We start from the raw sequence: 114,063 nt of genomic DNA, 5'->3' as shown, positions 1-114,063 counted from the left end.
ACTGGACCTACTACGCCAAGGGCAAGTCCGTCATCCTCCAGGACAACAACACCATCATCGTCCTGAACGCGAACGGCACCCTCTCCAACTTCGTCTACGGCTTCGCCCGCCAGACCGCACCGGTCTGGAACAACGCCTGACCGACCACCGACCGTCCGCCGACCGGCCACCACCCCGGTCGGCTACGGCATTTCCGGCCGGCCCTCTCCGGTCACGTACGCGCCGTCCCGCAGCAGTCGGCGGGGCCGCGGTCGGCATCGGCGGGCCGTGCCGGGAATCGCCTTGCCCGGGGCGCGCCGCCCTCGGATGATCTCCGCATGGACGATACTCCGCACCAACTCCCCTCCGACCTGCCCGTGTTGCGTGCCAAGGCTGCCGCCGCGGGCTTCACGCTGTCCTGCGAGGACCGTACGGGCAGCCTCCTGGCGGCGCTCGCCGCCGGGCGGCCCGGGGGACGGATCCTCGAGCTCGGCACCGGTGCGGGCGAGGGCGCCGCCTGGCTCCTCGGCGGTATGGACCGGGCCTCCCGACTGACCACCGTCGAGCTCGACGCCGGCGTCCAGGCCATCGCCCGGGAACAGCTGGGCTCCGACCCGCGGGTGACCTTCGTGGCCGGGGACGGCGGCGCGTGGCTGGAGGAGTTCGACGGGGCGCCCTTCGACCTCGTCTTCGCGGACACCTGGCCGGGGAAGTTCACGCACCTGGACCGGGCCCTGGAACTGGTGGCTCCCGGCGGGACCTACCTGATCGACGACCTCCTCCCCCAGCCCGGCTGGCCGCAGGACCACGAGGCCTCCGTCGAACGCCTCCTGGCCGAGCTGGCCGCGCGCGAGGACTTCCGGTGCGTGCGCCTGGCCTGGGCGAGCGGACTGCTGATGGCGGTACGGGCGGCCTGACAAGGCCTCGGGAACGTCAGGCGGTGCCGAGGACCGTCGCCGGGTCGGCGTCCGCCGGCTCGGCGTCCGCCCGGACACAGCTGCCCCCGCTGTCAGAGGCGGTCCGGCCGCAGCTCCACGTACGGCCGCTCACCGTGCACGTCCGTGATGTCGATGGCGGTGCCCACCCACTCTCTTGACCCTCACGTGGCGTCAGGCCGCATAGTCGTGGCCGTGGAGGATCACTGGACCGTGGGACGTGTGGCCGGGCTTGCCGGCGTGAGCGTCCGCACGCTGCATCACTATGACGAGATCGGCCTCGTCCGGCCGTCGGCACGGACCTCGGCCGGGTACCGGGCCTATTCGGTGGGCGACGTGGAGCGCCTGCGGGAGGTGCTGGCCTACCGGCGGTTGGGCTTCGGGCTGCGGGAGGTCGCGGAACTGGTCGGCGACCCATCCAGCGACGCGGTCGCGCACCTGCGCCGCCTGCGTGGCCTGCTGCTGGAGCGGCGTGATCGGGCCGACGCCATGGTGGCGGCCATCGACAGGGAGCTGGAGACACGGGCGAAGGGACTCAACGTGACACCCGAGGAGCAACTGGAGATGCTCGGTGCACGGCTGTACGACGCGATCGGCGGCGCCTACACCACGACACGGCGTACCGAGCCGCGGATCGCCGCCCAGATCTGGGACGCGCTCGGGGACGCGCAGAGCGTGCTGAACGTCGGGGCCGGCACCGGCTCCTACGAGCCGACTGATCGCAACGTGACCGCGGTGGAGCCATCAGCGGTCATGCGGGGGCAGCGCCCTGCCGACTCGGCACCGTGCGTGGCCGCCGCCGCGGAGAACCTGCCGTTCGAGGATCGTTCCTTCGACGTCGCGATGGCCGTCTCCACCGTTCACCACTGGGGTGACCCGATCGCGGGCCTCCGCGAGATGCGGCGCGTGGCCCGCCGCGTGGTTGTGCTCACGTTCGACACCGACGAGCCTGGATGGCAGGACCGGTTCTGGCTCACCCGCGACTACCTGCCTGAGTTCGCCGCCGTCCTCGCAGAATTCCCCTCGCTTGACGGGATGGCCGACGCGATCGGCGCCCGCGCTGACCCGGTGCCCGTCCCGTGGGACTGCGCCGACGGCCTGTTCGAGGCGTACTGGCGCCGGCCGGAGGCATATCTGGAGGATCACGTGCGCCGTGCGATGTCGGTGTGGACGAGGGTCGGGCCGGAGGCCGAGCAGCGGGCGGTACGAAGCCTCGGCGCCGACCTCGGCTCCGGCCGGTGGGCCGAGCGCAACAGCGACCTCGCCGACCTCGACGCCGCAGATCTCGGCCTCCGCCTGCTCATAGCCTGAACCGCGTCGCAGCGTCAGTGCATGGCAGCTCCTGGACGGCCCGCCGGATCGTCGCGCTCCGAAAACCTCCCCGACCGGCTCGGCGGGTGCCCGACCAGACGTCCGTCGGACCCATCGCCGAGACCGACCTCTGCCTCGGCGGCCGGCTGCGCCGGGGCCGGGTCGCCCAGGACAGACTGGCAAGCCGCGACCGTAACCGCATCATCGGTATGTACGTTGAACAGCGCGCAGGTGATTCGTCCGGAACCCGGGGTGGGACATGGCCAAGCCGAAGCGCGTGGGGATTTACGTCCGGATCAGCAAGGACCGCAAAGGCCGGGAGTTGGGCATCAAGCGGCAGGAGACAGCATGCCGCGAGCTGTGCGAGCAGCGCGGATGGTCCGTACACAAGATCTACTCGGAGAATGACACGTCGGCATCGACAACGAGCCGGAAACAACGGCCTCAGTACGCCGAGATGTTGCGGGATGCCAAAGCCGGAGTGATCGATGCCGTCGTTGTGTACTCGATCGACCGCCTTACACGTCGCATCTCCGAGCTCTCGAACTTCCTGGATGAGCAGAAGGCATGCGCCTTCCAGTTCACCACCACCGAAGGTGAGGACACGTCGTCGGCCTCCGGACGCCTGATCCTGACCATCAAGGGTGCGGTAGCCCAACAGGAGACGGAACGCATGGCCGAGCGCATCAACGGGGCGCTCCTCCAGCGTCGGGAACAAGGCAAGCCACACGCAGGCGGCAAGCGGCAGTTCGGCTTCAAGGCCGGGTCCCACTTCCAAGAACTGGACGACTGCGAGACCGAACTCATCCGCCTGGGCTACGAGATGCTCATCAGCCAGAAGACCCCGGGCGATGTGAGCCGGCTGTGGTCGGAGCACAGGACGACGACGCCGCAGGGAGCACCCTGGACAATCCAGGCAGTCAAGCGGGTGTACCGGTCCCAGCGCACGGGCGGCGTCATCACCTACAAGGGCCAAGACATCGGGGACAGCATCTATCCGAGCCCGCTCAAGCGCCAGGAGTGGGAGAACATCCAGGCCGTTCTCGATCGCCGCGCAACGCCGGCGACTCAAGGCTCTGGCAAGCGGAAGCACGTCTACTCGGGGTTCCTCAAGTGCGGGTACTGCCAAGGGACCATGCGTGTCCAGTGGGCGACGATCCAGGGCCGCACCTTCCGCCGAACGCTCTGTCACTCCGGCCAGAGAGGCGGGATCGGCCGACTCGGGTGCGGGAAGGTCAGCCGGAGCTACGGATGGATAGAAGAGCGGCTGAACGAGGTGGTCGAAGCAGCACTACGGACGCGGCGGCCGACGCCGCCCACCGCCCCGGATGAGGATCTGACAGACGAGATCAAGAGCCTGGAGGAGCGCGTCCGTCTCCTCCGGCTTCGTTGGAAAGAAGGCCACATGGCCGATGAGGACTACTTCGACTCTCTGACGCATCTCCGCGTAGGGCTCCAACAGCTTCGAGCACGTGAGACCGCCGCCGTCGTTTCAGGAGCCCGAACCGAGACGGATGCACTGGCGGTGTGGCGGGACGAGAGCGAGGAGACCTTGGAGCGACGTCGGGCGATCGTGGCAAGCGTGATCGAAGAGGTCGAGGTCTTCAGCGTCGGACGCGGCCGCAGGAAGCCACCCGAGGCCGACTCCATCAAGATCACGCGTGCCGGTGCGGATTCGGGTGCTCCGCGGACGGAGGCCACCTCCCCGGATCGGGAGTGAGATGCCGGAGCGCCCCGGATCAGTGGGATCCGAGGCGCTCCTGTCGTCGAAGCAGGCCGACCTGCCTCAGGCGGGAACCGGCACGGCGACCTTGCGTTCGTCCAGTGCCTCCAGGTCCTCCAACTTGTCCTCACGGACGTCGTCGTACCCCTCGATCGCCGACGACGTCACCGAGTTGTAGGCGTCGCGGTCGAGAATGCCTTCGCGTGCGGCGACGATCAACGGTGATACGACTTGCCCGGCCACGTTCGTGGCGGTGCGCATCATGTCCAGGATCGGGTCGATCGCCATCAGCAGGCCCACGCCCTCCAGCGGGAGGCCCAGCGTGGAGAGGGTCAGGGTCAGCATGACCGTGGCGCCCGTCAGGCCGGCCGTCGCGGCGGAGCCGATGACCGAGACGAAGGCGATGAGGAGGTAGTCGGTGATGCCGAGCTGCACGCCGAAGATCTCCGCGATGAAGATCGCGGCGAGCGCCGGGTAGATCGCGGCGCAGCCGTCCATCTTCGTGGTGGCGCCGAACGGGACGGCGAAGGAGGCGTACTCCTTCGGGACGCCGAGGCGCTCGGTGACCTTCTGGGTGACCGGCATGGTGCCGACCGAGGAGCGGGAGACGAAGGCCAGCTGGATGGCCGGCCAGGCGCCCTTGAAGAACTGGAGCGGGTTGACCTTGGCGACGGTCCACAGGAGCAGCGGGTAGACGCCGAACATCACGAGCGCGGAGCCGACGTACACGTCCACGGTGAAGGTGGCGTACTTGCCGAGCAGGTCCCAGCCGTACGTGGCGATCGCGGTGCCGATGAGACCGACGGTGCCGATCGGGGCGAGGCGGATGACCCACCACAGGGCCTTCTGGAGCAGCTCCAGCACGGACTCGGCGAGGCTGAGCACCGGCTGGGCCTTGGCGCCGAGCTGGAGGGCGGCGATGCCGGCGACGGCGGCGAGGAAGACGATCTGCAGGACGTTCAGCTCGGTGAACGGCGTGATGACGTCGGTCGGCACGATGCCGGTCAGGAAGTCCAGCCAGGACCCTTCGCGCTTCGGCAGCTTGCCGTCCTGCGGGGTGAGGCCGGTGCCGGAGCCCGGGTTGGTGAGCAGGCCGATGGCGAGGCCGATGGCCACCGCGATCAGCGAGGTGATCATGAACCAGAGCAGCGTGCGCGAGGCGAGCCGCGCGGCGTTGTTCACCTTCCGGAGGTTGGTGATCGACACCAGGATGGCGAAGAAGACGAGCGGGGCGACGGCCAGCTTCAGGAGCTGGACGAATATGTCGCCTATCTGCTCCAGGGTCGTACCGAGCCAGCTGATCTCCTGGCTGCGGGAGACCCAGCCGAGCAGGACGCCGAGCACGAGGCCGGTGACGATCTGGGCCCAGAAGGGGAACGAGAAGGAGGACTTCTTCGCCGGGGCGGAGGCCTCGGCGGCAGGGGTCTGCGGTGACGCGGACACGGACACTCTCCGGGTGGTTCTGCGGTTTCTGCGGTGGGGTGGTGGTGCGGTGCGGCAGCACCCGGAAAAGCCAAGAGCCGGGCGGGCGGGACCGCTGCTGTGCCAGAGCTGGTCGCGGAACTGGTCGCGGAACTGGTCGCGGGACTCAGCGACAACAGCAACAGGCCGCGGACGCGCGGCGGCAGAGGTCGACGTGCAGGCGCGCCACGAGCGGAACGCTCGTGATCGTCTGGTGCGCTGCTGTCGTCAACATGTTGAACACGCTAACACTTCACCTTTGGGAATCTCAAAGTCTCCCTTTGAGGCAAGGGGTGCCGGAAGCGGGCCGCGGACCCCGGCGGAATCCGGCCAACTCCCTGGAAAACGCCGAAAGCCCCGGCGTCACGGGTGGTGAACCCGGAGCCGAGGCATTTCGGTGTGTGATGAAGCTAACTGGCCCTACCGGCCGGCGCGCGCGGCCTCGTCGACCTCGTCGACCGCGTCGTCCTCCTGGCTGCGGTTCGCGGCGAGCTTGTCCTTCGCGCCCGCGACGCGCCCGGCGATGACCTCGGACATCTCGTCGCGCTGCTTGCGCAGCAGCACGAAGGAGAGCGGGGCGGAGAGCACGAGGGCGAGCAGCACGACCCAGGCCGGGTTGGCGTCACCCAGACCGGAGGGCACCCAGCCCAGCCGGACCAGACCGGCGACGAGGACGAGGCATCCGACGAAGATCCCCAGGCGCATCGCGGTGTACCGGATCGTCGCGCTCGGCTTGAGGGACACGGTGACCCCTTCTCTCTCGTCGTCCTACGGCGGTTTGTGCCCGTCCAGTGAAGCACGCCCGGGCCACGGGCAAGGGCGCCGGGGGGCTTCGGCGGACGCGGAGTCGGCCCCCCGGGCCCTCGCCGTCAGGAGATGCGGATGCCCAGCCAGTTCGTGGCCTTGCCGACCTGCGACCTGTTTTCGAAGCCGCCCTGGCCGTTGCCCCGGTTCAGCCAGGCGCGGCCGTCCTTGTCGAGCGAGATCAGGTCGGCCCGGCCGTCCCCGGACAGGTCGAGCCCGCCGACCACGTCCTTGTAGGAGGTGCCCCAGTCCTTGAAGACCAGGGACCGGGGCGCGAAGGTGCCGGCGCCGGTCCCGTCGAACCGCCACAGCTCGTTCGACGCGTCGAGGGCCAGCAGGTCGTTCCTGCCGTCGCCGTTGAGGTCCCCGGCGGCGATCAGCTTCTTGTACCCGCCGAAGCCGGACCCGGCGAGCGTGCGGGTCTTGAAGCCGCCCGCGCCGTTGTTCGCGTACACGTACAGCTTCCCGGTCGAGGCGGACCGGGTCAGCAGGTCGGCCCGGCCGTCGCCCGTCACGTCGCCGGGCGAGAGGACCTGGTCGTACCCGCTCCAGTCCGAGGAGACCTTGACGTGGGGCGACTGCCGGTCGGGCAGCCCGCCGCAGATCGTCGGGTGGACGCGGGCCTCGCCCTTCGGGAAGCGGACGAACACGTCGTTGCAGCCGTCGCCGTCGAGGTCGCCGAACGGCAGCACCAGGGTGTCCGTCGTCGACCACGTGATCGCGCGCCGCCCCGCGGTCAGCTTCGTCGCGTCGCCCGCGTACACCTTGACCCCGGTGCCGTCCCGGCCGAACAGTCGGCCTTGCCGTCGTCCGTGTGGTCACGCCACTTGGGCAGCGCGCGGCTGGTGGTGGTGGCCTGGTAGACGCCGTTCGGAACGACGCTGTTCGTCTCGCTCAGCTTGTACTCGTCCCACAGCGCGACGGGCCGGCCGAGCGCGTCGGCGGCCATTCGGGGCGGCCCGGTGAACCGGGCGCCCGTCGTGCTCAGCCGCCGCGGGGCGGACCAGGCGCCGTTCTTGAAGACGGCGGCCATCGTGTACTCCTGGTACGAATACCCCTCCCGCCAGGTCACCGTGACCGTGCCGCCCGAGGTCGCGGCCGCGGAGACCGCGCGCACCTTCTCGTGATGGGCGAAGCCCTGCACGGACGACTGCCACAGTCCGGTGGCCGCCGAGCGCACCCGGCTCCAGCCCGGCTCGCCGGCGACGAAGAGGTCACCCCCCGGCAGGTAGACGGGCGCCGTCATGCCGTACGTCCTGCCGTTGCCGGTGACGGGCTGCGGGGTGCTCCACTGCGTGGAGCCGGCGGGACGGCGCGTGTTCATGAGCGGGACGTGGCCGTAGAACATTTCGAAGCCGCCGTGCGGATCGGCGAACACCCTCGGGCGCGCCAGGAACACGCCCGGGACCGGAAGTCCTGGACCGCGGTCCAGGCGGCCGCGCCGGGGGCCTTCTCCAGGGCGACGACGGCCTTGCTCACCTGCCACTGCCACACAAGCAGGGCGGTGCCGTCCTTGGCGACTGCCAGATCCATGCTGGAGATCTCCCGGCTGCCGGACGGCGGCTGCGCGTTGAGGTTGGCCGGAGCGCTCCACGCGGCCTGCGGGCCGGGCTTCTCGGCGGCCTTCACGACGCCGAAGACCGACCACACCGCGACCAGCCGGCCGTCGGGGGCCGCCGCCAGGTGGTGTTTGCCCTTCTCGGGGACCGCGGCCACGTACTCGGGCTCGGAGAAGGCGGTCGCGCCGGGCGCGAGGGTGGCCACCTTCAGCCAGTAGTTGTTCTGGTCGTCGGCTCGCTCGGCCCGCCAGACCAGGCGCACCGAACCGTCGCCGAGGGAGACCAGCTCGGTGTTGTACCCGCCGGCGTCCGGCCAGGCCCGTGCGGCGAGCCAACCGGTGCTGCCGGCGGGCCGGATCCGGGTGGAACGGGAGAGCCCGTCGCCGGTGAGGGAGACGAGGGCGCCGTTCCCCGCCGACACCAGGGCGTTCACGCCGCCCGAGGAGGAGGCGGGGTCGGGGTCGGGAGTGTGCAGGGTGCTGGCGCCCCACGGGCCCGGCACAAGCGTCGCGCCGGCGGCCGGGGCGGTACCGGCCGCCGTCGCGGTGGCGGTGTGGTCCGCGGCCGGGGCCGCGGCGGCGGTCTGGGCGGCGCTCTGGGCGGCGACCGGGGCCGCGGCCACCAGGGCGAGGACGGGAGTGAGCGCGATGCCGAGCACGGCGCGGGAATACGAAGTCATGGGAAAGCCCCCCCCGGGCAAGGCGCATCCGGTCTGTTGCACGGATGCGCCGGACTGTTCGAACAAGTCGCGCGGAGCGTATACGGCTCTAGCGCAGCGGCAGAAGCATCGTGATGTCGTCACGGTCGTCGCCCGGGGCCACGCGGCTGGCGCCGGGGACCCGGCCGACCTCCTTGTAGCCGCAGGCGGCGTAGAAGTGCTCCAGGCCCAGCCCGCCCCGGCAGCCGAGGCGGACCGCCTCGATGCCCTCCATCGTGCGGGCGGCGTCCGCGACGGCGTCCATCAGTGCGCGGCCGGCGCCCTGCCCCTGGAGGGCGGGGTCGACCATGACGGTGTAGAGCCAGACCCAGTGCTTCTGCAGCCGGTGCTGGTTGGGGGCGATGACGGCGGTGGCGCGCACCCGGCCGGCGGCGTCGCGCCCGACGAGCAGGCGGCTGCGGCCCTCGGCGGCCGCGGCGAGGTGCTTGTCCACCTCGGGGCGGACGTCCGCGACGGCGACGGGCGGTACGAAGCCCACTGCCCCGCCGGCGTTGGACACGTCGGTCCAGAGCACGGTGAAGTCTTCGGCCAGGGCGGGATCGACGACCGGATCGAAGGTAAACGTAATGGCCATTAGGCTAGATTAACTATTACTAGCAGCGGTGCGCAAAGGGCCCCGGCCACCCCACGAGGAGGACCGGGGCCCAAGGCATCAGGACATCAAGGCGTCAAGGCGTCAGACCCGCATCGCCTGCGGCGTCTCGCGGAGCTCCGAGTCCGGGCCGGGGTACTCGCGGATGATCTCGTAGCGCGTGTTGCGCTCGACCGGGCGGAAGCCCGCCTCGCGGATCAGTTCCAGCAGGTCCTCGCGGCCCAGCTTGTTCGGGGTGCCGTAGTTGTCCGCGTCGTGCGTGATCTTGTACTCGACGACCGAGCCGTCCATGTCGTCCGCGCCGTGCTGGAGGGCGAGCTGCGCCGTCTGCACGCCGTGCATCACCCAGAAGACCTTCACGTGCGGGACGTTGTCGAAGAGCAGGCGGGAGACCGCGAAGGTCTTCAGCGCCTCGGCGCCCGTCGCCATCGTCGTGCGCGCCTGGAGCTTGTTGCGTACCTTGCCGTCCTTCATGTCCACGAAGTCGTGCTGGTAGCGCAGCGGGATGAAGACCTGGAAACCGCCGGTCTCGTCCTGCAGTTCGCGCAGCCGGAGCACGTGGTCCACGCGGTGGCGCGGCTCCTCGATGTGCCCGTAGAGCATCGTCGCCGGGGTCTTGAGGCCCTTGGAGTGCGCGAGGCGGTGGATGCGCGACCAGTCTTCCCAGTGGGTGCGGTGGTCGACGATGTGCTGGCGGACCTCCCAGTCGAAGATCTCCGCACCGCCGCCGGTGAGGGACTCCAGACCGGCCTCGATCAGCTCGTCCAGGATGTCGGAGGCCGACATGCCGGAGATCGTCTCGAAGTGGTGGATCTCGGTCGCCGTGAACGCCTTCAGCGAGACGTTCGGCAGCGCCTCCTTCAGCGCGGAGAGCGAGCGCGGGTAGTACCGCCACGGCAGGCTGGGGTGCAGCCCGTTGACGATGTGCAGCTCGGTGAGGCTCTCGTTCTCCATGCTCTTGGCCAGGCGAACGGCTTCCTCGATGCGCATCGTGTACGCGTCCTTCTCGCCCGGCTTGCGCTGGAACGAGCAGTACGCGCACGAGGCCGTGCACACGTTGGTCATGTTGAGGTGGCGGTTGACGTTGAAGTGGACGACGTCGCCGTTCTTCCGCGTGCGCACCTCGTGGGCGAGGCCGCCGAGCCAGGCCAGGTCGTCCGACTCGTAGAGGGCGATGCCGTCCTCACGGGTCAGCCGCTCGCCGGAGCGAACCTTGTCCTCCAGCTCACGCTTGAACCCAGCGTCCATGCCGGTCCTCTCCATCTGTCCTCGAATCCGCACGGTACGTGTGCCCCACAACCGCGCCCCAACCGTACTCTCAGCGCCCTCAGGCCTCCTCCGGCAGGCCCCCGACCCGGTTCTCCCACTTGGTGGAGAGCACGATCGTCGTACGCGTGCGCGAGACGCCCTTGGTGCTGGAGAGCTTGCGGATGATGCGCTCCAGCCCGTCCACGTCGCCGGCCCGGACCTTGAGCATGTACGAGTCGTCGCCGGCGATGAACCAGCAGTCCTCGATCTCCGAGAGGTCGCGCAGCCGGCGGGCCACGTCCTCGTGGTCCGCGGCGTCGGACAGCGAGATGCCGATCAGCGCCGTGACGCCGAGGCCGAGCGAGGCCGCGTCCACGGTCGCGCGGTAGCCGGTGATGACTCCGGCCGTCTCCAGCCGGTTGATCCGGTCGGTGACGCTGGGGCCGGAGAGGCCCACGAGCCGGCCCAGCTCGGCGTACGAGGCGCGTCCGTTCTCACGAAGTGCCTGGATGAGCTGCTTGTCCACCGCGTCCATGTACCTGGAACCTTCCATTATTCGGCATTCCCTCAAGTTTAGGTATAGAATCAAAGGCACACAGGGTCGACACCCTGTGAATCTTTCAACAGATCAACGACGATCTGACAATTTTCAGGAGTGGTTCACCGTGTACACGATCGAGATGGCCTACGCGCACATGCGACAGCTCCAGGAGCTGGCCAACCGATCCCGCACCGACCAGCCCGCCGCCGCACACCGCGTCGACAAGACCCGCAAGCCGGGGCGCGCCAAGAAGCGCTAAGCGCCACCGCTTGCCTCCCGGGTACGGGAGCCTCCGAGCTCCCCTTCCCACCGGCGGTACAGCCCGTGCGGCACCCCTGCCGCGTCGAGCACCCGCCCCGCGACGAAGTCCACCAGATCCTGGATGTGCGTCGCACCCGCGTAGAACGCCGGAGAGGCGGGCAGCACCACTGCGCCCGCCTCGTCCAGGCTCACCAGATGCTTCAGCGTCTGCCCGCTCAGCGGGGTCTCCCGTACCGTCACCACCAGCCGGCGCCGCTCCTTGAGCGTCACGCTCGCGACCCGCTGGAGCAGGTCCTTCGACAGCCCGAGCGCCACCCCGGCCACACAGGCCGTGGACGCGGGCACGATCAGCATCCCCTTCACCGGGTACGAGCCGCTGCTCGGTCCGGCCGCCAAGTCGCCCGCGGGCCAGTAGCGCACGCCGTCCAAGTCTGGGCGCGGATAAGTCGCGGGCTTGCCATCGGCCCCCCGCTCCAGCCACTCCCCCAAGTCGTCCCGCCAGTGCGCGTCGCGGAAGGCGATCCCGGTCTCGTCCAGCAGGGTCAGTCTGGACGCCCGGCTCACCACCAGGTCCACGCCCTCGCCCGCCGCGAGCAGCCCGCGGATCACCGCGGCCGCGTACGGCGTCCCGGACGCCCCGGAAACCCCGACCACCCACGGGGTGCGCTTGCCCTCAGTCATACCTCCGAGACTATCCGGCCACCGACGGGGGGCACTGGCTAAGGTGTCCGCACGTTCAAGGGGTGGACACGGCGGGAGGGGTAGTCATGAGCGGAAGCGGAAGCAGTACACACCCGGGCGGTACGGGCTCCTTCGCCTGGAGCCGGACCGGCAGGACCGGCCGGGCCGTGGCCGCCGCGAAGCTGATGCTGGGCTGGGTGGCGCTGCTGTGGCTGATCGAGGCCGTCGACTACGCCACCGGCCACGCGCTCGACTCCTACGGGATCACCGCGCGGGAGGCCGACGGCCTGAGCGGCATCCCCCTGGCGCCCTTCCTGCACTTCGGCTTCGACCACGTGGCCTCCAACAGCGTCCCGCTGCTGGTCCTCGGCTTCGTCACCGCGCTGAGCGGCATCGGCCGCTTCCTGGCCGTCTGCGCGGCCATCGTCCTGGCCGACGGCTTCGCCGTCTGGCTGATCTCCCCGCCCCACAGCATCACGGCGGGCGCCTCGGGCCTGATCTTCGGCCTCTTCGGCTACCTACTGGTCCGCGGCTTCGTGGAACGCAGCCCGCTGGGCGTCGCGGTCGCCGTCGTCATCGCCGCCGTCTGGGGCACGACCTTCCTGGCCGGAGCCCTCCCGACGGACTCGATGGTCAGCTGGCAGGCCCACCTCTTCGGCCTCCTGGCCGGCGCGGCGGTCGCGCTGGCCGCGCGGCCTCGGCCGGAGGTGGCGGCGGTCTAGGTCGCGAGGAGGCCCGCGAGCTTGTCGAAGCTCTGGGTCCAGCCCTCGTCGTGCAGGGCGCGCCGCCCCTCAGTGGCGAAGTCTCCCTGTACGAAGACGAGCCGAGTCGAGCCGTGGGCGTCGCCGTGCAGCTCCAGGGTCACGGTCGTCTCCTGGTCTTCGGGGTCGGGGTCTTCCCAGCGGAAGGTGTACGACAGCACGGCGGGAGGATCCACTTCCAGGAATTCGCCGACGAGGAAGAACGACGCCCCATCGGGCGGTTGCATCTCGATCCGATAGGCCCCGCCGGGCCGCAGGTCGCTCTCCACCTGGGGAATGGTGAACCCGTCCGGCCCCCACCACTTCGCCAGCTCCGCAGGTTCGGTCAAGGCCTGGAACACGATCCCGGGCGCTGACGGGAACGTTCGCACCATACGGAGTCTGAGCGATCCATCCCGAGTCATCACGCCCCCTGGTATTGGTGGCAGGAGTGGACACCTCCATCGTAGGAGGCCGGAGCCGTTACAGCGACAGCCCCCGCACCACCAGGTCCAGCAGGGCGCACACGAACAGCGCCATGCCGATGAAGCCGTTCACCGTGAAGAAGGCGCGGTTCAGGCGGGACAGGTCGTGCGGGGTGACGATGGTGTGCTCGTAGACGAAGGCCGCCACGACGATCAGCAGGCCGAGCCAGAACAGCCAGCCCGCGCCGGTCGCCACCGCGTACCAGGCCAGCAGGGCCGTGGTCACGACGTGCGCGCCGCGCGCGCCCCACAGGGCGGCCGGGATGCCGTAGCGGGCCGGGACGGACTTGACGCCCTCCGCGCGGTCCGCGGCGACGTCCTGGCAGGCGAAGATCAGGTCGAAGCCGCCGATCCACACGCCCACCGCGAGGCCGAGGATCACCGCGTCCCAGGACCATGCGCCGGTGATCGCGATCCAGGCGCCGACCGGGCCCATCGCCTGGGCGATGCCGAGGATGGCGTGCGGGAAGTTCGTGAACCGCTTCCCGTACGGGTACACCACCATCGGCACGACGGCGACCGGCGCCAGCATCAGGCAGAGCGGGTTCAGCAGCGCCGCCGAGCCGAGGAAGACGGCCAGGGCGATGCCGGCCCCGGTCCAGGCGGAGCGGACCGAGACGGCGCCGGTCACCAGCTCGCGCCCGGCGGTCCGCGGGTTCCGCGCGTCGATCTCCCGGTCGATGATCCGGTTGGCGGCCATCGCGAAGGTCCGCAGCCCCACCATGCAGACGGTGACGAGCAGCAGCTTGCCCCAGTGCATCCGCTCGTCGAGCGTGAACATGGCGGTCAGCGCGGCGATGTAGGCGAAGGGCAGCGCGAAGACCGAGTGCTCGATCATCACGAGCCGCAGGAAGGCCTTCACCTTGCCGGTGGCCTGCGGCGCGGGCCCGGATCCGAGGACCCCTTCGGCTGCGGATGTCATACGAGGGTTCTCCGGAAGTCTTCGAGGTCGGCCAGCAGGTCCGCCGTGGGGAGCGTGCCGAGCTCCAGGGTCCACGGGCCCGCGTCGTGCCCCTCGGGCGGGGTGACGTGGGCGGTCAGCTGCCAGGTGGTGGGAGACGGGCTCGCCTCCAGGCGCAGGAAGTTCCCGGCCTCGGCGGTGAACGGCTCGCCCGCCACCAGGGCGCGCTGGAGCTGCTCCGCGAAGTCGTCCGCCTCGATGTCGCGCGCACCGGGCAGCTCGAAGCCGTCGCCCTCGCCGTCCTCGTCGAGCATCAGCGCCCAGACGTTGCCGGGACCCGCGAACTCCTCGGGCGAGACACCGGCCTCCGCGGCGGCCTCGCGGACGCCCGGGTCCGACGGGTCGAGGCTCGGGCGCACCAGGGCCACGTAAACGGTGTCGGTACCGATGAAGAGGGCGGGCCCTCCCGTCTCGTTGTCGCTCACTGGGAGCCTCCTAGGGCAGAAAATGCCGTTTCGCCCCCAGGGCAGAACGCCACCGGATAGCGTGCGTGTCGTGCGTTGCGAGAACCAAGCGCGTACAACGTGTCGAGCGAGAACCAAGCCGGCACGGCAACCTCCACAACTTCATACACCCGGGCTGGTTTCAACCCGGCTGGTGTTGATCGCGGAAGACTCGGTCGCTCGCTGAGCGACCGAGCGGCGTGAGCCAGGAATCCCCTTCCTTCGGTCAGGGGGGGATTCAAAGGCCGTATTCCTTCCAGCGGCGGTCCACCAGGGCCGCCGTAGAAGGGTCGGACTCGACCATGTCAGGCCAGCCGCCGTCGCGGGTGTACCCCTCCGTCGGCAGCTTCTTCGTGGCGTCGATGCCGGCCTTGCCGCCCCAGAACTGCTGGTAGGAGGCGTGGTCCAGGTGGTCCACCGGACCCTCCACGACGGTGAGGTCGCGGGCGTAGTCCGTGTTGCCGAGCGCGCGCCAGGAGACCTCGTGGAGGTCGTGGACGTCGCAGTCCTTGTCCACCACGATGATCAGCTTGGTCAGCGACATCATGTGCGCGCCCCAGATGGCGTGCATGACCTTCTGCGCGTGCTTGGGGTACTTCTTGTCGATCGAGACGATCGCGCAGTTGTGGAAGCCACCCGACTCGGGGAGGTGGTAGTCCACGATGTCCGGGACGATGATCTTGAGGAGCGGGAGGAAGAAACGCTCCGTCGCACGGCCCAGCGGGCCGTCCTCCGTCGGCGGCCGGCCGACGACGATCGACTGGATCAGCGGACGCTTGCGCATCGTCACGCAGTCGATCGTCAGCGCGGGGAACGGTTCCTGCGGGGTGTAGAAGCCGGTGTGGTCGCCGAAGGGACCCTCGGGAAGCGTCTCCCCCGGCTCCAGCCAGCCCTCGATGACGACCTCGGCATTGGCCGGGACCTGGAGCGGGACCGTCTTGCAGTCCACCATCTCGATCCGCTTGCCCGCCACGAACCCGGCGAAGAGGTACTCGTCGATGTCGCCCGGCAGCGGCGCGGTCGACGCGTACGTCACGGCCGGCGGGCAGCCGAAGGCGATCGCGACCGGCAGCCGCTCGCCGCGCGCCGCGGCCACCGCGTAGTGGTTGCGGCTGTCCTTGTGGATCTGCCAGTGCATGCCGATGGTGCGCTTGTCGTGGCGCTGGAGGCGGTACAGGCCGAGGTTGCGCACGCCCGTCTCCGGGTGCTTCGTGTGCGTGAGCCCGAGGTTGAAGAAGGACCCGCCGTCCTTGGGCCAGGTGAAGAGGGCCGGCAGCTGGTCCAGGTCCACGTCGTCGCCGGTGAGGACGACCTCCTGGACGGGCGCGGAATCGCCCTTCACCTTCTTCGGCGGCACGTGCACCATCGAGCCGAGCTTGCCGAAGGCCTCGCGGACGCCGATGAAGCCCTGGGGCAGCTCCGGCTTGAGCAGACCGCCGATCTTCTCGCTGATCTCGGCGTACGACTTCAGCCCGAGGGCCTTCAGCAGGCGCCGGTCGGTGCCGAAGACGTTCATGGCCAGCGGCATCGCCGAGCCCTTGACGTTCTCGAAGAGCAGCGCGGGTCCGCCCGCCTTGTTCACTCTGTCGACGATCTCCCCGACCTCTAGGTACGGGTCCACTTCGGCCTTGATGCGCTTGAGGTCGCCCTCCCGCTCGAGGGCCCGGAGCAGCGAGCGGAGATCGTCGTAAGCCATGCGGGCAATTGTGGCATCCCCGCTCAGAGCCCGAAGCGCGGCGGGCCCTCTACCCTGGAAGAGTCCACGGCGGGCCTGCCCGGCCCGCACCGTTCTTCTGGGGGTCGGTCCCACACCGTGCTGCGCTATCTGCCGTTCCTGCTGATCATCGCGCTGACCATCTACACCTTCATCGACTGCCTGAACACGCCGGAAGAAGAGGTCAAGCACCTTCCGAAGGTCGTCTGGGTCCTGATCATCCTGCTCTTCTCGATCGTCGGTCCGATCGTGTGGCTCTTCGCGGGCAAGAAGCGGGTGCCCGGCGGCGCCGGCCGGCCGCGCCCCGGCCGCCGCACGTGGGTGGCCCCCGACGACAACCCGGAGTTCCTGAAGTCCCTGCGCGAGGAGCGGGACGAGACGGAGAAGGACAAGGACAAGGAGTAGGCCCTTCGATGCCTCAGCCCGGCGTCGCGGGGTGGCGGGCCTTCGCCGCCCGGCCCGCCGCCTGTGCGAAGGCCCGTACGGCGCCGGTGTCCTCGCCCGCGCGCCAGACCAGCCCGTACCCGACCGGGTCGGCGTCGGCCACCGGTACGTGGGTGACGCCGGGGCGGGCGTGGTAGGCCGCGGCGTGGGCCGAGGTCAGCAGGGCGCCCCGACCGGCCGCGACCAGCATCAGCGCCTCCTGCAGGTTCGTCACCTCCGGGCCGCGCCGGATCGGCCGCCCGCCCGGGGTGCGCGCCGGGGCCTGGTGCTCGCGCAGGTACGCGGGCAGGTCCCCGGCGACGGACAGCAGCGCGACCCCCGCCAGTTCCTCCAGCGTCACGGAGTCCCGCGCGGCCAGCGGATGCCCGGCGGCCACGGCCAGCGCCCGTGCCTCGGTGATCAGCTCCGGCCCCTCCCCCAGGTCGGGTTCGCGGACCGGGAACTCGGCGAAGGCCACGTCGAAGGCCCCGCCGCGCAGTTGCCCGTACGGGTCGGAGAGCGGCACCTCGCACACCTCGACGGTGATGCCGGGGTGCGTGGTGCGCAGGGCCTGCGCGGCGCGCAGGACGAGCTCGCCCGCGGGCGGGGTGGTGAAGCCGACGTGCAGCACCCCGTCCGCGGCGCGGGCCGTCGCCGCGGCCCGGTCCAGGGCGGCGGCGATGCCGCGGTGGTGGGGTTCGAGGTCGGCGCGGAGCTGTGCGCCGAGCGAGGTGAGGGCGACGCTGCGGCTGGTGCGCAGGAAGAGCCGGGCGCCGACGCGCCGTTCGAGGCGCTGCACCAGCTGGCTGACGCGGGCCCGGGACAGCAGCATGCGCTCGGCGGTGCGGCCGAAGTGCAGCTCCTCGGCCAGGATCAGGAAGCAGTCCAGCTCATCGCGATCGGTAAGCATGGCTGAACGAACGTTGAGGTCTTCGCCGTTGTTCCCCTGCGGGCGGCGGGCGAGGGTGGTTGAGCCGGCAACTTCCCGCTCTTCCTCTTCCTTTCCCTGATCCTGCGAGGTCTCTCCGTGGTCTCCATCGATTCCGTCGATTCCATCCGCGGGCGCCGGCTCGGCGTCCTGCTCGTCCTGTGCGGCGCCATCTTCCTCGAAGGCATCGACGTCGCGATGCTCAACGTGGCCCTGCCCTCGATCCGCGCCGACCTCGGCCTCGAAACCGGCACGCTCCAGTGGGTGATGAGCGCCTACGTGCTCGGCTACGGCGGCTTCATGCTGCTCGGCGGCCGCGCGGCCGACCTCTTCGGGCGCCGCCGGATGTTCATCGGCTGGCTGACGGTGTTCCTGCTCTTCTCCGGGCTCGGCGGGCTCGCCACCGAGGGATGGCAGCTGATCGCCGCCCGCTTCGTGACCGGGGTCGCCGCCGCGTTCATGACCCCGGCGGGCCTCTCCATCATCACCACCGGCTTCGACGAGGGGCCCCAGCGGGAGAAGGCGCTGCTCGTGTACTCGGGCACGGCGGCGGCCGGGTTCTCCGTCGGGCTGGTCGCGGGCGGGCTGCTCGCCGCGGTGGGCTGGCGCTGGGTGTTCTTCGCTCCCGTGGCGCTGGCCGCGCTGATCCTGGCGGGCGCGCTGACCTTCGTACCGAAGGCGCCGAAGGCCCCGAAGGCCCCGCAGGAGCTGCTGGCCGGGCGGCGGGGCCGGATCGACGTGTGGGGCGGGCTGCTCGTGACCGCGGGCGTCGTGCTGCTCGTCCTCGGTGTGGAGGAGCTCGCGGCGCTGCCCGCGGTGGCGGGGCTGGCACTGCTCGCGGCCTTCGCCCTCGTCGAGCGGCGCACGGCCGAGCCCCTGGTCCGGCTCGGCGTCCTGCGCTCGCCCGGGCTGCTGCGGGCCAACGCGGCGGCGCTGCTGTTCTCGGCCGCGTTCTTCGGCTTCCAGTTCCTGGTGGTGCTCTACCTCCAGGAGGTGCGCGGCTGGTCCACCCTGCAGACGAGCCTCGCGATGCTGGTGATCGGGATCGACGCGGTCCTCTCGCCGACCGTGGTGCCGAAGCTGGTGACGCGGTACGGGAACGGCCGGCTGATCTTCGGCGGGCTGCTGCTGGCGGCGCTGGCGTACGGGCTGTTCCTGCCGCTGGGCGCCGACTGGTCCTACCTGCTGATGCTGCCGAGCCTGGTCCTGCTCGGCCTGGCCTTCGCCCTGGTCTACGGGCCGCTGACCATCGTCGCCACCGAGGGGGTCGCGGAGGAGGAGCAGGGCCTGGCGGGCGGTCTCCTCTACACGGCGTTCCAGTTCGGCGCGGCGCTCGGGCTGGCCGGTGTGACGGGGGTGGCGGCCGGCGCCGCCGAGCCCCTGGACGGGTACCGGGCGGCGCTGCTCGTCCCCTTCGCGGCCGTCCTGGTCGCCGCGGCCGTCAGCCTGCCGGGGCTCCGGCGGGGCTCACACCGCCCAGGGCAGGGGGCGGGTGCCCTCGGTGCCGGGTACGGAGACGAGGCCGTCGGCGCGCATGGCGACGTACACCTCGGTGTCGGCCAGGGCGTGGACGTGGCGCAGGACGTCCGGGGGTAGCACCACGGCCTCGCCCGCGGCGACCTTCTCGGTGCGGCCGCCGCAGGTGACGTCCAGGGCCCCGGCGGTGACCGTCCAGACCTGCTCGCGGCTGACGGAGTGCTCGGGGCCGGTGATCCCGGCGGGGATGGCGGCGTGCCAGGTGCTCAGTTCGGCGCTGCCCCTGCTGGGCGAGGCGTAGCCGGTCATGGTCGCGTTCGGGGTGGTGATGACGTGCTCGGGGGACGGGGTGATGACGCGCAAGGCGGTTCCTTCGCTTCCGGGGCAGATGGGTCCAGCCAGTGAGTCAAGCTGCTTTACTCATGCGAGTAAAGCAGCTTGACTCACTTGTGTCACCATGTTTCCGTGACCACCCACCAGAGCGACGACGGCACCGACGACGGCAGCGGCAGCGGCGACCACGGCGGCATCGAGCTGACCTTCCTCCTCGGCCTCGGCTTCCAGCTCCTGCTCGGCGAGTTCACCCGCCGCCTCGACGAGGCCGGGTACGCCGACGGCCTGCGCCCCCTGCACGGCATGGCCTTCCAGGCCCTGGGGCCCGCCGGCGCCACCGCGACCGAGCTCGCCGAGCGGCTCGGGGTGACCAAGCAGGCCGCCGGACAGCTCGTGGACGACCTGGAGCGGCGCGGCTACCTGCGCCGCACCCCGCACCCCGAGGGCGGCCGGCGCAAGCTGGTGGTCCTGACGGAGGCCGCGACCGCCCACCTGGGGGCCGCCGGGCGGGTACTGCACGAGCTGGAGGCCGAGCTCGGCCGCGGCAGCGTCGACCTCGGCGCCCTGCGGACCGAACTGGGCCGCCTGGTCCACACCCTGAACGGGGACGGCCCCCTCCCGCCGCTGCGCCCCGCCTGGTGACGGGAACGCCGGAGGGGCCGGGCGGCCTTTCGGCTGCCCGGCCCCTGCGGTCCTGCGGTCCTACGGTCCTGCGGTCCTACGCGTCAGACGCCCGCGTACGAGTGCTTGCCGCTCAGCAGGATGTTCACGCCGTAGTAGTTCCAGATCCAGCAGGCGAACGCGAAGAGCGCGAGGTACGCGGCCTTGCGGCCCTTCCAGCCGGCCGTGGCGCGGGCGTGCAGGTAGCAGGCGTAGGCCACCCAGGTCACGAAGGACCAGACCTCCTTGGGGTCCCAGCCCCAGTAGCGGCCCCACGCGTCGCCGGCCCAGATCGCGCCCGCGATGATCGTGAAGGTCCACAGCGGGAAGACGGCCGCGTTGATGCGGTACGAGAACTTGTCGAGCGAGGCCGCCGACGGGAAGCGCTCCATGACCGAGGTGGCGAACCTGCCGGGCTTGCCGCCCCGCACGAGCTTGGCCTCGTAGGAGTCGCGGAAGAGGTACAGGACCGCGCCGGCCGCGCCGATGTAGAAGACCGCACCGCAGATGATCGCGGTGGAGACGTGGATCAGCAGCCAGTACGACTTCAGGGCGGGGACCAGCTGGTCGCTGTCGGTGTAGAGCACCGTGGTGGCGATGCCCAGGTCGAGCAGGACCGTGGTGACCAGGAACAGGCCGAGCCAGCGGACGTTCTTCTTCAGCGCGAGGAGCAGCAGGTACGTGCCGACGGCCACCGTGGAGAAGGTGATCGAGAACTCGTACATGTTGCCCCAGGGGGCCCGCTCCACCGACATCGCGCGGGCGACGACGCCGGCCGCCGCGAGCAGGAAGCCGAGGGCGGTCAGCGAGACCGCGATGCGCCCGTACAGGTCGCCCTGGACGGTGCCGCCGGCCGCGCCGGGGCCGTCCGGGACGTCACGGGTGCCGGCGGCGCTGCGCGTGACCACCTTGGGCTTGTCGAGGACGGCGGTGCCGGCCTTGCCCCGTACCTGGACGGCCGGGGCGGCTGCCTTGGCCCCGGACCCGGAGGCGGCCCCGGACTGGGTGAGCGCGGCGGCCGTACGGGCCACCTTGCTGCGGCTGCCGAAGATCCACTCGGCGATGTGGGCGAAGAAGGCGAGGGTGTAGACCGCCATGGACGCGTAGATCAGGTTGTTGCTGAGGTGAGCCAGACTCTCGTTGGCTGCGGCCGCGAGCTGCATTACGCGCGCTCCCCTTCGACTTCTTCGGCTTCTTCGGCTTCTTCGGCAGGTTCGGCAGGTTCGGGTTCGGTATCGGCGACCGGTGGCGCGGGCGGCGCCGCGCTCGGCGCCCGGTCGTGGAGCGCGCCGGCCAGGGCCGCCAGCTCCTCCGGGAGCCTGGCGGACTCGCTGCGGCCGAGGCCCGCCATCTGGACGACGGTCACGCCGTCCCCGCCGCGGAACGCGCGCACCCAGATCCGGCGGCGCTGGATGAACAGGGAGCCCGCGAGTCCGGCGATGGCGGCGACGGCGCCCGCGAGGGCGAGGCCGCTGCCGGGCTGGTGGGTGACGGAGAAGGTGGCCCAGCGCTCGATGCCCTCGAACTTCACGGTGCCCTGGCCGCCGGGCAGTTCCATGCTCTCGCCGGGCACCATCCGCTTCGCGAGCGGCTTGCCGTCCGCGTCCTTGTACTGCTCCATCTTGGAGGTGTTCAGCTGGTACACGTTCTGCGGCAGGCCCGAGTCCACCCCGAGGCTGCCGTGCCACGCGTTCAGCGCGAGCGCGGGATTGTCCAGCTCCGGGAACTGGGAGAACATCGTGCCCGCCCCCGCACCCGCGAAGGTCGGCACGAACATCGCGGCGAAGCCGAGCTGCGTCGTCTTCCCGTCCTTGTCCTTGTAGCCGTCGGTGACCTTGACGGCGCCGGTCGAGGTGAGGTTGCCGTCCTGCGGCAGCATCGGCACGGCGTCGCGGTAGATCACCTTGCCGGTGGGGTCGGTCACCGAGATGACCGGCGCGTAGCCGTGGCCGAGCAGGTAGACCTTGGAGCCGTCCACCTCCAGCGGCTTGTTGACCTGGATCTCGCGCTTCTCCGGCGTGCCGTGCGCGCCGTTGCTGAAGGTGACGTACGCCTTGAAGTCGCGCGGGGTGCCCTTCTGCGGGCCCGTGCGCTCGAAGGTGGCGTCGAACTTGTCCAGGGTGAAGGAGAAGGGCGGCAGGTCGTCGGAGTCGAAGAGGCCGCCGGCCTTGAAGTCGTCGTACTGGGTGAGCGTGTTCGAGAAGCCCTTGCCGCGCAGGACGAGCTTGCCGCCCTCGGACTTGAAGTACTGGCCCCAGGCGAAGGCGATCAGCATGACGATCAGCGCCACGTGGAAGATCAGGTTCCCGGCTTCGCGCAGGTAGCCCTTCTCGGCCGAGACCGATCCCGACGTCGATCCCCGCCCCGATCCCGCGTCGGCCTCCGTACGGAAGCGGCGGCGGCCGAGGAGGCCGCGGGCGGTGGTGAGCACCTCGTCCGGGGAGGTGTCCGTGCGCCAGGTCGTGTACGCGGGCATCCGGTTCAGCCGCTTGGGCGCGGCGGGCGGCCGGCCGGTGAGCTGGCCGACGAACTGCCAGGAGCGCGGCAGGATGCAGCCGATCAGCGAGATGAACAGCAGCAGGTAGATCGCGGAGAACCACACCGAGCTGTAGACGTCGAAGAGCTGGAGCTTCTCGGCGACGCCCACCCAGGAGGAGTGCTCCTTCTTCCAGGCGGCGACCTTCATCAGGTCGACCTGGTTCTGCGGGACCAGCGAGCCGGGGATGGACGCCAGCGACAGCATGAAGAGGAGGATCAGCGCCACCCGCATGGAGGTGAGCTGCCGCCAGAACCAGCGGGCCCAGCCGAGCACCCCGATGCCCACGGGGCCGCCGGGGGCGTCCTCCAGGGGGGCGGTGGACAGCTGCGCACCGGCGGCCGCCTCGGCGGAAGCCTCGGCGGAGGCTTCCGCGGAGGCCTCGGCGGAAGCGGAATCCTCGGGCTCCGGGGCATCGTGCGGCGTCTCGGTGGACGCCTTGTCGGTCGTACTCATGTCCGTGTAGTCCTCAGATCCCCACCGTGAAGCCGCTGGTCCAGCCCTGCATGTCGCTGACGATGCTGCTCCAGATTCCTGTGACGAGCAGCAGACCGGTCAGGATCAGCATGCCGCCACCGATCCTCATCACCCACGCATAGTGCTTCTTCACCCACCCGAAGGCGCCCAGCGCCTTGCGGAAGGCGAGGGCGGTGGCGATGAACGGCAGCCCCAGTCCCAGACAGAAGACCACGGTCAGCAGCGCGCCGCGGCCCGCCGTCGCCTGGTCGATGGAGAGGGTGCCGACGGCCGCGAGGGTCGGGCCCATGCAGGGGGTCCAGCCGAGGCCGAAGAGCACGCCGAGCACGGGCGCGCCGATGAGTCCGACGGTCGGCTTCTTGTGGAAGCGGAACTCGCGCATCGTCAGACCGGGGATGGCGCCCATGAAGAACAGGCCGAGCAGGATCACCAGGCCGCCCAGGACCCGGGAGATGACTTCCTTGTTCGCGTCGAGGGTCTGCCCGAAGTAGCCGAACAGTGCGCCGGTCGAGACGAACACGGCCGTGAACCCGAGCACGAACAGGCTCGCGCCGCCCAGCATCCGGCCGCGCCGGGCCTCGGCGAGGTCGGCGCCGCCGACGCCGGTCACGTAGGAGAGGTAGCCGGGGACCAGGGGCAGCACGCAGGGGGAGAAGAAGGAGACCAGCCCGGCGAGCAGGGCGATCGGCAGGGCCAGCAGCAGGGCGCCGTTGAGGACGGTCGTGTTCACGCCGGTCGCTTCGGCGGCGAGGACGGTCTCGGAGAGCGGCCCGGCGAGTCCGGGGAGTGCGGTGACCACGAGGTCACTTCTCCGTGAGGAGCGGGTCGATCATCGAGCGCAGCTTCGTCTCGCTGACGGCGGCCAGGGTGCGGGAGGCGATCTTCCCGTCCTTGTCGAGGACGATCGTGGAGGGGATCGCGTTCGGGTTCAGCGTGCCCTTGGGGAACCGGAGCATCAGTTTGCCGTTCGGGTCGAAGAGGCTCGGGTAGGTGATCCCGTAGGTCTCTTCGAAGGAGGCGGCGTTCTGCTTGGTGTTGTCGCGGGTGTTGATGCCGACGAAGGCGACGGGCTGCCCGGCCTCTTCCATCTCCTTGGCGACCTTCGCGAAGGACGGGGCCTCGGCCCGGCACGGCGGACACCAGGAGCCCCAGACGTTGAGGACGACGACCTTGCCCTTGAGGGTGGTGGTGTCCAGGGTCCCGCCGTCGACGGTCTCGCCGTCGAGCTTGGGGGCGTCGACGCGCTCGCCCCGGGCGACGGTGGAGATGCCGCTGGTCCCCGTCACGTAGTTGCCTCCGGCGGAACCGGAGGATTTGCTGCCGCCGTTCTCATCGCCGCACGCCGTGAGGGTGAGTGCGCCGGCGAGGGTCACCGCGGTCAGCAGGATGGCGCGGCCGCTGGTCGAGCGGCTGCGGCGGGGGGCGCGGCTAAGGCTCATGTGAAAAGTTTCGCATGTGCGCTTTGCGGATCTTCCGCACCCCCCGGGGGGTCTGCCAATCCGCTGGTCAGGCGCGGACCCGGAGCAGGTCAGGCCGCCGTGAGATACGTGCCCCAGCCACCGGTCGGCGCCCGGCCGGGGCCGAGCGTGCGCAGTTTGGCCAGAACCTTCGGGTCCTGGACGTCCAGCCAGTCGGTGAACTGCCGGAAGGATACGAGGCGTACGTCCTTTTTGTCCGCCACGCCCTTGAGGGACTCCTCGACGGCGTCCATGTAGATGCCGCCGTTCCACTCCTCGAAGTGGTTGCCGATGAAGAGGGGCGCGCGGTTGCTCTCATAGGCCCGCTTGAAGCCGCCCAGGTAGGCGCCGGTGGCCTGGGTGCACCAGGCCGGGTAGTTGGACGGGACGCCCTTGGTGGTGTTCTTGGACTGGTTGGCGAGGATGTTGTAGTCCATCGACAGCACCTCGAAGGAGTGCCCGGGGAACGGGAGCGACTGCAGCGGCAGGTCCCACAGGCCCCCGCGCTTGACCGGCCACTGCTGGAGGCCGCCGGGCGAGCTGGAGTCGTAGCGCCAGCCCAGCTTCTGGGCGGTGGGCAGCAGGTTGTCCTGGCCGAGCAGGCAGGGGGTGCGGGCGCCGACGAGCTCCTTGCGGTAGTCGAAGGGCAGCGGCTTGAGGTCGGTCCAGCCGGTGTTGGTGCGCCAGTTGGTGACGAAGGACACGGCCTGGTCGATCTCGCTCCGCCAGTCCTCGGGGGTCCACTTGCCGACCGAGCCGGAGCCGCCGCAGAAGTGCCCGTTGAAGTGGGTGCCTATCTCGTGGCCGTCGAGCCAGGCCTCGCGCACGTACTTGAGGGTGTTGCGGACGTTCTCGTCCTTGAGGTACCCGATGTCGGAGGCGCCGACGGGGTTCTTCGGCGGGCGATAGAGGTGCTTCTTCGACTCGGGCAGGAGGTAGATGCCGGAGAGGAAGAAGGTCATGGCCGCGCCGTGGTCCTTGGCGAGCTTGAGGAAGCGGGGGAAGAGGCCGTTGCCGATCTCGCCCGCGCCGTCCCAGCTGAACACCACGAACTGGGGCGGGGTCTCGCCCGGCTGGAGGGGTACGGGGGCGACCGGCTGGTGCGGCTGCGGCCCGGTGTCGGCGGTGGACCCGTCGCCGATGGGCTTGACCACCGGGCCGGCGGGCGGGGCGGCGCCCGTCGGGTTGGCAGGGCCGGGGTTGCCCGTACCGGACGGACCGCCGACGTTGCAGCCGGCGATGCCGGCCGCCGCGGCGGCTCCAAGTCCGAGCCCGAGTACTCCCCTTCGGCTGAAGCCGCGCATATCGCTCATGTAATGCATACAAACGGACATTTCAATGATGTCCAGAGGCGACACGACCAGGTCCCGCAACTTGTATGAAATTAGGCAGAGTCTTGACCAAACGGGCACCGCACGAGGGGTTGCGCCTCGGGGCGGGCTGCGCTTGCTTCCAGGCGGGTGGGTCCTGGTCTCACGACTCCGGGCCCGACCCCCCGAGGGGGCCAGGCCCGGCAATCCCTACCGCACGGCCGGGGCTTACGCCCCTGCCGGGGCTTACGCCCCGAACGCCTTGGACTTGCCCTTCACCGGCTTCGCCCCCGCGAGGAGGTGCGCCGGGACCAGGTCCCGGGCCGGCTCGCTGTAGCCCACCGACACCAGCCGGTCGCCCTGGTACGTGAACGAGGTCAGCGAGGCCAGCGTGCACTGGCGGCGGCGCGGGTCGTGCCACAGCCGCCGCTTCTCCGCGAAGCTCCGTACGATCCAGATCGGCAGCTGGTGGCTGACCGCCACCGCCTCGTGGCCGCGGGCCGCGTCACGGGCGGACTCGATCGCGCTCATCATCCGCACGACCTGCTCGACGTACGGCTCGCCCCAGGACGGCTTGAACGGGTTCGTCAGGTGCTTCCAGTTCTCGGGCCTGCGCAGCGCGCCGTCCCCGACTCCGAAGGTCTTGCCCTCGAAGACGTTGCCCGCCTCCAGGAGGCGGCCGTCGGTCGCCAGTTCCAGCCCGTGCGACTTCGCGATCGGCGCCGCCGTCTCCTGGGCCCGCTCCAGCGGGGAGGCCACGACGTACGTCACGTCCCGGTTCTCCAGGTGCTCCGCGACCCGGTCCGCCATCTTGCGGCCCAGCTCGGAGAGGTGGTACCCGGCACGGCGGCCGTACAACACCCCGTCCGGGTTGTGCACCTCGCCGTGGCGGACCACGTGGACGACGGTGATCTCGTTGCCCCCGGCGGGGGCACCGGCTCCGGTGCCCGCCCCGGCGCCCGCCCCGGCGCTCATGCGGTGGCCTCCGCGGCGGCCCGGGCGGCGGCCGGCAGGGCGGCCGCGATGCGCTCGATCGCCTTGTCGTCGTGGGAGGTGGACACGAACCACGACTCGAACGCCGACGGCGGCAGGTAGACGCCCTGCGCCAGCATCGAGTGGAAGAAGCCGTTGAAGCGGAAGGCCTCCTGCTTCTTCGCGTCGTCGTAGTTGCGGACCTCGTCCTCGGTGAAGAACACGGAGAACATGTTGGAGGCGGTCTGCAGCCGGTGCGCGACGCCCTCCTTGGTGAGCGCCTCCGTGACCAGCCCCTGGATCTGGAGCGACACGGCGTCGACCTTCTCGTACGCCGCCCCGTCCAGCAGCCGCAGCTGCGCCAGACCCGCGGCCGTCGCGATCGGGTTACCGGACAGCGTGCCCGCCTGGTAGACGGGACCCGCGGGCGCCAGGTGGCCCATGACGTCCGCACGGCCGCCGAACGCCGCCGCCGGGAAGCCGCCGCCCATGACCTTGCCGAAGGTCATCAGGTCGGGCTTGACCCCGTCCACGCCGTACCAGCCGGCGCGCGAGGTACGGAAACCCGTCATGACCTCGTCGGAGATGTACAGGGCGCCGTTCGCCCGGCACAGGTCGGCGAGCCCCTGGTTGAAGCCCTCCCCCGGGGGCACGACGCCCATGTTGCCGGGCGCGGCCTCGGTGATCACACAGGCGATCTCGCCGGGGTGCGCGGCGAAGGCCGCACGGACCGATTCCAGATCGTTGTACGGGAGCACGATCGTGTCCCCGGCCTGCGCGCCCGTCACCCCCGGGGTGTCCGGCAGCGCGAAGGTCGCGAGCCCGGAGCCGGCCGCGGCCAGCAGCGAGTCCACGTGCCCGTGGTAGCAGCCGGCGAACTTCACGATCTTGGCGCGGCCGGTGAACCCGCGGGCGAGGCGGATCGCGGACATGGTCGCCTCGGTCCCGGAGGACACCAGACGCACCTGCTCAACGGGCTCGATCCGCGCGACGATCTCCTCGGCGAGCGCGACCTCGCCCTCACCGGGCGTGCCGAAGGAGGTGCCGCGGACGACGGCGGCCTGGATGGCCTCCACCACGGCCGGGTGGGCGTGGCCGAGGATCATCGGCCCCCACGAGCAGACCAGGTCGACGTACTCGCGCCCGTCGGCATCGGTCAGGTACGGACCGGTACCGGACACCATGAACCTGGGCGTTCCGCCCACGGCGCGGAAGGCGCGCACGGGAGAGTTCACGCCGCCAGGCGTCACGAGGGACGCGCGGTCAAAGAGAGTCTGCGAGACTTTGGCTTCATACGGGTACGGGTAGCTCACACCAGCCATGGTCTCATCAGGCCGCGACTGACTTGCGGACGGGCGTTTCACCGCGCCGCCCCGGGGGAGGTCACTGCCATGATGATCAGGCTGCGTGGCGGGGGTCACGGGGCCGGGGCAGGCAAGACACGTCGGGTGGAGATATGCAACGCGGTGGTGGACCGGGCGAGGGCACGGACGGCCTGGACCCGCAGCGCGCCCGGGAACGTCGCCGCGGCAAGCACCGCCGTCGTGCCACGGACGCGGCAGAACACGTACCGGGCCCCACTCAGGACCCCGACGGCCTCCCCAGGGGCCGCGGCATGGGTGTGACGTACAAGTACTTCGGCGCCCCCGACGGGGCCACGGCCGCGCGCGTCCCGGTGACGATGCGGCCGGAGGAGCTCGGCGGCGACGAGCTCGGCATGGGCGGCATGTTCACCAAGATCAAGCCAGAAACCGTCGCAGCGATGGTCCTGACCGGCATCGAGGGCATACCCCTGCACAAGGTGCCCCCGCTGGAGCTGGTCGTCCTCCACCCCGACTACGCCGTCGTGAAGCTCCCGATGACCGTCGTCGACCCGCTGCGCGGCATCGGCGAGGAGTCGGTCGGCGCCGCTGCCTTCATCTGGTCCACGGTCCCCGACCGCGGCGGCCCCCGCGACGCCTTCAACGTCTACCAGCTGCTCCACGAGTGGCAGGACTTCAGCCACCGCCTCCACGAGGCGGGGCACCAGCCGTACTGCCTCGTCTGGCCCTGATCCGGCCTTTCCCTCCCGGCGGGCGGCCCTCCGCGAGGGCTTTGCGGTCTCGGCGCAGGTAGTCGCCCCGGCCGTACAACCCGGCGGGGTCTTCGCGTGTCTCCCCTGCGAGCAACCGTCGTTCGCCCTGGGGGAATTCGTGCACCTGCCTGCTTCCGTCCGTCCCGCGCGCCGTCCGCGCCGCCGCGGCCTGTCCGCGCTGGTCGTCGCCGCCGTCGTGGCCGGCACCGCCCCGGCGCTGGCCGGCACCGCCCACGCAGCGGACCTGCCCGCGTGGACCCCGGGAACCAGCGTCACCAAGGGGTTGATCGACAGCCACACCCAGGCGGTGGTGCAGACCGACGACGGCACCAGCATCGTCCTCTTCAGCCGCCTGCTGCACGACGAGAACGTCAACACCGCCCTGTACGCGGCGGTCCGCCCGGTCGGCAGCGAGACCTGGGGAACGCCGGCGCTGCTGTCCGTGACCGCGCCGGTCGCCGGCCAGGGGCGGCTCACGGTCGTCGGGGACAAGGTGGTCGCCGCCTGGGTCGACTACCCGGAGAGCAGCCGCGGCGAGAACGCGTACAAGACCCCGGGCCGGGTCGTCACCGCCACCCTCGACAAGGGCGCGTGGTCGGCGCCCATCGTCCTGCTCGACACGGACCAGAACCGCCGCCCGTCCGAGCCCGACCTGGCCGCCGGCCCGGACGGCACGCTCGCCGTCACCTGGCAGCAGCGCAGGCCGGACGGCACCGAGTCCTCGGTCTGGGCCGCCACCCACTCCGCCGCCGGCGCCTGGTCCGCACCGGCCCAGGTCAGCCAGGCCGCCGGGGACGGCGACGCCGGGGCCGAGCGCCCTCAGGCCGCCGTGGACGCCAAGGGCACCCCCGTGGTCGCCTTCCGCCAGCAGACCGAGGACGGCGGCTCCAGCGTCCGTACGTCCACGCTGCCGGCCGGCGCCTCCGCCTGGACGCGGCCCGCCGCCGCCGCCGAGTCCGCCGCCACCGAACTGGGCGAGCCCGCCCTGGCCACCTCGGCCGCCGGCACCGTGGGCCTGACCTGGTCCGAGCCGCGCCCCGCGCAGGGCGACCGGCTGCTGCGCACCGCGACCACCGCCGACGTGTCCGCGGCCTGGAGCGCGGCGGAGCCGCTGACCATCGGCGCGCACCTGCGGGAGACCCCCGAGCCGCTGATCGAGCCCGACGGCGACGTGACCCTGGTCTGGAACGGCGGCCCGGAGGCCTTCAAGGGCCGCATCCGCTCCGCCACCCTGGACCACACCGACCGCAGCTGGTCCGCCGTCGCCACCGTCTCCACCAAGGACCACACGGTCAACCTCGACGACCACGACGTGTCCCTGGGCAAGGACGGCACCATCTGGCTGACCTGGGCACAGAACAACTGGGAGATGCGCACGGCGCGCCTCAAGGACGGCGTGTGGAGCGGCAGCTCCAGGCTCTGGAACTCCAGCGCCGACCACGTCGAGGGCATGATCGCCGCCGGCCCGGGCGGCAGCGCCACCGCCGTCTGGGACCGGGGCGGCGAAGGAGGCGCCGGCCTGATGAGCGCGCACACCACGGACGCGCCGCTGACCGTCGTCAGCTCCACCACCCCGGCCGTGTACGACCACATGGGCGTCCCCTGGAGCGCGTCGTGGCCGCTCAGCCGCCCCGTCTCCTCCTGGACCGTGACCTTCACCGAGGCGACCGGGACCTTCCGGGGCAGCTACTCGGGCGGCGCGACGCTGACCCCCTACCTGCACTGGCGCGGGAAGGAGAACCACAACACCTCCGTCGCCGCCCCCAACGGCCCGGTGACGTGGACCCTCACGGCAACGCCGATGACCGGTGACACCAGCGTGCGGACCCTGGCCTTCGGCACGGTCACCGTCGTCAACGGGACCGCCCCCCTCCGCGACCAGGGCAGCGCCGCCGGCCTGCCCGACGGCACCGGCGACGCGTTCGTCCTGACCGCCGGCGGCGGCCTCCGCTCGATCTTCGGGGACCGCGCCACGGGCGCCTTCAAGGGCACCGCAACCGGCTACGGCTGGCCCGCCGGCACCCTGCCCGTCCCGGTCAAGGACGCGGACACCGACCGCTGCAACGACGTGCTGGTCCGCAACTCCCAGGGCGAGCTCCGCCGTTACACCCCCGCCTGCGGCAAGACCGTCACGCCGAAGACCGCCAACAAGCTCATCGGCGGCGGCTGGAACCAGTACGACGTACTGACCTCCCCCGGCGACGTCGCCGGTGGCGGCCCGGCCGAACTCGTCGCCCGCAACGCCTCGACCGGCGCCCTGTACCGGTACGCCCGCGCCCAGTACAACGGTGGCTTCGAGTCGCGCGTGCAGATTCCCGGTTCGTACAAGGGCTACAAGAAGATCCTCGGCGCCGGCGACCTCAACGGCGACCGGTTCGGCGACCTGATCCTCCAGGACAAGGACAACCGGCTGTGGCGCATGAACGGCAGCAGCAAGGGCACCTTCAGCGCGCCCGTGAAGCTCTCCGACAGCTGGGGCACGACCTACAACTCCGTCGTCGCCGCAGGTGACCTGAACGGCGACGGCCGCGCCGACCTGCTGGCCCGCGACACCTCCGGCGTCATCTGGCGCATCCCCGGCACCGGCAAGGGCACCTTCGGCAGCCGCGTGAAGGTCGCCACCGGCTGGCAGATCTACAAGGGCCTGTACTAAAGAGGTCCTGCACTCCTGGCGGGTCCCGGCCCCGGCGCTGCACAGTGCGGCGCCGGGGCCGGCCCCTGCTGCCGGGGCGAGGCCTCTGCTGCCAGGGGCGAGGCCTCTGCCGGCGCGCGGCCTCAGGCCGTCAGGACGATGCGGCCGCGCGTGCCCGGGTCCGCGAGGTGGGCGTGGGCCTTGGTGGCCTCCGCCAGGGGGAAGGTGCGCGCCACCCTGAGCGTCAGCTCCCCCGCGTCGACCAGCGACACCAGGCGGGCCAGGTGCGCGCCGTCCGCCGCCACCTCCTGCTCCACCACGCGGACGCCCCGCTCCGCGGCCGGGGCCGCGTGGGGGATCAGGCCGACGTAGGAGCCGCCGTCGCGGACGAAGGCCAGGGCCGGTCCGCCGAGGACGGCCGTGTCCACGACGCCGTCCACGGCCGCGGCCGGAGCCCCGCCGCGCGGGACGAAGTGGGCCGCGCCCAGGGACCGTACGAGCGCCTCGTCATCGGCGCCCGCCAGGGCCGTCACCACGTAGCCGGCCCGCGCCGCCAGCTGGACCGCGAGCCCGCCGACCGCCCCCGCCGCGCCGGTGACCAGGACCGTGGCCCCGGCCGGCAGTTCCAGCAGGTCCACCGCGCGGGCCGCGGTCAGGCCGCTCAGCGGCAGCGCCGCCGCCGTCACCTGGTCGACCGAGGCCGGGGCCGCAGCGAGCGCCGACGCGTCGAGCACCGCGTACTCCGCGTGCGTACCGAGCGGCTTGACCGGCCCGTAGTGCAGGCCGACCACCCGGTCGGACACCGCCCAGCCGTCCACGTCCGCGCCGAGCTCGTCGATCTCGCCCGCCACGTCCCAGCCGAAGCCGAGCCGCTGCCCCTCGCCGCCGAAGACCCCGGCCCGTACCGCGCCGTCGACCGGGTTCAGGCCGGCCGCCCGGACCCGTACGCGGACCTGCCCGGCGCCCGGCTGCGGGACCGGCACCCGTACGACCTCGATCTGCTCGGGGCCGCCGAAGCCTTCGGCGACGGCCGCAACCATCGTCGTCGGGCCGGTGTTGCTGGTGGTGGTGGTGCTGGTCATCGCCATCGCCTCTTCCGCAGGTTCGCTCACTCGTTCGTTCTTTCCGGTGTTCCCGGTGAGAACTAACCTAGGGAGAGTTACTCTCGAATCGTAAGTACGCACCTGCGAGTGCGTACCCGACCCGGAAGTGGGGCACCCATGGCCACCCGTACCGCCGAGGCCCGCCGCGAAGAGGCCCGCGAGGCCTACGACGCCTTCCTCAAGGAGTGCCCCACCAGCCAGCTCCTGGCCCGCATCAGCGACAAGTGGGTCGGCCTCATCGTCAGCGCGCTCGCCCAGGCCGAGGACCGGACCATGCGCTACAGCGAGCTCGGCCGCAGGATCCCCGGCGTCAGCCAGAAGATGCTGACCCAGACCCTGCGCTCCCTGGAGCGCGACGGGCTCGTCGCCCGCACCGTCACGCCCACCGTCCCCGTCCGCGTCGACTACCGGCTCACCGACCTCGGCGGCAACCTCGGCTGCCTGCTCAGCTCCGTGAAGGAGTGGGCCGAGAACCACTTCGACGAGGTCAACGCCCACCGCGAGCTCCACGACGCCGCCACCGCGGCGGCGATGGACGCGTAGCCGGGCCCCGGGCCCCCGGCCGTACGGACCTGCGCGCGCGGCCCCGTAAATCCGCGGCCGACCGCGCCCCGCGATGGCATGCTGGCCCCGTGAACGGACCCGGCATTCAGCTCACCCTCGCCCCCGAACTGCACGTGTTCGCCGCGCCGGCGCGCCGCGCCGCACGCGCGGCGACCACCACCGACGGCGTCTCCAGCCTCGGCCACGTCGTCGAATCGGCCGGCGTCCCCCTCACCGAAGTCGGCCGGATCCTCGTCGACGGCGCCGAGACGCCCCTCGCCCACGTGCCACGGGCCGGCGAATCCGTCGAGGTCTTCGGCGTCGACCGCCCCCAGCGCCTCCCCGGCGTCCCCGGGGACACCCCGCTGCGCTTCCTCCTCGACGTGCACCTCGGCACCCTCGCCCGCCGCCTGCGGCTGCTGGGCGTGGACGCGGCGTACGAGAGCGAGGACATCGGCGACCCGGCCCTGGCCACCCGCTCCGCCGCCGAGCAGCGCGTCCTGCTCTCCCGCGACCGCGGACTGCTGCGCCGCCGCGAGCTGTTCGCCGGCGCGTACGTCTACAGCACCAACCCCGACGAGCAGGTCCGCGACATCCTGGGCCGGTTCGCCCCGGCCCTCGCGCCGTGGACCCGCTGCACCGCGTGCAACGGCACCCTGCGCGAGGCCGACAAGGGCAGCGTCGGCGACAAGCTGGAGAGCGGCACGCAGCGCTCGTACGACGTCTTCGCCCAGTGCGCCGACTGCGAACGCGTCTACTGGCGCGGCGCCCACCACGCCCGGCTGGAACGGATCGTCGACGAGGCCGTGGCCGAATTCGGCGGCGTCGGCACCCCGTAGCCACACACGCGAGCGGGGCCGCACACATGCGACCCCGACGGCTCCGGCGGGCCGGATAGACCAGCCCGGTCTTGCGCGGCCGGCACGGCCAGACCGGTCTTGCGCGGTCGGCCCGACCAGCACGGATCAGCCCGGTCTTGCGCGGTCAGCGCGATCAGCCCGGTCACCGCGGTCAACCCGGTCACCGCGGCCGGCCGGTCAGCCCGGTCGCGGCCAGCCCCGCCGACCCAACCAGCGCGGCCAGCCCGGCTGACCCGACCAGCGCGGCCAGCCCGGTCAGCACGACCATCCCGGATCAGAACGCGTACGTGTCCCCCGTGTCCAGGGCCAGCACCACGTGCTCGTTGTTGGCGTGGTTCCGGTCGGTCGCGCCGCCGTTCCACCACGTGTCGACCCGCACCACCACCTCCGCGGCCGGCTCCTTCAGCCGCAGCGCCAGACCGATGTGCCGCCCCCGCCCGTGCAGCGGCAGCTCCCCGGTCTCGCACACCACCTCGCGCAGCCCGGCCCGCGCGCAGCCCTCCGCCAGCTCCTGCCGGTCCGCGAGATCGGCCGACAGGCGCAGCCGTACGGTCGCGTTCACCAGGGCCGACGGCCCCTCGTTCTCCGGGACCAGCAGGATCCGCAGCCGGCCCGCGGTCAGGGCGACCCGCCCGTGATAGGCCACATCGGCCTCGGCCTCGGGCCCCGCTCCAGCCCCGGTCCAAACCCCGGCGCGGGCGTTCCCCACACCGCTCCCCAGCCCGCCGAGCAGCACCAGCAGCCCGGCCATCACCACACTCCGTACGGCACCTCGGCGCACCGCGACCACCTCCACGCGCGGACGCTAGCCCTCCCACCCCTCCGATGGTCGGACCATCACACGAACGAGGGCGAGCCCTCCTCCCCCGCTCGCGCATTCGCTCCGCATAGGGTTCCGGCCATGCTCATCGCCCGCTCCGCCGCCCTGTTCGCCCTCGCCGCCCTCCTGGAGATCGGCGGCGCCTGGCTCGTCTGGCAGGGCGTCCGCGAGCACAAGGGCTGGGCCTGGATCGGCGTCGGCGTCATCGCGCTCGGCCTCTACGGGTTCGTCGCCACCCTCCAGCCGACAGGAGACTTCGCCCGCGTCCTCGCCGCCTACGGCGGAGTCTTCGTCGCCGGATCCCTCCTCTGGGGCGTCGTCGCCGACGGCTACCGCCCCGACCGCTGGGACATCGCGGGCGCCCTGATCTGCCTCGCCGGCATGGCGGTGATCATGTACGCCCCGCGCGGCCGGTGACCTGCGCGGCGACCGGCCTATGCTGGCCAGTACCCACCCGTACGAACACACGAACGCACGAGGAGCCCGCATGAGCACGGCCACCCGAACCGCCGTAGTCACCGGCGCGAGCAGCGGCATCGGCGCGGCCACCGCCCGGCAGCTCGCCGCGGCCGGCTACCACGTCGTCCTCACCGCCCGCCGCAAGGACCGCATCGAGGCCCTCGCCGCCGAGATCACGGCGTCCGGCCACTCCGCGACCGCCTACGCCCTCGACGTCACCGACCGCGCCGCCGTGGACGCCCTCGCCGCCTCCCTCGACCGCTGCGACGTGCTCGTCAACAACGCCGGCGGCGCCATCGGAGCCGACCCCGTCGCCACCGGCGACCCCGCCGACTGGCGCACGATGTACGAGGTCAACGTCATCGGCACGCTCAACGTCACCCAGGCCCTGCTCCCGGCCCTGACCGCCTCCGGCGACGGCACGGTGGTCGTCCTGTCCTCCACCGCCGGCCACGCCACGTACGAGGGCGGCGCCGGCTACGTGGCCGCCAAGAACGGCGCCCGCGTCCTCGCCGAGACCCTCCGCCTGGAGATCGTCGGCCAGCCCGTCCGCGTCATCGAGATCGCCCCCGGCCTGGTCAAGACCGAGGAGTTCGCGAAGACCCGCTTCCGCGGCGACGCGGAGCGGGCGGAGAAGGTCTACGCCGGCGTGGCCGAGCCCCTCTCCGCCGACGACGTGGCCGACACCATCACCTGGGCCGTGACCCGCCCCAGCCACGTCAACATCGACCTGCTGGTGGTCCGCCCCCGCGCCCAGGCCTCGAACACGAAGCTCCACCGCGAGCTGTAGCCCCTACGGGCCCTACTTCACCAACCCGGCACTCTTCAGGTGCGGCATCAGGGCCGCCGGCTTCAGCCCGGCGGCCTTCGCCGCGTCCAGGGCCCGCTTCAGGTCCGCAGCGAGCGTCGGCGTGAAGTGCAGCAGCACGATGTCACCGGCGTTCAGCTGCGGCGTGGCCGGCGTCTCGCTCCACGTCGTGAAGTCGTGCGTCCACGTGATCAGCGCCTTGACCCCGCACGCCTTCGCGGCCAGCCGCACGTCGTCGTTGACGGTCCCGTACGGCGGCCGCAGCAGCTTCGGCTCCCGCCCGAACGCCGCGGCGACCTGCTCCCCGGCTCCGCACACCTCGGCGTCCTTGCCCGCGGCGTCGAGCGTCGTCAAATCAGCATGATTGACGGTGTGGTTCTCCACGTTCACCGCCCTCCCCTGCGCGACGAGCCTGGTGAAGTACTGGGCGTCGTACGAGAACGCCCCCGGCAGCAGGAACAGCGAAGCGGGCACCCGCTGCTCGACGAGCGTCTGCGCGACGGCGGGATCGTGCGCCCACCCGTCGTCGATGGTGATGAACACGACCTTCTCACTGGTCGGCACGCGCGACACGACGGGCGGCAGCCCGACGGCCCGCGCCCCCGCGACAGCGGCCGAAGCGGCAACCGGGGCACCATCCTCGGCCCCCACGGCCCCGGCCGCCTGAGCGGCACCAACGGTGAGCGACAACGACGCGAGCGCGGCAAGAACCGCACGGGATCTCCACATGCGGCACACCTTGGTCTAGACCAACTCTCCCCGTCAATCCCCTAACCGCGAGTTCCTTGCGCGGAAAGCAGCTGCGGATCAAGGGAGTTGGAGGCAACGACGTCAGCCGGTCCCCGCGCCGGAACCTCGAACACCACGGTCACCGCGTAACGCGACTTCACATCCGCCCAGTGCCGGCCCCCGCCACCCAGCATGTCGTCGATGGGGGTGTTCTTCTTGAACGTGAACCAGGCCGTCGTCGCCTTGTTCTTCAGATGACTCGTCCGCACGTACGTGCACGTGACCAAGGACGCGCCGTCCACCAGCTTCACCACCGGCAAGTCCACACCCACGGCCTCGTACCCGAAAACGTGCCGGATCCGCCCGCCCGCCTGATCGGCATCCGTGTTCATCTCGTCGACCACCCCACTCGTCAGCGGACCCGGCACGAAGTGCTCGCTCTCCCGTTCACCTCTCGGCGCGGTGAAGCTCAAGTACTGCGCGTACCGCCCGCACACCTTCCGGTCCTCCGCAGCCGTCACCGACAGCACCCCTCCGCCGGCCCCGGGCTCGGCCTGCGGAGCCGCGATCTCCTTGTCCCGCACCTCGATCTTCAGAGCCTTGTACCGAGGCGTCACCCCCGCGCCCTTCTCGGTCGGCGGCGCGCCATTCACCCAGGACTCCGCCACCGCCATCCACCGCCCGCCGGCCTCGGCCTGCGCGAAATGGTGCACGGCCCGCGCCCGCACCTCCAGGCCGGAGTCCCGCTCGCTGATCACCGCGAACGTACGCGGATACCCCGGCTGCTCCCGCTCCGTGGGAATCACGAAGACGGAGCGCTCGAAGGTGTTCCCCTTGTAGGTGGCCCAGCCCTTCGCCTTCTGGCGTTCGAAGCGCGCCTTGGTCTGCTCCAGCAACGGACCGGCCTCCACCGCGGACACCCGAGCCACATCCGCCCCCTGCTCCGCGAAGGCGCGCGCGAAGGCGTAGTCGTTGAACACCTTCTCGGCCTGCTCCTTGCCGATCACCCGCGCCATCACGGGCGCGGCCGAGACCGACGGCGCCCCCGCCTTCGACTCCGCCGCCTTCGGGCCTCCCGCCCCCTTCACACCCGAACACCCGGAAACCCCGGCCACCACGACAACGGCAACCCCCAGACCCAACCCGCGCCCCCACCACCGGCCGGAAACCCCACGCACCACGACAAATCCCCCCACGGAACTCGACAACCAGAACCGCAGATCAGATCACACCCGCGAACACCCCACCCACCGAACGGCAATGTCACACCACACCATGCGTTCGAGTGAAGCCACCCCAAAAGCCCCATCCGGGCCCGAGTCCATCCCTAGGTTCGACAGCAACACAAACGGCCCCCGCCCGGGATGGCAGTCCCGGGCGAGAGCCTCACCGACAAGGAAGAGACGACTTCCCCATGGCTGACTCGGACCCTAGCGCCCCCATGCGCTTCATGGACCTCGAAGACCCCCGCTACGCCTACATGTTCGGCTTCCTCCAGGCCGACGGGCACCTGTCCCAGGCGGGTCGGCAGCGCGGATGTAGTGGACGTCTGGCGTAACGGGATCCCCCTCCTGAAGGAGGGGGCTTTCAGCCCTACAGGCTGAGGGCCGCCGTTACCAGCACCAGCCAACACACATATGTGGAGGTGAACGAAGTTGGCTACGTATCGCGTAGGACGGAAGACCCACCCACCTGTACTTCCTCAGCAGGTGGCTCTGGAATGCGAGTCAGCAGACACCCCCCGGATCGGGGACGAAACGGGACTCGAAGGCCGTAAGGCACCCGACGCGGTACATGTGCGAGGGGAGACCGCCAATGCTTCACCTGGCATCGGTGGCGTCACCCCCAACCCCGAGGTTGGGGAGAAGGCCCGTGAGGGCCACCCTGCCGTGTTCGTCCTGGACAAGCATGGCCATCCGCTGCAACCGACCGCACCTGCCAGGGCCCGCAAGCTCCTCGACCAGGGTCGGGCCGTCGTCGCCCGGCACACCCCGTTCGTGATCCGCCTCAAGGACCGCACTGTCTCGGAATCCCAGGTGGACGGTGTGGAAATGGGGATCGACCCCGGCTCCAAGCACACCGGGATCGCCGTGTTCACTTCCATGGATGGTGAACGGCGCGGCCTGTACGCGGTCGAGCTCGCCCACCGGGGCGGTGTCATCCGGGACAAGCTGACCGCTCGCGCCGCCTACCGACGGGGCAGGCGCACCCGAAACCTGCGCTACCGCGCGCCCCGCTTCTCCAACCGCGCCCGTCCCAAGGGGTGGCTGGCACCCTCGCTACGTCACCGGGTGGACACCACCATGTCGTGGGCCACCCGGCTCGCGCGCTGGGCACCCATCCGTGCGGTGCATGTGGAGCGCGTCGCGTTCGACACCCACGCCATGTCCCACGGCGGGCCGCTGAAGGGGGCCGAGTACCAGCACGTCACCCTGCACGGTACCGAAGTCCGCGAATACCTCCTGGCTAAGTGGGGGAGGGCCTGCGCCTACTGCGGCGCCACCGGAGTCCCCCTGAACATCGACCACGTCCACCCCCGCTCACGGGGCGGCAGCGACCGTATCTCCAACCTGTGCACCGCCTGCATCCCCTGCAACGAGAAGAAGTCCAACCAGCTGGTCCAAGACTTTCTCAAGCAGTCGCCGCGCCGCCTAGCCCGCATCCTCGCCCAGGCCAAAGCCCCGCTCCGCGACGCGGCAGCCGTCAACGCCACCCGCTGGGCCCTATGGCGCGCCCTCGCTGGCACGTTTTCCACGGTTCACACCGCATCGGGGGGCCGCACCAAATGGAACCGGCAGCGCACCGGTACTCCGAAGACCCATACGCTGGACGCCCTGTGCGTCGGCCGCCTCGACGCTGTCACCCGTACCCCGGACCGCATCCTCGCCGTCGCCGCGTCCGGGCGCGGCACCTACGCCCGTACCCGCACCGACAAGTACGGCTTCCCCCGACTGCGTCTACCCAGACAGAAGACGTTCTTCGGCTACCAGACCGGAGACCTCGCCCGCGCCGTCGTCCCCACCGGCAAGAAGACCGGCACCCACACTGGACGAATCGCCGTCCGTGCCACGGGGCGCTTCAACATCAAAACCGCACACGGCCTCATTCAAGGCATCGGACACAAACGCTTCCGCCTCCTCCAACGAGCCGACGGCTACGCCTACACCACCCGGCCCGAAGGCCCTTCCCTTGCCATCTGACCGCCACCGGCAGAGCGAAGAGGCCTCCGGCGCTCCGCGCCCCCGCACCAAGGATTCGCCCTCTCCCCCAGCTCAGGCAGCGGTCCACATCCGGATGGGAACCTTCGCCCCGGGAACTTCTACATACGACATTTCACCCTCAACACCACGTCAACACCACAGAAGTCAGAAAACGCAAAAAGCCTCGCTCATGGCCTCAAATACGACATGAGACCGGCGCCGGCACCAGCGTGTGCGATAGACATTGTGTCCATCCGCGCCCCAGCCGCGGCAACGCAATTTCCCGAAGGGAGCCGGTGGAACGTGCAGCGCAAGACGGTACGAGTACGTGGAGTCCTGCCAGCCATCGCGATGCTCACCGCCCTCGCGGCCGGCCTCACGGCCTGCACCGACGGCGGCGGCGGAGTCGGGGACGACAGCGACGCGAAGGCCGGTGGGAGCGCCGGTACGGGCGCACAGCCCGGCAAGTACCGCAGCCTGCCCATGCCCTGCAAAGCCGCCGACCCCAAGAAGGTCAAGGCGATGCTCCCGGCCGCCGAGGGCCTCGCCCCCGAGGCGCTCGAAGCGCTCTACGCCGGGGTCGCGGACGCCTCGTACGACGCCGACCGGCGCGTCGGCTGCCGCTGGTCCGCGCAGACGCCGGCCGAGACCCGGCTGCTGTCGGTGGACTTCGAGCGCGTGGTCTCGTACGACCGGGCCACCACGAGCGACGACGACAAGGCGCACCAGGTCTACGGCCGCCAGCTCACCGCCGCCAACCTGCCCACCCCGGGGCCGTCGGCGAGCCCGACCCCGTCCGGGTCCGGGGCCCCGACCCCCGGAGCCCCGACCCCCGGGGCCCCCGGTGCGACGCCGAGCGCGGGCGCGAGCACGAGCCCAGGTGCGAGTACCAGTCCCGGTGCGAGCGCCAGCCCCTCCGCCCCGCCCGAGCTCGGTTCCCGGGTCCTCGACGGGCTCGGCGACGAGGCCTTCCTCGACGACGAGCTCGCCGCCGCCGGGGCCACCGCCGCGCAGGCGCGGACGGTCCGCATTGTGTTCCGTACCTCGAATGTCATCGTCACCGTCGAGTACAGCGTCCAGCCCGCGCTCCCCGGCACGGTCCCGCCCAGCGGTGAAACCCAGGACAGGGCACGGCAGTTGGCGCAGGCGCTGGTGGATCGGTTCAACGACTAGCCGGCCGCGCCCCGGGGGGCGTACGGGACCGTCGTGACGGCGCGCACAGCAGCCGGGCGCCGGGTCGGGCTACCGTTGCTCGGGTCCCGCGCCCGTAAGAGGGACCGACCGAGCCCGCACGAAGACCCACAACGTCTGAAGGAATCATGCACCGATCAGCCTCGCGCCTCACCCGCGTCCTCGCCTGCGCAGCCGTCCCGGTGATCCTCACGGTCGCCGGCTGCTCGTCCGACTCGGGCGAGAAGTCGGGCTCCGGCAGCGGCAAGAAGTCCGACGCGTCCTCGTCCTCCCAGCCGAGCGCCAAGCCCTCCAAGGAGGCGCTGGAGAAGGCCGTGTACTCCACGCTGCCGGAGCCGTGCAAGGTGGTCGCCGCGAAGACGATCGAGACGATCGTCCCGAAGGCGAAGGACGCGGGCGGCACCGCCGCCAAGTCCAACGACCTCACCAGCCGTGCCACCTGCACCTGGAACGGTCTGGACGAGGCCGGTCTGAAGGGCTCGCAGTACCGCTGGCTCTCGGTCTCCCTGGTCCGCTACGACTCCCTCGCCTCGGTCGGCACCGGCAGCAAGCGCGCCGAGGACGAGTACGCCAAGCAGGTCGAGAAGGCCAAGGCCGTCGAGGGCGCGGAGAACGTGAAGCCGGCGGACGCCGGTGGCATCGGCGACCAGGCCACCACCGTCACCTTCACCACCAAGAAGGACGGCGAGTTCTTCAACACGACGGTCATCGCCCGCACGCACAACGTCGTCGTCACCCTCGACTACAACGGCACGGCCTACGAGGGAGCGGCCGCTCCGGACCAGGCCAAGCTGCTCGAGAGCGCCATCGCGGCGGCGAAGGAGACCGTGGCATCGGTCGCGGCCGCCAACGAGGCGAAGCAGCCCGAGCAGTCGGCCCAGCCGGAGCAGTCGCCCTCGCCCTCTGCCTCGGCTTCGAACTCCTAGGACGCACCGCGCCGTCGGCGGATCCGGTACCCGGAAGCCCCGGGTCCGGACCGCCGACGTCCCTGTGCCCGTACGCGCGTACGCTGTGCCCTGCCGTAGCTCGACAAGGGGAGGGGACCGCGGGTGGCCGCGATGCAGCTGACTCGTACGCACCGGATACTCATCGCCATCGTCGTGGCTGGTGCCGTCGTCATCGCGGGGATCGGATTCGCCGGTTCGTACTCCGCGGTGCGCGCCCTGGCCTTGCAGAAGGGCTTCGGTACCTTCTCGCTGGTCTTCCCGATCGGCATCGACATGGGCATCTGTGTCCTGCTGGCGCTGGACCTGCTCCTGACGTGGATCCGGATCCCGTTCCCGCTGCTGCGCCAGACGGCGTGGCTGCTGACGGCGGCGACGATCGCCTTCAACGGCGCGGCCGCCTGGCCCGATCCCCTCGGGGTCGGGATGCACGCCGTGATCCCGATCCTGTTCGTGGTCACCGTGGAGGCCGCCCGCCACGCGGTGGGCCGGATCGCGGACATCACCGCGGACCGGCACATGGAGGGCGTCCGCCTCACCCGCTGGCTGCTGTCCCCGGTCCCGACCTTCAAGCTGTGGCGCCGGATGAAGCTGTGGGAGCTGCGTTCCTACGAGCAGGCCGTCGGCATGGAGCAGGACCGCCTGATCTACCAGGCCCGCCTCCAGGCCCGCTACGGCCGTGCCTGGCGGCGCAAGGCCCCCGTCGGGGCCCTGATGCCGCTGCGCCTGGCCCGCATAGGCGTCCCGCTCTCCCAGACCGCCCCCGAAGGCCTGGCGGCGGCCGGCATCGACCCCCTGCTCATCCCCCCGGCCCCGAGCCCGGCACCGGTCGCGTCCCCGTCCCCGGATCAGACGGCGCCGGCCCTGCCGGCGGGTGCCGAGGGCGTGCAGCAGGCGGCGGCCGCGCCGGGGACGGCCCTCGCCGTCGCCGGACCCGGCCACGGACTCGGAGCCGGCCACGGACCCGTCCCGGCTCCCGCCCCCGTTCCTGTTCCCGTTCCCGGTGATGCCGCGCAGCCCCACCAGCTCGCCGGGCCGGGTCCGCAGTACGTCCAGGGTCCGGGCGGGGTGCAGGCTCCGCAGGGCCACCCCGACGCGGCGCCCTTCGTGGTGGACCCGACCGCGATGCCGGCCGCGCACAACAGCGCGTGGTTCGCGGCGCCCCGCGCGCCGCAGGCGGCGTACGAGGGCGGTTACAACCCGCAGTACGTCGAGGGCCTGGAGCCGACTCCGGTGATGCCCCCGACGGGCCCGGAGCAGGAGCAGGCGCCCGAGCAGCAGGAGCTGCCGATACCGGGTCCCCGCCAGGAGGAGGCCCCCCTCCCGGAGGCCGAGGCCCAGGCGGAAACCGGAGCCGGAGCTGAAGCCGGAGCTGAAGCCGGAGCCGAAGCCGAAGCCGAAGTGAACATCGACGACGTGAAGTTCAGGGAAGCCGCGTACGAGGTCGTCCGTGCCTACATCGACGAGTTCTCCGGCTTCCCGACCCCGGAGCAGGTGGACATACACCTCTCGGACCGCTACGGGATCGTGCACCCGCGCAGCGCGTCGATGATCCGCCGCCTGATGCCGGAGCTGAAGCAGCGCTACCAGCGCGACCTGGAGAGCGAGCACATCGCGTAGCCCCGTACGCGGAGCACTCGTACGGCAAACGGAAGGGCCCGCACCCCGAGCCAGGGGGTGCGGGCCCTTCTCACGTCGTGCCGACGCGGAACCTCAGGCGGCGAGCAGCTTGCGCACCCGGTCCGCCCCCACCGCGAGCAGCAGCGTGGGCAGGCGCGGGCCGGTCTCGCGGGTCACGAGCAGGCGGTACAGCAGCGCGAAGAAGGTGCGCTGCGCGACCTTGAGCTCCGGCGTCGGCTTGGCGTCCGGTTCCAGGCCTGCCATCACCTTCGGCACGCCGTAGACGAGGGTGGTGAGCCCGTCGAGGGACCAGTGCGAGTCGAGGCCGTCGACGAGGCGGCGCAGCGATTCGCGTCCCTCGTCGTCCAGGGAGGACAGGAGCTCTGCGTCGGGCTCCTCGCGCACCAGCGTCCGCTGGTCGGCCGGGACCTGGGTGGTGATCCAGTTCTCGGCGCGGTCCAGGCGGGGGCGTACCTCGTCGAGGGAGGTCAGCGGCCGGTCCGGCTCCAGGTCGCTGAGGATGCGCAGGGTCTGCTCGTCGTGTCCGGCGGTGATGTCCACGACCGAGGCGAGCGTCCGGTACGCCATGGGGCGCGGGGTGCGCGGCAGCTCGTGCGAGGCGACGCGTACGGCGCGGGCGTGGGCGGCGGCGTCGGCGGGCAGCACGGAGCCGTCGGCGACCTTGGCCTCCAGCTTGTCCCACTCGTCGTAGAGCCGCTGGATCTCCTGGTCGAAGGCGATCTTGAAGGACTGGTTGGGCTTGCGGCGGGCGTAGAGCCAGCGCAGCAGCTGCGGTTCCATGATCTTCAGCGCGTCGGCCGGGGTCGGGACCCCGCCCTTGCTGGAGGACATCTTGGCCATGCCGCTGATGCCGACGAAGGCGTACATCGGTCCGATCGGCTGTTCGCCGCCGAAGATGCCGACGATCTGGCCGCCGACCTGGAAGGAGGAGCCGGGCGAGGAGTGGTCGACGCCGGAGGGCTCGAAGATCACGCCCTCGTAGGCCCAGCGCATGGGCCAGTCGACCTTCCAGACCAGCTTGCCGCGGTTGAACTCGCTGAGCTTGACGGTCTCGGTGAACTCGTCCTCGGTACAGACGTAGGTGAGCTCGGTGGTCTCGTCGTCGTAGGACGTCACCTTGGTGAAGTCCTTGCCGCACTCGGCGCAGTACGGCTTGTACGGGAAGTACTCGGTGCCCTCCACGCTGCCGTCGTCCTCGGCGGCCGCGCCCGAGCCCTCGGCGGCTTCCAGCTCGGCCTCGTCGACCTGCTTCTGCTGGGGCTTCTTGCCGCCCGGCTTGGCCTTGGTCCGGTACTGGTCGAGGATCGCGTCGATGTCGCCGCGGTGCTTCATCGCGAACAGCACCTGCTCGCGGTAGGTGCCCGCGGTGTACTGCTCGGTCTGGCTGATCGGGTCGTACTCGACGCCGAGCTCGGCCAGCGCCTCGACCATGGCGGCCTTGAAGTGCTCGGCCCAGTTCGGGTACGCGGATCCTGCGGGGGCGGGTACGGCGGTCAGCGGGCGGCCGATGTGCTGGGCCCAGGACTCGTCGATGCCGGGGACGCCGGCCGGGACCTTGCGGTACCGGTCGTAGTCGTCCCAGGAGATCAGGTGGCGGACCTCGAAGCCCCGGCGGCGGACCTCGTCCGCGACCAGGTGCGGGGTCATGACCTCGCGGAGGTTGCCGAGGTGGATCGGGCCGGAGGGGGAGAGGCCGGACGCGACGACGATCGTTTTCCCGGGGGCTCGGCGCTCCGCCTCGGCGATGACCTCGTCCGCGAAACGGGAGACCCAGTCGGTCTCGGTGCTGCTAGGGGCGCTCTGAGCCACGACACGTCCTTCGTTCTCGAATGCTGGCTTCTCGCCATTCTCCCAGACGGAAGGGAGCGCTCTGCGGTTTATCGAGGGGGGTATCGGCGCCACCCGATCCCCCGTATATCCCGGGATGTGGACAGCCCCCGCGTGGGATACTCGGTCCTTGTCGGAAACCCCAATCGAAACCCCCAGTGCAAGCTCACGCACGACCTCACAGGAACGGCAGCTCATGGCCTCGGTCCCTTCCCTCGCTTCTTCCGTCAACCAGCGCGTCGCCGACGCACTCGCCTCCGCCCTGCCGGATGCCGGTGCGAGCGACCCGCTGCTGCGACGAAGCGACCGGGCCGACTTCCAGGCCAACGGCATCCTGGCGCTCGCGAAGAAGGCCAAGGCCAACCCGCGCGAGCTGGCGACGACCGTGGTCGAGGGCATCGACAGCGCCGGCCTGATCCAGGAGATCGAGGTCTCGGGTCCCGGCTTCCTCAACATCACCATCACCGACAGGGCGATCATCGAGACGCTGGCGGCCCGCGCCGCCGACGACCGTCTCGGCGTCCCGCTCGCCGCGAACCCCGGCACGACGGTGATCGACTACGCGCAGCCGAACGTGGCAAAGGAGATGCATGTAGGCCACCTGCGTTCCGCCGTGATCGGCGCGGCGATGGTGGAGATCCTGGAGTTCACCGGCGAGAAGGTGGTCCGCCGCCATCACATCGGCGACTGGGGCACCCAGTTCGGCATGCTCATCCAGTACCTGCTGGAGCACCCGCACGAGCTGGACCACAAGGCGGAGGACGGCGGTGAGGTCTCCGGTGAGGAGGCCATGTCCAACCTGAACCGCCTCTACAAGGCCTCGCGCACGCTCTTCGACTCCGACGAGGAGTTCAAGACGCGGGCCCGGGCCCGGGTGGTGGACCTCCAGGCGGGCGAGCCGGAGACCCTTGCCCTGTGGCAGCGGTTCGTGGACGAGTCGAAGATCTACTTCTACTCCGTCTTCAACAAGCTGGACATGGACATCCAGGACCCCGACGTCATCGGCGAGTCCGGCTACAACGACATGCTGGTGGAGACCTGCAAGCTGCTGGAGGACTCGGGCGTGGCCGTCCGTTCCAACGGCGCGCTCTGCGTGTTCTTCGACGACGTCAAGGGTCCGGACGGCAACCCGACCCCGCTGATCGTCCAGAAGTCCGACGGCGGTTTCGGCTACGCGGCGACCGACCTCTCGGCGATCCGCGACCGGGTGGGCACGCTGGGCGCGACCGAGCTGATCTACGTGGTCGACGCGCGGCAGTCCCTGCACTTCAAGATGGTCTTCGAGACGGCTCGCCGGGCGGGCTGGCTGAACAGCGAGGCCGAGGCCGAGGTCAAGGCCGTGCAGCTGGCCTTCGGCACCGTGCTGGGCAAGGACGGCAAGCCGTTCAAGACCCGTGAGGGCGAGACGGTGCGGCTGGTGGACCTGCTGGACGAGGCCGTCGAGCGGGCGACCGCGGTGGTCCGCGAGAAGGCGGAGAAGATCGGCCTGACCGAGGCGGAGATCGTCGAGAACGGCCAGTACGTGGGCATCGGCGCCGTGAAGTACGCGGACCTGTCCACCTCGGCCTCGCGCGACTACAAGTTCGACCTGGACCAGATGGTCTCGCTGACCGGTGACACGTCCGTGTACCTCCAGTACGCGTACGCCCGTATCAAGTCGATCCTGCGCAAGGCGGGCGACCGCAAGCCGGTGGCGCACCCGGAGCTGGAGCTGGCGCCGGCCGAGCGCGCGCTGGGTCTGCACCTGGACCACTTCGGCGAGCTCATCGGCGAGGCGGCCGCGGACCACGCCCCGCACAAGGTGGCGGCGTACCTCTACCAGCTGTCCTCGCTGTTCGCGACGTTCTACGAGCAGTGCCCGGTCGTGAAGCCCGAGCCCGAGCTGGTCGTCGGCGAGAACCGCCTGTTCCTGTGCGAGCTGACCGCCCGCACCCTCAGCAAGGGCATGTCCCTCCTGGGCATCCGCACCCCCGAGAAGCTCTGACACCGGCTCTGCCCCCAGGGCTACGGCGCACCGGCGGCCCCCGTCTCCCCCATCGGGAGGCGGGGGCCGCCGCGTTCCCCACGACCGCCCGACCCCGGTTCACCCGTACGGTCCGATTCCGGCCATGTCTGCCGGGTAGGGGACGGGCCGTCCATCCCCTTCCCACCCCCCACGGAGGGCCCCGTGCCCGACATGAACGGCCCCTACAAGCCCGGCACCCCCTGCTGGATCGACCTGATGGTTCCCGACCAGCAGGCCGCCATCGACTTCTACGCCGACCTGTTCGGCTGGCAGGGCGAGATCGGCCCGCCCGAGACCGGCGGGTACTCCGTCTGCACCCTCAAGGGCAAGCCCGTCGCCGGGATCATGAAGGCGATGAACCCGGACGGCACGACCCCCGATCCGATGCCCCCGACCGTGTGGACCACGTACCTGGCCACGGACTCCCTCGACTCCACCCTCAAGTCCGTCACCGACGCGGGCGGCACGGTCATGATGGGCGCGATGGAGGTCATGGACCTGGGGCGGATGGCCGTCATCGTCGACCCGACCGGCGCCGTCGTCGGCCTGTGGCAGGCGGGCACCTTCGACGGAGCGGGCATCGTCAACGAGCACGGCGCCCTCATCTGGAACGAGCTGAGCACCGGTGACGTCCCCGCCGCGTCCGCGTTCTACAGCTCCGTCCTGCCGGTCACCACGACCCTGTCCGAGATGCCGGAGGCCGCCGGGTACACGGAGTTCCAGGTCGGCGGCCGCGCGGTGGCCGGAATGATGGACCTCGGCAACCTCCCGCCGGGCACCCCGCCGAACTGGATCCCGTACTTCAGCGCCGACGACGTCGACGAGATCCAGGCCGCCGCCACCCGCGCCGGCGCCTCCGTCATGGCCCCGGCCTTCGACATGGCGGCCGGCCGCATGGCCGTCCTGGCCGACCCGCAGGGCGCCGCCTTCGCGGTGATCAAGGCCCGCCCGGAGATCGTCGACTGACGGACACGCACCCGAGTACGCCAAGTACGCGGCGGGGCCCGCAGGGAACGTTTCCCCTGCGGGCCCCGCCCTTTGATTGTCCGTACCGGGCTTTGCTTCCGGACAACCCGCACTCCCCGTGCACCGCCGAGAAGGCGCTCGAGGCGGCCGGGTCCATCGGCTACCCGGTGGTGCTCAAGCCGCGCGGCATGGGCGCCGGCATCGGTGTCGTCCTCGCCGCGGACGCCGCGGAGGTCTGGGCCACCCTCACGGAGTGGACCGCTCGCTGATCAGCGCGGCCAGGCCGTCCAGGATGCGGTCCAGGCCGAAGCGGAACTGGAAGTCCGGCTCGTCCGCGCCCGTGAACGCGTCGGATTCCAGCAGGCGCGTCACCGCCGGGTGGGTCTCCGGGGCGGTCATCAGCCGCAGGGTGCGTACGTACCGGCCCAGTACCTGGTCCGGTGAGACGCCGGACTTCACGATGGCGGCGATCATGTCCGCGACCATCGTCGCCTCGTTGCGGACCAGACCGCCGATGAGGATGATCGCCGAGACCTTCTCGCCCTCCCTCAGGGCGGTCCCGGCCATCGCCGCGAGCCCGCGTTCCATCCAGGCGAGCTGGTTCGGGCTGACCGGCGCGCCGGTGAGCGGGATGCGCACGATCCAGGAGTTCGCCATCAGGACGGACCGCTGCGCGTACGCCCACTCCGACAGCAGCTCCCGCCAGCCCCGCCCCTCCCCGCCGGACGGTTCCGGCGGGGTGCCCACGCCGGCATCGGCCATCAGGATGTAGAGCTCTTCCTTCGCCGTGACGTACCGGTAGAGGGACATCGTCGAGGCGCCCAGCTCCTTGGCCACCCGGCCCATGGAGACGGCGTCCATCCCCTCCGTGGCGGCCAGCGCCACCGCCGCGTCCACGATCCGCTGGAGCGTGAGGGTGGGGCGCGGGCCCTTGCCGGGACGTTCGCGCAAGCCCCAGGCCATGGCCAGGCTCGCCGGGAGCCCGGTGCCGTCGTCTTCTTCTTCCGCCATCGCCGCTCCCTCCCCTCGTCATGAGTCGTTGACGCACATCCTAGTTCTGTGTATTACTTACGCAATGGCGCGTAACCCATACGCAGAACGCAGATCGGAGTCCGCCGTGGACGACCTCGGCATCCACGCCACCGCCCTGACCAAGTCCTACGGCGCCCTGCGCGTCCTCGACGGCATCGACCTCGCCGTCCCGCGCGGCAGCGTCCTCGCCCTCCTCGGCCCCAACGGCGCCGGGAAGACCACCACCGTCCGGATCCTCGCCACCCTCACCGAGCCCGACTCCGGCACCGCGCGGGTCGCGGGCCACGACACCGCGTCCGCGCGGGCCCTCGTACGCCGCTCCATCAGCCTCACCGGGCAGTCCGCGGCCGTCGACGGGCTCCAGACCGGCGCCGAGACCCTCCGCATGATGGGCCGGCTCCGCGGCATGCGGCCGCACGCCGCCCGGGCCCGCGCCGACGAACTCCTCGACCGCTTCGGGCTCACCGAGGCCGGCGGACGCACCGCGAAGAGCTACTCGGGCGGCATGCGCCGACGCCTCGACCTCGCCGCGAGCCTGGTCTCCCGGCCCGAAGTGATCTTCCTGGACGAGCCGACCTCCGGGCTCGACCCGCGCAGCCGCCAGGACCTGTGGGAACTCGTACGGGAACTGCGCGCCGACGGCACGAGCGTGCTGCTCACCACCCAGTACCTGGAGGAGGCCGACCGGCTCGCCGACCGCGTGGCCGTCCTGGCCGGCGGGCGGATCGCCGCCGAAGGCACCCCCGCGGAGCTCAAGTCCCGCGTGTCGGGCCACCGCCTCGACCTGACCCTCGCCAGCCGGGCCGCCTACGACGCCCTGAGCCCGCGCGCGCTCCGCCTCTCGGCGGGGGAACCGACGGCCGTGGCGGAAGGCCTCACCCTCGCACCGCAGGAGCTCGGCCTCAGCCTGCCCACCGACGGCAGCGCCGCCCACGTCCGGTCCCTGCTCGACGAACTCGACCCGGACCGCACGGCCGTGGACCGCTTCTCGGTCCGCGGCGCCACCCTCGACGACGTGTTCCTCACCCTGACGGGAGCCGCACCGTGACAACCTCCGCACCCACCGCAGCCGCAACGGCCGCAACGGCCATCGCGACCCGCCCCGGGATCATCGTGGCGGCCCACACCCTCACCGGGCGCAGCCTGCGCATCAGCAGCCGCCAACCGGACGTCCTGATCACGGCGTTGATGCTGCCGGTCATGCTGATGCTCATCTTCGTCTACTTCTTCGGCGGAGCCATCGACACCGGGACGACCTACGTGACCTACGTGGTCCCGGGAGCGATGCTGCTCTGCGCCGGCTTCGGCGCGGCGAGCACCGCCGTCAGCGTCGCCACCGACATGAAGGAAGGCGTGATCGACCGCTTCCGGTCCCTGGACATCGGCGGCGTCCCGATCCTGGCCGGGCACGTCGCGGCCTCGGTCCTGCGCAACCTCGTGTCCACCGGCCTGGTCCTGACCGTCGCCCTCGCCATCGGCTTCCGCCCCCAGGCCTCCCTGCGCGGCTACCTGGCCGCGGCCGCGCTCCTGGTCGCGTACATCACCGCGATCTCGTGGCTGGCCGCAACGCTCGGGCTGCTCGCCAGCACACCGGAGGCGGCGGGCGGCTTCACGTTCCTGATGATGTTCCTGCCGTACCCGTCCAGCGCGTTCGTCCCCATCGACACCATGCCCGGCTGGCTCCACGGCTTCGCCGACCACCAGCCGCTGACCCCGGTGATCGAGTCCCTCCGGTCCCTGCTCCTGGCCCAGCCGGCGGGCGACGCCCCCTGGGTGGCCCTGGCCTGGTGCGCGGCCATCGGCGCGGTGTCCGTGACCCTGGCGGCCTTCGTCTTCGACCGCCGGACACGGTAGGTGCGGTAGGTGCGGTTGGTGCGGTAGGCACCACCGAGGCCCGTCCGTGGGCACGGACGGGCCTCGACAGCAGGCTCCGTACGTCAGTGAGTCAGCGGATACGAGTGCCGACCCGTCGCCGCGTCGATCTCCGAGTGGGCCTTCTGCAACATCTGGGACGCGATGTCCATGAGCGCGCGAGCGCCCGCGATCTCTTCCCCGACCCTCAACTGCTCAGGATCGGAAGGATGACGCATGGCGTAGCCGTGCGCCCGTACCTCGGAGCCGTCCCCGAGTCTGACCAGGGCCGCCGCACTGGTGCGGTGGCCCTCCTCGGTGAATTCGAGCTCCACATGCCACCCGACGAGCGTGGACATGATCCATCACCTCCAGGGGGTCACCCTGCTCCCAGGATGCGCCCCACCGCAGGCGTACGCGAACGGGAGCGGCCGGGTCCGGGTGACAAGCTGGGCCTCATGCCGACGCCCCCCGCGCACCCGCCCGGTACCCAAGGTCCCGACGCCGTCCACGGCGATCTCCTCGCGGCGAAGGCCCTCGTCTACGATCCCTGCGGATTCACCGTCTCGCAGCCGGTCCCCGAGCCCGAGAGCGCCGATTACGCCGCCCACGCGTTCACCCTCGACGGGCTCCGCGTCCGGTTCCGCGCGGCCAGGACGACGCCCACCAAGGCCGGCCAGTTCGTCACCCTCTGGCAGCGGTCCGCCCCGGGCGGGCCCATCCGGCCCTTCGACACCGCCGACCCCGTCGACCTCTTCGTGGTCGGCTCCCACGAAGGCGACCACTTCGGCCAGTTCGTGTTCTCCCCGGAGGCGCTGCGGCGCCGCGGTGTCGTATCGGCGCAGGGCTCGGGCGGGAAGCGGGCCTTCCGCGTCTACCCGCCCTGGGTGACCACCACCAACCGCCAGGCCGGCACCGCCCAGGCCTGGCAGCTGGCCCACTTCCTGCACCTGCCCGCGCCCGCGCGCCCGGCCCCGGGCGGGCCTGTCGACCTGGCCCGCGCCCGGGAGCTCTACCTCTCCCCCGCCGGCTAGGCCGTCTCTTTCGGATCTTGTCGGTCAGGTCCGCGTCGTCCGGTGCCGTGCCTCGCCGTGCTGCCGGGGCTCCCGCGTACTGGACGTACTCGGGCGCCCCGGCAGCGCGGCGAGGTGCGGTGCCGGGCGGCGCGGGCCCGGCAAGATCCGAAAGAGACGGCCTAGGACCAGCCCCACCCGCCCACCGCGGTCGGCGTCAGCGCTCCGCCCGCAGCCAGCCCGCGACCTCCGTCGCCCAGTACGTCAGGATCGTGTCCGCGCCCGCCCGCTTGATGCCGAGCAGGGTCTCCAGGATCGCCCGGTCGCGCTCGATCCAGCCCTTCTCCGCCGCCGCCTCGATCATCGCGAACTCGCCGCTGATCTGGTACGCCGCCACCGGTACGTCCACCGACTGCGCGACCCGGTACAGGATGTCCAGGTAGGGGCCGGCCGGCTTGACCATCACCATGTCGGCGCCCTCCTCCAGGTCGAGGGCGAGCTCGCGCAGCGACTCCCGGGCGTTCGCCGGGTCCTGCTGGTAGCTCTTGCGGTCGCCCTGGAGCGAGGAGGCGACGGCCTCGCGGAAGGGACCGTAGAAGGCTGACGAGTACTTCGCCGTGTACGCGAGGATCGAGACGTCCTCGTGGCCCGTCTCGTCCAGCGCGTCGCGGATGACGCCGACCTGGCCGTCCATCATCCCGCTCGGCCCCACCACGTGGACGCCCGCGTCGGCCTGGACCTGCGCCATCTCCGCGTAGCGCTCCAGCGTCGCGTCGTTGTCCACGCGGCCGTTCTCGTCCAGCACCCCGCAGTGCCCGTGGTCGGTGTACTCGTCCAGGCACAGGTCGGACATGATCACCAGATCGTCGCCCACCTCCGCCTTCACGTCGCGGATCGCGACCTGGAGGATCCCGTCCGGCTCGGTGCCCGCCGTGCCCCGCGCGTCCTTGTTCTCGTCGGCCGGAACACCGAAGAGCATGATCCCCGAGACCCCCGCCTCGACCGCCTCCACCGCGGCCTTCCGCAGCGTGTCCCGGGTGTGCTGGACCACGCCCGGCATCGCCGAGATGGCGAGCGGCTCGCTGATGCCCTCCCGGACGAACGCCGGGAGGATCAGGTCCGAGGGGTGCAGCCGGTACTCCGCGACCATCCGCCGCATCGCCGGGGTGGTGCGCAGCCTGCGGGGCCGCGAGCCGGGGAAGGATCCGTACGTGCTCATCTTCTAGTCGCCTCTTCGAGCTTCGACAGCAGTCGGGACCAGCCTAGAGCCCGGCCCCGGCAGGGCGGTTGCGCACCTCCCAGGCCCACAGGGCGTTCGCCCGGTGGTCGGGCGAGAAGAGCGGGCCGATCTCCTGCACCCTCTCGTACGCCCGCTGGGTGTCCGGATGGTCCCGCAGGGCCAGGCCGTAGGCGCCGATCATCCGTGTCAGCCAGTCGTCCACGTCCAGGAGCGACAGCAGCAGCTCCGTGGCGTCGGCCGTGCGGTCGCCGGACTCCGCCATGCTGTCCGCGGCCGCTTGCCGCATCGGGCTCCGCGGGTCCCGGACCAGGTCGCGGACCACGCCCCGCAGGGCGTCCACGTCCTCACCCTCCCCCACCCTCAGCAGGCCCTGCACCGCCCCGAACCGCACCGCGTCGTCGGGGTCGCCCGCCAGGACGCGCAGGGCCTCGCGCTCCGCGGCCGCCCCGATCCACAGGCACTCCACCGCCTGTACGCGCACCCGGGGATCGGGATGGCCGGCGCACCGCAGGGCGATGGCTCCCAGCCGCGGGTGTTCCACGTCGCCCGCGTTGAGGGCCATCAGCACGGCCTCCAGCACCACCGGATCCGTCTCCAGGTCGGCCCAGCCCGCGAGGATCTCCAGGTCCTCCTCGTGGTGCGGGTACGCAGCCACGTGCTGCATGCTCCACAGCCAGTCCGCGGCGAACAACCGCAGACCGGCGGACGGATGGCCGCGCAGGGCGGTCACCGTCTCCCGGGTGCCCCCGGCGAAGCGCTCGCCCAGCAGGGACCGGGACGCTGCCCAGTCCACGTGGAAGGGGTCCGGGTGCCGCACGGCACGCTCCACCAGCTCCTCCGGCGGCGTCATGATGCCGAACACCCGCTCCAGGGTGGTCAGTACGGCGCCGTGCCCCGCACGCACCGTCAGCCCGCCGAGCGCGATCTGCTCGACCTGGCACCACTCTTCCTCGACCGACGAGACGTCCGCCGGCCCCGCCGCCCCCGTCAGCCGCCGCAGCTCCGCCTCCGCGCCCGCCCCGTACCAGCGCCGGGCCGCGTCCAGCAGCCGTGCCCGCTCCGCCTCCGGCAGCCGCTCCCCCGGATCGGGCAGGTCCCGGGACCACAGCAGCGCGCCGACCATCGCCCGGGAGCCGCTCTCGACGGCCCGCAGCAGCGGGGTCGTACCGTCGGGCAGCACCCGGTCCGGGTCCGCACCGGCCTCCACCAGCACCCCGGCGGCCTCGTACGCGAACGCCGCCACGGCCGCGCACAGCGGCGGCAGTCCGTCGCCGTCCGGGGCCTCCGGATCCGCGCCGCCCTCCAGCAGCGTTCGTACCGCCTCCGTGTCGCCCGCCCGTACCGCTTCCCCCAGTGCCGTCATGCCCGGAACATGCCACAGGGCCGGGGAACACACCACGCGATTAAGGGTGCGCTACGAAGGGTCGGGTTCGCGGTCGGGCCGGTTCCGCCACTTCCACCGCCACAGCCCGTCCGCCCGGTAGTCGTGCTCGTACTCGGGGCCCAGCGGCCCGACCTTCGCATAGGCCTCCGGGGTGCGCGGGTCGTCCCGTACCGCCAGGCACTGGGCCGCGCCCAGCCGGACCTCCTGATCGTCCGAGTCGAGGCACCGCACCAGCAGCTCGGCGACCTCCGGCACACCGCGGGTGACGGACCCGAGGCCGCGCAGGGTCCGGCGCACGACCTCCGGGTCCGGATCCCCCAGCAGGTCCGGCAGCAGCGCCAGGTCCTCAGCCTCCGGATCCTCGCCGGCCAGCACCCCTGCGGCCTCGGCCCGCACCTCGCCGTTCTCGTCGCGGCACAGCACCCGCAGCGCCCGCCGCACCTCCGGGGACAGCACCCGCGTCGCGGCCTCGGACGGCCACCAGTTGAAGAGGCCCGGCACCCGGCGCCGCACCCCCGGGTCGGGATGCCCGGCGCGCCGCAGGCCGATGGCCTCCCGGGCGGGCACCTCCGCCTCGCCCAGGGCCTCCAGAACCCCGCCCAGTACGTCCGCGTCGGTCTCCTCGGCCTCCCACTCGACGAGGATCCGGTTGCTCTCCTTCTCGTACCAGCCCGCGTGCGCGGTCTCGGGCCACCCCCACATCCGGCGCCGGACCACGTCGACCACGAAGGCCCGGCGCAGCGGATCCGGATCGTGCCGGAAGGCCACCGCCTGGCCCCAAGTCTGCGCGCTGACACGGCTGTTCAGGACGTACAGCGCCGCGTTCCGGTCCACGTGGTCCGCCCTCGGGGACCGGACCCCGCGGGCCACCAGCTCCGCCACCGGCGCCAGGATGCGGAACGCCCACTCCAGATCGGTCAGGACCGCGCCGTGTCCGGCCCGTACGCGCCGCCCTCCGAGGGTGATCTCGGGGACGGTCTCGTACTCCGAGTCCGTCACCCACGCGACGTCCGCCGGGCCCGCCACCCCCGTCAGCCGCCGCAGCTCCGCCTCCGCGCCCTCCTCGTACCACCGCCGGGCCGCGTCCAGCAGCCGGCCGTGCTCCGCCTCGGGCAGCCGCCGGCGGGCGTCGTGGCCGAGCAGCGCCGTCACCATCGCCGGGGAGCCACCCTCGACGGCCCGCAGCAGCGGGGTCGACCCGTCGGGCAGCACCCGGTCGGGGTCCGCGCCGGCCTCCACCAGCGCCTCGGCCGCCTCCTGGTCGTACGCCGCCACGGCCGCGCACAGCGCGGCCACCGCCTCATCGGGATCCGTGGGTTCCGTCACGGCCCGAACATGCCACAGGGCCCGGATGCACACCGCACCCGGGCCCTGCCACGTAACACCGCTAAGGCGGCCGCTAAGGCGGCCATCAGGTCGTACGGCGCCTGCGCGCCCCCGGCCGCCGCTCGCTCGGCCGGTACACGTTCTCCCCGGCCTCCTTCGCGGCCTCGCGGCGCGCTGCCCCGTACTCCGCCAGGGCCTCCGCCAGCTTGCCCACGCTCGGCTCCGGCGACAGCACGTCGACGCGGAGCCCGTGCTCCTCCGCCGTCTTGGCCGTGGCCGGGCCGATGCACGCGATGACGGTGACGTTGTGCGGCTTGCCGGCGATGCCGACGAGGTTGCGCACGGTGCTCGACGACGTGAAGAGAACGGCGTCGAAGCCGCCGCCCTTGATCGCCTCACGCGTGTCCTGCGGCGGCGGCGAAGCGCGCACGGTCCGGTAGGCGGTGACGTCGTCGACCTCCCACCCGAGCTCGATCAGCCCGGCGACCAGGGTCTCGGTGGCGATGTCGGCGCGCGGCAGGAAGACGCGGTCGATCGGGTCGAAGACCGGGTCGTACGGCGGCCAGTCCTCCAGCAGTCCGGCCGCGGACTGCTCGCCGCTGGGCACGAGGTCGGGCTTGACGCCGAACTCCACCAGCGCGGCGGCGGTCTGCTCGCCGACGGCGGCGACCTTGATGCCGGCGAAGGCACGGGCGTCGAGCCCGTACTCCTCGAACTTCTCGCGCACGGCCTTGACCGCGTTCACCGAGGTGAAGGCGATCCACTCGTAGCGGCCCGTCACGAGCCCCTTGACCGCCCGCTCCATCTGCTGCGGGGTGCGCGGCGGCTCCACGGCGATGGTCGGCACCTCGTGCGGCACCGCGCCGTACGAACGGAGCTGGTCGGAGAGCGAGGCTGCCTGTTCCTTGGTGCGCGGGACGAGCACGCGCCAGCCGAACAGCGGCTTCGACTCGAACCAGGACAGTTCCTCGCGGCGCGCGACGGCGCCGTGCTCCCCGACCACGGCTATGACGGACCGCGCGCCTTCCGGCGAGGGGAGGATCTTGCCCTGCTTGAACACCTGGGCGATGGTCCCGAGCGTCGCGCTCCACGTCCGCTGGCGGGTCGTCGTACCGGCCACGGTCACGGTGAGCGGGGTGTCGGGCTTGCGCCCGGCACCGATCAGCTCGGCCGCCGCCGCCGAGACGGTCTCCAGCGTCGCGGAGACGACGAGGATGCCGTCGCTGGCGCCCACCTCGGTCCAGCAGCGCGCGGAGGCGGTCCGCGCGTTCACGAACCGCACGTCCGCACCCTGCTTGCCGGCCAGCGGAACACCGGCGTACGCGGGCACGCCGACGGCGGTCGCGACGCCGGGGACGACCTCGAAGGGGATGCCGCCGGTGGCGCAGGCGAGCATCTCCTCGGCCGCGTTCCCGTCGAGCCCGGGGTCGCCGGTGACGGCACGGACGACCCGCCTGCCGGAGCGCGCGGCCTCCATGACAAGATTGGCGGCATCCCGGATGACCGGGACTCCGGCGGCTGCTGACTTCTCGTCAGCAATCGTCAGCTGTGGCGTGTCCACCCCCGCGCGCGCATGCGTACGTACGACCTCGAGCACCTCGGGCTCCGCGATCAGTACGTCCGCGGCGGCCAGGGCCTCCACGGCGCGAAGCGTCAGCAGTCCCGGATCGCCGGGGCCGGCACCGAGGAAGGTGACGTGCCCCTGGGCGGCGGCGGACGCAAACGCGGAGGTGGTTGGGCTTGTGGGGTTCAAAGCGACCGCTCCCCCATCAGACCGGCTGCGCCCTTGGCCAGCATCTCGTCCGCGAGTTCGCGGCCGAGCGCCATGGCCTCGTCGTACGACTGGGGCACGGGACCGGTGGTGGACAGCTGCACCAGCGTGGAACCGTCGAGGGTTCCCACGACTCCCCGCAGGCGCATCTCATTGACAATCTGCCCGTCGGCCAACAGGTCGGCGAGCGCGCCCACGGGGGCACTGCAGCCGGCCTCCAGGGCACCGAGCAGGGCGCGTTCGGCGGTCACGGCGGCCCGGGTGTACGGGTCGTCGAGCTCGGCGAGCGCGGAAATCAGGTCCGTGTCGGACGCCAGGCACTCCACGGCCAGGGCACCCTGGCCCGGTGCGGGCAGCATGTTGTCCACGGAGATCAGGTCGGTGGCCTCGTCGCCGCGGCCGATCCGGTTGAGCCCGGCGGCGGCGAGCACGACCGCATCGAGCTCGCCGTCCCGCACGAACCCGATCCGGGTATCGACGTTCCCGCGGATGGCGACGGTCTCGATGACCTTCCCCAGCGACTTGGCATAGGCATGCAGCTGCGACCTGCGCCGCGGCGAGCCGGTGCCGATGCGCGCACCGTCGGGCAGCTGCTCGAAGGTCAGGCCGTCGCGGGCGACGAGCGCGTCGCGCGGGTCCTCGCGCTGCGGCATGGCCGCGATGACGAGGTCGTCGGGCTGCGTGGTGGGCAGGTCCTTCAGCGAGTGCACGGCGAAGTCGACTTCACCGCGCACCAGGGCCTCGCGCAGGGCGGTGACGAAGACGCCGGTGCCGCCGATCTGCGAGAGGCTCTCGCGGGACACGTCACCGTAGGTCGTGATCTCCACGAGCTCGACGGGCCGGCCGGTGATCGCCCGTACCGCCTCGGCGACATGCCCGGACTGGGACATGGCCAGCTTGCTGCGCCGCGTGCCGAGCCGGAGCGGCTGGTCGAGACGTGGATTCATGATGCCCGTCCTGAGTCGTGGTTCTTGTCAGCCTCGTCGGCCCGGCTGACGGAGGCCACCGTCTGCGGGTCGAGATCGAAGAGTTCGCGCAGCGCCTCGGCGTACCCGGCGCCGCCGGGCTCGCTCGCGAGCTGCTTGACGCGCACGGTGGGCGCGTGGAGGAGCTTGTCGACGACGCGCCGCACGGTCTGAGTGACCTCGGCCCGCTGCCGCTCGTCGAGATCGGGCACCCGCCCGTCGAGCCGTGCCACTTCCATGGCGACGACCTCGGCGGCCATGGCGCGCAGGGCGACCACGGTGGGCGTGATGTGCGCGGCCCGCTGAGCGGCCCCGAAGGCGGCCACTTCCGCGGCCACTATCGCGCGTACGGCGTCGACATCGGCGGCCATGGGCGCATCGGCGCTCGCCTCTGCCAGCGACTCGATGTCGACGAGCCGGACCCCCGGGATCCGGTGCACGGCGGCGTCGATGTCACGCGGCATGGCCAGGTCGAGCAGCGCGAGCCGTACGGGCGCGCCGTCCTGGCTCCGTACGGTCTTACGAGGCTGCCGCTGTGCGGCGGCCTCGCCCTGGTCGGCCCAGGTCCCGTGCAGCTCGAGCGACCCGGCGTCCACCCCGGCCAGCGCGGCCCGCCCATCGGCGGTCCGCCCCGGATCGGAAGCCAGCGCCTCGAGCCCCACAGGACACCCGTCCCGCTCCTCGACGACCACCTTGCTCCGCACGGCCCCGGCATCGGCGAGCCTGCGCCCACCGGCAGAAGCAGCGGCAAGCCGCGCGACGAGCTCGGCGTCAGCCAAGTCCAGGCGCACGGGCGACTGCGCCTCAGCCAAATCCAGCCCCGCCGGCGTCGCAGCACCATCCAGCCCCGCCGACGTCGCAGCACCATCCAGCCCCGCCGGCGTTTGAGGCGCAGGGGTCCGGGGACTGGTCCCCGGCAACGGCGCCGCACCCGGCATCGGGTCCGGGGCAAAGCCCCGGGGAACGGTGGAAGGGCGGGTAGGGGACAGCCCCGCAGGGCTCTCCTCCATGGCCGCACCCACGTCATCCCCGGTCAGCACCAGCCCAGTGGCCCCCGTACAGGACACGACGACATCAACCCGAGCCAGCTCACCCGCAACCGCGGACATCGCAATGGCCGAAGCCGCAACCCCGGTGCCCGAGGCAACCAGAATCTCGGCCAACCGCTCCGCCCGCTCGGCGGTCCGGTTGGCGACCACGACCTCGGCGACACCGACCCGCGCCAACGTCGCCGCAGCCAGCGAAGACATCGACCCGGCCCCGATGACGAGCGCCCGCTTCCCCGCGGCCCACTCCTCCACCGGCACCCGCACGGCGAGCTGCTCCAGCCCGAAGGTCACCAGCGACTGCCCCGCCCGGTCGATCCCGGTCTCGGAGTGCGCCCGCTTCCCGACCCGCAACGCCTGCTGGAACAAATCATTGATCAGCCGCCCCGCGGTGTGGAGCTCCTGCCCCAGCGCCAGCGCGTCCTTGATCTGCCCGAGGATCTGCCCCTCGCCGACGACCATCGAGTCCAGCCCGCAAGCCACCGAGAACAGGTGGTGGACGGCCCGGTCCTCGTAGTGCACGTACAGATAAGGAGTGAGCTCCTCCAGCGCGACACCACTGTGCTGCGCCAGCAGCGTCGACAGCTCGGCGACACCCGCGTGGAACTTGTCCACGTCGGCGTACAGCTCGATCCGGTTGCAGGTGGCGAGGACCGCCGCCTCCGCCGCCGGCTCCGCGGCCAGCGTGTCGTGCAGCAGTTTGACCTTGGCATCGGCGGCCAGCGAAGCGCGCTCCAGCACGCTCACGGGCGCGCTGCGATGGCTCAGCCCAACGACGAGCAGACTCATGCCGGCATCACCGCCGGGACGTCCCCTTCGGGGCCGCCCTTGCGTGCGACGGCGGCGGCGCGCCCGGCGGGCGGCACGACGGCGGCGGCCGGGGCCGCCCCGGTGCCGGTGCCCGCGGCGGGGCCGCCGGCGGCGGCCTGGGCCGCGGCTTCCTCGCCGGCCTTGCGCTGCTCGTGGAAGGCCAGGATCTGGAGCTCGATCGACAGGTCGACCTTGCGCACGTCGACGCCCTCGGGCACGGACAGCACGGTGGGCGCGAAGTTCAGAATGGAAGTCACCCCGGCGGCGATGAGCCGCTCGCTGACCTGCTGGGCGGCCCCCGCCGGGGTCGCGATGACCCCGATCGAGACGCCGTTCTCCTCGATGATCTTCTCCAGCTCATCGGTGTGCTGCACGGGCATGCCCGCCACCGGCTTGCCGGCCATGGCCGGGTCGGCGTCGATGAGCGCGGCCACGCGGAAACCGCGCGAGGCGAAGCCGCCGTAGTTGGCCAGGGCGGCGCCGAGGTTACCGATGCCGACGATGACGACCGGCCAGTCCTGGGTCAGCCCGAGCTCGCGGGAGATCTGGTAGACGAGGTACTCCACGTCGTAGCCGACCCCGCGGGTCCCGTAGGAGCCGAGGTAGGAGAAGTCCTTGCGGAGCTTCGCGGAGTTGACTCCGGCGGCCGCGGCCAGCTCCTCGGAGGACACCGTGGGCACCGATCGCTCGGAGAGCGCGGTGAGGGCACGCAAGTACAGCGGAAGCCGGGCGACAGTGGCCTCGGGAATACCTCGGCTGCGGGTCGCCGGTCGGTGAGTTCGGCCAGTTGCCACGATGCTCCTGCGGGATGAGCGGGGCTGCAGGTGGCCACTTGTCCCAGGACCACCCCGTCGAATGCAGGCTATGTCTTTGTGAACGCGTGCACAAAGATTGTGTCCGCTTTGTCCGAGCAAAGTGACCGGGGTCACGCGCCTTGGGCATACGAGCCGGGAACGGATCACACGCCGAACCCGTTCAATTCCCGAAGGGGGCAAAACGGTACACACTCCTCACCAATACGCCCCCGAGACCCCATAAATCGCCCATGATGGTAACCGCCCGACGGCTCAAGCCTGCAATGCCCGTCGGAGCCGGTCAGGGTTCACCCTCCAGAAGGTGTGCTGCTCGCCGTCCACCAGCACGACCGGAATCTGCTCCCAGTGCAGGCGGTACAACTCCTCGTCCTGCGAAATATCCTTCTTCTCCCACTGTGCGCCCGTCTCGGCGCACACCTTCTCGACCACTTCCTGGGCGTCGTCACAGAGATGACACCCCGGCTTCCCGATGAGCGTGACCACCCGCTCCTCGGGACGCTTCTTCTGAGCACGGCGCAGCAAGGGACTCATGCCCCCATTCTCCCGCGCCGGAAGCTCGGTCACTCACTCGAGTGAGGTTCCAGTGTTCTAAGGATCGATGCGAGCTCGGGCTCTACGTTGGCGTGATGACGGCAACGACGGCAGCGGTGGCGGAGGGGACCAAGGTTGCCCGGTTCACCTACCGGCAAGTGTCCCTCAGCAACAGCTGATCCGGGACTTCGGAAAGTCCCGTGCAAGGGCGCAGAAGGACATCAAGGACCGGCTGCCGGTGTGGCAGCGGGCCGGCCTGCCCCGATGGAAGAAGAAGCGCGATGCGGATCCGAGCCTGAGCTACACCAAGCGCGGGTTCCGGATCAAAGATGGCCGCCTGCATCTGGCGGGCGGGATCGTACTGACGGTGGTGTGGTCGCGCGATCTCCCAGGTGATCCGTCGTCGGTGCGCGTGTACCGGGACAGCATCGGCCACTGGTACTGCTCGTTCGTCGTACCCACAACCACTGACTCCCTGCCCACCACCGGGCGAGTGATCGGAATCGACTGGGGAGTGACCGAGACCGCTACGACCACTTGTGACGGCCACGATCTGCCGCACCCGCAATACGGCAGGAGGACTGCCGCAAGGTTGGCCCGATATCAGCGGGTGGTGGCCCGCCGCCATTCCCCGAAGGGCAAGAAGCAGTCCAGGGGCTACCGGGAGGCGCGACGCCAGGCGGCGAAATTGCACAAGAAGGTCGCACGTCAGCGGCAGGACACCGTTCGCAAGTGGGCCAAGCGTGTGGTCCGCGACCACGATGCCCTGGCCGTCGAGGACTTCCGCCCCAAGTTTCTCGCCAAGTCGACCATGGCCAGGAAGGCCGCTGACGCCGCCATCGGCGCCACCAAGACGGCTCTGATCGAGATGGGCCGCAAGCACGGCCGTGCCGTGCACCTGGTCCACCCCGCGTACACCACGATGGATTGCGCGCAGTGCGGAGCGAGAGCCAAGCACACACTGCCGCTGGGTATGCGCACCTACACCTGCAACGCGTGCGGAGCCGTGTCCCCACGGGACAAGAATTCCGCACGCGTCATGCTCATCCGGGCAGGTCTGAACCCGGCCGGCGCCGAGAGCGGAAGACCTGAAGAACCGCCGGTTCGTCAGGCAGCTTGAGCCGAGAATCCCCACATAGCCCAGGAGGTGCGGGAGTCCCGTTCACCTCCCAGGAGGGGAGCATTCAAACCACCGATTCCCATCGGTTCGGGAACTCCCGAACACAGTGGCTATGCTCGCGTCATGGCCGCTCTGGGATGGCTCACCCCCCGTAGGCGCTCCGCCACCGCGCGGAGCGTGCTGGCAGGCGAGGCCTCGGCCGAGGCCGCCCGCAAGACCGCGCTGGCTGACGAACCACAGGTCGGCCCGGACTTCCCCGGAACCACGGAAGCGGAACGCGCGGCGGAGGCGGAGCCCAAGGCTCCGCAGGAGCCCGCCGAGCCCGTCGCACCCGAGTTCCCCGTCGCCGGCGACGACCTGGCCGCCGCCTTCTTCGACCTCGACAACACCGTCATGCAGGGCGCCGCGATCTTCCACTTCGGCCGCGGCCTCTACAAGCGGGAGTTCTTCCGCCGCCGCGAGCTCGCCCGCTTCGCCTGGCAGCAGGCCTGGTTCCGGCTCGCCGGGGTCGAGGACCCCGAGCACATGCAGGACGCCCGCGACAGCGCGCTGTCCATCGTCAAGGGACACAAGGTCTCCGAACTGATGTCCATCGGCGAGGAGATCTACGACGAGTACATGGCGACCCGGATCTGGCCGGGCACCCGCGCCCTGGCCCAGGCCCACCTCGACGCCGGCCAGAAGGTCTGGCTCGTCACGGCCGCCCCCGTCGAGACCGCCACGATCATCGCCCGCCGCCTCGGCCTGACCGGAGCCCTCGGCACCGTCGCCGAGTCCGTGGACGGCATCTACACCGGCCGGCTGGTCGGCGAGCCGCTGCACGGCCCCGCCAAGGCGGAGGCGGTCCGCGCCCTGGCCGCCGCCGAGGGACTGGACCTCGAACGCTGCGCGGCGTACAGCGATTCGCACAACGACATTCCGATGCTGTCGCTGGTCGGACATCCGTACGCGATCAATCCCGACACAAAACTGCGCAAGCATGCCCGCGCCAACGACTGGCGCCTGCGCGACTATCGGACCGGCCGCAAGGCCGTGAAGATCGGCGTCCCGGCCGCCGCGGGCGTCGGCGCGATCGCGGGCGGCACGGCCGCAGCGATCGCCCTGCAGCGCCGCCGCAAGTAGCGGCCGCGGGGCCCCGCCCGGCCTCCCGCCCCACCACACCCGGCGCCCGCCCGTGCCCGGGACATTCGCTCACCTCTACCCGCGCCCCCGGCGCGGCACTCCGCCCTGCCCCACTCGGTCGCGAGCCACCGTGGAAGCAGGCATTCCGCGCATCCAAGTGATCAAGAATCGATCACCATCCGTGCCTGAATATGCCCTCGACACGCAACAGAAGTGTCGTAACCGGTGATTTGAGCAACTGGGTGTAGCGCTGCCTGTACGAAGCGTTATTCTCCTCAAACGCATGCCACCGCCATCTGTCGCCACGACGGGTGAACGGTCCCGCACTGCACGTGATGGAAGCTCTGCCTCTGGGAGTCCCGTGTACCCACCTGTCGGGGTTGACGCCTCGGGCCTGGCTACGCTGCGCGCAACGGTCCTCGACCAGCTGCGCGGCTTCGTCCCCACCGCGTACACCGTCCCCGCATTCGCCACCGCGGTCCCCGCCGGACTCGGCCCGGCCGGTCCTTGCTATGCCCTGACCGACGGCGGGGCAACGGTGGGCAGACGCGGTCGCGCCGGCGGCTCGTCCGCCGGGGGCGCTGCCGCCGGGACCACCGCGCCCGCCGCCCGCCGTCCCACCGCGGACAGCGACCAGGCCCGCATGATGGACCTGGTCGAACGCGCCCAGGCCGGCGAGGCCGAGGCCTTCGGTCGCCTGTACGACCAGTACAGCGACACCGTCTACCGCTACATCTATTACCGCGTCGGCGGCAAAGCGACCGCGGAGGATCTCACCAGCGAGACCTTCCTGCGCGCGCTGCGCCGTATCTCCACCTTCACCTGGCAGGGCCGCGACTTCGGCGCCTGGCTCGTGACGATCGCCCGCAACCTGGTCGCCGACCACTTCAAGTCGAGCCGCTTCCGCCTGGAAGTCACCACCGGCGAAATGCTCGACGCCAACGAGGTGGAACGGTCCCCCGAGGACTCCGTCCTGGAGTCCCTCTCCAACGCGGCCCTGCTGGAAGCCGTACGGAAACTCAATCCGCAGCAGCAGGAGTGCGTGACCCTGCGCTTCCTGCAGGGCCTCTCGGTCGCCGAGACGGCCAGGGTGATGGGGAAGAACGAGGGTGCCATCAAGACCCTCCAGTACCGGGCGGTCCGCACCCTGGCCCGCCTGCTTCCCGACGACGCCCGCTGACGCCGCCCTCCTCTCACATTTCGGTACCCCTCCCTGATGACCTTGTTGAAACCGATGCCACCAACGGAGCGGACGACCCCGATGCCACCGACGACACCGTCGAATCCAACGACGCTGTGGTCCGATCATCCTTCGTCCGTAACCCAAGTGCCGCGCCGCTCGTTGTGGGGAATGCAGGCTCCCTGTGGACAAGCCCTGACCGAAGCCGCTCACTCGAAAGTGTGGATGTGCTCAAGGAAGGCAACCTTCCGGACACCTTGGGGAGTCGATCGTCATGACGAGAGGAGGTGCCGCCAGTGATCGCGAACGTGACTCCGCACCGGCGGGCGAACGCCTTCGCCCAGGCCCTGGAGGAGCGGACCCCGTCCGACCTTTCGGAACCGGACCCGGCGGCCGAGCAGTCCGAGGCACCTGCCGAACCTGCCGACCACGACCGGTTGTTGGCCCTGGCGAGCGTGCTCGGCGAAAGAATGCCGCGCCCGGTGCTGGACCCCGAGGTCAAAGTGGTGCAACGAGCCCAGCTCATTGCCGCCATGGAAGCCAAGGTGATGGAAGAGAGGGCCGGGGGCGGCGTGGCCGCCGACCCTCAAGTGCCCGAACAGCGGACCGGCCGCGGCGCCCACCGGGCGACCTCGCTCCGGAAATTGCGGCCCCGCTCCCGCTGGTCCAAGGGCATCGCGGCAGGCGGTCTCACCGTAGGTGTGGCCGCGGGGGCCTTCAGCGGAGTGGCCGCTGCCAGCACGGACGCCCTGCCGGGTGACCACCTGTACCCCGTGAAGCGGGGCATGGAGGACATCCGGCTCGGGATGGCCGACGACGATTCGGACCGGGGCGAGCTCTATCTCGACCAGGCCTCGCACCGCCTGTCGGAAGCCCGCCGGCTCATGGAGCGCGGCCGTCTCGGCGCGCTCGACCACGAGTCCCTCGGCGAGATCCGCCGGGCCCTCGCGGGCATGAAGCACGATGCCTCGGAGGGCCACCGGCTCCTCCAGGCCGCCTACGAACGGGACGGCTCGCTCGGCCCGATCCAGGCGCTGTCCTCGTTCTCCCGTTCGCACCGGGACGCGTGGGCCAAGCTCCGGGGCAACCTCCCGGCGCAGCTCACGGACGTGGGCGGTGAGGTGGAGTCGGTCTTCCAGGCCATAGACCAAGACGTGGCGCCGCTCCAGAGTCTGCTTCCGAAGCCTCCGGAACAGACCCGCGGCTCCGGACCTTCCACGAAGCCGAGCGCCCCGGCGGGCAAGCAGCAGGCGACGCCCGCTCCGGGCGCCCCGTCCGCGGCCCCCACGCCGTCGGCCTCGGGTTCCCCGAAGGCTCCGCCTCCGGGCGGCGGCGGTCTCCTGGGCGGCACGGGCGACCTCCTGAACCCGCCTACGAGCGGCCAGTCCACCCCGTCCGAAACCGGCGAGGCCCCGCCCCCCGCCCACCCGGACATCACCCTCCCGCCCCTCCTCCCCGGCCTCCTCCCAGGCCTGGGCATCAGCGCGGAGGACGCGGACTAGCGCCGGACAACGAAAAAGCCGGTGGGGCTGGAACATCCAGCCCCACCGGCTTTTCGTCGTACTCGGTGCGTCAGAAGCCTGGCCGGCCAGAAGCCCGGCCGGTCAGAAGAAGACGGACCTCCGCTGCACCAGCAGCTTGTACAGCGTGTGCTGGATCTGCTCCCGCACCTGATCCGTCAGGTTGAACATCAGCATCGGATCCTCGGCGGCCTCGGCCGCGTACCCGTCCGTCGGGATCGGCTCCCCGAACTGGATCGTCCACTTCGTCGGCAGCGGCACCGCACCCAACGGCCCCAGCAGCGGAAACGTCGGCGTGATCGGGAAGTACGGGATCCCCAGCAGCCGCGCCAGCGTCTTCGAGTTGCCGATCATGGGGTAGATCTCCTCCGCCCCCACGATCGAGCAGGGCACGATCGGCGTCCCCGCCCGCAGCGCGGTCGACACGAACCCGCCCCGCCCGAACCGCTGGAGCTTGTACCGCTCGCCGAACGGCTTCCCTATCCCCTTGAAGCCCTCGGGCATCACGCCCACCAGCTCCCCGGCCTCCAGCAGCCGCTGCGCGTCCTCCGCGCACGCCAGCGTGTGCCCGGCCTTGCGGGCCAGCTCGTTCACCACGGGCAGCATGAACACCAGGTCCGCCGCCAGCAGCCGCAGGTGCCGCTGCGCCGGGTGCTGGTCGTGCACGGCGACCTGGAGCATCAGGCCGTCCAGGGGCAACGTCCCGGAGTGGTTCGCCACGATCAGCGCGCCGCCCTCCTTGGGGATGTTCTCGATGCCCTTGACCTCGACCCGGAAGTACTTGTCGTACAGCGGCCGCATCAGGGACATCAGGACCTGGTCCGTCAGCTCCTTGTCGTAGCCGAAGTCGTCGACCTCGTACTCCCCGGTGATCCGGCGCCGCAGGAACGCCAGCCCGTCGGCGATCCGCCGGTCCCAGCCGTCCCCCGCCGCCGGCTCCGGTACGGCCTCCACCACCGGCTCCGGCGCCGGTTCGGCGGCGGGTGCGAGCGGCGCCTCCGGCGCGACCCGTACCCGCCGGGCGGGCGAGGACCGCCGTCGCGGCCGGTCCTCGTCGAACGGAATGACCTTGGCGTCCGCCACTATCGCTTCGCTCCATCCATGTCCACGTCCAGCAACCCGGCCACCCGGTCCACGGCCCGCCCCACCCGCTCCGGCGGCAGCAGCCCGCCGCCCCGGCTCCGCGTGAAGTCGGCGAAGGTCTCGGCGGTCGTATACATCGGCTCGAATCCCAGGGCCTCGCGCATCTGCGTGGTCTCCACGACCCGCCCGTGCGTGAGGAGCCTTATCTGCTCGGGCGAGAAGTCCGTCGCCCCGACCGCCCGCAGCGCCGAGCCGAGCCAGGTCACCGCGGGCAGCAGCAGCGGCACCGTCGGCCGCCCCAGCCGCCGCGCGCACTGCGACAGCAGCAGCACCCCGTCGCCGGCGATGTTGAAGGTCCCGCTGAGCCCACCGGGCCCGCTGGTCTGCGAGGCCAGGCGCAGCACGTCCAGTACGTCGTCCTCGTGCACGAACTGCAACCGCGGGTCGTAGCCCAGCACGGTCGGGATCAGCGGCATCGAGAAGTACTCGGCGAGCGCCGAGTCGGCGAAGGGCCCCAGGATGTTCGCGAACCGCAGCACGCACACCGCGACGTCGGGCCGCCTGCGCGCGAAGCCCCGTACGTACCCCTCGACCTCGGTGGCGTCCTTCGCGAAGCCGGCCGCGGGCAGCGACTTCGGCTGCGTGGTCTCGGTGAAGACGGCCGGATCCCGCGAGGTGCCCCCGTACACACTGGTACTGGACTTCACCACGAGCCGCCGTACCGTCGGGGACTTCTGGCAGGCTCCCAGGAGCTGCATCGTCCCAATGACGTTGGTTTCCTTGACGGTGCTGTACGAGCCGGAGCCCGCACCCGTCGCCGCTCCCCCGGTGACCGCGAGATGGACCACCGTGTCGACGGCGTTCTCCGCGAGTACCCGGGCGATGGCCGACTGTCTGATGTCCGCACGGACGAACTCGGCCGAGCCGAGCCGGTGCGGCGGGGTCACCGCGTCGACCGCGATCACCCGCTCCACTTCCGGGTCCCGCTGGATCCGCCGCACGAAGCGGCCTCCCAGTTGCCGGGCAGCCCCGGTGACCAGCACGACCTTCCCCACGAGCTCAGCGCCTCCCTCGAAGAAGTCCCCCGGCTGCACCACAGCCCCTCCACCAGAATGGTGGAGGGGCTGCGGAAAACACGTACAGCTGCCGTTTACTTCTTGTTACGGCGCTGGACGCGGGTGCGCTTGAGCAGCTTGCGGTGCTTCTTCTTAGCCATCCGCTTGCGCCGCTTCTTGATAACAGAGCCCACGACTACCCTCGCTCACTTCTCTTCATTCGGTGCGGGGCGTCGGGGCCCACACGACCTACGTCGGCCTAGCCTACCCGCCCGAGCTCTGAGCTTGTAATCCGCGTGCCCCCGAGGGGTAACCGCGGGCTCCCGACCCTCGCCCTCAGGCCGATTCCACCCCCACGAAGGACTCGCGGAGGTACTCGTGCACCGCGTTTTCCGGGACCCGGAAGGACCGGCCCACCCGGATTGCGGGCAGATGTCCGTTGTGCACCAAGCGGTACACGGTCATCTTCGACACTCGCATCACCGAGGCGACCTCCGCCACGGTCAGGAACTGAACCTCACTGAGAGGCCTCTCGCCAGCAGCCATGACACACCTTGACCTTCCGCGCATGACGGGCACCGGCTTCCCCTCCGGTTACGCCCCGTCGTCGCACGCTCACTCACCAGAGTAGGGGCGTGTGATACGAGTGGGGAAGAGGAGCTACGTCCACTCCTGCCGACCCGACAGACTTGCCCGATTGAGTACATAGCGAGTGAGCGGTCGGTAGTAGTCCGCGCGCACCGCGTCATCAAGCGGAACCGCCACCGACACCTGACCCTCCACTTCCCCCACGAACAGCGCGGGATCATCGGTATCGGCCAGCCCGATCGCCTCCACACCGAGCTGACCTGCACCGCAGACCCACCCGTGGTCCCCCACCACCAGCTCCGGCAACGGCCCGCCGGCCTCCGCCAGCGCCCCGAGCGCGATCCGAACCGGCAGTGGCGAATGGGAGTGCGCGCCGGTGTCACTCCCGTCCGGCCGCACGCCGTCTTCCCGCACCAGTGCGACCCCCCGTACGTAATCGATGCGGTGCGCGCGTACGCCGAACCGGGTCTGCACGTCGACGCGTACCCCCCGCGCCGGGGTGAGGACATCACATCCCGCCGCCGACAACGCCCCCGCCAAGGTGGCGTAGAACCCCAGGAGCCGGTGCGGGTGACCGGTCCCGAACAGCACCGGGGCCCGCGCCCGCGCCGCCGCACGCAGCCGCTCCGCGAAGGCCTCCAGCCCCGCCACCGTCAGCTCGGGATCGATCACGTCCGGCCCGCTGACGTGCGCGGGATCCGCCGAGACCCCGCACTTCTGCGCCATCAGCCGCAGCAGATCACCCTCGCCCCAGCCCCACGCGGGATCCAGTCCCAGCAGCACCCGCGGATCCCGCGCCGCGAACAGCCGGTAACTGCGCAGGCTTTCCTCCCGAGAGGTCGCGACGGGCCCGGCCAGTCGGGCGGCCAGCAGATGCGCACGCAGCGCGCCGGTACTCAACACCCTCCCGATGCTCCCCCACCCACCCTGACGGATCGCCAGTTCCGGCCAATCCCGCACCCGTTGGCGTAACCGACCAAGCCGGACCCGGCCCTGCGGGGCGGAGTTCCCCTACCCGCCCTTCGCCCGTTCCCCGGGCTCTGCCCGGACCCGGTCCTCAAACGCCGGACGGGCTGGATACATCCAGCCCCGCCGGATACATCCAGCCTCGCCGGCGTTTGAGGCGCGGGGTCTGGGGCGGAGCCCCAGGGGGTCCGGGCGCAGCCCGGGGCCCGACGGGTCAGGGCGCAGCCCTGGGAACGGTGGAAGGGCGGGTAGGGGACGGCCCCGCAGGGCTCAGGCCAGCAACCCGCGCAGCGGGAACACCGCCCGCCGGGTGGCCAGTACGGCCTGGTCGATCCGATCCGCAGGGTCGTAACCACCCTCCCAGTCCCGAAAGCCCGGCACCCGCCCATCCGTCATCCGCCCGGGCGCCACCTCCCGCGTCCGCGCATACACCGCATCCCGCCAAGACCCCGGCACAGCCGTCTCCGGCGGGATCGGCCGGTGCCCGGCAATGGCCACCAGGTGCGTCCAGGACCGCGGCACCACATCCACGACGGCGTACCCGCCGCCCCCGAGCGCCAGCCACCGCCCGCCCTCGACCCACGCGTGCGCCAGCTCGTGACAGGCCTCCATCACCGCCCGCTGCGCGTCCAGCGACACCGCCAAATGGGCCAGCGGGTCCTCGAAGTGCGTATCGGCCCCGTGCTGCGTCACCAGCACCTGCGGCCGGAAGTCCTCCACCAGCTCCGGCACCACCGCGTGGAAGGCCCGCAGCCACCCCTCGTCCCCGGTCCCGGCGGGCAGCGCGATGTTCACCGCCGACCCCTCCGCCGCCGGCCCGCCCGTCTCCTCCGGCCAGCCCGTCTGCGGGAACAGCGTCCGCGGATGCTCGTGCATCGAGACCGTCAGCACCCGCGGGTCGTCCCAGAACGCCGCCTGGACCCCGTCCCCGTGGTGCACGTCCACATCCACATAGGCGACCCGCTCGGCCCCCAGCTCCAGCAGCCGCGCGATCGCCAGCGCCGCGTCGTTGTAGATGCAGAACCCCGCCGCCCCGCCCGGCATCGCATGGTGCAGCCCGCCGGCGAAGTTCACGGCGTGCTCGGCCTCCCCGCGCCAGATCGCCTCGGCCGCCGCCACGGACTGCCCGGCGATCAGCGCGGACGCCTCGTGCATCCCGCGGAACGCCGGATCGTCCGCCGTCCCCAGCCCGTACGAGCCGTCGGCGGCCCCGGGGTCGGCGGACACCTCGCGCACCGCCGCGACGTACTCCTCGCGGTGCACCAGCCGCAGCGTCGAATCCCCGGCCGGCCGGCCCGGCCGTACCTCCAGTTCCCGGTCGAGCCCGAAGGCCCGTACCAGGCCCATGGTCAGCTCCAGGCGCACCGGGTCCATCGGATGGCCCGGCCCGAAGTCATACTTCGTTACCGCCTCGTCCCACATCAACAGCCCGGTCACCGGTTCGCCGCTCATGCCGGACACCGTATCGGGCGGGCTCCGCAGCGAACGAGCGGGCATGGAAAAGAGTGACGAGCACCAGCACCATCGGCACCAGCATCGCCCCCCGGTAGCTCCAGGCGTCCCCGATCCCGCCCACGAGCGGCGCCCCGATCAGGAAGCCGACGTAGTTGAAGATGTTGAGCCGCGCGATGGCGGTGTCGGAGGATCCCGGGAACAGCCGGCCCGCCGCGGCGAAGGTCTGCGGCACGATCACGCACAGCCCGAACCCCAGCAGCGTGAAGCCGAGCATCCCCACCCAGGCCCCGGGCGCCGCCGCGACCACGGCGAACCCGGCCGCCGCGACGACCGTCCCGATCCGTACGACGGCCACGGCCCCGAAGCGCCGCACCCCGAGGTCTCCGACGGCCCGCCCGATCAGGGTGGTCACCATGTAGACGTTGTAGGGGACGGTGGCGAGCTGCTCGGAGCTGCCGAGCACGTCCTGGAGGTACTTGGCGCTCCAGTTCGACACCGTCGAGTCGCCGATGTACGCACACGCCATCACCAGGCAGAGCGGCAGCAGCAGCTTGAAGCCGCCCGGCCCCAGCCCCTTGGCCTCGGCGGCGCCGGCCTTGGTCTTGCCGTCCTGGTCCACGTAGAACCGGCTGGCGAGGAGCGCGAGCGGCAGCAGCACCGCCACGGCGGGCAGATAGGAACTGAACAGCGAGAGGTGCCAGTGCGCCCCCGCCCACGCGGCGGAGGCCCCCAGGATCCCCCCGAGGCTGTAGGACGCGTGGAAGCCGAGCATGATGCTCCGCCCGTACGCGCCCTGCAGGCTCACCCCGAGCATGTTCATAGAGGCGTCGAGCGCCCCCACGAACAGCCCGAACGCCCCGAGGGCCAGCGCCACGTGCCACATCTCGCTGCCGGCGCCGACCCCGAGCAGTGCGAGCAGCACGAGCGGCTGCGCCCACCGCAGTACGGTGCTGGGCGCGACCCGCTTCACCAGGTGCTCGGTGACCACGCTCGACACACCGGCGAGGATCGGCACGGCGGCCAGGAAGACGGGCAGCAGTGCGTCGGATATCCCGTACCGGCCCTGAATGGCGGGGATCCGCGTCACGAGCAGGGCGAAGGCCACGCCCTGCACGAAGAAACTGAAGCCCAACGCCCCGCGCCCGCGGCTCAGCCGCACGTCTGCCGTCATGGCGGCTCAGCGTAGGCGGCGGTCCTACCGGTGGGTAGAGCGATCACATATCGATTGGGTCAGTGCGAGAACCCGCCGCTGTAACCGGTGTATCCGGAGCCGGCGCCCTCCGCCAGGCCCAGCAACCCGGCCAGCTGGTTCATGTCGCCGAAGTATCCGGTGGCGCCGGGCAGCCGGTCGGCGGGCACCATCGCGGTGTACCCGAGCACGTCCATCCCCGCGGCCAGCGCGGCCTGGACACCCAGCGGGCTGTCCTCGACGACCACGCACCGCGCCGGGGCCACGCCCATCTGATCCGCGGCGTGCAGGAAGAGATCGGGGGCGGGCTTGCCCTTCCCCACGTCCTCGGAGCTGAAGATCCACTCCTCCTCGAACCATTCGTCGAGCCCGGTCGCCCGGTGCCCCACCCGGATCCGCTCGTGGCTCCCGGAGGACGCGAGGCAGTACGCGGTCCCGCTCTCGACCAGAGCCGCCAGCACCCCCTCGACCCCGGGCACAGGCTTGAGCTCCCGCTCGAAGGCCGCGAAGGTGCGGGCGTGCAGCGTGTGGTCGAAGTCGGCCGGCAGGTCCTGCCCGGTCCGTTCCCGCACGAGGTCGTGGACCCGGTGGACCGCGGCCCCCATGTAGTCGCGGAGCGACTCCTCGTACGAGGTCGGGTGCCCCAGCTCGGTCAGGTACCCGGCGAGGATGCTGTTGGCGAGCGGCTCACTGTCCACCAGCACGCCGTCGTTGTCGAAGATGACGAGGTCGTAGCCCATGCGACAACCCTACGAGCCGTCAGGCCCAATCCATCCGGACCCCATGCCGGGCATCCGCAGGACATCCAAAGATCCTGCGCTCGCGTCCCCTTCACCCATTCCGGTGACACGAACCGGTCCCCCGCCCCACCGGCAATAGCCGTTCTACTCTCAGCTCGTGACCGCCCGCTGGACCGTTGAGGCCGAACCCGAGGTCCGCGACTGGCTGAGCACCCTCCCGCCGGCGACACGTACCACCGCGGCTTTGAGGAGCAGGAGTGAGCAAGGGCTACCACAGCAAGTGGGACATCCCGGATGCCCATCGCGCCGATCCCGAGTACATCGCGGCAGGGGCCGCCATCGCGCTAGGGCAAGCCGTCTACGACAGGCGCACCGCTCTCGGGCTGAGCCAGCACCAGTTGGCCGAGCGAGCCGGGCTCTCCGAATCCGAAGTCGAGCGTATCGAAGGCGGAGGCGTAACCCCCGGCCTCGGTCTCCTGCATTCTCTGGCCAGGGCCCTCGACGCCAAGATCGATCTCTCGATCGATGCGGACGACACGCAGGTCAACTTCATCGCTCACGCCGCCTGAGCCAACAAGGACGAGACCTAGGAGGTTGGACGCAGAGTCGGCCTCCGATCAGCCGCCGCCGCTTCGCCCCCGTAAACGCAGAAAAGCCCCGCACCGAACCCCAAAGGGTCGGTGCGGGGCTTTCCCACAATGATTGTTCGGCGGCGTCCTACTCTCCCACAGGGTCCCCCCTGCAGTACCATCGGCGCTGAAAGGCTTAGCTTCCGGGTTCGGAATGTAAACCGGGCGTTTCCCTAACGCTATGACCACCGAAACACTATGAAGTTAACCAAACCGGATATGACACAGTTCGTTACTTCAGAACTAACACAGTGGACGCGAGCAACTGAGGACAAGCCCTCGGCCTATTAGTACCAGTCAGCTCCACCCGTTACCGGGCTTCCACATCTGGCCTATCAACCCAGTCGTCTACTGGGAGCCTTACCCTCTCAAGGAGGTGGGAATACTCATCTTGAAGCAGGCTTCCCGCTTAGATGCTTTCAGCGGTTATCCCTCCCGAACGTAGCCAACCAGCCATGCCCTTGGCAGGACAACTGGCACACCAGAGGTTCGTCCGTCCCGGTCCTCTCGTACTAGGGACAGCCCTTCTCAATATTCCTACGCGCACAGCGGATAGGGACCGAACTGTCTCACGACGTTCTAAACCCAGCTCGCGTACCGCTTTAATGGGCGAACAGCCCAACCCTTGGGACCGACTCCAGCCCCAGGATGCGACGAGCCGACATCGAGGTGCCAAACCATCCCGTCGATATGGACTCTTGGGGAAGATCAGCCTGTTATCCCCGGGGTACCTTTTATCCGTTGAGCGACGGCGCTTCCACAAGCCACCGCCGGATCACTAGTCCCGACTTTCGTCCCTGCTCGACCCGTCGGTCTCACAGTCAAGCTCCCTTGTGCACTTACACTCAACACCTGATTGCCAACCAGGCTGAGGGAACCTTTGGGCGCCTCCGTTACTTTTTGGGAGGCAACCGCCCCAGTTAAACTACCCATCAGACACTGTCCCTGATCCGGATCACGGACCGAGGTTAGACATCCAGCACGACCAGAGTGGTATTTCAACGACGACTCCACAACCACTGGCGTGGCCGCTTCAAAGTCTCCCACCTATCCTACACAAGCCGAACCGAACACCAATATCAAACTATAGTAAAGGTCCCGGGGTCTTTCCGTCCTGCTGCGCGAAACGAGCATCTTTACTCGTAGTGCAATTTCACCGGGCCTATGGTTGAGACAGTCGAGAAGTCGTTACGCCATTCGTGCAGGTCGGAACTTACCCGACAAGGAATTTCGCTACCTTAGGATGGTTATAGTTACCACCGCCGTTTACTGGCGCTTAAGTTCTCAGCTTCGCCACACCGAAATGTGACTAACCGGTCCCCTTAACGTTCCAGCACCGGGCAGGCGTCAGTCCGTATACATCGCCTTACGGCTTCGCACGGACCTGTGTTTTTAGTAAACAGTCGCTTCTCGCTGGTCTCTGCGGCCACCCCCAGCTCACGGAGTAAATCCGATCACCAGTGATGGCCCCCCTTCTCCCGAAGTTACGGGGGCATTTTGCCGAGTTCCTTAACCATAGTTCACCCGAACGCCTCGGTATTCTCTACCTGACCACCTGAGTCGGTTTAGGGTACGGGCCGCCATGAAACTCGCTAGAGGCTTTTCTCGACAGCATAGGATCATCCACTTCACCACAATCGGCTCGGCATCAGGTCTCAGCCTTATATGAGGGACGGATTTGCCTACCCCTCGGCCTACACCCTTACCCCGGGACTACCACCGCCCGGGCTGGACTACCTTCCTGCGTCACCCCATCGCTTACCTACTACAAGTCTGGGTCACCGGCTCCACCACTTTCCTTTCCCCGAAGGGTCCGGAACGGCTTCACGGGCTTAGCATCGCCTGATTCGATATTGGGCGTTTCAAAGCGGGTACCGGAATATCAACCGGTTGTCCATCGACTACGCCTGTCGGCCTCGCCTTAGGTCCCGACTTACCCTGGGCAGATCAGCTTGACCCAGGAACCCTTAGTCAATCGGCGCACACGTTTCTCACGTGTGTATCGCTACTCATGCCTGCATTCTCACTCGTGAACCGTCCACAACTAGCTTCCGCTGCTGCTTCACCCGGCACACGACGCTCCCCTACCCATCACAGCGGGCGTTGGCCCTATTGCTGCAATGACACGACTTCGGCGGTACGCTTGAGCCCCGCTACATTGTCGGCGCGGAATCACTTGACCAGTGAGCTATTACGCACTCTTTCAAGGGTGGCTGCTTCTAAGCCAACCTCCTGGTTGTCTCTGCGACTCCACATCCTTTCCCACTTAGCGTACGCTTAGGGGCCTTAGTCGATGCTCTGGGCTGTTTCCCTCTCGACCATGGAGCTTATCCCCCACAGTCTCACTGCCACGCTCTCACTTACCGGCATTCGGAGTTTGGCTAAGGTCAGTAACCCGGTAGGGCCCATCGCCTATCCAGTGCTCTACCTCCGGCAAGAAACACGTGACGCTGCACCTAAATGCATTTCGGGGAGAACCAGCTATCACGGAGTTTGATTGGCCTTTCACCCCTAACCACAGGTCATCCCCCAGGTTTTCAACCCTGGTGGGTTCGGTCCTCCACGAAGTCTTACCTCCGCTTCAACCTGCCCATGGCTAGATCACTCCGCTTCGGGTCTAGAGCGTGCAACTCAATCGCCCTATTCGGACTCGCTTTCGCTACGGCTTCCCCACACGGGTTAACCTCGCTACACACCGCTAACTCGCAGGCTCATTCTTCAAAAGGCACGCAGTCACGACCGTTATTCCGAAGAATAACGGCGACGCTCCCACGGCTTGTAGGCACACGGTTTCAGGTACTATTTCACTCCGCTCCCGCGGTACTTTTCACCATTCCCTCACGGTACTATCCGCTATCGGTCACCAGGGAATATTTAGGCTTAGCGGGTGGTCCCGCCAGATTCACACGGGATTTCTCGGGCCCCGTGCTACTTGGGAGATTCTTAAGCAAGCCGCTGATGTTTCGTCTACGGGGGTCTTACCCTCTACGCCGGACCTTTCGCATGTCCTTCGACTACATCAACGGTTTCTGACTCGCCGACCGGCCGGCAGACCGATCAAAAGAATTCCCACAACCCCGCATGCGCAACCCCTGCCGGGTATCACACGCATACGGTTTGGCCTCATCCGGTTTCGCTCGCCACTACTCCCGGAATCACGGTTGTTTTCTCTTCCTGCGGGTACTGAGATGTTTCACTTCCCCGCGTTCCCTCCACACTGCCTATGTGTTCAGCAGTGGGTGACAGCCCATGACGACTGCCGGGTTTCCCCATTCGGACACCCCCGGATCAAAGCTCAGTTGGCAGCTCCCCGGGGCCTATCGCGGCCTCTCACGTCCTTCATCGGTTCCTGGTGCCAAGGCATCCACCGTGCGCCCTTAAAAACTTGGCCTACAGATGCTCGCGTCCACTGTGTAGTTCTCAAGCAACGACCAGTCACCCATCACCCTCATCCGCAGACGAAGTTCACTGGGGCCGGCATCACGAAGATAAAGCCTTTCGGCCGTACCCTCAGATACCCAACAACGTGCCAAGCACGATCCCCGCCACTCTTCCTGTTTTCCACGCCGAAGCAGTACTTACAGAAGGTTTTGGAAACCGTGCCAACTAATCAACGTTCCACCCTGAGCTGACCGTGCAGAACGTTTGTCTGCAATCGGTACTGTGCTCCTTAGAAAGGAGGTGATCCAGCCGCACCTTCCGGTACGGCTACCTTGTTACGACTTCGTCCCAATCGCCAGTCCCACCTTCGACAGCTCCCTCCCTTACGGGTTGGGCCACCGGCTTCGGGTGTTACCGACTTTCGTGACGTGACGGGCGGTGTGTACAAGGCCCGGGAACGTATTCACCGCAGCAATGCTGATCTGCGATTACTAGCAACTCCGACTTCATGGGGTCGAGTTGCAGACCCCAATCCGAACTGAGACCGGCTTTTTGAGATTCGCTCCACCTCACGGTATCGCAGCTCATTGTACCGGCCATTGTAGCACGTGTGCAGCCCAAGACATAAGGGGCATGATGACTTGACGTCGTCCCCACCTTCCTCCGAGTTGACCCCGGCGGTCTCCTGTGAGTCCCCATCACCCCGAAGGGCATGCTGGCAACACAGGACAAGGGTTGCGCTCGTTGCGGGACTTAACCCAACATCTCACGACACGAGCTGACGACAGCCATGCACCACCTGTATACCGACCACAAGGGGGGCACTATCTCTAATGCTTTCCGGTATATGTCAAGCCTTGGTAAGGTTCTTCGCGTTGCGTCGAATTAAGCCACATGCTCCGCTGCTTGTGCGGGCCCCCGTCAATTCCTTTGAGTTTTAGCCTTGCGGCCGTACTCCCCAGGCGGGGAACTTAATGCGTTAGCTGCGGCACCGACGACGTGGAATGTCGCCAACACCTAGTTCCCAACGTTTACGGCGTGGACTACCAGGGTATCTAATCCTGTTCGCTCCCCACGCTTTCGCTCCTCAGCGTCAGTAATGGCCCAGAGATCCGCCTTCGCCACCGGTGTTCCTCCTGATATCTGCGCATTTCACCGCTACACCAGGAATTCCGATCTCCCCTACCACACTCTAGCTAGCCCGTATCGAATGCAGACCCGAGGTTAAGCCTCGGGCTTTCACATCCGACGTGACAAGCCGCCTACGAGCTCTTTACGCCCAATAATTCCGGACAACGCTTGCGCCCTACGTATTACCGCGGCTGCTGGCACGTAGTTAGCCGGCGCTTCTTCTGCAGGTACCGTCACTTTCGCTTCTTCCCTGCTGAAAGAGGTTTACAACCCGAAGGCCGTCATCCCTCACGCGGCGTCGCTGCATCAGGCTTTCGCCCATTGTGCAATATTCCCCACTGCTGCCTCCCGTAGGAGTCTGGGCCGTGTCTCAGTCCCAGTGTGGCCGGTCGCCCTCTCAGGCCGGCTACCCGTCGTCGCCTTGGTGGGCCATTACCCCACCAACAAGCTGATAGGCCGCGGGCTCATCCTTCACCGCCGGAGCTTTTAACCCCCGCCCATGCAGGCAGGAGTGTTATCCGGTATTAGACCCCGTTTCCAGGGCTTGTCCCAGAGTGAAGGGCAGATTGCCCACGTGTTACTCACCCGTTCGCCACTAATCCACCCCGAAGGGCTTCATCGTTCGACTTGCATGTGTTAAGCACGCCGCCAGCGTTCGTCCTGAGCCAGGATCAAACTCTCCATGAATGTTTACCGGTAATCCGGTGCACACGCACTTAGAGCGGGACAGTCATGTCGGAATAAGACCGACCGTCCACTGCGTCCTCGCTGTGTAATTGCCTGCAAGTGTCGTGGCCGAAGCCAGTGACCTCACAGGTCTTTTTCAAAGGAACCTCATCCACCGAAATGGACGGGGTATCAACTTTTTGGCGTTGATTTTTGGCACGCTGTTGAGTTCTCAAGGAACGGGCGCTTCCTTTGTACTCACCCTCTCGGGCTTTCCTCCGGGCTTTCGTTCTGTTCTTGCGTTTCAGACTCTATCAGAGTCTGTCTCGCTTGTTTTCCGCCTTCCAGGTCATCCGCTTTCGCGTTTTCCCTTTCCGGCGATTCCGACTCTATCAGATCCTTTCGGGCCTGACTCCCAGTCAGCGGGGTTTGCCGTTCGGACTGTTGGGCCCTTGCGACGAGTGAGACAGTAGCGGATTCCTTGCCCCCGAACCTAATCGGCGGCCGCGTCCGTGGACGCGGATTCCTCATTCGCAAATACGCATGAAAACGGGACGACAAAGTGAGTCGCTCGTTCGAATGTGTAGTGCGGGATGGCTGTCCGGGGACCGACCGGGGTCGGATGCTCACTTCGGACAACTCGAAGGACCTTACGGATCGGGCACACCTGTGTCAACCCCGGGCTGACTCGCCCCGCGGGGGCCGGAAACCTCACGCCCTCCTCACCCCTCAGGGTCTAGCCTCTCCTTCATGACTACGCGTGCGCTCACGCTCGACCTTCGCTGGTGGGCCGCCTGACGGCGGCCGACCATCCACACGAGCACGCACGCGCTCGACGGCCGCCGATCTCGGCGGCCGTTCCTGTTTCTCCCCTCCCGGGAGTGGCTCGGTCGCCCGACGCGGTGGCGTCGACGCCCACACCGACACGAGCAGGGAGCAGGGACATGACGAGGATCTTCAGTGGGGTCAAGCCGACGGGGCATCTGACGCTGGGGAACTACCTGGGGGCCGTACGGCAGTGGGTCGCCGCCGAGCAGGAGCCCGACGAGGCGCTGTTCTGCGTGGTCGATCTGCACGCGCTGACCGTCGAGCACGATCCGGCCCGGGTGCGCCGGCTCAGTCGGCAGGCGGCGACGCTGTTGCTCGCCGCCGGGCTGACTCCCGAGAAGTGCACGCTGTTCGTGCAGAGCCACGTGGACGAGCACGCCCGGCTCTCGTACCTGCTGGAGTGCACGGCTTCGGACGGGGAGCTGCGGCGGATGGTGCAGTACAAGGAGAAGGCGGCGAAGGCGCAGGCCTCGGGCGACGGCGTACGGCTGTCGCTGCTCACCTATCCCGTGCTGATGGCCGCCGACATCTTGGCGTACCGGACCGGTGAGGTGCCGGTCGGGGAGGACCAGCGGCAGCACGTCGAGCTGACCCGGGATCTGGCGGTGCGGTTCAACCAGCGGTACGGGTACACCTTCACCGTGCCCAGGGCCACGCATCCGGTGGTGGCGGCGCGGGTCATGGACCTGCAGGACCCGCGGTCGAAGATGGGGAAGTCGGGGGACACGGGTCCCGGGGTGGTGTTCATCCTCGACGAGCCCGAGGCGGTGCGGAAGAAGGTGATGCGGGCCGTCACCGACAGCGGAAGCAGCGGTGGGGACGGCGGGGTCGTCTACGACCCGGCCGGGCGTCCCGGGGTCGCGAACCTGCTGGACATGCTCGCGGCCTGCACCGGGGGTGAGCCGGCCGCGCTCGCCGACGGGTACACCGGCTACGGGGCGCTCAAGCGGGACGTGGCCGACGCCGTCGTGGAGCTGCTGCGGCCGGTCCGCGAACGGCACGCGGAGCTGGCGGCCGACCCGGGGACGGTGGAGGCGGTGCTGCGCGCGGGTGCCGGGCGGGCCCGGGCGATCGCCCGGCCCGTGGTCGACTCGGCGTACCGGGCCATCGGGCTGCTGGAGCCCTGAGGGGTGGGGGCGGGCCGGCGGTTACGGGGCTGCGCGCGCAGCCCCGTAACGGTCGGCGGGTGTCAGCTGTTGCCGGAGGCGAGCTCGCGGCTGCGGTCGCGGGCCGCTTCGAGGGCCGCGATCAGGGCCGCTCGTACGCCGTGCTTCTCCAGCTCCACGATCGCGTTGATGGTGGTGCCGGCCGGGGAGGTGACGGCCTCGCGGAGCTTGACCGGGTGCTCGCCGCTGTCGCGGAGCATGACGGCGGCGCCGACGGCGGCCTGCACGATGAGGTCGTGGGCCTGGGCGCGGGGCAGTCCGAGGAGGATGCCGGCGTCGGTCATGGCCTCGACGAGGTAGTAGAAGTAGGCGGGGCCGGAGCCGGACAGGGCGGTGGCCGCGTCCTGCTGGGACTCCGGGACGCGCAGGGTCTTGCCGACGCCGCCGAAGATCTCCTCGGTGTGCGCGAGGTGCGCGGCGGTGGCGTGGCTGCCGGCCGAGATGACGGACATGGCCTCGTCGACGAGGGCGGGGGTGTTCGTCATGACGCGGACGACGGGGGTGCCCTGGGCGAGGCGCTCCTCGAAGAAGGAGGTCGGGATGCCGGCCGCGCCGCTGATGACCAGGCGGTCGGCGGGGACGTGCGGGGCGAGCTCTTCGAGGAGCTTGCCCATGTCCTGGGGCTTCACGGTGAGGATGAGGGTGTCGGCGCGCTTGGCGGCCTCGGCGTTGGTGACGGCCTCGACGCCGTAGCGGGTGCGCAGTTCCTCGGCGCGTTCCGGGCGGCGGGCGGTGACGAGGAGCTTGGAGGCGGGCCAGCCGCCGCGGATCATCCCGCTGAGCAGGGCCTCGCCGATCTTGCCGGTACCGAGGACTGCGACTGTCTGGGTCATGCCCGATTCACCTCGTCGAACTGTTCGTGCACGCGTGCATGGTCGGCGTTCTGGGTTCTGCGTTCTGCGTTCTGCGTTCTCATCCTTGCACTCGTGCACGGAAGCGCGACGGGCTGTCCGGACTGCGGTCAGGGCGTCCTGCGGCGGAGGGTGGCGGCGCCGAGGGTGAGGACCAGGAGGGCGCATCCGGCGACGACGACGGCGTCGCGGACGAAGTCGGCGGTCATGTCGGTGTGGGTGAGGACCTGGCTCATGCCGTCGACGGCGTAGGACATGGGCAGGACGTTCGAGATCGCTTCGAGGACGGGCTGCATGGTGTCGCGGGCGGCGAAGAGGCCGCACAGGAGGAGCTGGGGGAAGATCACCGCCGGCATGAACTGGACGGCCTGGAACTCGGACGCCGCGAACGCGGAGACGAAGAGGCCGAGTGCGGTGCCGAGCAGGGCGTCGAGCAGGGCGACGAGCAGCAGCAGCCACGGGGAGCCGACGACGTCGAGGCCGAGGACCCAGAGGGCGACGCCGGTGGCGAGCAGGGACTGGACGACCGCCATGGCGCCGAAGGCGAGGGCGTAGCCGGCGATGAGGTCGCCCTTGCCGAGCGGCATGGCGAGGAGGCGTTCGAGGGTGCCGGAGGTGCGTTCGCGCAGGGTCGCGATGGAGGTGATCAGGAACATCGTGATGAGGGGGAAGATCCCGAGGAGGGACGCGCCGATGCTGTTGAAGGTGCGCGGGCTGCCGTCGAAGACGTAGCGGAGCAGGACCAGCATCAGTACGGGGACCAGGAGCATCAGCGCGATGGAGCGCGGGTCGTGGCGGAGCTGGCGCAGGACGCGGGCGGCGGTGGCGACGGTGCGGGCGGTGCTCATCGGGTGCTCCCGTGGGGGGCGGTGGCTGCGGTTGCCGCCTGGGCTTCGGCGTTGGCGGCGTCGACGAGGTGGAGGAAGCCCTCTTCGACGGTGTCGGTGTGGGTACGGGTGCGCAGTGCCTCGGGGGTGTCCTGCGCGAGGAGGCGGCCCTCGCGCATGAGGAGGAGGTCGTGGCAGCGCTCGGCTTCGTCCATGACGTGGGAGGAGACGAGGAGGGTGGCGCCGCGGGTGGCGGTGATCTCGTGGAAGAGGTTCCACAGGTCGCGGCGCAGGACCGGGTCGAGGCCGACGGTCGGCTCGTCGAGGACGAGTAGCTCGGGGCTGCCGAGGAGGGCGACCGCGAGGGAGACCCTGCTGCGCTGGCCGCCGGAGAGGTTTCCGGCGAGGGCGGTGGTGTGGGTGGTGAGGTCCACGTCGGCGATGGCCCGGGTGACGGTGTCGCGGCGGCGCTCGGCGGCGGCGCGGCCGGGGTCGAGGATCGCGGCGAAGTAGTCGAGGTTCTGCCGGACGGTGAGGTCGTCGTAGACGGAGGGCGCCTGGGTGACGTAGCCGATGCGGGAGCGGAGTCCGGGGTGGCCGGCGGGGTGGCCGAGGACGTCGAGGGTGCCGGTGACGTGGGCCTGGGTTCCGACGACGGCGCGCATCAGGGTCGACTTTCCGCAGCCGGAGGGGCCGAGGAGGCCGGTGATGCGGCCGCGCGGGACCTCGAAGGAGAGGGCGTCGAGGACGGTGCGGGGGCTGCGGCCGGTGCCGCGGCGGACGGTGAGGCCGTCGGCGCGGACGGCGGCGGCCGCTGGTTTATTCATCATGTGATGAATAATGCTCCCGGCGGTGCCGCGGCGCAAGGGTCGCGGGGGCGGGCCCTGCCTGGCGGGGCGGGGGCGGGGGCCGGGCCGGGCCCGGCCTGGGCCCCGGGGATCGGGGATCGGGGGCAGGCCCGGGGGCCGGGGCCAGGGGCCGGGGGCTGGGGCCAGGGGCCGGGGGCCGGGGCCAGGGGCCGGGGGCCGGGGCCAGGGGCCAGGGGCCGGGGCCAGGGGCCAGGGGCCGGGGCCAGGGGCCAGGGGCCGGGGCCAGGGGCCAGGGGCCGGGGCCAGGGGCCAGGGGCCGGGGCCAGGGGCCAGGGGCCGGGGCCAGGGGCCAGTGCTGGGGACCGGGGCCGGGGCTGGGGCCGTGAGCCAGAGCTGAGGGCCGGGCCAGGAGTCACGGCTGGGGCCAGGGCTGGGAGCCAGCGCTGGGGGCCAGGGCCAGAGGCCGGGGCCGGGGCCAGGGGCCTGAGGGGCCTCGGGGCGGGGGGCTCGGGTTACTTCTTGCGCTTGGGGCGGCGGGCGGCCGGGTTGCCTGTGCGGGAGCCTCGGCGGCGGGCGAATTCGGCCGTGGCGCGCTCGTACTCGGCGCGGCGCAGTTTTTCGCCGGGGGCCTCTACGAAGCAGCGCAGGAAGTACGCGATGAGGCTGCCGATGAAACCGATCGCCTTCAGGCCCTTGAGAGCGGTCTCGTCGGAGGACGGGGGCTGCCGGCGGCTGAAGGAGTCCCAGGTCTTGACGAAGGCGATGGAGCTGGCGATCGCGAAGAGGATGACGACCGAGATGCTGAGGAAGGCGCCGACGTTGCCGATCTCCAGGCCCTCGTAGGCGAACCGGAGCAGGAAGGCACTGATGACGGCGAGGGTCAGCGCGATGAGGGCCGCGCCGACGCGGCGTGCGCCGTAGCCGCCGTCGTGGTTCACCCACGTGGTGCCGAAGAACCGGATCGGCTCGGGCTCGGGGCCGGTGGGAACCGCGGGGGCCGGCTCGGCGGGGGTCTGGTCTCGCTGGTCGTCGCTCACACCAGCGATTATCCCCCGCCGGGCGGGGTCGGCCCCGGGTGTCTCACGGGGCGGGCCGTGGGGTGGCCCGGATGGCCTCAGCCGCAGCGGCTGGTGATGTAGCCGTCGCTGCCCGTCTTCACGTAGGCGTCGGAGATGAACTCGCCGTTGCCGATGTTGTCCCAGATGTCGACGTGCCGTACGGGCCCGAAACCGTCGTTCCCTCGCACTGGCAGCGAATCCCGACGTACGCGTCGAGCGCCAGGACTCGGATGACCCCGTAATTGGTGCCGGGGCCTCTTCGGACGTTCACGCGGTATCCGGGCGCGACCGGGAACGTCGGGAAACCCGACCCCGCAGCGGCCTCACCCGCCCCCGCGAGCATGACCGCCGGGACTGCGGCGATTACGGAACTTCCCAGGCCGAGCATGCGGCGCCTGCTGATCGTCTTCTTCTCCACCTCTGTGTCGTCAGCCGCAGCGGCTGGTGATGTAGCCGTCGCTGCCCGTCTTTACGTAGGCGTCGGAGATGAACTCGCCGTTGCCGATGTTGTCCCAGATGGACGTGGTTCCGTACGGGCCGGTGACGGTCGTTCCCTCGCACTGGCAGCGAATGCCGACGGAGGCTCCGAGCGGCAGGACCCGCAGGACCGCGTAACTGGTGCCGGGACCCCTGCGGACGTTCACGCGGTATCCGGGCGCGACCGGGAACGTCGGGAATCCCGACCCCGAGGTCAGGCTGTCGACTTGGCTTGAATCGCTCTCAACGGACATGCAAAAACTCCCCCCTTGGATGTTGCCGTGCGCAACCCGCGCAGGGTAGCAAGACCTTGGAGATTCGCACGGGCCATCGACTAGGCTCCGGCGGGGGTGGTGAGCGGTGCGTTCAGCGCGGGCGGACTACGCGGGTTTTCCGGAGTACGCCGGGCAGTACCGGCTTGAGTCCGTGCTCGGTTCGGGCGGCATGGGCGTCGTCCACCTGGCCACCTCCGAGTCGGGGCTGAAACTCGCCGTCAAGATCGTGCATCCGCAGCACGCCGTGGACCCGGAGTTCCGGGCGCGGTTCCGGCAGGAGGTCGCGGCCGCGCGGCGGGTGAGCGGAGCGTTCACCGCGCCCGTCGTGGACGCGGACCCCGATGCCGAACGGCCTTGGATGGCCACGCTGTTCATCGACGCCCCGACGCTCTCCGAGCGGGTACGGGACGAAGTGCTGGAGGCCCGGGAACTGGCGCGGCTCGCCGCCGGGCTGGCGGAGGCCCTGCGGGACATCCACCGGGCGGGAGTCGTGCACCGGGATCTGAAGCCCAGCAACGTGCTGATGGCCCCGGACGGGGTGCGGGTCATCGACTTCGGGATCTCGCGGCCGGCCGACAGCGATCTGCGGACCGAGACGGGGAAGCTGATCGGGACCCCGCCGTTCATGGCGCCGGAGCAGTTCCAGCGGCCGCGGGAGGTGGGGACCGCGGCCGATGTCTTCGCCCTGGGCGCGGTGCTCGTGTACGCGGCGACCGGGCGGGGGCCCTTCGACTCCGACAGCCATTACCTCGTGGCGTACCAGGTGGTGCACAGCGAGCCCGACCTGACCGGCCTGCCGGAGCGGCTCGTGCCGCTGGTCGCGCAGTGCCTGGCGAAGGATCCGGCGGAGCGGCCGAGTGCGGACGCGCTGATCGTGGCGCTGCGGGCGGTGGCGTACCCGACGGATCTGGACACCCAGTCCTTCATCCCGCGGCCGCGGCAGCCCGTGGCCGACGAGGAGGTCACGCACCGGCGGGAGCGGGTCGCCACCCCGGCCGAGTCCGCCCCCATCCGCGGCCGGCGGACCCGGGTAGCCGTCGCGGCGGGGATCGGGCTGCTGCTGGCAGGTGGGGCCGTGGGCGGCTACCTGTGGTCCGGGCCCGGGGACAAGGCCCCGAAGCAGCTCACCGCCCCGGGGGTACCCGGACCTCGGCCGTCCTCGTCGTGGTCGGTGGCATTGGGAGAGCGCGGCTCGGCATGCTCCTGGCAGGCCGCGGCCCTGTACTGCTCGGGGCCAGGATCGACGGTGGCCCGGCTCGACCCCGCGAACGGGTCCGCGCTGTGGACCGTACGCACGAAGACCGCACCGGACACCCGAACTGCGAACGACGACGCCCCCCTGTTCGGGGGTGGGCTCATGTTCGTGATGACGCAGGGCGACGAGCTGCTCCAGGCGCGGGATGTCACGACCGGGGCCGAGCGCTGGAAGCGAAAGCTCCCGGGAGGTTCGCACGTCGTGACCGTAGGGGCGACCGTACTGATCGCCGCGACGAGCGGAACGCTCACGGGGCTGGACGCGACAACTGGTGCCGCACGGTGGACCAAGCCCCTGGGCGGGCCGGGTGCCGTCTGGTCGGGCGGGCCCGAGGCGCCCGGTGGACCGCTGCTGTATGGGGCGGCACCGACTGCCGACGGCAAGTCGACCCGGCTTTTGGCGGTGGACCCGGAGCGCGGGACGGTGCGGTGGCAGACGCGGGCCGCCGGGCTGTTGCAGCCCGTCGGAGTGGTGGACAGCGCCATGTACTTGCTGGACGGCGATGTGGACGGCAGTACCAGGGCGGTCGTACGGGTGGACCTGGGCACCCGCGCGGTGACGCGAGTACGGCTTGTGACGCCGCTCTACCAGGCGCAAGGGACGGTGGGGCCGGACGGAGTCGTCTACGTCTTCGGCGCCCCCGGCGCGCTGGCAGCGGTCGGCCCGGCCAAGGAGGAGTGGCGGATGGAGACCGGCTTGGCGGGTGCCTCCCGGCCGGTGTTCGCCGACGGGCGCGTCTTCCTGACCGCTCCGGACGGGCGGCTGCTGGCGTTCGACGCGGCCGGGGGACGGCCCGCGGGCCAGACCAAGCCGCGGATGGGCACCGGGAAGGACACCTTCACGGCGAGTCTGCCCGCGCCCGTCGTCGGGGACGGGCGGGTGTACGCGTCCGCGCCGGACGGGAGCGTGTTCGCGGTGGCGGCGGGGGATCCCGCGGGGTGGTGACACCCGCTCCCCAGGGAGCGCGGGCGGCCCCGTCCGACAGGGGTCGGACGGGGCCGGGACCGGCTGGGTACGGGCGGGGTCAGCGCTCCAGGAGGCTGACGTCGCGGACCGCGCCCTTGTCGGCGCTGGTGGCCATCGCCGCGTAGGCGCGCAGGGCCGCGGAGACCTTGCGCTCGCGGTTCTTCGGGGCGTACACGCCGCCCAGGGCCGCGTGGCGGGCGGCCAGCGTGGCCTCGTCGACGAGGAGCTCGATGGAGCGGTTCGGGATGTCGATGCGGATGCGGTCGCCGTCCTCCACCACCGCGATGGAGCCGCCCGAGGCCGCCTCCGGGGAAGCGTGGCCGATGGAGAGGCCCGAGGTGCCGCCGGAGAAGCGGCCGTCCGTGACCAGGGCGCAGACCTTGCCGAGGCCGCGGCCCTTGAGGAACGACGTCGGGTAGAGCATCTCCTGCATGCCGGGACCGCCGCGCGGGCCCTCGTAGCGGATGACGACCACGTCGCCGGCCTTGATCTCCTTGCGGAGGATCTTGTCGACGGCCTCGTCCTGCGATTCGCAGACCACGGCCGGGCCCTCGAAGGTCCAGATCGACTCGTCGACGCCGGCGGTCTTCACGACGCAGCCGTCGAGCGCGATGTTGCCGCGCAGGACGGCGAGGCCGCCGTCCTTGGAGTACGCGTGCTGGACGGAGCGGATGCAGCCGCCCTCGGCGTCGAGGTCGAGGGTGTCCCAGCGCTCGGACTGGGAGAAGGCGGACGCGGAGCGCTGGCAGCCGGGGCCCGCGTGCCACAGCTCCATGACCTCGTCGGGGGCCGTGCCGGAGCGGGCGTCCCACTTCGCGAGCCAGTCCTCCAGGTTGGCGGAGTGGACCGTGGTGACGTCCTTGTTGAGCAGGCCGCCGCGGTGGAGCTCGCCGAGCAGGGCGGGGATGCCGCCGGCCCGGTGGATGTCCTCCATGTAGTACGTGCCGCCGGGCGCCACGTTCGGCGCGACCTTGGCCAGGCACGGGACCCGGCGGGAGATCTCGTCGATGTCCGTGAGGTCGTACTTCAGTCCGGCTTCCTGCGCGGCGGCGAGGAGGTGCAGGATCGTGTTCGTCGAACCGCCCATGGCGATGTCGAGGGCCATGGCGTTCTCGAAGGCCTGGCGGGTCGCGATGTTGCGGGGCAGGACCGACTCGTCGTCCTGCTCGTAGTAGCGCTTGGTGATCTCGACGATCGTGCGGCCGGCGTCCTCGTACAGGGCGCGGCGGGCGGTGTGCGTCGCGAGGACCGAGCCGTTGCCGGGGAGGGCCAGGCCGATGGCCTCGGCGAGGCAGTTCATCGAGTTGGCGGTGAACATGCCGGAACAGCTGCCGCAGGTGGGACAGGCGTTCTCCTCGATGCGCAGGACGTCCTCGTCGGACACGCTGTCGTTGGAGGCGTCCACCATCGCGTCGATCAGGTCGAGCTTGCGGACGGTGCCGTCGACGAGGGTGGCCTGACCGGCCTCCATCGGGCCGCCGGAGACGAAGACGACCGGGATGTTGAGGCGCATGGCGGCCATCAGCATGCCGGGGGTGATCTTGTCGCAGTTGGAGATGCAGATCAGCGCGTCGGCGCAGTGCGCCTCGACCATGTACTCGACCGAGTCCGCGATCAGGTCGCGGGAGGGGAGGGAGTACAGCATGCCGCCGTGGCCCATGGCGATGCCGTCGTCGACCGCGATGGTGTTGAACTCGCGGGGGACGGCGCCGGCGGCCAGGATCGCGTCGGAGACGATGCGGCCGACGGGGGCCAGGTGGGTGTGGCCGGGGACGAACTCCGTGAAGGAGTTGGCGACCGCGATGATCGGCTTCCCGATGTCCGCGCTCGCTACGCCCGAGGCGCGCATCAGGGCACGTGCGCCTGCCATGTTGCGGCCGTGGGTGACGGTGCGGGACCTCAGCTCGGGCATCGGGTTCTCTCCCCATGTGTGCGGTGACGCGAGCGCCTGCCGCGACTGTGGATATGGCTCGGTTACGAGGCTACGCCCCCTGCCCGGGATCCGGACGGGCTGTCCGGATCCCGGGACGGGGGGTTCAGTAATTGGGCACGGGTGCGGAGGTTACCGGGTTGCGGGCGGTGGCTGCGTACGCGGGCTCGGGCGTGGGCTCGGGCTCGGGCGTGGGCTCGGAGACTACGGGGCTGCGTGCGCGGGCGCCGTCATTCCTCGGTGAGGTAGCGCTGGAGGGTGGGGGCCACCAGCTCGATGATGGTCTCCGGGTCCGCCGATGCGAGGGGCTCGACCTGGACGACGTAGCGCAGGATCGCGATGCCGACCATGTGGGAGGCGGCGAGCTCGGCGCGGAAGGTCGGGTCGGGGACGTTGAGGTCGGCCGCGATCCGCTCCAGGAGGCGGTGCAGGATCAGCCGGCGGAGCACCTTCGCGGCGGCCTCGTGGGTGAGGGCCGAGCGGATCACGGCGAGCAGCGGGGTCCGGGTGACCGGGTTCTCCCAGACGCCGAGGAAGTAGCGGGCCAGGCGCTCGCCGATGCCGTCGGGGCCCTCTCCGAGGATCTTGGGGAGGACGAGGGCGGGCTCCATGCTGAGCTCGATCGCGGCGGCGAAAAGGTCGTCCTTGCTGCCGAAGTAGTGGTGCACCAGGGCCGGGTCCACGCCGGCGGCCTTGGCGATCCCGCGCACCGAGGTCTTGTCGTAGCCGCGCGCGGCGAACTCGGCGCGGGCCGCGAGGCGGATCCGCTCCTGCGTACCGGGCCCGTCGTCGGCCTCGTCCTGGCGGGGACGACCGGGACCGCGGCGGGGCTTCGCGGGGGCGTTCGCCGGGGCGGGGGTGGGGGCCCGGTCCGGGGCCGGGGCGGGGGCAGAGTCCGGGGCCGGGGCAGGCGCGGGGGCCGCGTCCGGGGTGGGGGCCGAGGCCAAGGCCGAGTCCGGAGCCGGGGCAGAGGCCGCGTCCGAGCCCGAGGCTGATGCCGGGACCGAGGCCGGGGCCGAGTCCGAGGCCGGAGCCGGGCCAGAGGCCGAGGCCGAAGCTGAAGCCGAGTTTGGGGCCGTGCCCGGGGCTGAGGTCGAGGCAAAGTCCGGAGGCGAGGCCGGAGCCGGGTCCAAGGCCGGAGCCGGGTCCAAGGCGGAGTCCGGGGCCGGGGCGGAGTCCGGGGCCGGGGCGGAGTCCGGGGCCGGGGCGGAGTCCGGGGCCGGGGCGGGCGCAGGCGCGGGGGCCCGGTCTGGGTCCGGTAGGGAGGCGGTCACGGGTGGGGGGTTCCGGGTAGGGGGCCGGGGGCTGTTGCGAGGTGGAGGCGGGTGAAGGCGAGGGCTTCGGCGAGGTCGGCCTCGCGCTCGGCGGAGGACATCGCGCGGCGGGTGTTGACCTCGATGACGACGTGTCCGTCGAAGGAGGTGGCGGCGAGCCGCTCCAGCAGTTCGGCGCAGGGCTGGTTGCCGCGGCCGGGGACGAGGTGCTCGTCCTTCGCGGAACCGTTTCCGTCGGCGAGGTGGATGTGGGCGAGGCGGTCGCCCATCCGGTCGATCATCGCGGTCGCGTCGGTGCGGGCGGTCGCGGTGTGCGAGAGGTCGACCGTGAAGTGGCGGTAGTCGTCCTTGGTGACGTCCCACTCGGGCGCGTAGGCGAGCATCTCGCGGTCGCGGTAGCGCCAGGGGTACATGTTCTCGACGGCGAAGCGGATGTCGGTCTCGTCCGCCATCCGCCAGATTCCGGTGACGAAGTCGCGGGAGTACTGGCGCTGCCAGCGGAACGGGGGATGCACGACGACCGTGCTCGCGCCGAGCTTCTCGGCTGCCGCCTGGGCGCGCTGGAGTTTGGTCCACGGGTCGGTGGACCAGACGCGCTGCGTGATGAGGAGGCAGGGGGCGTGGATGGCCAGGATCGGGACCTGGTGGTGGTCGGAGAGGCGGCGCAGGGCGTCGATGTCCTGGCTGACGGGGTCCGTCCAGACCATGACCTCGACGCCGTCGTAGCCGAGGCGCGCGGCGATCTCGAAGGCGGTCGCCGTTGACTCCGGGTAGACGGAGGCGGTGGAGAGGGCGACTTTCGCGGTCGGGATCCGGACTGGTTCTGCCACGGGGACAGGGTATCGGGGTCGTGGTGGGCCCGGGCCGCCCTGGCCCTACCGGGCCGTGGGCGCCACTGGGCCGCCCCCCTACGAAGCCCCGGCCCGCGCCCGGGCCCAGGAGGCGCCCCGGACCGACCGGGCCCTGGGCGCCCGCCCACGAAGCCAGGGCCTGACCAGGCCCTGGGGCGGCCGCCCCTGCTGGATGGCCCTGCGGGGCGGAGATCCCCTACCCGCCCTTCCACCGTTCCCAGGGCCGGCCCTGACCCGGTCCTCAAACGCCGGACGGGCTGAAGTGCTCCTGGGGCTCCGCCCCAGACCCCGGTCCTCAAACGCCGGACGGCTGAAAGAACAAACCCCGGCGGCCCCCGGGGGCTCCGCGCCCCAGGCGCGGGCACCGGGCACCTGGCACCTGGCACCTGGCACCTGGCACCGGACATCGGGCACCTGGCACCTGGCACCTGGCACCTGGCACCGGACATCGGGCACCTGGCACCTGGCACCGGACATCGGGCACCTGGCACCGGACACCGAGCACCGAGCACCAGGCACCTAGCACCGGGCGCCTGACTCGGGCGGCTGGTGGGAACCGTTCCGGGCGGGCTGAGAGGGAAAGGCCCCAGGCAGGGCCCGGGCCCGGACCCGGGCATCGAACGCCGGGCAGCTCAAGTACGCGCTGCAACACCCCCGGCAGGGCCGGATGCGTCCGGAGCTCGGCGGGGTCGGGGGACGGGGGCGGGGTGGGGTGTCGGCCTGGACGTAGAGCGTGATTTGTGGCGCGGAAGCAAGCCGCGCCCTGTCGGAGTAGAGCAGAGGGCGCCTAAATCATGCAGTCCAGGCCGACACCCCACCCCGCCCCCGGCACCGGCCCCACCCGCAGCCACCCCCACGTACAAACCGAGGCCGGCCACACCCCAGCCCCGCCGGCGTTTGAGGCGCAGGGGTCCGGGGACTGGTCCCCGTGCAGCGGCGCCGCGCGGGCGGTCACACCCCGACGGGGGTGGACCTCCCGAGGTGGTCCAGCCGACGGAGGATGACGCCTTCGCGAAGGGCCCAGGGGCAGACTTCCAGGGACTCGACACCGAGGAGATCCATCGCGCCCTCCGCCACCAGCGCTCCGGCCAGAAGCTGGTTGGAGCGGCCCTCCGAGACTCCGGGGAGGGCCGACCGCTGGGCGGTGGTCATCGCCGCCAGTCGCGGGACCCACTCCTCCAGGGACTTCCGCGTCAGGTCCCGCTGGACGTAGAGGCCGTCCGCGGAGCGAGCCGCGCCCGCGATCCGCGCCAGCTGCTTGAAGGTCTTCGACGTGGCCACCACCCGGTCCGGCGCCCCGAAGCGGCTGAACTCGCCGACCGTACGGGCGATCTGGGCCCGTACGTGGCGCCGCAGGGCCCGGACGTCCGCCTGGTCCGGCGGGTCACCCGGAAGCCAGCCCGCCGTCAGGCGGCCTGCGCCCAGCGGGAGCGAGACCGCCGCGTCCGGGTCCTCGTCGATGCCGTACGCGATCTCCAGCGAGCCCCCGCCGATGTCGAGGAGCAGCAGCTTGCCCGACGACCAGCCGAACCAGCGCCGCGCCGCGAGGAACGTCAGGCGGGCCTCGTCGTCGCCGCTGAGGACGGGAAGGTCCACGCCGGTCTCCGCCTTGACCCGGGCCAGGACCTCGTCGGCGTTCCTGGCCTCCCGTACCGCGCTCGTCGCGAAGGGGAGGACGTCCTCGCACCCCTTGTCCTCCGCGGCCTGCACCGCGTCCCCGATGACGGAAACCAGCCGCTCGACGCCCTCGGGCGTCACCGCGCCGTGTTCGTCGAGCAGCTCCGCCAGCCGCAGCTCCACCTTGTGCGAGTGCGCGGGCAGCGGGCGCGCGCCGGGGTGCGCGTCCACCACCAGCAGATGGATCGTGTTCGAACCCACATCAAGGACACCGAGTCTCATGAGGGGAAACGCTACTGGTCCAAAGGCCTAAGGGTGGAGTAAGGGGCGCTTAGGCTGGGGTTTGTGCCAAATACGAAGAAGGCCAACAAGCCCAAGACCAAGGTCGGCAAGGCCGCCAAGGGTGCCAAGGGTGCCAAGCCCGCCGAGGCGGACGAGAAGGGGCTCGACTTCCCGCGGGCCTGGGTGGAGTTCCCGGACCCCGCCGACGAGGAGCAGGTCTTCCGCTGTGACCTGACCTGGCTCACTTCCCGCTGGACCTGCATCTTCGGCAGCGGCTGCCAGGGCATTCAGGCCGGCCGCGCGGACGACGGCTGCTGCACCCTCGGCGCGCACTTCTCCGACGAGGACGACGAGAAGCGGGTCGCGGAGAACGTGGCGCGGCTGACGCCGGAGCTGTGGCAGTTCCACGACGTCGGCAGCGAGACCGGGTGGACGCAGCACGACGACGACGGGGAGAAGCAGACCCGTCGCTGGGACGGTGCCTGCATCTTCCTGAACCGGCCCGGTTTCCCGGCCGGGGCCGGCTGTTCCCTGCACATCCTGGCGGTGCGCGGCGGCCAGGAGCCGCTGGAGACCAAGCCGGACGTGTGCTGGCAGCTCCCCGTCCGGCGGACCTACGACTGGATCGACCGGCCCGACGACACCCGCATCCTCCAGGTGTCGATCGGCGAGTACGACCGGCGCGGCTGGGGGCCGGGCGGCCACGACCTGCACTGGTGGTGCACCTCTGCCACCTCCGCGCACGGCGCCGGCAAGCCGGTGTACGTGTCGTACCGCGCCGAGCTGACGGAGCTGATGGGCAAGGAGGCCTACGAGGAGCTCGTACGGCTCTGCGAGGCGCGGCTCGCCTCGCTGCTGCCGATGGCCCCGCACCCGGCCGACCCCGCCCCCACCCCCGCGCCGTAGGCGGCAGGGCTACGAGGCCGGGACCGGGGTCGGCTCCGGCTCCGGTGTGGCTCCGTCCGAGGGGCTCGGCGTCGGGGTCGGCGTCGGGGTGGGCGTGGGCGTCGGAGTGGGGGTCGGCGTCGGGTCGGGCGGGCTGGGTGTCGGAGTGGGCGTCGGAGTCGGCGTGGGCTCCGGGTCGGGCGGGGTGGGTGCCGGGCGGCCCCGGCCCCGGATGGAGATCACCGCGCCGCCCGGGTCCACCCCGACCCGGGCGCTCCAGGCCCCTACGGGCTGGGCTCCGGAGTCCACGGTGATCCGTAGGGTGACCGATTCTCCTGGTGCCAGCCGGCCCGAGGTCGTACTGGCGCGGAGCCACGGGGCGTCGGACCACAGCCGCCAGTCGACCGGTGCCCCGCCCGAGGCGGTGAGGGTGAGCAGCGTGGTCGCTCCGCGGGTGGAGGCGGCCGCGGTCAGCCGGCCCGGGGCGCCGGGGGCGCCGGGTGTGGAGCTCGGCGGCGCTCCGCTGCTGATGACCTCCACGGAGACGTCGGGGGCGGCTGCGGACGGGGCGAAGCCGGGGCCGTCGGTGGTGACGGCGGCGTTGCCCGCGTTCTCGTACGCCGTCAGCGGGCGGCCGTCGGTACGGGCCAGCGGGAGCTCGGCCTCGCTCGCCGAGATGCGCGTGGAGCCGTTGCCCACGGGTTCCCCGGTGCTCGGGGCGCCCCGGTAGGCCGCCCACAGCGCCAGCACGGGGGCCGCGACGACGGTGGCGACGACCGTGGTGGTCACGGCGCGGGCGCGCAGCCGCTCGCGGCGGGCAGCCCGGTCCTTGGGGTCCATCGGGAAGCCGGTGCGGTCGAAGCGCGGGCCGGTCCCGGCGCCCCGGCGGCCGCCGGAGCGGAGCATCGCGGCGTGCACGGCGGTGCGCGGGGCCGGGACCAGCGGGAGGGCGGCGGTGTTGACGCCGCCCGAGCCGGGCCAGGGGCCGCCGGCGCCCACGCGTTCGGCGGCTCGGCGGCAGCGCGGGCAGTCGTCCACGTGGCGCACGAGTTCGGCGCGCAGGGAGGAGGAGAGGAGCAGGTTCCCGTCTCCTCCGCCCTCCCCGTCGTCTCCGGTGAGCCGGGACACGGTCGGGCAGTTGCCCGTCTCGACGACGGCGAGGGCGGCGCGGGTGCGCTCCACCTCGCAGGCGGCGCCGGTGAGCAGCTCGCGGGCGGCGGCCGGGGGCGTACCGAGGACGGCGGCGAGTTCGGGGACGCCGAGGCGGTGGCGGACGGCGAGTTCGAGTGCCTCGCGCTGCTCGGGGGTGGTTCCGGCGGCCTCCGGCCAGGCGAGGCGGGCGAGCTCGGTGCGGCGGTAGGCGTACACGTCAAGACCGCCGTGACCGGCGGGGCCCGCAGAGCCTGCGGAGCCCGCGTGTCCGGCCCCCGCGGCGTTCGCGGCCGCGTTCGCGTCGGCGCTCGCGGGATCCGGCGCACGGCCGGCGGCCGTGTGCTCCGGTGCACGCCGGGCGGAATGCGCTCCCCCGTAGCCGTAGCGCGTACGCCGCCGCTCGGCCAGCCTGCGCAGGCAGGCCCAGCGCGCGAGGGCGTACAGCCAGGCCCGCCGGTCCCCCTCGTCGGGGCAGCGGCCGGGATGCCGGTCGGCCACGGCGAGGACGTCGCCGAGCACGTCGGTGGCGCTGTCGTGGTCGCACAGGACCGAGAGGCAGTACGTGAACAGCCCGTCCAGGTAGGGCTCGTACCGGAACGGTGGCGGCTGCTCCACCCTGGTCCCCTCGGGGGGCGTGCGCCCGTGCGCCCGGTGTGCGCCGGTGCGCGGTGCGGGGTGTCCCTGGTTGCTGCTGGTCACTTGGTGACCGTAGGCGGCGCGCCGGTGGCGCTCCGGAAGCCTTCACCACTTTTAGCCCTTACGGGTGAACAGATCGACGCCGTGCTGACGGCGCCCCTGACGGTGCACGCCACGGCGTGCACGCGGGGCCGACCACGGGGCCGACCGCAGGGCCGGCCTCGGACCAGCCACCGACCGGCCGCGGGACGCCTGCGGGACCGTCGCGGAGCCCGTCCGGCGCGGGCTGTCGGTGGCGGCGGCTACCGTGGGCCGCATGGCTGCCCGTACATCTCGTTCATCCGCCAAGGACCGGCCGTCCTACCGCTGTACCGAGTGCGGGTACTCCACCGCCAAGTGGCTCGGCCGGTGCCCCGAGTGCCAGGCCTGGGGCACGGTCGAGGAGCTCGGCGGCGCCCCCGCCGTGCGCACCACCGCGGCCGGCCGGGTCACCACGGCCGCCGTGCCGATCGGGCAGGTCGACGTGCGGACGGCGACCGCGCGCAGCACGGGCGTCAGCGAGCTGGACCGGGTGCTGGGCGGCGGGCTGGTGCCCGGCGCGGTCGTCCTGCTCGCGGGCGAGCCGGGCGTCGGCAAGTCCACGCTGCTGCTCGACGTCGCGGCGAAGGCCGCCTCCGACGAGCACCGCACGCTGTACGTCACGGGCGAGGAGTCGGCGAGCCAGGTGCGGCTGCGGGCCGACCGGATCAACGCGCTCAGCGAGCACCTCTACCTGGCCGCCGAGACCGATCTGTCCGCCGTGCTCGGGCACCTCGACGCCGTGAAGCCCTCGCTGCTGATCATGGACTCCGTACAGACGGTCGCCTCCCCCGAGATCGACGGCGCACCCGGCGGCATGGCGCAGGTCCGGGAGGTCGCCGGGGCGCTGATCCGCGCCTCCAAGGAGCGCGGGATGTCCACGCTGCTGGTCGGCCACGTCACCAAGGACGGGGCGATCGCCGGTCCCCGGCTGCTGGAGCACCTGGTCGACGTGGTCCTGAGCTTCGAGGGCGACCGGCACGCGCGGCTGCGCCTCGTACGCGGCGTGAAGAACCGGTACGGCACCACGGACGAGGTCGGCTGCTTCGAGCTCACCGACGAGGGCATCAACGGGCTCGCCGACCCGAGCGGGCTGTTCCTGACCCGCCGCGCCGAGGCCGTCCCCGGCACCTGCCTGACGGTGACCCTGGAGGGCAAGCGCCCGCTGGTCGCCGAGGTGCAGGCGCTGACGGTGGACTCGCAGATCCCCTCCCCGCGCCGCACCACCTCCGGGCTGGAGACCTCGCGCGTCTCGATGATGCTGGCGGTGCTGGAGCAGCGCGGGCGGATCACGGCACTCGGCAAGCGGGACATCTACACCGCCACCGTGGGCGGGGTGAAGCTCACCGAGCCGGCCGCCGACCTGGCCGTCGCGCTGGCCCTGGCCTCGGCCGCCAGCGACGTACCGCTCCCGAAGAACCTGGTGGCCATCGGGGAGGTCGGCCTCGCGGGCGAGGTCCGGCGCGTGACGGGGGTGCAGCGGCGGCTCGCGGAGGCGTACCGCCTCGGCTTCACGCACGCGCTGGTGCCGTCGGACCCGGGGAAGGTGCCGGCGGGCATGAAGGTGACCGAGGTCGCCGACATGGGCGACGCCCTACGGGTCCTGCCGCGCGGGCGGTCGCGTACGCCGGCGAAGGAGCAGCCCGCGGGCTAGCACCGGGTGGGCCGCCCCGTCCGGGACCGGCGAACAGCAGGTCGGCGGACCCCGACGGAGTGCTCCCCGGCCCGGCCGCGCCAAGGCACGACGGGCGCCGGGGCCGCGCCGGTAGACTTCGGGATGGTCCGCCCGGCCGTACGCAGGCGGTACATCCCGCGACCGGAGGAGTGCAGTGGCAGCCAAGGACGGGGCAGCAGCATCCGGAAAGTCGGGCGCGAGCTCCAAGCAGGACGCCATGATGCGCGCCTCGCTGAGCGCGGTCGCACCTGGTCAGCCCCTGCGCGACGGGCTCGAACGGATCGTTCGCGGCAACACCGGAGGGCTCATCGTCCTCGGTATGGACAAGTCGGTCGAGGCCATGTGCACGGGCGGTTTCGTCCTGGACGTGGAGTTCACCGCGACCCGGCTGCGCGAGCTGTGCAAGCTCGACGGCGCGCTGATCCTGGACAAGGACATCACCAAGATCCTGCGCGCGGGCGTCCAGCTGGTGCCCGACGCGTCGATCCACACGGAAGAGACGGGCACCCGGCACCGGACCGCGGACCGGGTCTCGAAGCAGTGCGGTTTCCCGGTGGTGTCGGTCTCGCAGTCGATGCGGCTGATCGCGCTGTACGTGGACGGCGAGCGGCGCGTGCTGGAGGAGTCCGGGGCGATCCTGTCGCGGGCGAACCAGGCGCTGGCCACGCTGGAGCGGTACAAGCTCCGCCTGGACGAGGTCGCCGGGACGCTGTCCGCGCTGGAGATCGAGGACCTGGTGACGGTCCGCGACGTCACGGCGGTGGCGCAGCGGCTGGAGATGGTGCGGCGCATCGCGACGGAGATCGCGGAGTACGTGGTGGAGCTCGGCACGGACGGCCGGCTGCTCTCGCTCCAGCTCGACGAGCTGACGGTCGGGATCGAGCAGGAGCGGGAGCTCGTCATCCGGGACTACGTGCCGGAGCCGACGGCGAAGCGTTCCCGCACGGTGGAGGAAGCGCTGCCCGCGCTGGACGCGCTGACGCATCCGGAGCTGCTGGAGCTGGCGATCGTGGCGAAGGCCCTGGGGTACACGGGGTCGCCCGAGACCCTGGACTCCGCGGTGTCCCCGCGCGGGTACCGGCTGCTGGCGAAGATTCCGCGGCTGCCGGGGGCGATCATCGAGCGGCTCGTGGAGCACTTCGGCGGGCTGCAGAAGCTGCTCGCCGCCTCGGTGGACGACCTCCAGACGGTCGACGGCGTCGGCGAAGCCCGTGCCCGGAGCGTCCGCGAGGGCCTGTCCCGCCTGGCGGAGTCCTCCATCCTGGAGCGGTACGTCTAGGCTCCGCCGCGGCTCCGGGGTCTGCGGCTGAGCGCCGCTCCCGGGGCGCCGCCCCGGACCCCGCTCCTCAAACGCCGGAGGGGCTGAAATTGCCCTGCGGGCAACCCCAGCCCCGCCCGGGGCCCATCGTGCGCTGCGCGGCACTGGATTTGCCCTTCGGGCAATCCCGCCCCGTCCGGGGCCCGTCGTGCGCCGCGCTGAGCTGGGATCGCGCTGCGGGCCATGCGGCCGGCGTCAGCCCAAAACCAGCCCCGCCGGCGTTTGAGGCGCGGGGGTCCGGGGGCGGAGCCCCGCGGCAACGGCGCCGCGCCGACTACTCCGGCTTCAGGACGAACGAAGTCCGAGCCACCGGCATGCCGGGGGACTTGACCTCCACCACGTACGTGTCCGCCGCCGCCACCCCCGCCGGAGGCGACTGGCACTGGGTCGCCTCGCTGAAGCGGCGGTCCCACTCCAGGGATTGCAGGGTCTCGCCCTGCGACGGCACCCGGTAGAAGACGTTGCCCGCCCCCGCCGGGCAGTCCGCGGAGGACCAGACCGGCTTGGCGTTGCTCGCCTGAGTGATCGTCAATACCGCCTGCTTCGGGCCGAGGTCAACCTTGCAGGTCGTGCCCGAGACGTTGCGCGCGACGAGTTCGAGGCGCGGCTTCTCGCTCGCCTCGTACTCGTTCTTCACGCTCTTGACCTCCCACTGCAGCGCACTGGGCGCGCACGTGGGCAGCGGCGAGTCCGCCGGGACGGCCTGGCCCGCGCCGGAGCCGCCGGAGCCGTCCGTCCCGCCCTGGCCGGCGGTGCCGGGATCGGCGCCCGGTTCGCCGTTCTTGCCCGTGCCGGGGCTCGCGCCGGGGTCGGAGCCCGTGCCGGTGCCGGCGCTCGTACCGGCGCCGCCGGAGCCCGACTCCCCGCGCCCGCCCGGGGCCTGACTGATCGCCGGACCGGAGCCCGAGGGGCCGGGGGTGATCTGGGTGACGGGACCGGAGCCGCCCTGGCCCTTGCCGTTGGTACTCGACTTGCCCGCACCGGAACTGACGGTCCATACGGCGAGCATCGCGAGGAGCGCGGCAACGGACGCCAGCACGGCCCTCCGTCGCCAGTAGATGGAGGAGGGGAGCGGCCCGACCGGATTGCGCAGAGATCCCACGGACGGAACCTTACGAGAGTTCCCGGTGCGATCAGTGCCCCACATGCCGCGCACTCGGCTTGTTTTGCCGATGATCATCCTGCGGGGTGATCCGGGGCGCCGGAAATCGGCCCGGAGACTGATGAAGACGTTATTCCGATTTAGGTACCTTCAGTCACCATGGACAGCTCCGGCCTCTACCTCGACGTGACCGATTTCGCCCACTCGACCCCCGCCTGGGTGCAATCGGCGTTCGAGTTCTGGACCGAGTACGGGCTGCTCGTGTTCGGCGCCCTCTTCATAGCCGTGTGGTGGCGATCACGTGGCGCCCGCGACCCCCGCACGGTGGCGCTGGCGGTGCTCGCCCCCTTCGTCACCGCCCTGGCCTACGTCGCCTCCGAGCTGGTGAAGTCCAGCGTCGACGAGGAGCGCCCCTGCCGGGCCGTGGCCGGGGCGGCGGCCTCGCTGATCAAGTGCCCGGCCACCGGCGACTGGTCCTTCCCCAGCAACCACGCCAGCATCGCGGGCGCCGCGGCCGTGGCCCTGGCCATCGCAGCGCGCAAACTCGTGCTGCTGACCGTTCCGCTGGCCCTGCTGATGGCCTTCTCCCGCGTCTTCGTCGGTGTCCACTACCCGCACGACGTGGCCATGGGCCTGCTGCTGGGCGCGAGCCTCGCCGCCCTCGCCGCCCTCGCGCTCGCCGGCCCCGCGACCAGGGTCGTTGCCGCCGTGCGGACGAGCGGCGGCCGCACGGCCGTCCTGATCACCGGCCCGGATCCCGCCCGCTGACACCGGCCCCGGTCCCGGCCCCGGCCCCGCACCGGTCCCGACCCCGGTGCGCCCGCCAGGGATCGACACGGCACCCGGCGGGCCCGAAACGTGCCAGGATGCCGTCTGCCATGACTGCAACCATTCCCACCACCGCGCTGCACTCCCCCGTCATCGCGTGGTTCGAAGCACACGCCCGCGACCTGCCCTGGCGCCGCCCCGAGGCCGGCCCCTGGGGGGTGATGGTCAGCGAGTTCATGCTCCAGCAGACCCCCGTCAACCGGGTCCTGCCGGTCTACGAGCAGTGGCTCGCCCGCTGGCCCCGGCCCGCCGACCTCGCCGCCGACGCCCCGGGCGAGGCCGTCCGCGCCTGGGGCCGCCTCGGATATCCGCGCCGGGCCCTGCGCCTGCACGGCGCGGCCGTCGCCATAACGGAGCGGCACGGGGGCGACGTACCGCGCGAGCACGCGCAGTTGCTGGCCCTGCCCGGGATCGGTGAGTACACGGCGGCCGCCGTGGCCTCCTTCGCGTACGGGCAGCGGCACGCGGTCCTCGACACCAACGTGCGCCGGGTCTTCGCGCGCACCGCGACCGGGGTCGAGTACCCGCCGAACGCCACGACCGCCGCCGAGCGCCGCCTGGCGCGGGCCCTGCTGCCCGGGGACGAGGACACCGCGGCCCGCTGGGCGGCGGCCTCCATGGAGCTCGGGGCACTGGTGTGCACGGCCAAGAGCCCGGACTGCGGGAGCTGTCCGGTGGCCGGGCTGTGCGCCTGGCGGCTGGCCGGGAAGCCCCCTCACGAGGGACCGCCGCGGCGCGGGCAGACGTACGCCGGGACGGACCGCCAGGTGCGCGGCAAACTCCTCGCGGTGCTGCGCGAGGCGGTCGGCGCCGTGCCGCAGTCCCTCCTCGACACCGTCTGGGAGGAGCCCGTACAGCGGGCCCGCGCACTCGACGGGCTGGTCTCGGACGGGCTCGTGGAGCCGCTGCCCGGGCTCATGTACCGGCTTCCGGCCGCCCCCGCGAAGGCCGCCACCGACACCGCACCCACCGCTCCCTGAAGCTGACTCAGGGATTCCGCTTGCCCGGAGAAACCGCAGCTCACGGGCGCCGTTACACAACCTATGGGTGTCCGTGCGCCCACCGAAGGCTGACCCGCACAGGGCCGTGACAACGCCTCCGTACCGTCGAATCCGTAAGGCAGCGGATGAGCGGTTGGTCGGAACGGAGGCGGTCTGAGATGGCGCACGGCGAGGTACTCGAATTCGAAGAGTACGTACGCACCCGGCAGGACGCGCTGCTGCGCAGTGCCCGTCGCCTGGTTCCGGACCCGACCGACGCACAGGACCTCCTGCAGACCGCGCTCGTCCGCACCTACGGCCGCTGGGACGGCATCGCCGACAAGTCCCTTGCCGACGCGTACCTGCGCCGTGTCATGATCAACACCCGTACCGAATGGTGGCGGGCCCGCAAGCTCGAAGAGGTTCCCACCGAACAGCTCCCCGACGCCTCCGTCGAGGACGGTTCGGACCAGCGTGCCGACCGCGCCCTGCTCATGGACATCCTCAAGGTGCTCGCGCCCAAGCAGCGCAGTGTGGTGGTGCTGCGACACTGGGAGCAGATGAGCACCGAGGAGACGGCCGCGGCGCTCGGCATGTCGGCGGGAACCGTGAAGAGCACTCTGCACCGCGCACTGGCCCGACTCCGGCAGGAACTGGAGAGCCGGGACCTGGACCTGCGCGCGCTGGAGCGCGGTGACCACACGATCCGGTACGAGGGGCGTGAGCGGTGCGCGGCCTGACTGGCCCAAGACTGAGCGGCAAGAGCTCGGTGGTACTGATGTCGGCGGGGACGGTCGTCCTCGCCGGCACCGTGCTGTTCGCGGTCGGATGCTCGACGGGGGGCACCGGCCTGCGGGACGGCGGCCCGGCCCGTACCGAGTCGGTGGCCAAGACCGGCGGCCCCTCCTCGGCACCCTCCGAACTCTCGGCGGGCGCGGCCACCCCCCTCGTCCCTCAGGCCTCCGGCAAGCCGGCCGCCAAGGTCGACCCGATCGCCCTGATCAAGGCGGACCCCAAGATCAGCTCCGAGATCAAGCGGGACCTGAAGCCCTGCTCGGGCAACGAGTACCCGGTGGACGTCAGCTACGGGAAGGTCACCGGCGGCCCGGCGGTCGACATCGTGGTCAACGTCCTGTCCTGCGCCGACGCGCTCGGCCGCGGGTCGTTCGTTTACCGCGCGGACGGGGGCTCGTACGAGAATGTGTTCTCGGACGAGCAGCCGCCCGTCTACGCCGAGATCGACCGGGGCGACCTGGTCGTCACCAAGCCGGTCTACGGGAAGAGCGACGCGCTCTCCTATCCCTCGGGCGAGGACCTGATCACGTACCGCTGGAACGGCGAGCGGTTCACCGAGCAGGACCGGGTGCACACCGACTACAGCAGCGTGGTCGACGGCGGGACGGCCCCCGCCCCGGCCGTCAGCCCGAAGAGCTGAGCAACCCGTAGAGCTGGGCAACCCGAAGAACTGAGCAACCCGAAGAACTGAGCAACGAGTACCGAGGCGAGGCGAGGCTCCCCATGGCCGAGACCCATGTGCTGTTCGTGGAGGACGACGACGTCATCCGTGAGGCCACGACCCTGGCGCTGGAACGCGACGGGTTCGTGGTCACCGCCATGCCCGACGGGCTGTCCGGTCTGGAGTCCTTCCGGGCCGACCGGCCCGACATCGCGCTGCTCGACGTGATGGTCCCGGGGATGGACGGCGTGAGCCTGTGCCGCCGCATCCGCGACGAGTCCACCGTTCCCGTCATCATGCTGTCGGCGCGCGCCGACTCCATCGACGTGGTGCTGGGCCTGGAGGCGGGCGCCGACGACTACGTCACCAAGCCCTTCGACGGCTCCGTCCTCGTCGCCCGCATCCGCGCGGTGCTGCGCCGCTTCGGCCACGCCGGCGGCCCGCAGGGCGGGTCCGAGGAGGACGCCTCCGGCGAGCGCGGAGTCCTGCTCTTCGGCGACCTGGAGGTCGACACCGAGGGCATGGAGGTGCGCAAGGCGGGCGTCTCGGTGGCCCTGACCCCCACCGAGATGCGGCTGCTGCTGGAGTTCTCCACCTCCCCCGGCACGGTGCTCTCGCGCGACCGGCTGCTGGAGCGGGTGTGGGACTACGACTGGGGCGGCGACACCCGCGTCGTGGACGTCCACGTCCAGCGGCTGCGCACCAAGATCGGGCAGGACCGGATCGAAACGGTCCGGGGATTCGGATACAAGCTCAAGGCCTGATGCCTTGAGGAGAACGAGCACGGGGGACGAGCGCGTGGACGAAAGACGAGCGCGGGGATGAAAGCTGAATGAGCCGGTTCACCCTGCGGACCGGGATCCGCTGGAAGATCACGCTCGCCATCGCGTCCGTGGGCGCGCTGACCGCCATCGCACTGAGCCTGGTGGTGCACAGCGCTGCCCGTGCGTCGATGCTGGAGAGCGCGCGCGAGGTGCAGCTCGACCGGGTGCAGTTCATCTCCCGCAACGCCGAGGCCGGCCGCAAGCCCCCCATGGGCGCCAAGCTCAACGACCCCGACCTGCCCGCCGAGCTCCGCGAGAAGGCCCGGTCCGGGCGGCGCGGCACCTACGTCCAGGACAGCCCGAACGCGGGCCCCGAGGTCTGGGCGGCCGTACCGCTGGGCAACGGGCAGGTGCTGTCGCTGCACACGCAGTTCCGGGAGAGCGCCAACATGGTGCGCGACCTGGACCGGGCCCTGCTCATCGGCTTCCTCCCCGTGGTGATCGGCGCCTCGGCGCTCGGCGTGCTGATCGGCGGCCAGATCTCCAGCCGGCTGCGCAAGGCCGCGGCAGCCGCGCAGCGGGTGGCGCACGGGGATCCCGGGGTACGGGTGCGGGACGCGGTCGGGGGCGTCGTACGCGACGAGACCGACGACTTCGCGCGGGCGGTCGACGCGATGGCCGACGCGCTCCAGCAGCGGCTGGAGGCCGAGCGGCGGGTGACCGCCGATATCGCGCACGAGCTGCGCACGCCGGTGACGGGCCTGCTCACGGCCGCGGAACTGCTGCCGCCGGGCCGGCCGACCGAGCTCGTACGGGACCGCGCGCAGGCGCTGCGGGCCCTGGTCGAGGACGTGCTGGAGGTGGCCCGGCTGGACAGCGCGTCCGAGCGGGCGGAGCTCCAGGAGGTGGCGCTGGGCGAGTTCGTGAGCCGCCGGGTCACCTCGCTGATGCCGGAGGCGAGCATCAGGATCGTGGCGGACGAGATCGTCAGCACCGACCCGCGCCGCCTGGAGCGGATCCTCGGCAACCTCCTCGCGAACGCCGCGCGGTACGGGCGGGCGCCGGTCCAGGTCGATGTCGAAGGCCGGGTCGTGCGGGTCCGGGACCACGGGCCGGGCTTCCCCGAGGCCCTGCTCAAGGAGGGCCCGAGCCGGTTCCGGACCGGGTCCACGGACCGGGCCGGGGTGGGGCACGGGCTGGGGCTGACCATCGCGGAGGGGCAGGCGCGGGTGCTGGGCGCCCGGCTGACGTTCCGCAACGTGGCGGCCCCCGGCGGATTCGTCCACGCAGGCGCGGCGGCCGGGGCGGTCGCGGTGCTGTGGCTGCCGGAGCGCGCGCCGACGGCGACGGGGAGCTTCCCCATCGTCCGCCGGGAGGACTGAGCGACGGGGCGACGGGGCGACCGGGTAACCGAGGGACCGGGTGACCGGGCGGGTCCGGGAGCGATCGGTGTCGTATCGCGACCCTCGGCTGTTCGATTGAGAACGCCGATGTTTTAGCATCCGAACCATGACTGACGGTACGGATCGCCCGCAGAGCCCCCAGCCCGAGCCCGCCCCGGAGAGCGGCGGCTACGGGTTCCCGCCGGGGATACCCGCGCCGGGCGGCTACGGGTTCCCGCCCGGCCGACCCGAACAGCCCGACCCGGCCGGACAGACCGGACAGCCGGGGCAGCCCGCGCCGGGCGACGGCCACGGCTACGGATACCCGCAGGGCGGCGGGTACGGATACCCGCAGGGCGGTGGCTACGGCTACCCGCCGAGCCCGCCCGAGGCCGGCGTCTTCGGCCCCCCGATGCCGTTCCCCGAGGAGCCCGGCCCGAACGGGCCGAACGGGCCGAACGGACCGAACGGACCGCACGGCTCTCTCGGCCCGAACGGCCCCGGCCTGGACCTGCCGCCCGTGGCCCTCGGCGAGCAGCCCGACTGGCAGGCGATGGCCGACCGGACGGCCTCCGAGCGACGCAAGAAGCGGCTGTGGATGGTGGGCGGAGCGGTGACCGTTCTGCTGCTGCTCGCCGGCGGCGGAACGTTCTTCGTGCTGCGGGACGGCCTGCCGGGCACGAAGGACAAGGCCGACGACGCCCCCTCCGCGTCGGCGTCCCCGTCCGGGTCGCCGGGCCCCGACAACTCCCCGTCGAAGAGCTACTCCCCCACCGTGTCGAGCGACGTCTCCCTGCTCAGGGACAGCGTCGGCAGCACCAGCGTCCGCATGGGCCCCGACGTCTCGGTGCCCAAGGCGAAGACGCGCTACGAGCTGACCTTCAGGGGCACTCCGAACTCGTACGCCCAGGCCACCGAGCAGGGCGTGGATCCGACCAAGAGCTTCACCCTCGCGGCCCGCGTCAAGAACAACTCCACGGCGAAGGGCATGCACGTCGTGATGAGCCAGGGCACCTCGGATTCGTTCGCCCTGGAGCTCGGCGCCGACGAGGTGAACGGCCAGCAGGCCTGGGTGTTCCGCGTGCGGACCAACGACAAGGGCGCCACGCCCACGATCGTGACGGTCGCCGCCGAGGGGAAGAAGACGGTCAAGGACTGGACGATGCTGACGGCCGTCCACGACGCCGAGAAGAAGATGATCTCCCTCTACGTGGAGGGAGAGAAGGCCGGCGAGGCCCCGATCCCGGGGATCGGGAAGAGCACCGGTCCGCTGAACTTCGGCCGGGCCCGCCACCAGGACGCGTGGGCCGGCGCGTTCAAGGGCGTGATGAACGACATCCGGATCTACGAATCGGCCTTCACGCCCGAGCAGGCCGCCGCCTACCGCAAGGGTGAGCTGGACCCCGCGGGCCGCGCGACCGCGACCCACGCCTGGGTGATCGGCTGATCGGCTGATCGGCTGATCGGCTGATCAGACGGTGACGCCGACCTTGCGCAGGAAGGACACCGGGTTCACGGCCGAGCCGTAGTTCGGGGTGGTCCGGATCTCGAAGTGGAGGTGCGGGCCGCTCGAATTGCCGGTGTTGCCGGAGAGGGCGATCTGCTCGCCCTTGGTGACCTTCTCGCCGACCGTGACCTGGATCTTCGAGAGGTGCGCGTACTGGGAGTACGTGTTGTTCGCGTGCTTGATCACGATGGCGTTGCCGTAGGCCGGGCCGTCGCCGCCGCCGTTCGGGCCGGCCTTGACCACGGTGCCCGCCGAAACGGCGTCGACCGGGGTGCCGACCGGGACGGCGAAGTCCTGGCCGGAGTGCTTGTGCGACCACATGGTGCCGCCCTTGCCGAAGGTCGCGGAGAGCGTGTACTTCGACACCGGCTTCTCCCACAGGGCGGCCTGCGCCTTGAGGGCCGCGGCCTGGGCGGCGGCCTGCTCGGAGACCAGCTGGACGGTGCCCGTCAGCTCGGCCTGGGGCACCTCGTCGGCGAAGGCGGCGGTCGTTCCGGCACCGAGGGCCAGGGCCGCGCCGAGGGCGGTGGCGCCGATGGCGATACGGGTACGACGGGTGCTGACGCGCTTCGCGGACATGAAGGAAACCTCCGGGCCGGGGACGGGGACGGTGTTGCGGGTCCTGCAGAGTGCTGCGGGCAAGAAAGGACCCGGCACGCTGAGCAGGTGCCGGGCTTGCTTGCTCATCCTTGGTAACCCGGGCACCCCGGCTTCCCCAAACGTCCCCGTTACTACCCGGGCTCGTAGACGCAGAGGGGGCTGTCAGCCCTGTTGACCGCCTACTTACTGGCCCAGCGGTGGGGCAAAACGGACATTGATCTCTACGAATGTTCCTAGTAGGTCCGATTTGCCCTGTGCGGCTTGTCACCGGTTCGGGACCTCTGCCGATCTCCGCCGGGACCAAAGCCCTGCGACCGGCGTCACACCGGAGCTACGCTCCGCCCCGTGGACGCATCCGTGGTGGGGATCCGGCTGGCCTCGGGGGTAGTGAACTGCTCGCAGGGGAGTGCAAGCAGGCTCGCGTTAGCTCGATTGGGTGGTTGTCGGATTGGCAGCTTGCGAGGGGTCGCACCTGGTCGGGTAGCGTCGCTGGTGCGATCTGGGACGCCGGGTGCGGTGCCAGCGTGCGGGGCCCCTGCTCCACCGGAGTGATGGTTCAGGGCCTCCCCGTCGCCCTTGGCCGCGTCCACTTGGCCAGGTCGTGAGGGAACCGGACCTCCCGGAACGGACCACGCACACGATGCGTGTCGCCGACCGGGCCGCGAAAGCCGGAACCCAGTGCGCCCAAGACCGTTCGGGGCGTGCCACTGCGCAGAACTCGCTTCTGCACAGCGAAAAGGAACGGTAGTGTCCCCCCTCGTGTAAGGGGGGAGTGGGCGGGCGTGGAGCTCGCGGACCGCCTCGTGCGGATCTCCTCCGGGACGCCTCCCAGCGGAAGCTGGGAGCGTCTCCCTGCGCGAGAAGCGCGCCCTGTCCCGAGGATGACCTGCGCAATCCCGCCTACAAACCGCCGCGCCGACCCTGCGTGCCCCCGCGAGCGGCCGCCGCCACCGGGCATCGAGGAGGTCATCACGGCCGCCACCCTCCATGCGCTGGGCGACGTCGTCGCGCAGGACCCTCGGTCGAGTGGGCCCGCCCGCCCTCGCTGCCGAACTACGTGAGGCCGCGCCCACGAGGGCCCCCGGGCGGGGTGGGCCGGCTCCGGCAAGACCACCCTGATCCAGTGGCTGGCCGTCTCCACCGCCCGCGACGAGCCTGCGGGCGGCCTGGTCCCCTTCGTACTGCCCCTGCGGAACCTGACCCTCTACGGGGAGCGGCTGCCCGCCCCCGAGGACTTCATGGTCGCCACCGCACTGAAGGGCCGGGCCCCCGAGGGGTGGGAGAGCCGGGTGCTGAGCATGGGGCGGGGCCTGGTCCTGGTGGACGGCATCGACGAGATCCCGGAGGGGGAGCGGGACCGCGCCCGCGACTGGCTCACCGATCTGCTCACCGCCTACCCCGGCAACCGCTGGCTGGTCACCTCCCGGCCCTCGGCGGTCCGGCAGGACTGGCTGGCCTCCGAGGACTTCGCCGAGCTGACCCTGTCCCCCATGAACCGGGCCGACGTGGCCGGCTTCGTCACCCGCTGGCACCACGCGGCCGAGGCCGGCGAGGAACTCCGCGACCAGCTGCTGGCTTCCCTGGCCACCAAGCCGGAGCTGGCCCGGCTCGCCACCAACCCGCTGCTGTGCGGGCTGATCTGCGCCCTGCACCGCGAACGGCACGGCTTCCTGCCCTCGGGCCGCAAGGAGCTCTACACGGCCGCCCTGTCGATGCTGCTGCACCGCCGCGACCGCGAACGCGAGCTGCGCCTGCCGGAACTCCCCGAGGAGCCGCAGCTCCAGCTCCTCCAGCGGCTCGCGTACTGGCTCATCCGCAACGGCCGCACCGAGATCGGCCGGGACCGGACCACGGCCCTGATCGCCGCCGCACTGCCCGCCGTACCGGCGGCGCAGGCACTGGGCGACGCCCCGGCCGTCCTACGGCACCTCCTGGACCGGACCGGCCTCCTGCGGGCCCCCACCGAGGACACCTTGGAGTTCGTCCACCGCACCTTCCAGGACTTCCTGGGAGCCCGGGCGGCCCTGGACGAGGGCAGCCTGGGCGAACTGACCCGGCACGCGGACGACGACCAGTGGGAGGACGTCATCCGCATGGCCGTCGCCCAGGGCCGCCCCCGCGAACGCGCGGCGATCATCCGCGACCTGCTGGTCCGGGACACGGACCGGGCCGTCCTGCTGGCCCTGGCGTCGCTGGAGTACGCGGCCGAGCTCGAACCGGAGCTCCGCGAGGACGTCCGGACGGCCGCCCGCCGTCTCGTTCCGCCCTCGGACGAGAACGCCGCCGAAGCGCTCGGCCGGGTCGGGCCGCTCGTCCTGGACCTGCTGCCCCGCGGCGAGGACGCCCGGGGCGACGATGCCCGCCTTTCGGTGAGGGCGGCCCTGGCGGCGGGATCCGACGAAGCCATCGGCTACCTCGCCGGATACTGCCGGGACCCCGACGAACGGGTCCGGGAGCTGCTGGTCCGCGCGTGGAGCCGATTCGATACCCGCCGGTACGCCGCCCAGGTGCTCGCGCACATGGACCCGCCGCCCAGAAACGTCTTCGTCGACTCGGACGACCAGTTGGCGGCGCTGACCTCCTTCACCGGCCCGCCCGACCTGTACATCGGCAGCAAGGTCAGCCGCAAGGCCCTGACCGCTTTCCTGTCCCGCCAGCCGGTGTCGGGGCTGACCCTGTGGTACTTCGCCGGCGGTACGGACGTGGACTTCCTGCGCGGCCACACCTCACTGCGGCGCCTCGTCGTCAACGGCTGGTCCGAGCTGCGGGATCTGGGTCCGCTGCACGGGCTTCCCCTGGAAGAGGTCTCCCTCTACCTCAACCGCGCCCTCCCCATCGCCTCCTGGCCCCGGCTGCGCACGCTCACCCTGTCTGCCGAGGACGGTGTGTGGTCCTTCACCGACGTCTCCCCCGAAGCCCCGCTGGAAGCGATCGAGCTGGAGGAAGCGGACCCGGACCTCGTCGGTCTGGGCCGGCTCACGGGCCTGCGACGGCTGGAGCTGGGTCGCGACTGGCGTCCCGGCAGTACGACGGCGTGGGCGGAGCTCTCGGCTCTGAAGAACCTGCGGGAGATCGCCGTGTCCTGCGCCGTCCTGTCCGGCCTCGCCGAGCACGCGGAGCTGCCCTCGCTGCGGACCGTGCTGTTCTACGACGACGACGAGCCGTGGGAGGAGGGCATCGAGGAGCGGCTGCTCCGCCGTTTCCCGCACGCGGAGCTGGAGATGGTGCCGCAGGTGTACGAGCAGTGACGCAGTGACGGCCGGCCGCCCACGGCAAAGGGGCGGCCCCGGAACCTTTCGGTCCCGGGGCCGCCCCTTCGTACCGCTGTGAGCGGCTAGCGCTTACGCACCCTTGGTGAGGTCCGGGCCGGAGCCCGACGCCTCGATGGGGGGAAGGTCCGAGATCGGAGTCTTCTCCTCACCGCGGAAGGTGAACTTGGCTTCGTCGCCCTCACCCTCCTTGCCGACGACCACGATGTGACCGGGGCGCAGCTCGCCGAAGAGGATCTTCTCCGACAGGGTGTCCTCGATCTCGCGCTGGATCGTGCGGCGCAGCGGGCGGGCACCCATGATCGGGTCGTAGCCGCGCTTGGCCAGCAGTGCCTTCGCTTCCGTGCTGAGCTCGATGCCCATGTCACGGTCCTTCAGGCGGTCATCGACCTTGGCGATCATCAGGTCGACGATCTGGACGATGTCTTCCTCGGTGAGCTGGTGGAAGACGACCGTGTCGTCGACGCGGTTGAGGAACTCGGGCCGGAAGTGCTGCTTGAGCTCTTCGTTGACCTTCGCCTTCATCCGGTCGTATCCGGTCTTGGTGTCTCCCTGGGCCGCGAAGCCGAGGTTGAAGCCCTTCGAGATGTCCCGCGTACCCAGGTTGGTCGTCATGATGATGACCGTGTTCTTGAAGTCCACGACCCGGCCCTGGGAGTCGGTCAGACGACCGTCTTCCAGGATCTGGAGAAGGGAATTGAAGATATCCGGGTGCGCCTTCTCGACCTCGTCGAAGAGGACGACGGAGAACGGCTTCCGGCGGACCTTCTCGGTCAGCTGGCCGCCCTCTTCGTAGCCCACGTAGCCGGGGGGCGACCCGAAGAGACGGGAAACCGTGTGCTTCTCGCTGAACTCCGACATGTCGAGGGAGATCAGCGCGTCCTCGTCGCCGAAGAGGAATTCGGCGAGCGCCTTGGAGAGCTCGGTCTTACCGACGCCGGACGGGCCGGCGAAGATGAACGAGCCACCCGGGCGCTTCGGGTCCTTCAGACCCGCACGGGTACGGCGGATCGCCTTGGAGAGCGCCTTGATGGCGTCCTTCTGGCCGATGACGCGACGGTGGAGCTCGTCCTCCATGCGCAGGAGCCGCGAGGACTCCTCCTCGGTCAGCTTGAACACCGGAATGCCGGTCGCGGTCGCCAGGACTTCGGCGATGAGCTCGCCGTCGACCTCGGCGACGACGTCCATGTCGCCGGCCTTCCATTCCTTCTCGCGCTTGGCCTTCGCCGCCAGCAGCTGCTTCTCCGAATCACGGAGGGAAGCCGCCTTCTCGAAGTCCTGGGAGTCGATGGCCGACTCCTTGTCGCGACGCACGTTCGCGATCTTCTCGTCGAACTCGCGGAGGTCCGGCGGCGCGGTCATCCGGCGGATGCGCATCCGGGAGCCGGCCTCGTCGATCAGGTCGATCGCCTTGTCCGGGAGGAAGCGGTCCGAGATGTACCGGTCGGCCAGGGTGGCCGCCTGCACGAGGGCCTCGTCCGTGATGGAGACGCGGTGGTGGGCCTCGTAGCGGTCGCGCAGGCCCTTGAGGATCTCGATGGTGTGCTGGAGGGAAGGCTCCGCCACCTGGATCGGCTGGAAGCGTCGCTCGAGAGCGGCGTCCTTCTCAAGGTGCTTGCGGTACTCGTCCAGCGTCGTGGCACCGATGGTCTGGAGCTCACCACGGGCCAGCATGGGCTTCAGGATGCTGGCGGCGTCGATCGCGCCCTCGGCGGCACCCGCACCCACGAGGGTGTGGAGCTCGTCGATGAACAGGATGATGTCGCCGCGGGTGCGGATCTCCTTGAGCACCTTCTTGAGGCGCTCTTCGAAGTCACCGCGGTAGC

The 114,063-nt window shown here is 70.9% G+C and carries 100 protein-coding genes, 3 rRNA genes and 4 pseudogenes (2 of these 107 running past the window's edge); 44 read left to right on the top strand and 63 right to left on the bottom strand.

Annotated features, from left to right (window positions below):
* The 4 genes from ACODT5_RS41230 to ACODT5_RS41215 all read left to right on the top strand — a co-directional run.
* Positions 1-140, top strand: the 3' portion of a protein-coding gene (locus ACODT5_RS41230) for a hypothetical protein (protein ID WP_422524084.1). The gene continues 736 nt to the left of window position 1, outside the view; only the last 140 of its 876 coding nucleotides appear in the window; its start codon lies beyond the left edge, outside the window; the stop codon is at positions 138-140.
* A gap of 177 nt (positions 141-317) precedes the next feature.
* On the top strand, positions 318-896 hold the full coding sequence (locus ACODT5_RS41225; RefSeq protein ID WP_422524083.1) for an O-methyltransferase: 579 nt from the start codon (positions 318-320) through the stop codon (positions 894-896).
* Between the two features lie 231 nt (positions 897-1,127).
* Positions 1,128-2,225: a MerR family transcriptional regulator gene (locus tag ACODT5_RS41220; RefSeq protein WP_422525190.1), complete on the top strand. Its 1,098-nt coding sequence runs from the start codon at positions 1,128-1,130 to the stop codon at positions 2,223-2,225.
* Between the two features lie 259 nt (positions 2,226-2,484).
* On the top strand, positions 2,485-3,945 hold the full coding sequence (locus ACODT5_RS41215) for a recombinase family protein (protein WP_422524082.1): 1,461 nt from the start codon (positions 2,485-2,487) through the stop codon (positions 3,943-3,945).
* Positions 3,946-4,011: 66 nt separating this feature from the next.
* Here ACODT5_RS41215 and ACODT5_RS41210 read toward each other — a convergent pair whose 3' ends face one another.
* The 9 genes from ACODT5_RS41210 to ACODT5_RS41170 form a co-directional block, all read right to left on the bottom strand.
* Positions 4,012-5,391: a dicarboxylate/amino acid:cation symporter gene (locus ACODT5_RS41210; RefSeq protein ID WP_422524081.1), complete on the bottom strand. Its 1,380-nt coding sequence runs from the start codon at positions 5,389-5,391 to the stop codon at positions 4,012-4,014.
* 145 nt (positions 5,392-5,536) lie between these two features.
* On the bottom strand, positions 5,537-5,644 hold the full coding sequence (locus ACODT5_RS41205; RefSeq protein WP_356510414.1) for a putative leader peptide: 108 nt from the start codon (positions 5,642-5,644) through the stop codon (positions 5,537-5,539).
* A gap of 185 nt (positions 5,645-5,829) precedes the next feature.
* The gene (locus ACODT5_RS41200) at positions 5,830-6,153 is read right to left on the bottom strand and encodes a DUF4229 domain-containing protein (protein ID WP_422524080.1); all 324 of its coding nucleotides are present in this window, start codon (positions 6,151-6,153) and stop codon (positions 5,830-5,832) included.
* A gap of 125 nt (positions 6,154-6,278) precedes the next feature.
* Entirely contained in the window at positions 6,279-6,977 is a 699-nt protein-coding gene (locus ACODT5_RS41195) for an FG-GAP repeat domain-containing protein (RefSeq protein ID WP_422524079.1), read from the bottom strand.
* Positions 6,950-7,537 carry a hypothetical protein gene (locus ACODT5_RS41190; RefSeq protein WP_422524078.1) on the bottom strand — a complete coding sequence of 196 codons (588 nt, stop codon included), beginning with the start codon at positions 7,535-7,537 and terminating at the stop codon, positions 6,950-6,952. The genes ACODT5_RS41195 and ACODT5_RS41190 overlap by 28 nt, the downstream gene beginning before the upstream one ends.
* Complete coding sequence (locus ACODT5_RS41185; protein ID WP_422524077.1) at positions 7,534-8,451, bottom strand: hypothetical protein; 918 nt, start codon at positions 8,449-8,451, stop codon at positions 7,534-7,536. The genes ACODT5_RS41190 and ACODT5_RS41185 overlap by 4 nt, the downstream gene beginning before the upstream one ends.
* An 88-nt stretch (positions 8,452-8,539) precedes the next feature.
* Entirely contained in the window at positions 8,540-9,064 is a 525-nt protein-coding gene (locus tag ACODT5_RS41180) for a GNAT family N-acetyltransferase (RefSeq protein WP_422524076.1), read from the bottom strand.
* A gap of 102 nt (positions 9,065-9,166) precedes the next feature.
* Positions 9,167-10,330 (bottom strand): aminofutalosine synthase MqnE, encoded by a 1,164-nt coding sequence (gene mqnE / locus ACODT5_RS41175; RefSeq protein ID WP_422524075.1) that lies wholly within the window; start codon positions 10,328-10,330, stop codon positions 9,167-9,169.
* Between the two features lie 79 nt (positions 10,331-10,409).
* Positions 10,410-10,865, bottom strand: a complete 456-nt coding sequence (locus tag ACODT5_RS41170; RefSeq protein ID WP_243340137.1) for an Lrp/AsnC family transcriptional regulator — start codon at positions 10,863-10,865, stop codon at positions 10,410-10,412.
* Positions 10,866-10,995: 130 nt separating this feature from the next.
* On the opposite strand from ACODT5_RS41170, the gene ACODT5_RS41165 reads away from it, so the two are divergent.
* Complete coding sequence (locus ACODT5_RS41165) at positions 10,996-11,130, top strand: hypothetical protein (RefSeq protein ID WP_275431884.1); 135 nt, start codon at positions 10,996-10,998, stop codon at positions 11,128-11,130.
* Here the strand turns inward: ACODT5_RS41165 and ACODT5_RS41160 are convergent.
* Positions 11,127-11,813, bottom strand: coding sequence for a UbiX family flavin prenyltransferase (locus ACODT5_RS41160; protein ID WP_422524074.1), 687 nt, complete (start codon positions 11,811-11,813; stop codon positions 11,127-11,129). The two genes, ACODT5_RS41165 and ACODT5_RS41160, sit on opposite strands and share 4 nt — an antisense overlap.
* A gap of 86 nt (positions 11,814-11,899) precedes the next feature.
* Between ACODT5_RS41160 and ACODT5_RS41155 the strand changes: the two genes are divergently transcribed.
* A complete protein-coding gene (locus ACODT5_RS41155) occupies positions 11,900-12,535 on the top strand; it encodes a rhomboid family intramembrane serine protease (protein WP_422524073.1) in 636 nt (211 codons plus the stop codon).
* On the opposite strand, the gene ACODT5_RS41150 is transcribed toward ACODT5_RS41155, so the two are convergent.
* From ACODT5_RS41150 to ACODT5_RS41135, 4 genes are all read right to left on the bottom strand, one after another.
* Positions 12,532-12,948 carry an SRPBCC family protein gene (locus ACODT5_RS41150; protein WP_422524072.1) on the bottom strand — a complete coding sequence of 139 codons (417 nt, stop codon included), beginning with the start codon at positions 12,946-12,948 and terminating at the stop codon, positions 12,532-12,534. The genes ACODT5_RS41155 and ACODT5_RS41150 overlap by 4 nt on opposite strands.
* 88 nt (positions 12,949-13,036) lie before the next feature.
* Positions 13,037-13,960: a menaquinone biosynthesis prenyltransferase MqnP gene (mqnP, locus tag ACODT5_RS41145; protein ID WP_422524071.1), complete on the bottom strand. Its 924-nt coding sequence runs from the start codon at positions 13,958-13,960 to the stop codon at positions 13,037-13,039.
* Positions 13,957-14,424, bottom strand: coding sequence for a hypothetical protein (locus ACODT5_RS41140; protein ID WP_422524070.1), 468 nt, complete (start codon positions 14,422-14,424; stop codon positions 13,957-13,959). The genes mqnP and ACODT5_RS41140 overlap by 4 nt, the downstream gene beginning before the upstream one ends.
* Positions 14,425-14,680: 256 nt before the next feature.
* Positions 14,681-16,138, bottom strand: coding sequence for a menaquinone biosynthesis decarboxylase (locus tag ACODT5_RS41135; RefSeq protein ID WP_422524069.1), 1,458 nt, complete (start codon positions 16,136-16,138; stop codon positions 14,681-14,683).
* 117 nt (positions 16,139-16,255) lie between these two features.
* Here ACODT5_RS41135 and ACODT5_RS41130 point away from each other — a divergent pair, with 117 nt between their 5' ends.
* The gene (locus ACODT5_RS41130) at positions 16,256-16,561 is read left to right on the top strand and encodes a PLD nuclease N-terminal domain-containing protein (protein ID WP_422524068.1); all 306 of its coding nucleotides are present in this window, start codon (positions 16,256-16,258) and stop codon (positions 16,559-16,561) included.
* A 13-nt stretch (positions 16,562-16,574) separates the two neighbouring features.
* Here the strand turns inward: ACODT5_RS41130 and ACODT5_RS41125 are convergent, their stop codons facing one another.
* On the bottom strand, positions 16,575-17,489 hold the full coding sequence (locus tag ACODT5_RS41125) for a LysR family transcriptional regulator (protein WP_422524067.1): 915 nt from the start codon (positions 17,487-17,489) through the stop codon (positions 16,575-16,577).
* 144 nt (positions 17,490-17,633) lie between these two features.
* Between ACODT5_RS41125 and ACODT5_RS41120 the strand changes: the two genes are divergently transcribed.
* On the top strand, positions 17,634-19,103 hold the full coding sequence (locus ACODT5_RS41120) for an MFS transporter (protein WP_422525189.1): 1,470 nt from the start codon (positions 17,634-17,636) through the stop codon (positions 19,101-19,103).
* Positions 19,104-19,112: 9 nt separating this feature from the next.
* Here the strand turns inward: ACODT5_RS41120 and ACODT5_RS41115 are convergent.
* A pseudogene (locus ACODT5_RS41115) lies at positions 19,113-19,292 on the bottom strand (cupin domain-containing protein); the annotation flags it as partial.
* Between the two features lie 219 nt (positions 19,293-19,511).
* Between ACODT5_RS41115 and ACODT5_RS41110 the strand changes: the two are divergent.
* Positions 19,512-19,958: a MarR family winged helix-turn-helix transcriptional regulator gene (locus ACODT5_RS41110; protein ID WP_422525188.1), complete on the top strand. Its 447-nt coding sequence runs from the start codon at positions 19,512-19,514 to the stop codon at positions 19,956-19,958.
* Positions 19,959-20,041: 83 nt separating this feature from the next.
* Here ACODT5_RS41110 and ccsB read toward each other — a convergent pair whose 3' ends face one another.
* The 7 genes from ccsB to hemL all read right to left on the bottom strand — a co-directional run bounded on the left by ccsB (position 20,042) and on the right by hemL (position 28,050).
* Positions 20,042-21,139 carry a c-type cytochrome biogenesis protein CcsB gene (gene ccsB / locus ACODT5_RS41105; protein WP_422524066.1) on the bottom strand — a complete coding sequence of 366 codons (1,098 nt, stop codon included), beginning with the start codon at positions 21,137-21,139 and terminating at the stop codon, positions 20,042-20,044.
* Positions 21,139-22,968 carry a cytochrome c biogenesis protein ResB gene (gene resB, locus ACODT5_RS41100; RefSeq protein ID WP_422524065.1) on the bottom strand — a complete coding sequence of 610 codons (1,830 nt, stop codon included), beginning with the start codon at positions 22,966-22,968 and terminating at the stop codon, positions 21,139-21,141. Before resB ends, ccsB begins: the two co-directional genes overlap by 1 nt.
* A gap of 13 nt (positions 22,969-22,981) precedes the next feature.
* Positions 22,982-23,788, bottom strand: coding sequence for a cytochrome c biogenesis CcdA family protein (locus tag ACODT5_RS41095; protein WP_422524064.1), 807 nt, complete (start codon positions 23,786-23,788; stop codon positions 22,982-22,984).
* A gap of 4 nt (positions 23,789-23,792) precedes the next feature.
* The gene (locus ACODT5_RS41090; RefSeq protein WP_422524063.1) at positions 23,793-24,428 is read right to left on the bottom strand and encodes a TlpA family protein disulfide reductase; all 636 of its coding nucleotides are present in this window, start codon (positions 24,426-24,428) and stop codon (positions 23,793-23,795) included.
* A gap of 89 nt (positions 24,429-24,517) precedes the next feature.
* On the bottom strand, positions 24,518-25,750 hold the full coding sequence (locus tag ACODT5_RS41085) for a polysaccharide deacetylase family protein (protein WP_422525187.1): 1,233 nt from the start codon (positions 25,748-25,750) through the stop codon (positions 24,518-24,520).
* Between the two features lie 252 nt (positions 25,751-26,002).
* Positions 26,003-26,731 (bottom strand): histidine phosphatase family protein, encoded by a 729-nt coding sequence (locus tag ACODT5_RS41080; protein ID WP_422524062.1) that lies wholly within the window; start codon positions 26,729-26,731, stop codon positions 26,003-26,005.
* A complete protein-coding gene (gene hemL / locus ACODT5_RS41075; protein WP_422524061.1) occupies positions 26,728-28,050 on the bottom strand; it encodes a glutamate-1-semialdehyde 2,1-aminomutase in 1,323 nt (440 codons plus the stop codon). Before hemL ends, ACODT5_RS41080 begins: the two co-directional genes overlap by 4 nt.
* Before the next feature lie 293 nt (positions 28,051-28,343).
* On the opposite strand from hemL, the gene ACODT5_RS41070 reads away from it, so the two are divergent.
* Positions 28,344-28,781, top strand: coding sequence for a hypothetical protein (locus ACODT5_RS41070; protein ID WP_008738524.1), 438 nt, complete (start codon positions 28,344-28,346; stop codon positions 28,779-28,781).
* A gap of 139 nt (positions 28,782-28,920) precedes the next feature.
* On the top strand, positions 28,921-31,455 hold the full coding sequence (locus ACODT5_RS41065; protein ID WP_422524060.1) for an FG-GAP-like repeat-containing protein: 2,535 nt from the start codon (positions 28,921-28,923) through the stop codon (positions 31,453-31,455).
* Between the two features lie 122 nt (positions 31,456-31,577).
* Here ACODT5_RS41065 and ACODT5_RS41060 read toward each other — a convergent pair whose 3' ends face one another.
* The gene (locus ACODT5_RS41060) at positions 31,578-32,474 is read right to left on the bottom strand and encodes an NADP-dependent oxidoreductase (protein ID WP_422525186.1); all 897 of its coding nucleotides are present in this window, start codon (positions 32,472-32,474) and stop codon (positions 31,578-31,580) included.
* A 180-nt stretch (positions 32,475-32,654) separates the two neighbouring features.
* Between ACODT5_RS41060 and ACODT5_RS41055 the strand changes: the two genes are divergently transcribed.
* Positions 32,655-33,080: a winged helix-turn-helix transcriptional regulator gene (locus tag ACODT5_RS41055; protein ID WP_385373712.1), complete on the top strand. Its 426-nt coding sequence runs from the start codon at positions 32,655-32,657 to the stop codon at positions 33,078-33,080.
* 89 nt (positions 33,081-33,169) lie between these two features.
* The gene (locus ACODT5_RS41050; RefSeq protein WP_422524059.1) at positions 33,170-33,919 is read left to right on the top strand and encodes a Mut7-C RNAse domain-containing protein; all 750 of its coding nucleotides are present in this window, start codon (positions 33,170-33,172) and stop codon (positions 33,917-33,919) included.
* A gap of 295 nt (positions 33,920-34,214) precedes the next feature.
* Here ACODT5_RS41050 and ACODT5_RS41045 read toward each other — a convergent pair whose 3' ends face one another.
* Positions 34,215-34,736 (bottom strand): hypothetical protein, encoded by a 522-nt coding sequence (locus ACODT5_RS41045; protein ID WP_422524058.1) that lies wholly within the window; start codon positions 34,734-34,736, stop codon positions 34,215-34,217.
* Between the two features lie 105 nt (positions 34,737-34,841).
* Here ACODT5_RS41045 and ACODT5_RS41040 point away from each other — a divergent pair, with 105 nt between their 5' ends.
* The gene (locus ACODT5_RS41040) at positions 34,842-35,177 is read left to right on the top strand and encodes a YnfA family protein (RefSeq protein WP_407837815.1); all 336 of its coding nucleotides are present in this window, start codon (positions 34,842-34,844) and stop codon (positions 35,175-35,177) included.
* Positions 35,178-35,247: 70 nt separating this feature from the next.
* A complete protein-coding gene (locus ACODT5_RS41035) occupies positions 35,248-36,009 on the top strand; it encodes an SDR family NAD(P)-dependent oxidoreductase (RefSeq protein ID WP_422524057.1) in 762 nt (253 codons plus the stop codon).
* Between the two features lie 12 nt (positions 36,010-36,021).
* On the opposite strand, the gene ACODT5_RS41030 is transcribed toward ACODT5_RS41035, so the two are convergent.
* Positions 36,022-36,756 (bottom strand): polysaccharide deacetylase family protein, encoded by a 735-nt coding sequence (locus ACODT5_RS41030; protein WP_422524056.1) that lies wholly within the window; start codon positions 36,754-36,756, stop codon positions 36,022-36,024.
* Positions 36,757-36,797: 41 nt separating this feature from the next.
* Entirely contained in the window at positions 36,798-37,844 is a 1,047-nt protein-coding gene (locus tag ACODT5_RS41025; protein WP_422524055.1) for a DUF8094 domain-containing protein, read from the bottom strand.
* A 326-nt stretch (positions 37,845-38,170) separates the two neighbouring features.
* Here ACODT5_RS41025 and ACODT5_RS41020 point away from each other — a divergent pair, with 326 nt between their 5' ends.
* From ACODT5_RS41020 to ACODT5_RS41000, 5 genes are all read left to right on the top strand, one after another.
* Positions 38,171-38,314, top strand: a complete 144-nt coding sequence (locus tag ACODT5_RS41020) for a hypothetical protein (RefSeq protein WP_422525280.1) — start codon at positions 38,171-38,173, stop codon at positions 38,312-38,314.
* 238 nt (positions 38,315-38,552) lie between these two features.
* The gene (gene iscB / locus ACODT5_RS41015; RefSeq protein WP_422524054.1) at positions 38,553-39,956 is read left to right on the top strand and encodes an RNA-guided endonuclease IscB; all 1,404 of its coding nucleotides are present in this window, start codon (positions 38,553-38,555) and stop codon (positions 39,954-39,956) included.
* Between the two features lie 303 nt (positions 39,957-40,259).
* Positions 40,260-41,129, top strand: coding sequence for a DUF3558 domain-containing protein (locus tag ACODT5_RS41010; RefSeq protein ID WP_422524053.1), 870 nt, complete (start codon positions 40,260-40,262; stop codon positions 41,127-41,129).
* Between the two features lie 146 nt (positions 41,130-41,275).
* The gene (locus tag ACODT5_RS41005) at positions 41,276-42,073 is read left to right on the top strand and encodes a DUF3558 domain-containing protein (protein WP_422524052.1); all 798 of its coding nucleotides are present in this window, start codon (positions 41,276-41,278) and stop codon (positions 42,071-42,073) included.
* Between the two features lie 132 nt (positions 42,074-42,205).
* Positions 42,206-43,711: a DUF2637 domain-containing protein gene (locus ACODT5_RS41000; protein WP_422524051.1), complete on the top strand. Its 1,506-nt coding sequence runs from the start codon at positions 42,206-42,208 to the stop codon at positions 43,709-43,711.
* A 93-nt stretch (positions 43,712-43,804) separates the two neighbouring features.
* On the opposite strand, the gene lysS is transcribed toward ACODT5_RS41000, so the two are convergent.
* Positions 43,805-45,541: a lysine--tRNA ligase gene (gene lysS / locus ACODT5_RS40995; protein WP_422524050.1), complete on the bottom strand. Its 1,737-nt coding sequence runs from the start codon at positions 45,539-45,541 to the stop codon at positions 43,805-43,807.
* A 214-nt stretch (positions 45,542-45,755) separates the two neighbouring features.
* Here lysS and argS point away from each other — a divergent pair, with 214 nt between their 5' ends.
* The 3 genes from argS to ACODT5_RS40980 all read left to right on the top strand — a co-directional run bounded on the left by argS (position 45,756) and on the right by ACODT5_RS40980 (position 48,799).
* A complete protein-coding gene (gene argS / locus ACODT5_RS40990; protein ID WP_422524049.1) occupies positions 45,756-47,543 on the top strand; it encodes an arginine--tRNA ligase in 1,788 nt (595 codons plus the stop codon).
* Between the two features lie 192 nt (positions 47,544-47,735).
* A complete protein-coding gene (locus ACODT5_RS40985; protein ID WP_422525185.1) occupies positions 47,736-48,530 on the top strand; it encodes a VOC family protein in 795 nt (264 codons plus the stop codon).
* Positions 48,531-48,622: 92 nt separating this feature from the next.
* Positions 48,623-48,799, top strand: a complete 177-nt coding sequence (locus ACODT5_RS40980) for an ATP-binding protein (RefSeq protein ID WP_422524048.1) — start codon at positions 48,623-48,625, stop codon at positions 48,797-48,799.
* On the opposite strand, the gene ACODT5_RS40975 is transcribed toward ACODT5_RS40980, so the two are convergent.
* Entirely contained in the window at positions 48,777-49,541 is a 765-nt protein-coding gene (locus tag ACODT5_RS40975; protein WP_422524047.1) for a TetR/AcrR family transcriptional regulator, read from the bottom strand. The genes ACODT5_RS40980 and ACODT5_RS40975 overlap by 23 nt on opposite strands.
* Before the next feature lie 64 nt (positions 49,542-49,605).
* On the opposite strand from ACODT5_RS40975, the gene ACODT5_RS40970 reads away from it, so the two are divergent.
* Together ACODT5_RS40970 and ACODT5_RS40965 are read left to right on the top strand one after the other, a co-directional pair.
* Complete coding sequence (locus ACODT5_RS40970; protein ID WP_422524046.1) at positions 49,606-50,610, top strand: ABC transporter ATP-binding protein; 1,005 nt, start codon at positions 49,606-49,608, stop codon at positions 50,608-50,610.
* A 41-nt stretch (positions 50,611-50,651) separates the two neighbouring features.
* Positions 50,652-51,416 (top strand): ABC transporter permease, encoded by a 765-nt coding sequence (locus ACODT5_RS40965; protein ID WP_422525184.1) that lies wholly within the window; start codon positions 50,652-50,654, stop codon positions 51,414-51,416.
* An 83-nt stretch (positions 51,417-51,499) separates the two neighbouring features.
* Here ACODT5_RS40965 and ACODT5_RS40960 read toward each other — a convergent pair whose 3' ends face one another.
* Positions 51,500-51,772 carry a DUF1876 domain-containing protein gene (locus ACODT5_RS40960; protein WP_422524045.1) on the bottom strand — a complete coding sequence of 91 codons (273 nt, stop codon included), beginning with the start codon at positions 51,770-51,772 and terminating at the stop codon, positions 51,500-51,502.
* 99 nt (positions 51,773-51,871) lie between these two features.
* On the opposite strand from ACODT5_RS40960, the gene ACODT5_RS40955 reads away from it, so the two are divergent.
* A complete protein-coding gene (locus ACODT5_RS40955; RefSeq protein WP_422525183.1) occupies positions 51,872-52,447 on the top strand; it encodes a MepB family protein in 576 nt (191 codons plus the stop codon).
* 196 nt (positions 52,448-52,643) lie between these two features.
* Here the strand turns inward: ACODT5_RS40955 and hemB are convergent, their stop codons facing one another.
* The 8 genes from hemB to ACODT5_RS40915 all read right to left on the bottom strand — a co-directional run bounded on the left by hemB (position 52,644) and on the right by ACODT5_RS40915 (position 62,314).
* Positions 52,644-53,645, bottom strand: a complete 1,002-nt coding sequence (gene hemB, locus ACODT5_RS40950; protein WP_422524044.1) for a porphobilinogen synthase — start codon at positions 53,643-53,645, stop codon at positions 52,644-52,646.
* A gap of 43 nt (positions 53,646-53,688) precedes the next feature.
* Positions 53,689-55,029 carry a HEAT repeat domain-containing protein gene (locus ACODT5_RS40945; protein ID WP_422524043.1) on the bottom strand — a complete coding sequence of 447 codons (1,341 nt, stop codon included), beginning with the start codon at positions 55,027-55,029 and terminating at the stop codon, positions 53,689-53,691.
* Positions 55,030-55,080: 51 nt separating this feature from the next.
* The gene (locus ACODT5_RS40940; RefSeq protein ID WP_422524042.1) at positions 55,081-56,376 is read right to left on the bottom strand and encodes a HEAT repeat domain-containing protein; all 1,296 of its coding nucleotides are present in this window, start codon (positions 56,374-56,376) and stop codon (positions 55,081-55,083) included.
* 85 nt (positions 56,377-56,461) lie between these two features.
* The gene (locus tag ACODT5_RS40935) at positions 56,462-58,129 is read right to left on the bottom strand and encodes a bifunctional uroporphyrinogen-III C-methyltransferase/uroporphyrinogen-III synthase (protein WP_422524041.1); all 1,668 of its coding nucleotides are present in this window, start codon (positions 58,127-58,129) and stop codon (positions 56,462-56,464) included.
* A complete protein-coding gene (gene hemC / locus ACODT5_RS40930) occupies positions 58,126-59,094 on the bottom strand; it encodes a hydroxymethylbilane synthase (protein WP_422524040.1) in 969 nt (322 codons plus the stop codon). Before hemC ends, ACODT5_RS40935 begins: the two co-directional genes overlap by 4 nt.
* Positions 59,091-60,947 (bottom strand): glutamyl-tRNA reductase, encoded by a 1,857-nt coding sequence (locus tag ACODT5_RS40925; protein WP_422524039.1) that lies wholly within the window; start codon positions 60,945-60,947, stop codon positions 59,091-59,093. Before ACODT5_RS40925 ends, hemC begins: the two co-directional genes overlap by 4 nt.
* Entirely contained in the window at positions 60,944-61,762 is an 819-nt protein-coding gene (locus ACODT5_RS40920; RefSeq protein ID WP_243340123.1) for a redox-sensing transcriptional repressor Rex, read from the bottom strand. Before ACODT5_RS40920 ends, ACODT5_RS40925 begins: the two co-directional genes overlap by 4 nt.
* Before the next feature lie 273 nt (positions 61,763-62,035).
* Complete coding sequence (locus tag ACODT5_RS40915; protein ID WP_422524038.1) at positions 62,036-62,314, bottom strand: glutaredoxin family protein; 279 nt, start codon at positions 62,312-62,314, stop codon at positions 62,036-62,038.
* A gap of 154 nt (positions 62,315-62,468) precedes the next feature.
* Here ACODT5_RS40915 and ACODT5_RS40910 point away from each other — a divergent pair.
* The 4 genes and pseudogenes from ACODT5_RS40910 to ACODT5_RS40895 all read left to right on the top strand — a co-directional run.
* Positions 62,469-63,434, top strand: a pseudogene (locus tag ACODT5_RS40910) (RNA-guided endonuclease InsQ/TnpB family protein); the annotation flags it as partial.
* A 123-nt stretch (positions 63,435-63,557) separates the two neighbouring features.
* Positions 63,558-64,556, top strand: a complete 999-nt coding sequence (locus ACODT5_RS40905) for an HAD family hydrolase (protein ID WP_422524037.1) — start codon at positions 63,558-63,560, stop codon at positions 64,554-64,556.
* 361 nt (positions 64,557-64,917) lie between these two features.
* Positions 64,918-65,736 carry an ECF subfamily RNA polymerase sigma factor, BldN family gene (locus ACODT5_RS40900; RefSeq protein WP_254387331.1) on the top strand — a complete coding sequence of 273 codons (819 nt, stop codon included), beginning with the start codon at positions 64,918-64,920 and terminating at the stop codon, positions 65,734-65,736.
* Between the two features lie 296 nt (positions 65,737-66,032).
* On the top strand, positions 66,033-67,238 hold the full coding sequence (locus tag ACODT5_RS40895) for a DUF5667 domain-containing protein (protein ID WP_422524036.1): 1,206 nt from the start codon (positions 66,033-66,035) through the stop codon (positions 67,236-67,238).
* A 102-nt stretch (positions 67,239-67,340) separates the two neighbouring features.
* Here ACODT5_RS40895 and ACODT5_RS40890 read toward each other — a convergent pair whose 3' ends face one another.
* The 8 genes from ACODT5_RS40890 to ACODT5_RS40855 form a co-directional block, all read right to left on the bottom strand.
* On the bottom strand, positions 67,341-68,339 hold the full coding sequence (locus tag ACODT5_RS40890; protein ID WP_422524035.1) for a lysophospholipid acyltransferase family protein: 999 nt from the start codon (positions 68,337-68,339) through the stop codon (positions 67,341-67,343).
* Positions 68,339-69,394 (bottom strand): NAD-dependent epimerase/dehydratase family protein, encoded by a 1,056-nt coding sequence (locus tag ACODT5_RS40885; RefSeq protein ID WP_422525182.1) that lies wholly within the window; start codon positions 69,392-69,394, stop codon positions 68,339-68,341. The genes ACODT5_RS40890 and ACODT5_RS40885 overlap by 1 nt, the downstream gene beginning before the upstream one ends.
* A 95-nt stretch (positions 69,395-69,489) precedes the next feature.
* Positions 69,490-69,588 carry a 30S ribosomal protein bS22 gene (locus ACODT5_RS40880; RefSeq protein WP_003948845.1) on the bottom strand — a complete coding sequence of 33 codons (99 nt, stop codon included), beginning with the start codon at positions 69,586-69,588 and terminating at the stop codon, positions 69,490-69,492.
* Positions 69,589-69,730: 142 nt separating this feature from the next.
* A complete protein-coding gene (locus tag ACODT5_RS40875; RefSeq protein WP_162688852.1) occupies positions 69,731-69,940 on the bottom strand; it encodes a helix-turn-helix domain-containing protein in 210 nt (69 codons plus the stop codon).
* Between the two features lie 114 nt (positions 69,941-70,054).
* Positions 70,055-70,885 carry a phosphatase gene (locus ACODT5_RS40870; RefSeq protein ID WP_422524034.1) on the bottom strand — a complete coding sequence of 277 codons (831 nt, stop codon included), beginning with the start codon at positions 70,883-70,885 and terminating at the stop codon, positions 70,055-70,057.
* Positions 70,886-71,218: 333 nt separating this feature from the next.
* Entirely contained in the window at positions 71,219-72,370 is a 1,152-nt protein-coding gene (locus ACODT5_RS40865; protein WP_422525181.1) for an acetoin utilization protein AcuC, read from the bottom strand.
* Positions 72,342-73,574 carry an MFS transporter gene (locus ACODT5_RS40860; RefSeq protein ID WP_422524033.1) on the bottom strand — a complete coding sequence of 411 codons (1,233 nt, stop codon included), beginning with the start codon at positions 73,572-73,574 and terminating at the stop codon, positions 72,342-72,344. The genes ACODT5_RS40865 and ACODT5_RS40860 overlap by 29 nt, the downstream gene beginning before the upstream one ends.
* A 59-nt stretch (positions 73,575-73,633) precedes the next feature.
* Positions 73,634-74,332, bottom strand: a complete 699-nt coding sequence (locus tag ACODT5_RS40855; RefSeq protein WP_422524032.1) for an HAD family hydrolase — start codon at positions 74,330-74,332, stop codon at positions 73,634-73,636.
* Between the two features lie 257 nt (positions 74,333-74,589).
* On the opposite strand from ACODT5_RS40855, the gene ACODT5_RS40850 reads away from it, so the two are divergent.
* Complete coding sequence (locus ACODT5_RS40850; protein ID WP_422524031.1) at positions 74,590-74,901, top strand: helix-turn-helix domain-containing protein; 312 nt, start codon at positions 74,590-74,592, stop codon at positions 74,899-74,901.
* A gap of 135 nt (positions 74,902-75,036) precedes the next feature.
* On the opposite strand, the gene rrf is transcribed toward ACODT5_RS40850, so the two are convergent.
* The 3 genes from rrf to ACODT5_RS40835 all read right to left on the bottom strand — a co-directional run bounded on the left by rrf (position 75,037) and on the right by ACODT5_RS40835 (position 80,160).
* Positions 75,037-75,154 (bottom strand): 5S ribosomal RNA (gene rrf, locus ACODT5_RS40845).
* 74 nt (positions 75,155-75,228) lie between these two features.
* Positions 75,229-78,352, bottom strand: a 23S ribosomal RNA gene (locus ACODT5_RS40840).
* A gap of 283 nt (positions 78,353-78,635) precedes the next feature.
* Positions 78,636-80,160 (bottom strand): 16S ribosomal RNA (locus ACODT5_RS40835).
* The 16S, 23S and 5S rRNA genes sit together here, the layout of an rRNA operon.
* A 923-nt stretch (positions 80,161-81,083) precedes the next feature.
* On the opposite strand from ACODT5_RS40835, the gene trpS reads away from it, so the two are divergent.
* Positions 81,084-82,094: a tryptophan--tRNA ligase gene (gene trpS / locus ACODT5_RS40830; protein ID WP_422524030.1), complete on the top strand. Its 1,011-nt coding sequence runs from the start codon at positions 81,084-81,086 to the stop codon at positions 82,092-82,094.
* 62 nt (positions 82,095-82,156) lie between these two features.
* Here trpS and proC read toward each other — a convergent pair whose 3' ends face one another.
* The 6 genes and pseudogenes from proC to ACODT5_RS40800 form a co-directional block, all read right to left on the bottom strand.
* Positions 82,157-82,966: a pyrroline-5-carboxylate reductase gene (gene proC / locus ACODT5_RS40825; protein ID WP_266956141.1), complete on the bottom strand. Its 810-nt coding sequence runs from the start codon at positions 82,964-82,966 to the stop codon at positions 82,157-82,159.
* A gap of 128 nt (positions 82,967-83,094) precedes the next feature.
* A complete protein-coding gene (locus ACODT5_RS40820) occupies positions 83,095-83,832 on the bottom strand; it encodes an ABC transporter permease (RefSeq protein ID WP_422524029.1) in 738 nt (245 codons plus the stop codon).
* Positions 83,829-84,641, bottom strand: coding sequence for an ABC transporter ATP-binding protein (locus ACODT5_RS40815; RefSeq protein WP_422524028.1), 813 nt, complete (start codon positions 84,639-84,641; stop codon positions 83,829-83,831). The genes ACODT5_RS40820 and ACODT5_RS40815 overlap by 4 nt, the downstream gene beginning before the upstream one ends.
* Positions 84,642-85,132: 491 nt before the next feature.
* A complete protein-coding gene (locus ACODT5_RS40810) occupies positions 85,133-85,666 on the bottom strand; it encodes a hypothetical protein (protein WP_422525180.1) in 534 nt (177 codons plus the stop codon).
* 68 nt (positions 85,667-85,734) lie between these two features.
* Positions 85,735-86,021, bottom strand: a pseudogene (locus tag ACODT5_RS40805) (peptidase).
* An 85-nt stretch (positions 86,022-86,106) separates the two neighbouring features.
* Positions 86,107-86,409, bottom strand: coding sequence for a peptidase (locus ACODT5_RS40800; protein ID WP_422524027.1), 303 nt, complete (start codon positions 86,407-86,409; stop codon positions 86,107-86,109).
* Between the two features lie 106 nt (positions 86,410-86,515).
* Here ACODT5_RS40800 and ACODT5_RS40795 point away from each other — a divergent pair, with 106 nt between their 5' ends.
* Positions 86,516-88,630, top strand: coding sequence for a protein kinase domain-containing protein (locus ACODT5_RS40795; RefSeq protein WP_422524026.1), 2,115 nt, complete (start codon positions 86,516-86,518; stop codon positions 88,628-88,630).
* A 79-nt stretch (positions 88,631-88,709) separates the two neighbouring features.
* Here ACODT5_RS40795 and ilvD read toward each other — a convergent pair whose 3' ends face one another.
* From ilvD to ACODT5_RS40775, 4 genes are all read right to left on the bottom strand, one after another.
* Entirely contained in the window at positions 88,710-90,563 is a 1,854-nt protein-coding gene (gene ilvD / locus ACODT5_RS40790) for a dihydroxy-acid dehydratase (protein ID WP_422524025.1), read from the bottom strand.
* A gap of 248 nt (positions 90,564-90,811) precedes the next feature.
* Positions 90,812-91,528, bottom strand: a complete 717-nt coding sequence (locus ACODT5_RS40785) for a TetR/AcrR family transcriptional regulator (protein ID WP_422524024.1) — start codon at positions 91,526-91,528, stop codon at positions 90,812-90,814.
* Positions 91,529-91,851: 323 nt separating this feature from the next.
* Positions 91,852-92,685, bottom strand: a complete 834-nt coding sequence (locus tag ACODT5_RS40780) for a sugar phosphate isomerase/epimerase family protein (RefSeq protein ID WP_422524023.1) — start codon at positions 92,683-92,685, stop codon at positions 91,852-91,854.
* A gap of 972 nt (positions 92,686-93,657) precedes the next feature.
* On the bottom strand, positions 93,658-94,605 hold the full coding sequence (locus ACODT5_RS40775; protein ID WP_422524022.1) for a Ppx/GppA family phosphatase: 948 nt from the start codon (positions 94,603-94,605) through the stop codon (positions 93,658-93,660).
* Positions 94,606-94,668: 63 nt separating this feature from the next.
* Here ACODT5_RS40775 and ACODT5_RS40770 point away from each other — a divergent pair, with 63 nt between their 5' ends.
* Entirely contained in the window at positions 94,669-95,511 is an 843-nt protein-coding gene (locus ACODT5_RS40770; RefSeq protein ID WP_422524021.1) for a DUF3109 family protein, read from the top strand.
* A gap of 9 nt (positions 95,512-95,520) precedes the next feature.
* Here the strand turns inward: ACODT5_RS40770 and ACODT5_RS40765 are convergent, their stop codons facing one another.
* Positions 95,521-97,341: a BACON domain-containing protein gene (locus ACODT5_RS40765; RefSeq protein WP_422524020.1), complete on the bottom strand. Its 1,821-nt coding sequence runs from the start codon at positions 97,339-97,341 to the stop codon at positions 95,521-95,523.
* 253 nt (positions 97,342-97,594) lie between these two features.
* Between ACODT5_RS40765 and radA the strand changes: the two genes are divergently transcribed.
* The gene (gene radA, locus ACODT5_RS40760) at positions 97,595-99,010 is read left to right on the top strand and encodes a DNA repair protein RadA (protein ID WP_422524019.1); all 1,416 of its coding nucleotides are present in this window, start codon (positions 97,595-97,597) and stop codon (positions 99,008-99,010) included.
* A 175-nt stretch (positions 99,011-99,185) separates the two neighbouring features.
* Positions 99,186-100,310: a DNA integrity scanning diadenylate cyclase DisA gene (gene disA, locus ACODT5_RS40755; RefSeq protein WP_389696522.1), complete on the top strand. Its 1,125-nt coding sequence runs from the start codon at positions 99,186-99,188 to the stop codon at positions 100,308-100,310.
* Between the two features lie 313 nt (positions 100,311-100,623).
* Here disA and ACODT5_RS40750 read toward each other — a convergent pair whose 3' ends face one another.
* On the bottom strand, positions 100,624-101,451 hold the full coding sequence (locus tag ACODT5_RS40750; protein WP_422524018.1) for a hypothetical protein: 828 nt from the start codon (positions 101,449-101,451) through the stop codon (positions 100,624-100,626).
* A gap of 159 nt (positions 101,452-101,610) precedes the next feature.
* Between ACODT5_RS40750 and ACODT5_RS40745 the strand changes: the two genes are divergently transcribed.
* From ACODT5_RS40745 to ACODT5_RS40715, 7 genes are all read left to right on the top strand, one after another.
* Positions 101,611-102,219: a phosphatase PAP2 family protein gene (locus ACODT5_RS40745; protein ID WP_422524017.1), complete on the top strand. Its 609-nt coding sequence runs from the start codon at positions 101,611-101,613 to the stop codon at positions 102,217-102,219.
* Positions 102,220-102,329: 110 nt separating this feature from the next.
* On the top strand, positions 102,330-103,259 hold the full coding sequence (locus ACODT5_RS40740) for an HhH-GPD family protein (RefSeq protein WP_422524016.1): 930 nt from the start codon (positions 102,330-102,332) through the stop codon (positions 103,257-103,259).
* Positions 103,260-103,438: 179 nt separating this feature from the next.
* Positions 103,439-103,999, top strand: coding sequence for a SigE family RNA polymerase sigma factor (locus tag ACODT5_RS40735; RefSeq protein WP_389441882.1), 561 nt, complete (start codon positions 103,439-103,441; stop codon positions 103,997-103,999).
* 38 nt (positions 104,000-104,037) lie between these two features.
* The gene (locus tag ACODT5_RS40730) at positions 104,038-104,694 is read left to right on the top strand and encodes a hypothetical protein (protein ID WP_422524015.1); all 657 of its coding nucleotides are present in this window, start codon (positions 104,038-104,040) and stop codon (positions 104,692-104,694) included.
* Between the two features lie 83 nt (positions 104,695-104,777).
* Entirely contained in the window at positions 104,778-105,479 is a 702-nt protein-coding gene (cseB, locus tag ACODT5_RS40725; RefSeq protein WP_422524014.1) for a two-component system response regulator CseB, read from the top strand.
* A gap of 68 nt (positions 105,480-105,547) precedes the next feature.
* Entirely contained in the window at positions 105,548-106,861 is a 1,314-nt protein-coding gene (gene cseC / locus ACODT5_RS40720) for a two-component system sensor histidine kinase CseC (protein WP_422524013.1), read from the top strand.
* Between the two features lie 127 nt (positions 106,862-106,988).
* The gene (locus tag ACODT5_RS40715; RefSeq protein WP_422524012.1) at positions 106,989-108,308 is read left to right on the top strand and encodes a LamG-like jellyroll fold domain-containing protein; all 1,320 of its coding nucleotides are present in this window, start codon (positions 106,989-106,991) and stop codon (positions 108,306-108,308) included.
* A 24-nt stretch (positions 108,309-108,332) separates the two neighbouring features.
* Here the strand turns inward: ACODT5_RS40715 and ACODT5_RS40710 are convergent, their stop codons facing one another.
* Complete coding sequence (locus tag ACODT5_RS40710; RefSeq protein WP_422524011.1) at positions 108,333-108,947, bottom strand: M23 family metallopeptidase; 615 nt, start codon at positions 108,945-108,947, stop codon at positions 108,333-108,335.
* 1,121 nt (positions 108,948-110,068) lie between these two features.
* Here ACODT5_RS40710 and ACODT5_RS40705 point away from each other — a divergent pair.
* A pseudogene (locus ACODT5_RS40705) lies at positions 110,069-112,216 on the top strand (NACHT domain-containing protein); the annotation flags it as partial.
* 93 nt (positions 112,217-112,309) lie between these two features.
* Here ACODT5_RS40705 and ACODT5_RS40700 read toward each other — a convergent pair.
* Positions 112,310-114,063, bottom strand: the 3' portion of a protein-coding gene (locus ACODT5_RS40700) for an ATP-dependent Clp protease ATP-binding subunit (protein WP_422524010.1). It continues 772 nt past the right edge of the window; 1,754 of the gene's 2,526 nt are visible here — the last part of the coding sequence; its start codon lies beyond the right edge, outside the window; it ends in the stop codon at positions 112,310-112,312.

The sequence above is a fragment of the Streptomyces tatrensis genome (genome assembly GCF_049310065.1).
Lineage (GTDB): Bacteria > Actinomycetota > Actinomycetes > Streptomycetales > Streptomycetaceae > Streptomyces.
The sequence above is the reverse complement of the archived record's forward strand: the minus strand, read 5'-3'. Positions and strand labels throughout refer to the sequence as shown.

Excerpts from the sequence above, each read along its gene's own strand:
- ACODT5_RS41055 (WP_385373712.1), top strand. The coding sequence starts at position 32,655 with ATGGCCACCCGTACCGCCGAGGCCCGCCGCGAAGAGGCCCGCGAGGCC.
- ilvD (WP_422524025.1), bottom strand. The coding sequence starts at position 90,563 with ATGCCCGAGCTGAGGTCCCGCACCGTCACCCACGGCCGCAACATGGCA.
- argS (WP_422524049.1), top strand. The coding sequence starts at position 45,756 with ATGGCCTCGGTCCCTTCCCTCGCTTCTTCCGTCAACCAGCGCGTCGCC.
- ACODT5_RS40745 (WP_422524017.1), top strand. The coding sequence starts at position 101,611 with ATGGACAGCTCCGGCCTCTACCTCGACGTGACCGATTTCGCCCACTCG.
- ACODT5_RS40815 (WP_422524028.1), bottom strand. The coding sequence starts at position 84,641 with ATGATGAATAAACCAGCGGCCGCCGCCGTCCGCGCCGACGGCCTCACC.
- ACODT5_RS40775 (WP_422524022.1), bottom strand. The coding sequence starts at position 94,605 with ATGAGACTCGGTGTCCTTGATGTGGGTTCGAACACGATCCATCTGCTG.
- ACODT5_RS40975 (WP_422524047.1), bottom strand. The coding sequence starts at position 49,541 with ATGGCGGAAGAAGAAGACGACGGCACCGGGCTCCCGGCGAGCCTGGCC.
- ACODT5_RS40740 (WP_422524016.1), top strand. The coding sequence starts at position 102,330 with ATGACTGCAACCATTCCCACCACCGCGCTGCACTCCCCCGTCATCGCG.
- ACODT5_RS41180 (WP_422524076.1), bottom strand. The coding sequence starts at position 9,064 with ATGGCCATTACGTTTACCTTCGATCCGGTCGTCGATCCCGCCCTGGCC.
- cseC (WP_422524013.1), top strand. The coding sequence starts at position 105,548 with ATGAGCCGGTTCACCCTGCGGACCGGGATCCGCTGGAAGATCACGCTC.
- ACODT5_RS40970 (WP_422524046.1), top strand. The coding sequence starts at position 49,606 with ATGGCGCGTAACCCATACGCAGAACGCAGATCGGAGTCCGCCGTGGAC.
- ACODT5_RS41170 (WP_243340137.1), bottom strand. The coding sequence starts at position 10,865 with ATGGACGCGGTGGACAAGCAGCTCATCCAGGCACTTCGTGAGAACGGA.
- ACODT5_RS40820 (WP_422524029.1), bottom strand. The coding sequence starts at position 83,832 with ATGAGCACCGCCCGCACCGTCGCCACCGCCGCCCGCGTCCTGCGCCAG.
- ACODT5_RS41060 (WP_422525186.1), bottom strand. The coding sequence starts at position 32,474 with ATGGTTGCGGCCGTCGCCGAAGGCTTCGGCGGCCCCGAGCAGATCGAG.
- ACODT5_RS40735 (WP_389441882.1), top strand. The coding sequence starts at position 103,439 with ATGGCGCACGGCGAGGTACTCGAATTCGAAGAGTACGTACGCACCCGG.
- ACODT5_RS41090 (WP_422524063.1), bottom strand. The coding sequence starts at position 24,428 with ATGAGCCTTAGCCGCGCCCCCCGCCGCAGCCGCTCGACCAGCGGCCGC.
- ACODT5_RS40985 (WP_422525185.1), top strand. The coding sequence starts at position 47,736 with ATGAACGGCCCCTACAAGCCCGGCACCCCCTGCTGGATCGACCTGATG.
- ACODT5_RS41190 (WP_422524078.1), bottom strand. The coding sequence starts at position 7,537 with ATGAACACGCGCCGTCCCGCCGGCTCCACGCAGTGGAGCACCCCGCAG.
- ACODT5_RS41205 (WP_356510414.1), bottom strand. The coding sequence starts at position 5,644 with ATGTTGACGACAGCAGCGCACCAGACGATCACGAGCGTTCCGCTCGTG.
- ACODT5_RS41000 (WP_422524051.1), top strand. The coding sequence starts at position 42,206 with ATGCAGCTGACTCGTACGCACCGGATACTCATCGCCATCGTCGTGGCT.
- ACODT5_RS41085 (WP_422525187.1), bottom strand. The coding sequence starts at position 25,750 with ATGCGCGGCTTCAGCCGAAGGGGAGTACTCGGGCTCGGACTTGGAGCC.
- ccsB (WP_422524066.1), bottom strand. The coding sequence starts at position 21,139 with ATGCAGCTCGCGGCCGCAGCCAACGAGAGTCTGGCTCACCTCAGCAAC.
- ACODT5_RS41070 (WP_008738524.1), top strand. The coding sequence starts at position 28,344 with ATGGGTGTGACGTACAAGTACTTCGGCGCCCCCGACGGGGCCACGGCC.
- ACODT5_RS40945 (WP_422524043.1), bottom strand. The coding sequence starts at position 55,029 with ATGACGGCACTGGGGGAAGCGGTACGGGCGGGCGACACGGAGGCGGTA.
- cseB (WP_422524014.1), top strand. The coding sequence starts at position 104,778 with ATGGCCGAGACCCATGTGCTGTTCGTGGAGGACGACGACGTCATCCGT.
- ACODT5_RS41215 (WP_422524082.1), top strand. The coding sequence starts at position 2,485 with ATGGCCAAGCCGAAGCGCGTGGGGATTTACGTCCGGATCAGCAAGGAC.
- proC (WP_266956141.1), bottom strand. The coding sequence starts at position 82,966 with ATGACCCAGACAGTCGCAGTCCTCGGTACCGGCAAGATCGGCGAGGCC.
- ACODT5_RS40860 (WP_422524033.1), bottom strand. The coding sequence starts at position 73,574 with ATGACGGCAGACGTGCGGCTGAGCCGCGGGCGCGGGGCGTTGGGCTTC.
- ACODT5_RS41020 (WP_422525280.1), top strand. The coding sequence starts at position 38,171 with ATGGCTGACTCGGACCCTAGCGCCCCCATGCGCTTCATGGACCTCGAA.
- ACODT5_RS40730 (WP_422524015.1), top strand. The coding sequence starts at position 104,038 with ATGTCGGCGGGGACGGTCGTCCTCGCCGGCACCGTGCTGTTCGCGGTC.
- ACODT5_RS40800 (WP_422524027.1), bottom strand. The coding sequence starts at position 86,409 with ATGTCCGTTGAGAGCGATTCAAGCCAAGTCGACAGCCTGACCTCGGGG.
- ACODT5_RS40710 (WP_422524011.1), bottom strand. The coding sequence starts at position 108,947 with ATGTCCGCGAAGCGCGTCAGCACCCGTCGTACCCGTATCGCCATCGGC.
- ACODT5_RS41135 (WP_422524069.1), bottom strand. The coding sequence starts at position 16,138 with ATGGCTTACGACGATCTCCGCTCGCTGCTCCGGGCCCTCGAGCGGGAG.
- ACODT5_RS41125 (WP_422524067.1), bottom strand. The coding sequence starts at position 17,489 with ATGCTTACCGATCGCGATGAGCTGGACTGCTTCCTGATCCTGGCCGAG.
- ACODT5_RS40925 (WP_422524039.1), bottom strand. The coding sequence starts at position 60,947 with ATGAGTCTGCTCGTCGTTGGGCTGAGCCATCGCAGCGCGCCCGTGAGC.
- ACODT5_RS40955 (WP_422525183.1), top strand. The coding sequence starts at position 51,872 with ATGCCGACGCCCCCCGCGCACCCGCCCGGTACCCAAGGTCCCGACGCC.
- ACODT5_RS41040 (WP_407837815.1), top strand. The coding sequence starts at position 34,842 with ATGCTCATCGCCCGCTCCGCCGCCCTGTTCGCCCTCGCCGCCCTCCTG.
- ACODT5_RS40875 (WP_162688852.1), bottom strand. The coding sequence starts at position 69,940 with ATGGCTGCTGGCGAGAGGCCTCTCAGTGAGGTTCAGTTCCTGACCGTG.
- ACODT5_RS40960 (WP_422524045.1), bottom strand. The coding sequence starts at position 51,772 with ATGTCCACGCTCGTCGGGTGGCATGTGGAGCTCGAATTCACCGAGGAG.
- ACODT5_RS40905 (WP_422524037.1), top strand. The coding sequence starts at position 63,558 with ATGGCCGCTCTGGGATGGCTCACCCCCCGTAGGCGCTCCGCCACCGCG.
- mqnP (WP_422524071.1), bottom strand. The coding sequence starts at position 13,960 with ATGACATCCGCAGCCGAAGGGGTCCTCGGATCCGGGCCCGCGCCGCAG.
- ACODT5_RS40855 (WP_422524032.1), bottom strand. The coding sequence starts at position 74,332 with ATGGGCTACGACCTCGTCATCTTCGACAACGACGGCGTGCTGGTGGAC.
- ACODT5_RS40865 (WP_422525181.1), bottom strand. The coding sequence starts at position 72,370 with ATGTGGGACGAGGCGGTAACGAAGTATGACTTCGGGCCGGGCCATCCG.
- ACODT5_RS41080 (WP_422524062.1), bottom strand. The coding sequence starts at position 26,731 with ATGAGCGCCGGGGCGGGCGCCGGGGCGGGCACCGGAGCCGGTGCCCCC.
- mqnE (WP_422524075.1), bottom strand. The coding sequence starts at position 10,330 with ATGGACGCTGGGTTCAAGCGTGAGCTGGAGGACAAGGTTCGCTCCGGC.
- ACODT5_RS41155 (WP_422524073.1), top strand. The coding sequence starts at position 11,900 with ATGAGCGGAAGCGGAAGCAGTACACACCCGGGCGGTACGGGCTCCTTC.
- ACODT5_RS40915 (WP_422524038.1), bottom strand. The coding sequence starts at position 62,314 with ATGAGTCCCTTGCTGCGCCGTGCTCAGAAGAAGCGTCCCGAGGAGCGG.
- ACODT5_RS41035 (WP_422524057.1), top strand. The coding sequence starts at position 35,248 with ATGAGCACGGCCACCCGAACCGCCGTAGTCACCGGCGCGAGCAGCGGC.
- hemC (WP_422524040.1), bottom strand. The coding sequence starts at position 59,094 with ATGAATCCACGTCTCGACCAGCCGCTCCGGCTCGGCACGCGGCGCAGC.
- hemL (WP_422524061.1), bottom strand. The coding sequence starts at position 28,050 with ATGGCTGGTGTGAGCTACCCGTACCCGTATGAAGCCAAAGTCTCGCAG.
- radA (WP_422524019.1), top strand. The coding sequence starts at position 97,595 with ATGGCTGCCCGTACATCTCGTTCATCCGCCAAGGACCGGCCGTCCTAC.
- hemB (WP_422524044.1), bottom strand. The coding sequence starts at position 53,645 with ATGAGCACGTACGGATCCTTCCCCGGCTCGCGGCCCCGCAGGCTGCGC.
- ACODT5_RS40715 (WP_422524012.1), top strand. The coding sequence starts at position 106,989 with ATGACTGACGGTACGGATCGCCCGCAGAGCCCCCAGCCCGAGCCCGCC.
- ACODT5_RS41225 (WP_422524083.1), top strand. The coding sequence starts at position 318 with ATGGACGATACTCCGCACCAACTCCCCTCCGACCTGCCCGTGTTGCGT.
- ACODT5_RS41005 (WP_422524052.1), top strand. The coding sequence starts at position 41,276 with ATGCACCGATCAGCCTCGCGCCTCACCCGCGTCCTCGCCTGCGCAGCC.
- trpS (WP_422524030.1), top strand. The coding sequence starts at position 81,084 with ATGACGAGGATCTTCAGTGGGGTCAAGCCGACGGGGCATCTGACGCTG.
- ACODT5_RS41150 (WP_422524072.1), bottom strand. The coding sequence starts at position 12,948 with ATGGTGCGAACGTTCCCGTCAGCGCCCGGGATCGTGTTCCAGGCCTTG.
- ACODT5_RS41185 (WP_422524077.1), bottom strand. The coding sequence starts at position 8,451 with ATGACTTCGTATTCCCGCGCCGTGCTCGGCATCGCGCTCACTCCCGTC.
- ACODT5_RS41160 (WP_422524074.1), bottom strand. The coding sequence starts at position 11,813 with ATGACTGAGGGCAAGCGCACCCCGTGGGTGGTCGGGGTTTCCGGGGCG.
- resB (WP_422524065.1), bottom strand. The coding sequence starts at position 22,968 with ATGAGTACGACCGACAAGGCGTCCACCGAGACGCCGCACGATGCCCCG.
- ACODT5_RS41030 (WP_422524056.1), bottom strand. The coding sequence starts at position 36,756 with ATGTGGAGATCCCGTGCGGTTCTTGCCGCGCTCGCGTCGTTGTCGCTC.